Here is a 115,343-nt window from a genome sequence, read left to right on the forward strand (position 1 = left end):
TTCCCATTCCGCAAGGAAGTAAGATCCCTGAAAGATGATCAGGTTGATAGGTCTGAGGTGGAAGTGTGGCGACACATGGAGCTGACAGATACTAATCGATCGAGGACTTAACCATATTTTTGAATGATGTCACACCTGTTATCTAGTTTTGAGAGAACACTCTCAATTTGTTTGGTGGCGATAGCGAAGAGGTCACACCCGTTCCCATACCGAACACGGAAGTTAAGCTCTTCAGCGCCGATGGTAGTCGGGGGTTTCCCCCTGTGAGAGTAGGACGCCGCCAAGCATTACTTTTATCATCGCGGGGTGGAGCAGTTCGGTAGCTCGTCGGGCTCATAACCCGAAGGTCGCAGGTTCAAATCCTGCCCCCGCAACCAAATATATGATTAAATAAGGAGTGCCCTAAGGGTGCAACCAAAATAATCCTATACAAATATGGTCCGGTAGTTCAGTTGGTTAGAATGCCTGCCTGTCACGCAGGAGGTCGCGGGTTCGAGTCCCGTCCGGACCGCCATTAATGTAAACGAAACGATCATGTTTTCGTTTTTTTTGTGTTTTCTTTTACTATATCTTCTGCTTGGTGTCATAGCCAAGCTTTCTTTATATCGGGAACATCTTGGATATTTCAGCAAAATTCGATAAACTAGGAAGAGCACATATAGGCATAAGCAGGGTTGAAAGGAGATTTTGGTTCATGGATGAATTTGATTTGATACATAGCATTACTCCGCGGACCATTCACCATTCTTCCGTTGATGTAGGAATAGGTGATGATGCAGCGCTCTACACTGCGAAACACGGCGTTCAGGAAATTGTTTGCGTTGATACTATGGTAGAAGACGTGCACTTCAAATTACACTATTCCTCACCTGAAGATATCGGGTACAAGGCGTTAGCCGTTAATATAAGTGATATTGCCGCGATGGGAGGCATTCCTAAGTTTTATCTGGTATCACTTGCGGTACCTTCAAAATGGACTGAATCTGAAATCAAGGCGATGTATGAAGGAATGAATGAACTGGCGAAACTATATCATATGGATCTGATTGGCGGCGATACAGTTTCTACCGCTGACAAATTAGTCGTTACAGTCACTGTGATCGGTGAAATTGAAAAGGGACAGGCCTGTTTGCGCAGCTTAGCAAAACCGAATGATGTTGTGTTTGTAACCGGTGAAATCGGTTCTTCTGCAGCAGGACTTTCTTTATTGCTGGAAGAGACTAATCCTCAAAACCCATCTGTGGAAACGGATTACTTTATCCGCAGGCATAAACGGCCTGAGCCAAGAGTAAGCGTCGGCAGATTATGCTCGAGTTTTAAACGGGCAGCTTTAAATGATGTTAGTGACGGATTGGCTAGTGAACTGAACGAGATTGCAGAAGCCAGCTGTGTTTCAATTGAAATTGATGAAAGCATGCTTCCAATTCATTCTGATTTGCCCAAGCTTCATCCTAACTGGAAAGACTGGGCTTTGTTTGGCGGTGAGGATTTTGAGCTGACAGGGACGGTTTCAAATGAGGAGTGGGAAGTGTTGAAGCAGGAGTGCGCAGCACGTCAACTTCCCATTACAAAGATTGGCCATGTCAGGGAAAAAACAAAATCTAAAGTGATCCTAAAAACAGATCAAACATCAATGATCTTAGAGAAAAAGGGATATAATCATTTTAAATAAGATGGGTGACTTGTGTGAAGCAATTAAAATGGAGAACTGTAAATCCAGAAGAAACAAAAGCAATTGCCAAGCTGACGGCATCGTTTGCTAAACCGGGAGACGTCCTGACATTAGAGGGCGATTTAGGTGCAGGAAAAACGACTTTTACGAAAGGTTTTGCAGAAGGGCTGGGAATTACACGTGTTGTAAACAGTCCGACTTTTACAATTATAAAAGAATATAACGATGGCTTACTTCCTCTTTATCATATGGATGTGTATAGAATGGAAGATGAAAGTGAAGACTTGGGACTTGATGAATATTTTCACGGACAAGGTGTCTGTCTCGTTGAATGGGCTCATTTAATTGAAGAACAGCTGCCGCAGGAGCGACTGCAAATTGTCATCAAAAGAGCTGGTGATGATGAGCGGGAAATTACCTTTACTGCTGTCGGGAATCGGTATGAAATGCTTTGTGAGGAGTTAAGTAGACATGACAATATTAGCAATTGATACATCAAATTATACATTGGGCATTGCGCTGCTTCGAGAAGACACTGTTATAGCAGAATACATTACATATTTGAAAAAGAACCACTCTGTAAGAGCGATGCCTGCTGTTCATTCATTGCTGAATGATTGTGATATGGCACCGCAGGACCTTTCTAAAATTGTCGTTGCAAAAGGCCCAGGTTCATACACAGGAGTAAGAATAGGTGTGACGCTGGCCAAAACACTTGCCTGGTCTTTAGACATTCCAATAAGTGCTGTATCAAGTCTTGAGACGCTTGCAGCAAATGGCCGGCATTTTGACGGTCTGATCAGCCCAATCTTTGATGCTAGACGGGGACAGGTGTACACAGGTCTGTATCAATATAAAAATGGGCTTTTAGAGCAAGTTGTTCCAGATCAAAATATGATGCTGGCAGATTGGCTGGAGATGCTAAAAGAAAAGGACCGCCCTGTTTTGTTTTTAGGCCATGATACTTCTCTTCACAAGCAGATGATCGAGGATGTGCTTGGAACAAAAGGGTTCATTGGAACTGCCGCCCAGCATAACCCGCGTCCTTCAGAATTGGCTTTTCTCGGGAAGGAAAAGGAAGAAGCTGATGTTCATGGGCTTGTACCGGATTACTTGCGGCTGGCAGAAGCTGAAGCGAAATGGATTGAAAGTCAAAAGTAGGGTGATAGGATGAAAACAAAAGCAGCGGTCAGAAATATGCGGCTTGAAGATATAGATCACGTATACGAAATCGAAGCATCCTCCTTTACGTCTCCTTGGACGAAGGATTCGTTTTATCATGAGCTGCTGGAAAATCCGTATGCTCATTATCTCGTGATTGAAAAGGACGGCCATGTTGCTGGGTATTGCGGGATTTGGATTGTGATGGACGATGCCCAAATTACAAATATAGCGATAAAACCAGAGTATCGCGGCCAGTCTTTAGGAGAAACGCTTTTTCGCTCAGCTGTTGAACTTTGCAAAGAAAAAGACGCAAGGCGGCTTTCGCTTGAAGTGAGGGTTTCGAATCATCCTGCTCAAGGCTTATATAAGAAATTCGGGATGCAGCCCGGCGGAATAAGAAAGAATTATTATACTGATAACGGGGAAGATGCGTTAATTATGTGGGTGACGATAAATGAGTGAGCAAAAAGACATGTACGTATTAGGAATTGAAACAAGCTGTGATGAGACTGCTGCAGCTATTGTGAAAAACGGAAAAGAGATCATTTCAAACGTAGTAGCCTCTCAAATTGAAAGCCATAAGCGCTTCGGAGGCGTTGTTCCGGAAATTGCTTCAAGACATCATGTTGAACAAATCACTTTGGTTATAGAAGAGGCGTTTCGCAAAGCTGGCATGACGTATAGTGATATTGATGCGATTGCAGTAACAGAAGGTCCGGGACTGGTGGGAGCGCTTCTTATCGGAGTGAATGCCGCTAAAGCATTGAGCTTTGCACATAACATTCCGTTAGTAGGCGTTCATCATATAGCCGGTCATATATACGCGAACCGTCTTGTAGAAGACATCGTGTTCCCGGCACTGGCATTGGTCGTTTCAGGAGGCCATACAGAACTGGTTTATATGAAGGAACATGGATCATTTGAAGTCATTGGGGAAACCCTTGATGATGCGGCTGGAGAAGCCTACGACAAAGTGGCGCGGACGATGGGATTGCCGTATCCGGGCGGACCGCAAATTGACAAGCTAGCTGAAAAAGGGAATGACAATATTCCGCTTCCTCGCGCATGGCTTGAAGAAGGCTCTTACAACTTCAGCTTTAGCGGATTGAAGTCTGCGGTGATCAATACGCTTCATAATGCATCCCAAAAAGGGCAAGAGATTGCTCCGGAAGATTTGTCTGCCAGTTTCCAAAATAGTGTGATCGATGTCTTGGTAACCAAAACGGCGTGCGCGGCAAAGGAATATGATGTCAAACAGGTCCTTTTAGCCGGAGGAGTAGCTGCAAACAGAGGCCTCAGAGCTGCATTAGAAAAGGAATTTGCCCAGCATGAAGGGATTACGCTTGTCATTCCTCCATTAGCTTTATGCACGGATAATGCTGCGATGATTGCTGCTGCTGGTACGATTGCTTTTGAAAAAGGAATTCGCGGTGCATATGATATGAATGGCCAGCCCGGCCTTGAATTGACTTCTTATCAAAGTCTCACGAGATAATAGCGTGAGACTTTTTATATGTTTGTTATTAACAGATAATTCACAATTTATCCACATGTCTGTGAGTAATTATAGAGATATAGATGGATAAAGGGCTGAAGTCGATGTTAATAAAGTGGATAAATTCAGAATATTTTGTGGATATTGTGTATAAAGCGCTTACTTTGTTTTGCTTTTTAGGGTATGTTCTGTGGATAAAAAGCACCTCTAAAAAGAGGTGCTTGACTTTTTTAATCTTCTTCTGTGGATAGTTCTTCCCATTCGGACAAAAGAGATTCCAGCTCCTGATTGAGCTTCTCATTGTCTGCATGGATAGCTTGTACTTTTTCATGATCCTGATAGACTTCAGGGTCACATAGCAATTCATCATTGCGGCTGATGTTTTCTTCAATGGTTTGAACAGTGGTTTCAATTTCTTCAATCCGACGGAGTCGTTGGCGCTCTTTCTTTTTCCATTCTTTTTCTTCCTCGTAGGAACGTTTGGAGTCAGACTTCACTGTAGCTGGCGTTTTTTCAGTTTCCTCTTGCTGATTTATTTTCTCCAATTCAAGCTGCTCTGTTTTTTTCTCTGTATAATAATCGTAATCTCCCAGATACTCCTCTATATGGCTTGAAGAAAGCTCCAATACTCTTGTGGCGATTCTGTTAATAAAATATCTGTCATGTGAGACAAATAACAGTGTGCCTGGATAATCAATCAGCGCGTTTTCGAGAACTTCTTTGCTGTCTAAATCCAGATGGTTCGTCGGTTCATCAAGGATGAGAAAGTTGGCTTTTTGAAGCATCAGCTTAGCTAGAGCCAATCTTGCTTTTTCGCCTCCGCTCAGTGAATGAACTGGTTTCAGCACATCATCTCCGGAGAATAAGAAATTTCCGAGACACGTTCTGATTTCTTTTTCTGGGAGCCCGGGGTACTCGTCCCACAGCTCATCAAGAACACGTTTAGAGGAAGTCAGCTCAGCCTGTTCCTGATCATAATAGCCGACACTGACATTTGAGCCGTATGAGATCGTTCCTTGATCTGGTTTTAGGGTGTCTATCAATGTTTTCAGTAATGTCGATTTACCAATTCCGTTAGGGCCGACAAGCGCTGCGCTTTCTCCTCTTGTGAGCATGAATGACACTTCTGTTAAAAGCGGCGGCTGGTTTTCATAGCTGATTGTGAGATCCTGAACACGAAGGACTTCATTTCCGCTCTGTTTTGTAATATCAAAATGAAAGTTTGCCGATTTTTCATCGCCAAGCGGTTTTGACATGACTTCCATTCGCTCAAGCTGCTTTCTGCGGCTTTGTGCCCTTTTGGTGGTAGAGGCTCTCGCCAGATTTCGGTCTACGAAGTCCTGCAGCTTTGCAATCTCGTCCTGCTGCTTTTCATACATTTTCAGATCTTTTTCATACTGCGCGGCTTTTTGGTCGAGATAAGCGCTGTAGTTGCCGTGATACTTTTTGCTTTCTGCTCTTGATACCTCGTATACCTGGTTTACTACTTTGTCCAAAAAGTAGCGGTCATGCGAAACGATGAGGATGGCGCCTGAATAGCCTTGCAAATAATGCTCAAGCCAGGTAAGCGTATCAATATCCAGATGGTTTGTCGGCTCATCAAGAATGAGCAAATCAGGCTGTGTTAACAGAAGCTTGCCTAAAGCCAGTCTTGTTTTCTGGCCTCCGCTGAGGCTTTGAACCTGTGTAGAATCGTCAAAATGGCTGAAGCCGAGACCATGCAGCACAGATCTTACATCCGCTTCATATTGATAGCCGCCCTTATCTTTGAATTCCTGCTGAAGGCGGTCGTAGGTTTTCATGATGCTTTCTAATTCACCTGGGTCAGCTGCCGCCATTTTTTCTTCTATAGCCCGCATTTCCTTTTCCATTGCTTTTAAATGGTCAAAAACAGTCAGCAGCTCTTCTTTTATGGTAAGCTTAGAATCCAAGCCAGTATGCTGGGCGAGATATCCCATTGTAATATCTTTCGGTTTAATAATTTCGCCCTTTTCATACGAAAGCTGGCCTGCGATAATTTTAAGGAGCGTGGATTTTCCGGCGCCATTTCTTCCTACAATGGCGATGCGATCACGATTTCTGACTTCCAGCTTTATATTGTTTAAAATAGTATCAGCACCAAATGATTTGGACAGCTGATTAACTTGTAAGATCATCATATTATTTCACCTCTGCTATAATAAGTTAAGTGTAGCTTATGAACCAGAAGTCAGCAAACAATACATTGGCCATATAAGACATAGAGAAGAAAATAGTGTATGATCTGTTTAAGGAGCGTTTTAATATGAATGGATTTTCTCATTTTAATGAACAGGGCAGAGCCCAGATGGTGGATATTAGCGAAAAATCTTCGACTGTCCGTACTGCGGCGGCTGTTTCAAGCGTACACATGAAGAATGAGGTGTACGAGAAAATACAGAGTCACGATATCGGCAAAGGAGATGTACTGGCTGTCGCACAGGTGGCAGGCATTATGGCCGCAAAGCAAACGTCGAATATCATTCCGATGTGCCATCCGCTTTCACTGAGCGGGGTAGATATATCATTTGACTGGAAAATAAAAGAATCAGAAGTTATACTTCATATAAAAGCACAGGTCAAAACGAAAGGGAGTACAGGTGTGGAAATGGAAGCGCTCACTTCTGCATCGGTGTGCGCTCTTACCGTTTACGATATGTGCAAGGCCCTTGATAAGGGGATGGTCATCGGCCCTACTTTCTTGCTGGAGAAGACAGGCGGGAAAAACGGTGACTTTAAAAGAGAACTATCCGAGTATAATTTGGAGGACCAAAAATGAATAAGGATCAATCAAAAATTCCGCAGGCGACGGCGAAACGGCTGCCGCTTTACTATCGCTTTTTAAAGAATCTGCATGCGTCAGGAAAACAGCGTGTATCATCCGCTGAACTCAGTGATGCCGTGAAGGTTGATTCTGCCACGATTCGGAGGGATTTTTCCTATTTTGGAGCTCTTGGCAAAAAAGGATACGGATATAATGTGGATTATTTGCTGTCTTTTTTTCGAAAAACGCTTGATCAGGATGAGATGACAGACGTCATCTTGATTGGTGTCGGGAACTTGGGAACGGCATTTCTTCACTATAATTTCACAAAAAATAATAACACAAAAATTTCTATGGCTTTTGATATAAATGAGAGTAAAATAGGAACTGAGGTAGGCGGCGTGCCCGTCTATAACCTTGATGACCTTGAACAACACGTAAAAGATGAATCAGTTGCCATTCTTACAGTGCCTGCAGTTGCCGCTCAATCCATTACAGACAGATTGGTCGCATTAGGAATCAAGGGAATCCTTAATTTTACGCCGGCCCGTTTGAATGTGCCGGAACACATTCGAATTCATCATATAGATTTAGCAGTTGAGCTTCAGTCACTTGTTTATTTTTTGAAGCATTACTCAGTTTTAGAGGAAATCGAATAGAGGGAAAGGAGGAGCCCAAATATGCCGATCGGTCCTGGAAGCCTTGCTGTTATCGCAATCGTTGCTCTGATTATCTTCGGTCCCAAAAAGCTGCCTGAATTGGGGAAAGCAGCGGGAGACACACTTCGTGAATTCAAAAACGCTACAAAAGGATTAACGAGTGATGAAGAGGAAAAAAAGAAAGAAGATCAGTAAGTTAGGATGACACGAATGAAAGTGAATCAAATGTCGCTGCTGGAGCATATTGCTGAGCTTCGAAAACGGTTGCTGATTGTAGCGCTGGCGTTTGTCGTTTTCTTTATTGCTGGATTTTTTTTAGCGAAGCCGATTATTGTGTATCTGCAAGAAACAGATGAAGCGAAGCAGCTTACGCTTAACGCGTTTAACCTGACAGACCCGCTTTATGTGTTTATGCAGTTTGCTTTTATCATCGGCATAGTCCTGACCTCGCCGGTTATTCTTTATCAGCTTTGGGCTTTTGTGAGCCCGGGTCTCTATGAGAAAGAGCGCAAAGTAACGCTCAGCTACATTCCGATCTCTATTTTGCTGTTTTTAGCGGGCTTATCTTTTTCATATTATATTTTATTTCCTTTTGTTGTTGATTTTATGAAGCGGATTTCTCAGGACTTGAATGTCAATCAGGTGATCGGAATTAATGAATATTTTCATTTTCTTCTGCAGCTGACGATTCCGTTTGGACTGCTGTTCCAAATGCCGGTCATTCTCATGTTTTTGACCAGGCTCGGTATTGTGACACCGATGTTCTTGGCGAAAATCAGAAAGTATGCGTATTTTACGCTGCTGGTGATCGCAGCCCTGATTACACCGCCTGAGCTTCTGTCCCATATGATGGTCACAGTCCCGCTTTTGATTTTATATGAAATCAGTATCCTTATATCGAAGGCCGCTTATCGGAAAGCGCAGAAAAGCAGTGCAGCCGATCGGGACGTGTCTTCTGGGCAATAATAAAAAATCCATTTCTCATGAGAGAAATGGATTCAGCGTGTTGACAAACCCCCGCATTCGTTGTCAAGTCTGTGCGTTGGTGCTCACGAATGAAAACATTCGCTCCGCTCCAATGCTCGCCTTTCCTAGACTTCAAGGGTTTTCAACCACGCTGAAAATGACAAAATCCTAAAACGAAAGCCGTTTTAGGATTTAATTTGAATCCATTTCTCATTCAGAAATGGATTTTCTTTATTTTTGGTTCTTTTTGATTTTAAATGAAAAGGCAAACATCTTAAAAGAAATGCTGATGTTGTAAGCGGCGAACACCATCAGCAGGATGGAGTAAAATGACCACATGCTGCCTGGCGAGCTTGCGGCAAGATAAGTAAAGATGCACCCTACGGCAAAGTAGATCATTCCCCAAACTACCGGGTTTCTCATAAAAATAATCCTCCAATAATCAATTGCATTTGTGTGCTCTGCTGTTCAAGGTAATTCCGAACAGGCTCAAGCTGCATGATGACGACGAATGTATTCATCATTAAATGGGCGAAAATCGGCACCCATATCCGTTTTGTTCTCGCATATAAAAAGGCAAAGGTAAAGCCCATTGCTGTATATAGAAGAAGATGCTTCAAATCAGCGTGAACAATACCGAAGATAACCGAGCTGATCAGTCCTGCGAAAAAGAAATTCGTTTTTTCGTACAGCGCGCCGAAAATGATTTTTCTGAAGATGATTTCTTCTAATATAGGCCCGACGATGGAAGAAACGATAATCATGAGCGGGACTGCCTGAATGACATCCAGAATCGCTTGTGTATTTTCTGATTCTCTTCCAATGCCAAAAACATAATATTCAATAGAGCCTGCTATTCCTTGAGAGAAAAGGGCAATGAAAAAACCGGCTATCGCCCAAAGGATAGAAAGTCCGATTGAGTCCTTCTGTCCGTTTCGCAGCGTTTCTTTCGGAACGGTTCTCAGAATGAGCAGAACAATAACGAGACAGGCGATAAAGCTGATGACGGACCATAATCCTTGTGCATGCAGCATATTTTCATTTGTAGGCTGTCCTCCGGCATAACCGAATTTAAATAACAAGGGAATCGCGATTAATGCGGAAAACTGCATGATGATATATGTCAAAATAATAAACCAATACTGTTTTCTCAAATGGTATGTACTCCTTTGTTAAGTGGGTTTCGTTCATCTACAGCTATTGTAACATAATCGGTACGGGGGTGAAAAAGCTAACGGAAAAGGGAGCGGAAAAGAATGATGTAAGCGTGAAAAATTTTTTATCTTATCACTTGAAATTGGAAGGGAGATTCTTTATTATAAGAATTGTGTTAGCACTCTTTAGTGCTGAGTGCTAAAATTACATATTCATACTATTGAGGAGGTTATTACATTGTTAAAGCCATTAGGTGATCGCGTTGTCATTGAACTCGTAGAATCTGAAGAAAAAACTGCCAGCGGAATTGTGTTGCCGGATTCTGCAAAAGAAAAACCGCAAGAAGGCAAAATCGTGGCAGCTGGTTCAGGTCGCGTGTTAGAAAGCGGAGAGCGCGTTGCTTTAGAAGTAAAAGAGGGCGACCGCATTATCTTCTCAAAATACGCAGGTACTGAAGTGAAATACGAAGGTACTGAATACTTAATCTTACGTGAAAGCGACATTTTAGCTGTTATCGGCTAATTCTTAAATAAACAATATTTAAAACATTTGAGGAGGTCTTGTAAACATGGCAAAAGAAATTAAGTTTAGTGAAGAAGCTCGCCGCGCAATGCTTCGCGGTGTCGATGCACTTGCTGATGCTGTTAAAGTAACTTTAGGACCAAAAGGACGCAACGTGGTTCTAGAGAAAAAATTCGGTTCTCCGTTAATCACAAATGACGGTGTAACAATCGCTAAAGAAATCGAGCTAGAAGACGCGTTTGAAAACATGGGTGCTAAGCTTGTTGCTGAAGTAGCCAGCAAAACAAACGACGTTGCCGGTGACGGTACAACAACTGCGACAGTTCTTGCGCAAGCTATGATCCGTGAAGGCCTTAAAAACGTAACAGCAGGCGCTAACCCTGTAGGCGTGCGTAAAGGTATGGAAAAAGCTGTAGCGGTTGCGATCGAAAACTTAAAAGAAATTTCTAAGCCGATCGAAGGCAAAGAGTCTATCGCTCAGGTTGCTGCGATCTCTGCTGCTGATGAGGAAGTCGGAAGCCTTATCGCTGAAGCAATGGAGCGCGTAGGAAACGACGGCGTTATCACAATCGAAGAGTCTAAAGGCTTCACAACTGAGCTTGAAGTTGTTGAAGGTATGCAATTCGACCGCGGATATGCATCTCCTTACATGGTAACTGACTCTGATAAGATGGAAGCGGTTCTTGACAATCCTTACATCTTAATCACAGACAAAAAAATCACAAACATTCAAGAAATCCTTCCTGTGCTTGAGCAGGTTGTTCAGCAAGGCAAACCATTGCTTCTGATCGCTGAGGATGTTGAAGGCGAAGCACTTGCAACACTTGTTGTGAACAAACTTCGCGGTACATTCAATGCAGTTGCTGTTAAAGCTCCTGGCTTCGGTGACCGCCGTAAAGCAATGCTTGAAGACATCGCTGTCCTTACTGGCGGAGAAGTCATCACAGAAGATCTTGGCCTTGACCTGAAATCTACTCAAATCGCTCAATTGGGACGCGCTTCTAAAGTTGTCGTTACAAAAGAAAACACAACAATCGTTGAAGGCGCTGGCGAAACAGACAAAATTTCTGCCCGCGTGACTCAAATCCGCGCTCAAGTGGAAGAAACAACTTCTGAATTCGACAGAGAAAAATTACAAGAGCGTCTTGCGAAACTTGCTGGCGGCGTAGCTGTCATCAAAGTCGGCGCTGCGACTGAAACTGAGCTGAAAGAGCGTAAACTTCGCATCGAAGACGCCTTGAACTCAACTCGCGCAGCTGTTGAAGAAGGCATCGTATCCGGTGGTGGTACAGCGCTTGTAAACGTATATAACAAAGTCGCTGCAGTTGAAGCTGAAGGCGATGCTCAAACAGGTATCAACATCGTGCTTCGCGCGCTTGAAGAGCCAATCCGTCAAATCGCACACAACGCTGGTCTTGAAGGATCTGTCATCGTTGAGCGCCTCAAAAACGAAGAAATCGGCGTAGGCTTCAACGCTGCAACTGGCGAATGGGTAAACATGATCGAAAAAGGTATCGTTGACCCAACGAAAGTTACACGCTCAGCTCTTCAAAACGCTGCGTCTGTAGCTGCAATGTTCTTAACAACTGAAGCCGTTGTCGCTGACAAGCCAGAAGAAAACGCTGGCGGCGGAATGCCTGATATGGGCGGCATGGGCGGTATGGGCGGCATGATGTAATACCGACAAAAACCCCTTAATTTACAAGGGTTTGTCGGCAACGGACGTCATTTTTGATGCCCTTTTGATGCCATTTGTAAATTTCGAGGCTTCTCATGAGTTCATTGAACTTGTGAGAAGCTTCTTTTTTTCTGTCTTTCGTAGTTTGATTTTTTCAGCACTGTTCTATATCGATTTTCAATAGTTTTGATAATCCCGATATGAATTATTCAATTGACCAAAATACAAAATTCCACCGGCTCAGATTCCTGTTTACGTCTTCTTTGACAAACGGCTTACTGTAATTTCAGTAAACTGCACTTCTGTTATGATTATAAAAAGGGTTTAAAAATTATTCGTGCAAATCCTCTGTTACTTCTCTCCCTATTGCAGACAGGAGATGGTATCCTCTCATAAGATAAAAAAGCCCCAGTTATCTAAATAAATAGTGTCACCAACACTCTTAGACGTTTCCAAAAGGAAAACACTGTCAAAGAGAAATCCTTTTAAAATGTCTATTTGTGCTGCTTTTTAGCTACTAAGACGATGCATGTTAAATATATAGAATGGCAGAATAATCTGATTCTCAAAAATTCACTGTCGATGTAGTTAGGTTCTTCCACCAACATCTTGATAATATCCATCCCGACTCTATGGAGACCGACAATCCAATTATTAACTCTAATATTAGTTTTTTATGATTACCAAGGAGGACTTAATAGTGCATTTCTCAAAAATGATAGATCGCTTGGCTTTATATGATTTACACAGAAAAAGAAGCAAAGATAAACATTTTTCTGCTGCTATTGCAGCCGATATCGATGATAGAGAGGAATTTTACAGTGCGAATATAGCTGATGTTTCAATTGATTTGAATGAATCTAAAAAAAATTATAGGATTGGAACATTTCGTTATGAATCCTTAATTCAAACTGGGAATCCTGTTAATGATACTTTAAAATGGGAGGTTCTTTTAAATGAAAATGACATAGATCCGCCCAATGTCATCTTTGTACACGGCTGGCGCATGGATTCGTTCGATAGAATCAAAAAGATATTTCATAATCGTATAATGAATGATTTAGGCTGGAATATGTATTATTATTCTCTTCCATACCATTTTGAAAGAGAACCGGAAAATTCACTGTATAGTGGCGAGTTGATGATTAGTGCAAATATTGATCGTACAATTGAGTCGACAAGACAGGCCATTGTAGATTTACGGGCATTAATTCACTGGATAAAAGCAAATAAAAAAGGCCCTGTTATCATAGTGGGAGTAAGTTTAGGGGGATGGATCACTAATCTAATTGCTACCCTAGAATCTCAAATTGATGTAGTGGTATCAATCTTTTATGCCAATCGCCTTTCTTATTCAATATGGAACACGATCCCAGGTAAATTCATAAGAGAAGAATTAGAACAAAATGGTGTGACCTATGAAGAGTTAATAAAATATTGGAATATCACAGATCCTAGTCAAGCCTTGCCGAAAGTTAATAAAGATAACATTCTGCTGATTTCTGCTAAACATGATCAGTATATTGACTTAAAAGATGCAGATTATTTATGGGAAAGTTGGGGGAAACCCACAAGATATGTCTACGATTGTGGTCATTCCGGTATTGTTTTTTGTCGCAAAAAACTGGCAAATGATACGCTTTCCTTTATAAGAGAAAGGATAAATAAGGGAAAACCTGGTTCAGTACATTTGTAGACCTTAATAAGAAACGAAAGGCCAACTGCAACTTCAGTTGGCCTTTCCTATTTATTGAGTGAGATTGCTGTCAGAACTACTATGCGTACTAGTCGTTTTCTTTAATCACCATTGCCAGTTCTTCCACCTCACCCCGAATCCCAATCGCAGGCTCCCACGAATCAATCAAACGAATCGCTCTCTGATTAGATTCCATCGCTTTCGTTTTCTCTCCTTTACGATACAACAGCTGCGCCATTCCGTAGTGATAGTAGATCAGTTCAACTTGATTGGCGTTATGTTTATCATAGAGCATTTGTACAAAGGCTTCTTCCGCTTTCTCAAATTGACCACATTTCACGTAAGCGACACCCAGATTGAAATAGGCTTCTATCGTTTTTTCGCCGCCGTACGTGGAGCTGATTTCATTTGCCGCTTCGTATAGTTGAATGGCTTCTTCATGATGACCTCTCGCAAAGCTTAAGTCACCGCGAACCAATAGAACTCTGTGTTGAATGGTAGGGGAAATCGGTTGATTTTCGATTTCGTTTAAAATGGTCTTTGCTATTTCCTGTTGCCCGTCTTTTAAAAAAAGCCTTGCTTTGAGTGCGTGTCCCCAAACCTTTAGATCATAGGCATCGTGAGCGTCTGATTGTTCCAGAATCCTCAGCCCGGCTTCAATTTGCTGTAAGGCCCTGTCTAAATCATTGACTTCCATCAGAGCCCAGCCTGCTGTGTCGATTCGGAAGTACGCTTCTCGTGTGTGTTGGCCTAAGTGATGGGCGGCGTCGGCCGCTTTGCGTCCGTATTCGATTCGCAGGGGCAGGTTGATTCTGCTTAGAAAATGGCTGATGCGGGTGATGAGTTCGATTAGGATTTCTTTTTGATCGGTTTCACTTGCCCATTGGATGACCTTTAAGATGTTTGGCCATTCTTGTTTCATTTGGTCTAAGTTCCGTCCCAGCAGGTAGCTCCAATAGATAGAGTTGGGCTGTTCCCGCTTTAAATGGGTTTCGGCATAATTAACATAATAGTGCGCCCAGCGATTGCGGGCTTCTTTTTCATATTCGTGCTGTTCGGACAAGTGCTGTTCTCCGTAAGCGACAACGGTTTGGTGCGCTAAGTATTGTGTCCTGCCTTGGCTTCGTTCCGGCTGAATCAGCGCATATGACCGCATTTGTTCCATAGCGTAATGAAAACGGCGGGCATCTAATCCGGCTGCTGCCGCCAGGCTATTTTCATCAGGCGGCTTGCTGAAAAAGCAAAGTGTCTGCCATAGCTTTCGTGTATCTTCGTTGCATCTATCCCAGGTGCGGCCAAAGAGAAATTCAAACAATTCCAGCAGTGAGTAGCCTGCTTTTCCAAGCTCATGAATCAGCTGCTGAGCGGGGATGTCATCGTCTGACATATAGGCGATGCTGAGTGCCATGGCTTTCGGGTTTCCGGCAGTCGCTGAAATGAATTCGTTTTTCAGGTCAGATGATAGATGTAACAGCTGCTCCAGCTTTTCCCGTTTATTTTGAATGTTGCATGTTTGTAAGCATCGGTGCACTTCTTGCTGAAAAAAATCTAAGGCATCTGTTTGGTCAAGGCCGCTCAGCTGGATGGCAGCCATTTCTCCGAAGCTTTCCCGATAGGTCTGCTTTACGTTTTCCCGCGCTGTGAGGAGGACTTTCACACCTTGCGGAAGGCTTGTGATAAATTCGTGAATGTTACGTTCTGCGGTATCGATGCTGTCAACAATCAGCAGGATCGGTTTTTCTCTTGTGTAATTGGCTAACGCATTGCGGACGACGAATCGTTTTTCATTGATTGATTTATCGATTTGTTCTGTGCGTCCGAGCTGATAGGCGATCGTATTTAAAAAATCGCTAAAGCTCAATCCCTTCCAATCAGCGCTGACCCAAATGATGCTGTTGAATGCCGGCCAAACTGGAGTATCGTCGACACAGGAATAGGCGGCTTCAAGAGCGATTGTGGTTTTACCCATACCAGCCCAGCCGGTGATTAAACAGACTGGTGACGGTGAAAGCATCCATTGCCGTATCGCTTCCATATCAAAGCTGCGCCCGATAAAGTGTCCGGACCAGCGTGACGGTAAATTATGCGTGATAGGCTGTTCTGTAAACGCATTCGTTTTTAGAACGGGGATATCATGAAACAGCCGTTTTACTACATTTTCAATTTCATCTTCACTCGGAGCCCCGAATGATCCGTCTTTTCGCAGTATTTTCGCTTTTTTCAAACAGGATGCTGCCCATACAGGCAATGCGGGTTTGATAACTGGGATAGTGGTGGCTTCCAGCAGGCCGGTCAACCACTCGATATCCAAGTCGGTCTTTTCGAGAATGATCCAGATCATTCCGAACAGTTTTCCGTCGTCGATTCTCCCGGGAATATAGTTTGCCCCCATCTGTCCGATCCAGCTTTTGATCGTGTTAGAGGAGACCCCCAGCTGGAGCGCGATTTTATCTATATAAGACTGTCCTGTTTTTTCGTTCTTTTTCCTTCTGACTTTATAATCAGGATGAAGTTTTAGCGTTTTGACGCCAGGTGCCAGCAGTTGTGCAAATTGTTTTCGGTTTTCAAGTTCAGCCATAAGCCTGCACCTCCTATTAGTACTATTTTATCAATCCAGCGTTTTTTGTATATGAAAAAATAAAAGTACAGTGCCGCTGTCCTTTTATACAGCAGGAAAGGCTGTTGAACGTCTTGAAAAGCAGATAAAATGGGGGCAGTAACAGAGAAAACAAAAATGTATGCACTTACATTTTATTTTCTGAAGAAAGGAATTTGCCAAATGACTCACACAGTACCTCAAAACATGAAAGCGGCTGTTATGCACAACACAAGAGAGATCAAAATTGAAACAGTGCCTGTGCCTGACATCAACCATGATGAAGTGTTGATTAAGGTGATGGCTGTCGGAATTTGCGGATCGGATCTGCATTACTACACGAATGGCCGAATCGGCAACTACGTTGTGGAAAAACCATTTATTCTTGGCCATGAATGCGCGGGTGAGATTGCCGCTGTCGGGTCGTCTGTCGATCGATTTAAGGTGGGAGATCGCGTCGCTGTTGAGCCGGGTGTCACATGCGGACGCTGTGAGGCATGCAAGGAAGGGCGCTACAACCTTTGTCCGGATGTACAGTTTTTGGCTACACCGCCGGTAGACGGCGCGTTTGTCCAATATATTAAAATGCGTCAGGACTTTGTTTTTTTAATCCCAGACTCACTTTCTTATGAAGATGCTGCTTTGATCGAGCCGTTTTCTGTCGGCATCCATGCGGCGGCCAGAACGAAGCTACAGCCCGGATCAACGATTGCGATTATGGGGATGGGCCCTGTTGGGTTAATGGCTGTTGCCGCAGCTAAAGCATTTGGGGCAGGCACAATCATTGTCACCGACTTAGAGCCGCTGCGGTTAGAAGCTGCGAAAAAAATGGGAGCGACTCATATTATTAATATACGTGAACAGGATGCACTTGAAGAGATTAAAACGATCACGAATGATAGAGGCGTTGATGTTGCTTGGGAAACAGCAGGGAATCCAGCGGCATTGCAATCCGCACTGGCTTCTGTGCGCCGGGGCGGAAAATTGGCGATTGTCGGTTTGCCTTCACAGAACGAGATTCCGCTCAACGTACCGTTTATTGCGGATAATGAGATTGATATTTACGGGATCTTCCGTTATGCCAATACGTATCCAAAGGGAATCGAATTTCTTGCTTCCGGCATTGTGGACACGAAGCATCTAGTAACGGACCAATATTCGCTGGAGCAGACGCAAGATGCGATGGAGCGGGCGCTTCAATTTAAGAATGAATGTTTAAAAGTGATGGTGTATCCAAATCGCTGAGTGAACAGGGAGGATCTTCGTATTCTCCCTCTTGTTTACTGGAAATGAAAACGGATTCTTGGGGTGGGAAATGATGATTGAAACAGAAAAAGTAACGGCAATGAAAGTGAAGCATCAGTCAAAATCCAGTACCGGACTGTCCTGGTTTGAACGAATCGGTTATGGATTCGGCGATATGTCGTATAATATTATCTTTCAGTTTGTAAACGCATACTTATTATTTTATTATACAGACGTCGGCGGCATTCAGCCTGCGGTGATCGCAACTTTGTTTCTTGTTGTGCGTGTGCTGGATGCTATTTTTGACCCGATCATGGGATTGATTTTAGATAAAACGAATACAAGGTGGGGAAAAGCAAGACCATATTTGCTGTGGGTGGCATTTCCTTTTGCGCTATTCACATTCTTATGTTTCACGACGCCTCATTTTGGTGAGACCGGAAATATGGTATATGCGTATGTCACTTATATTCTGCTTGGGATGTCCTTTAGTATGCAAACGATCCCGGTGAACAGCTTAACGGGGCGGATGACGAATTCGGTGGAGGAACGAACGGTTCTGACCACAACCCGGATGATTTTGGTGTATATCGGCATTCTTTTATCCATTTCCTGTGCGACACCGCTTGCAACTGCTATCGGAGGAGAGGATCAGGCGTTTGGATTTCAGATGACGGCGCTCATCTATGCGGCTGTCAGCATCGTTTTGAATCTATTTAGTTTCTTTACTGTACGGGAGCGAATTCAGCCTAAAAAGAGAAAAAAACAAGGGATCAAAAAGACGTTATCCGTTTTATTCCGAAACAAACCCTTGCTTATGTTAATTTCATCATTTTTGGCTTTTGCGATCGGGTTTAATATTAAGCTCAGCACGATGGTGTATTATTTTACGTATAACGTCAACCATAAAGAGTTCGTATTTATGGGCACCGTTTTATTTTTCGGAGCAGCGCTGATCAGCAATTTGTTTATTCCTTTCTTTTCTGAGAAGTGGGGCAGAAAACAAGTCATGATCATCACGGCAGCTCTATCGCTTATTTCTTATGCCGGCCTGCATTTTACGCCGTATTCTTCCATTACACTCATTTTCATTTGGCTTTTCGTTTCGGGATTTTTCACAACGCCTTTAAATACGCTTGCTTGGGGAATGGTGGCTGATTGCGTCGATTATGCGGAATGGAAAACCGGAGTTCGCGCGGATGGTGTTGTGATTTCGAGCATGAGCTTTATTAATAAGCTGGGTGTTGCGTTAGCCGGGTCATTTTCGGCCATTTACTTAGGAATCGCCGGGTATGTGGCGAATACAGACCAGACAGTTGCGTCATTGAATGCGATTAAAAATATGAATGCTTTGATTCCGGGATTTTTCATTTTGCTTTCTATTATTCTTATCGCCTTCTATCCTTTAACTGAAAAAAGATATAAGCACATCATCTCTGAGCTGGAGCAAAGGTCTGCGAGATAAATATATGTAAAATTTTTAATATTCAATGTTGTATTTATGGCAGAAAGTAATATACTGAGACTGTAATCTAGACTTTATAAATGAGTGTGATAATATGCGTAGTCATTCTGTAGTTTGTATTGGGGAATTGTTGATTGATTTCTTTTGTACCGATGTTGACGTTGATTTAATGGAAGGGCGCCAATTCCTGAAAAGTGCCGGCGGGGCACCGGCGAATGTGTCGGCAGCAATTGCCAAGCTGGGCGGAGACGCCGCTTTCAGCGGAAAAGTAGGAAAGGATCCGTTTGGGTATTTTCTGAAGCAAACATTGGACGCTGTACATGTCGATACCTCTATGCTGGTGATGGATGAGAAAGCGCCTACAACGCTTGCTTTTGTTTCATTAAAACAAAATGGAGAGCGTGACTTTGTTTTTAATAGAGGCGCGGACGCTTTGTTTACGCTGGAGGATATTGACCAGGAAAAACTAAACGAAGCGAAAATTCTTCATTTCGGCTCTGCGACGGCACTGTTATCGGATCCGTTTTGCTCAGCCTATTTACGGCTGATGTCGATTGCGAAAGACAATGGACAGTTTATTTCGTTTGACCCTAACTACCGTGAAGATTTATGGAGGGGAAGAGTCTCAGAGTTTGTAAGTGTTGCGAAAAAAGCGATCGCTGTAAGTGATTTTGTGAAAGTCAGTGACGAGGAGCTTGAGATTATAAGCGGTGTGAAGGATCATGAAAAGGGAGTTGCGATCCTTCATGAGATCGGAGCCAACATTGTCGCTGTGACACTTGGGAAAAGCGGAACGCTTCTTTCCAATGGAAAAGACCGTGAAATCATTCCAAGCATTCCTGTGACATCAATTGACTCAACAGGGGCGGGAGATGCTTTTGTCGGTGCGGCTTTATATCAATTGGCAAATACGGATCAGATTCAATCTGTAGATGCTGATTTTGTGAAACTGCGTGAGATTGTGTCGTTTGCCAATAAGGTCGGAGCTCTTGTGTGCACTAAAATTGGAGCGATTGATGCACTGCCGAGCTTGGATGAGATTGAAGTTTCTTTGTAAATCATTGAAGATGTTTCTTGAAAGTCTTTGGACTTTTGGGGGCATCTTTTTTTATTGTCTACTCTCGTACAGGCCATTTTCGAGCACCCGCTTGGATAATTCCCAGCAGCAATTGACGACGTTCCTTTATTGAATTGACGGCAATTTGAAATGTTTGCTTTGATAAAGCCGGTATGCCTGATTGTTGAAGCTTTGAGATGTCTGGTTCCGGCGGCGCTTGTTCTGCAGGATGGATATAGGCAGTATGAACGGTATCCAGATAGTTTTTGATACTTGAACGCGCTTCTTTGATATGAAGCTGATTAGGCTGATATTGTTCAGGAATTCCGTATTTGAAAATGGTTAGAGCCTCATCCAATACAGCAACAGCTATAATGGATGATTCCTGATGCTGCGTGCTGTGGTAAAAATGAAGGATGGGGAAGGCGTTATGCTGAGCGGTCAGCTTTCCCAGTTCTGATGAGGCAGCGACAAGAAGAAAATCAATGTCGTGAAAATCTTTGCCATTCCATGCATTATGGACGATTTCTGTTCCGTCATGCCCTAGACTTAATACACTTTGGGCAAAGGAGCGTTTTTGATTAACCGCACTCAAGACGGAAATCAAATACGTGACAGAAAACGTGATGGTAAGCAGTCCTTGAGCTGTTTCAATAATCGTGACAAGCTTCCATAGGCCTCCGTTCGGAGCGAGGTCGCCATTTCCTAATGTAAACATGACATAGCCGGAAAAATAAATTCGGTCTGACCAGGAAGCCGGTTCTTTTGATTGAGTTTCCATAAGTGAGTGAGGGTCACTCGAGTAAATCAAAACCCACCCGCCCCAAAATAGACTGATCCATATCACTAACGTCAGGCATAACAGCAGAGGACCAGCCATACTTAGAACCTTTGCGTGGTCACCGCTGATTTTGCGGCAGCCCTTCCACAGCCAGGCAGACAGGCATCTTGTGATCGGGCCTGCACCGCTCTCTAACCATAACGTGGTCCATAAAAAATCAATCATCCCCGCTGTCAATAATAAAAGGCCTGCAATGATATAACCCTCATTCATTTTGGTTGCCTCCCTTAAGTCAGCCTTTTTTTATTTTCTTCTCTATTTCCTTTTATCCTGAATCTGAAACAATTGAACGAATGTTTGATTTTACAGAGAAAAATGGGTTAAGTTACCCAACACTTACTCATTTATCGGTATGAACAGAAAATCACAGGATTTTTGACTTGATTCACATATTTTCATGAAGAAAAACGTTCATTTTCCCCTTGAATTGGTGATTTTCCTTTTATAGAGTAAAAAATTTTCAGAAATTTATATTGACTGAAAGCGTTTTTATAATTATGATAATATCAGATATAACAAGAATGTCACTATAACATCACTACAATTGAACTATCAAGTGACTATTAAATGCCAAATGAACAAGGTTATGCACAAAGAAATGACCATTGCTCTTTTAGTGAGAAATGAAATCGCTTCCATTGGGACTGACATGCTAAGAAGAAGGGAAGGTTATGAGGTTATTGGATAAAAACATGAACAACTATTTTCTGAAGCCTGCTTACGAAATGTGAGGAAGGCAGCGGCCCTGGAATAAGTTTTTGACATATGCATTTTGAAAAAGACTGGGGGAAACACAGTATGAATAAACAAGGCAATCAAATGTCATTTTTACGTACAATTATTTTAGTCTCGACTTTCGGCGGGCTTCTTTTTGGCTATGATACCGGTGTGCTCAATGGAGCTTTGCCGTATATGGGAGAGCCGGATCAGCTTAATCTTAATGCCTTCACAGAGGGCCTTGTCACCAGTTCACTTCTTTTTGGAGCCGCGCTAGGTGCTGTGTTTGGCGGCAGGATGTCTGATTTTAACGGCCGCCGCAAAAATATTTTGTTCCTCGCTGTTATATTTTTTATTTCAACGATCGGGTGTACGTTTGCACCGAATGTTACGGTCATGATTATTTCCCGTTTTGTGCTCGGTATTGCGGTTGGGGGTGCATCCGTAACGGTGCCTGCCTATTTAGCAGAGATGTCTCCTATGGAAAGCAGGGGACGGATGGTGACGCAGAACGAATTGATGATTGTATCAGGACAGCTTTTGGCCTTTGTTTTTAATGCGATCCTTGGCACAACAATGGGAGACAACTCCCATGTGTGGAGATTTATGCTGGTCATTGCGTCACTTCCAGCCTTGTTCCTGTTTTTCGGCATGATCAGAATGCCCGAGAGTCCCCGCTGGCTTGTTTCTAAAGGAAGAAAAGAAGATGCTTTACGTGTATTGAAAAAAATCAGGGATGAAAAACGGGCAGCAGCTGAGCTGCAAGAAATTGAATTCGCTTTCAAAAAAGAAGATCAGCTTGAAAAAGCGACGTTTAAAGATCTTTCGGTCCCATGGGTGCGCCGTATTGTGTTTATTGGATTAGGGATTGCGATTGTACAGCAAATTACAGGTGTGAATTCGATTATGTATTATGGGACTGAAATTCTAAGAAATTCTGGTTTCCAAACGGAAGCCGCTTTAATCGGAAATATTGCGAATGGTGTGATTTCGGTATTGGCAACATTCGTCGGAATCTGGCTGCTGGGAAGAGTGGGGCGCCGGCCGATGCTGATGACAGGCTTGATCGGTACGACAACAGCGTTATTGCTAATCGGGATATTCTCACTTGTACTTGAAGGATCACCGGCACTTCCGTATGTAGTCCTGTCATTAACGGTCACATTTCTTGCTTTTCAGCAGGGGGCCATTTCACCAGTGACTTGGCTGATGTTATCTGAAATTTTCCCGCTTCGCCTTCGCGGACTGGGAATGGGTGTTACGGTATTCTGTCTGTGGATGGTGAATTTTGCAGTCAGTTTCACGTTTCCGATATTGCTGGCAGCTATCGGTCTGTCCACAACGTTCTTTATCTTCGTTGGATTAGGAATTTGCTCTGTCCTGTTTGTGAAGAGGTTTTTGCCGGAAACGAAAGGACTTTCGCTTGAACAGCTGGAGGAAAACTTCCGCGCTTATGATCACGGCGGGGCAAAGAAGGATTCTGGGGCTGAAGTGATTGGATAATTAAAAAAAGAATCCGCACCCTAGTGCGGATTCTTTTTGGTTTCAAATTAGTTAGGTCTGACAAGGATTTTGACTTGGCTTTTCTCTTTAATAAGAGCCCCGAAGCCTTCCTCGATCAAATCATCTAGCACGATTTTTTTCGTTACGAGTTTGTCGGCTGAGAAATAGCCTTCTTTCATTAATGACAATACAGCCGGGAAGATGTCGCGGTATCCGATAATTCCTTTTACTGTACGTTCTTTGATTACGATATCGTTCGGATGGATTTCAGCACCTTTTTCCCAAATGCTGACGATGACGGTTTCACCGGCAATTGTAGTGGACTGGATGGCTTGTCGTAACACCACTGGGACACCAGTGACTTCGAATGCTACGTCAACACCGCCTCCTGTTCGTTCTGCAATCTCAGCGACTACATCGTCTGTTTTAGACGGATCAACGATGATCGCGCCAAGCTCCTCAGCCTTTTGCTGGCGTTCAGGTGAAAGCTCAACTGCGTAAATATCAGTTGCACCGGCAGCCTTCAGCGCTTCAATCACAAGAAGTCCGATCGGGCCGCAGCCGAATACAGCCGCTTTGTCGCCTGCTTTGAGTTTGCTTGAGCGGACAGCGTATAGAGCAACTGCAGAAGGTTCAACGAGCGCGCCTTGTTCATATGATAATTCATCAGGAAGTTTGAACAAAAGCTCTTCATCTACAGAGACGTATTCAGAGAAACCGCCGCCTCCGCCGGCTAAGCCGAGGAATCCCATTTGTTCATCAAGGTTGTAGGCGCCTTGGTGGCCGTGTGTAGCAAAAATCGGCTCGACTACGACACGGTCTCCAACTTTATAATTTTCAACGCCTTCTCCGACTTCGACAACTTCACCGGAGAATTCATGCCCCATTGTGACAGGTGCCGTTTCATTTGTTAATGGGTGCGGTTTGTCAACCGGAATAAAGATCGGGCCGCCCAGATATTCGTGTAAATCACTTCCGCAGATGCCGCACCATTTGACTTTGATCTTTACTTTTCCCGGCTCCGTTTTTGGCTCTTCGATATGTTCAATACGGATATCCTTTTGGTTATGCCATCTTGCTGCCTTCATGGATTACCACTCCTATAACTTTTGATGTGAGTAATTCCGCACCGGTCAATATGAACTGTTCACAAAATCGCCATTTTTAAAACCAAAAAAGAAATGAAATTTTTATATAATATAATCTACGTTTTTTTGAAAAAAGAAACTTTGAAGAAAAAAGGGTCTCGCACACTCTTTTTTCTTTATATGTGAGTATCAATCGTTTACATAGCTATGAATTTGGTTTGAACAATACGGTAATGGTTCGTTCATATTGAATGCGACAACTACTCTATCAATAATTATAACGCTAATACTGCTATTATAATAGGATAATCTTCCATGGTTTAATTTAACAGAGGTAACTTTTTTGACTTTGTAACATTACTGTAAGGATATTGAAATAAAAAATAGCTGGTTGATCGTGTATAATCTTCCTAGATGTTAACAAACAGGGGGACGAAATGTTGAAGAAAGTCATTTTAGCCGCTTTTATCTTAGTAGGAAGTACTTTGGGAGCTTTTAGTTTTTCATCAGATGCCAGTGCGAAACATGTGAACGGAAATATTACTTGGTATAATGGAGTCGGGAAAAAAGGCTCTTCAGGTAAGAAACTTGGACATTGGGATTGTGCGACCAAAATCGGATTTGATGTCCCTAGAAACGGGACAAAAATCAGAGCTTATGCAAAAGCGAAGCCTAAAAAGGTGATTACGGTTTATAAAAATGATGTTGGCAGAATGCCTAATGCAGTGCTGGATGTTAGCCCTAAAGCGTTTAAAGCGCTTGGATATCCATTAAGCAAAGGTAAAGTAGCGGGGCATTACAGCTATTAATGTACATATATAATCTGGAAAGCAAGAAGTCACATTCTTGCTTTTTCTATTGGTGGAGATAAAAGATGAAAAAAAGAATCATATTATTGTTAGCAGTGATAATAGCGGCAGCTGCCGCGGGGGTTGCGTTTTATGTTACAAAGGATAAAGGCCATGAGAAGGCTGCTGATGTTTCAGTCAATACCGAAAGCGGTGATGAGCTGCTGGTTTCAATTACAGATACGGATCTGCTGACAAAGTATTATGAAAATGACAAGGTGATCCATGAGGAGAAGCTGACTAGCTATCCGGCATTTGCCTTGGATCAAAAACAGCAGGTGCTCTATTATACGGGCAATAATGAACAGAATGAAATGAGGCTTTTTAAACTGGATCTAAAGTCTAATAAAAAGACGGTGCTTTATAAAGGCGCGGAGAGTGCGGACAGTTTGTTTTTATCAAAGGACCGTTCAACCATCTATTTCCGCTTAGGAAAAGTTGACGAAAGCAATTTTCGGATCGCCGCTTTTGATCTAAAAACGAAAAAGTGCAAAAATCTTTACCCTGCCGCAAATGACCAGGATGACACCGTCAGCAGCTTCTTTTATAACCAAAAAAACGATTCATTTGCATTGCTTCATTATTCTGTAGAAGAAGACTACAAGAAAACAGATGAAGCAAACGAAAAGGGCATCGACCCAGAACCGACAACGATTCATTTTGCGGAAGGCCGCCAAAATAAATTTAATGAGCTGAAAAGCCTGAAGCAATTTATCAGCGATATTGCTGTTTCTGATGATGATAAACGTATTTTATTTACATCATATACGCAGAAAGGAACGGAGCAAACCGCTTCTATTCAGATGCTCAATGCGGATACGAAAAAGTATGAAAGCATCATCTCAAATCAAAAATCATTTAAGCTGTTAATTGACGCACAGCCTCAGTTCTCTAAGGATGGAAAGAACATTTATTTTCTTGCCGAAGCCAAGGGGGCTAAAAAGCTGAAGGACGAAACAGGGCGTGAAGCTAAGGTGCGGACGATTTATTCCTATAGCCTTGAAAATAAGACCTTCAAAAAAGTATGGGAAAACCCGAACGGCATCATCAACAGCTTTTCTGTGATCAACTAATGAAAACCACTCGGCTTGGGCTGAGTGGTTTTTTAATGGACGAGCTGCAGGGCTAATGATCCGAGCCATTTAAAGATATGAATCAGAGGTACCGGCAAAAACAGAAGTTCAACATATGAGTTCATTGCAACATTCAGCTTTTTGAACGCAGATCTTCTTTTTGCTGCTGGTTTGAGATCACGTTATCACTCCTCTTATATCCATATTAAAACAGACAAAAAAGCCCTAAACGTTTACAGTTTTGGGCTTCTTTCTTCGTATTTGGCCTCTTGCAATAAGAGGCTTTTATTCTGAAATATAGAATTTTGTCTCCGTTCGGGGTTTGTTTGCTTGCAGGAGACTGCATTTGTTATAGGGAAGAACTAGCTTGTTTTCGTTTGGCTGTTGTTTTGGAGATTCACTAATGAACGGATGCCGTCGACCATTTTACTTCCGCATAAAGGGCACAATGGCGTATCACTGCTGGCGAAGTTTTTTCGGGTCCAGCCATTACAGTCTTCTTTTGTGCATTCCCAAGTACTCACATCTTCTTTTGGCAGCGGTTCTTGATTTCGTTTGTTATAGTAAGACATAAAGTCACTTCTTCCCTCATGTATTTTACTGCACATTTCTTATTGTCTCATACTTTTCCCTAATCTCCTAATTCCTTTTTCTTTATGACTTTCCAATAACCCCATCTAAAAAGGAGAGGAGTGTGCTGTTAAAAGCATCTGGCTCTTCTAAAAACGGGCAATGGCTGCTTTTAGAAAAGGTAACGAGTGTCGCGTTTGGAATATTGCTGCGCAAGTGTTCTCCAGCTGCTGTAGAGAAAAATTTCTTGTCTTCCCCGAAGCACAGCAATGTCGGTACATTGATGTTTTGGAGGGTGCCCCGGTAATCAGCGGCCGTTTGGTTAAATAAAATCGTGCTAGAAATGGCAGCCGGCTGTTTGAGGATTTCTGCCAGCATCCATTCTGTTTCGGTCTCGGCAGGCGGTTCTGCGAACATATTCTGGATGAAGCTTTCGTAGAAAGGCAGCGGGTCAGTTTGAATGGCGTGCATCGCTGTTTTTAAGCCGTCAAAATCAAATGGACCGTGTTCCCAGCCCTCCCATTGATAGTCCGAAGCGGATTGATCGATGATCACAGCGGCTTGAATGTTATCATTCCCAAACTGATTGAGATAATCCCATACGACAAAAGCACCCATTGACCAGCCGGCAAGAACGACATGATCAAGCTCCATTGCATTTAGAAATTCCCTTATGTCACGGGCATATTGGGAAATGGTGTGGCCGTGAAGCACTTTGTCAGATTCGCCGTGTCCTCTAAGATCAAGACGAATACATTGATAATTGGCAGAAAGCGCCGAAAATTGTTTGTGGAAAAATTGTCCGCTCATCAGCACCCCATGTATAAACAGGATCGGCGTCCCGCTCCCGTGTGTTTCATAGTAAAGGCGTGTCTGATCTTCTAATGTGATGTATGGCATGTTTCTCCTCCTTTAGTTTCCATCATGAGTATGGCTGGCTGCTGTTGAGCTGATGATGGCAGCTGTCGCGACTGCCTGCTGTGCTTGAATGACTGTTTCGATAGCGGTGTATAGTCCTGATTCCATCAGCAGATTTTTCTCCATATGCTCACTGAGATAGAGGCTGACAGCAATTTTAAAATTCATTTCCTTTTGCCATTTAAAAGCTTTTTCCTGGTTTAATTCGTCAGTGATGCACAAAACGGTTTTGATATCTGGCTCTTCCAGAAATGTGAGGAGAGCAAGGTCTGGATAATGATAATCCTTTGGTTTTTTGACATCAGTGATTGATATATCTGTTTGCAAGCGGAAACAAGCATTTCGGGCTCTTTTTCACTTTGCAAGGCCAGAATATGGCTGACCTGATGTAAGTACTGTCCTTTTTTAAAGCCGTTGGCTGCCAGCAGCTGATAGCATGTTTCCGCCTTCTGTAGCGCCTGCAAACCTTCTCCGTTTTCTCCAAGCAGTACGGCAAGCGGAACATTCTGAGTTGAAGTGAGGAAATAATGATTTTTCTTCATCTGCTGATAAACTGCTAGCCCCATGTTCATCTGTTCTTTTTGGTTTGTCGTTTCAGATTTGCCGGTGAGCAAGATCAGAGCGGAAAGGTATGTGAACATATCCCGCTTATATCCTAGCTTCACCATTTCATTGTATACATCGATGAAAGTATGAAATGTTTGTTTTGCCTCATGCTGAAAATGAATGTCCAGAATAGATGCAACAGTAAAGCGGTGGTGTGAATTGAGTGTTGAGAAGCTGCCGATGTTTGATTTGATATAGCTGCTCAAATCATAAAAGCGCTGAAAATCAAACTCTCTTTTATTCACAATATATGCAGAAGAAATGAGCATTAATATCTGATCGTGTGAAACTTTCCATTTTAATTTTGTTTTTAATTCAGCATAAATGGAAATGTATTGCTTTATTTTTTCATGTAGGTCGTGTGTCAGCATAAAAAGCAGCTCCTTTTTGCTGTTTTTACGTAATACGATAAATAGGGCCAAAGGTTTCATAAAGAAAAAACTTGCCTGCTAGAGGCAAGTTTGTCGGGTTATTTATAGGGATCTGTTATATCCATCGGTCTCATCATGTCATAGTCTTCATGCTCTAGAATATGGCAATGCCATACGTATCGTCCGCTGTACGGACCGAATGTCGCCGCGATTCTCAGGACTTCACCTGCATGCGCTTGAATGGTGTCTTTCCAGCCCTTTTCACTTGGCGGCGGCGGGACAGCCGGACCGGTATAGGACAATTCCCCGCTTTCTTGATAACGGGCGATATCAAACGGCCGCCGGTCTAATACACGGAAGGAGACTAGATGCAGGTGGATCGGATGTGTTCCGCGTGTTGGGTTGATAATGGACCATATTTCAGTTGTGCCGACTTTTGGTGCTTCTGTGACGGGATCGTGCCAGCGTTTGTTATTAAGCAGAAGGACGGGTCTGCCGTATTCGTCCTGGGTGCCTGCCAGTTTTAACGTTCTGATGTTTTGTATTCTTTCATGCTGTACCGAAGGGTATGAGGCGAGGTACTTCGGCTTTCTGCTTTCGTCTTTTTGTGCCAATGGTTTTGTGACTCTGAATTGCATGATATTCGCATCTGTTTCAGGATTGACGTCACCGCCGCAGCCCGCGCTGTTTGCCAAAATGATCGATTCTCCTTCATATGCTGTGAAGTCAATGATGATATCATAACGTTCAGCAGGCGCAAGGCTGAAAGAATTCAGTTTAACAGATCGCGGCAGGAGCCCTCCATCTGAACCAATCTGAATAAACTCTCCGCCATTATCGAGTGACAGGTTATAGGTTCTTGTATTGGAGGCGTTGATGACACGGAATCGGTATTTCCTTGGCTCGACTTCCAAGTATGGCCATACCTTCCCGTTGACAAGTATGGTTTCTCCGCAAAAAGCCGGAACGATTGAAGGATTAGGCAGTGACGGAGAAGGGTTTTCCGGTGCGCTCGGATAAAACAAAGAACCGTCCTCATTGATCGTGCGGTCTGTGATAAGAAGCGGCACATCGTATTCGTCTGAAGGAAGTTTTAAGCGTTTTTCCTTTGGGTCATGAATGATATAAGCACCGACAAGTCCGGCATAAACATTTAGCCTGGTGAGCGCCATGGCGTGATCGTGATACCACAATATAGCCCCGCGCTGCTGGTTTGGATAATGATAAACCTCTCTTTTGAAATAAGGTCCTGTTTGTTCAAAGTCTTTGGAAAACCAAGCCTCCGGATATCCGTCACTATCATCTGGCGTGACGCCGCCGTGTAAATGAACAACAGTCTTTACCTCGGGCTCTTCATGCTGGCTGTCACTGTGATGAATGGTGTGATCAATCGGAAGGAAATGCGTGGAAGGAAGGTTATTCATCCATTTTACATATACGTTTTCATTTCTTTTAACCTCAATGGTCGGCCCCGGAAATAAGCCGTTGTAGCCCCACAGGCGGGTTGGAGGGAGATCGCGATGGAGCTGATGGGTGCATTCCTCCATGGTGACTTCGTAGTATGTTTTTTCTTTTGATTGCTGTACTGGCTTTAGTGTATCTGGGATTGGGAGAGCATCCACAAATTTTTCAAGTGTCATTTTCATCTGTCCTTATCTAAATTTTCCAAATTGGTACTATAGTTAATGACAATAAGGACGTGATGGTTACAAAAAATCTTCGTGCTGCAGACCGCCCGAAGAAGAAAATAACAAAATCCTAAACGGCAGGCCGTTTAGGATTTGATCAGCATTAAGGCAGGATATCGGGCTGCTGCTGTGTGACTGGGTTGGCAGCCGCTTTCTCGCTCACCTTGCGTTTTCTGAACACAAGGTAAGAAATCAAAACGATTCCCGTAATGACGCCTGTCAGCAGCAGCTCGTCTCTCATGGAATCAATAAACGCCATGGACACTAAAATTCCGCAAATGGCGATGATGGTCAAGTAGGTTAGGAAAGGGAAGAGCCACATTTTGATCTTCAATGCTTCCGGGTTTGTTTTTTCGAGTTTTTTCCGCATTTTCAGCTGGGAAACAGCGATGACAAGATAGACGAGTAAAGCGATTGCGCCTGATGAGTTGACTAAGAATAAAAAGACGGTATCCGGTGAAAAATAGTTCATTACGACCGCGATATAAGAGAAAAATGTCCCGGCCACAATGGCTTGTACGGGAACGCCTTTTTTGCTCAATTTCATAAAACGGCGCGGCGCTTCGTTTCTTTCTGCAAGAGAATACAGCATTCTGGATGTGGTGTACAAACCTGAATTCAGGCAAGAGAGTACAGCTGTGAGGACGATAAAGTTCATAATCTGTGCGGCTGCCGGCACTCCTATATGCTCAAGTACAGCGACGAAAGGGCTTTCTAAAATATTTGCTGAATTCCATGGCAACAGCGCCACGACAATGGCGATTGAGCCCACGTAAAAGACAATGATGCGCCATACAACGGATTTGGTGGCTTTTGTCACAGATTCGATCGGGTTCGATGTTTCCCCTGCTGCAATGGCAACGATTTCAGTCCCCATAAAAGAGAAGATGACAACGACAATGCCGAGCAATACGGAGCTGATGCCTTCCGGGAAAAATCCGCCTTTGCCTGTAAGATTCGATAAACCGACTGGCTCACTGCCCGGTGCAAAGCCAAAAATAAAGGCAAAACCAACGATTAGAAAAGCAATGATAGTCACAACTTTAATGAGGGAGAACCAATATTCAAACTCACCGAAAGACTTAACGGAGTAGACGTTTGTCAGGGTGAGCACAATGGTCAAGATCAAACTTGTCAGCCACAGCGGAATATCATGGAACCAGTATTGAATAATGCCAGCACCGGCAATGGCTTCGATCGCGATGACGATCACCCAGAAAAACCAGTACAGCCAGCCGATTGTAAATCCTGCCCACGGTCCGATGGCGTCGTGAGCGTATTGAGAAAACGATCCGCTCGTCGGGTTTACGGCAGACATCTCACCGAGCATTCTCATAATAAAAATCACCAATAATCCGGCTAACGCGTAAGAAACAATGGCACCCGGACCGGTCGAGTGAATCACTGAACCGCTGCCTACAAATAGGCCGGCTCCGATTACACCGGCAATCGAAATCATTGTCATATGGCGGGTCTTTAATTCCTTTTTTAATCCTGATTGAGACTGGTTCATCAGTTACCTCCTTTTAAAATGCAATCATTACTGAATATTATGATAATTGAAACTCTATCATAAATATACAGTTTGTCGAAAATTCGTGTAAGAAAATATACCAGCTTATTTCAAATTTGTAGTGTTTTGTTTGCGCTTTCAGCGAATGTGTGGAAAAAATGTTTCGTTTTTTATTCGCTGTGTGATTTTGCGTAATATTTACAATTCTATAGAATGCGAGAAGTGCTGGTGTCATTGGGTTTGATGGGCTTTTTGGCGGAGCAAATAAATTGGATGAGAGAAAAAGTGTTCCATCATCACTATTTTTCTGTGGCGGGTGAATCATGTTTCTGTAGACCCACTGCGGTTCAGCTTTGTAAGATAATAATAGGAAAATGTGAGCGGGGAGGAGGTTTTGTATGGAGAGATATGATGAACTGAAAAAGGGAGAATCCGGAGCGCTGGTCAGCATTGCCGCGTATCTTGTTCTTTCCGCAATTAAACTGATCATCGGTTATCTTTTTCACTCGGAAGCACTTACGGCAGACGGGTTAAATAACACAACTGACATTATTGCTTCTGTTGCTGTGCTGATTGGCCTGCGCATCTCTCAAAAGCCTCCTGACGAAGATCATCCATACGGCCACTTTCGAGCGGAAACGATTGCATCGCTTATCGCATCGTTTATTATGATGGTTGTCGGACTGCAAGTGCTGTTCAGCGCCGGAGAATCTATTTTTTCTGCTAAACAAGAGACGCCGGATATGATTGCGGCCTGGACGGCAGCGGGCGGGGCAGTCCTGATGCTGATCGTTTATCGGTACAATAAAAGGCTGGCCAAAAAGGTGAATAGCCAGGCGCTCCTTGCTGCGGCTGCTGATAATAAATCAGACGCATTCGTCAGTATTGGCACATTTATCGGCATTGTGGCTGCTCAATTCCATCTTGCTTGGATTGATACGGTCACTGCGTTTGTGATCGGTCTGCTGATTTGCAAGACCGCATGGGATATCTTTAAAGAGTCATCTCACTCTTTGACAGATGGATTCGACATAAAAGACATTTCCGCTTATAAACAAACAATCGAAAAAATCTCCGGTGTGAGCCGTTTAAAAGACATAAAAGCAAGATACTTGGGCAGTACGGTTCATGTTGATGTGGTGGTTGAGGTATCGGCAGATTTAAATATTACGGAAAGCCACGATATAGCCAATGAAATTGAGCGGAGAATGAAGGAGGAGCATGCGATTGATTATTCGCATGTTCATATGGAGCCTTTAGAACACAAATAATTGAGCTTCCTGCCACAGGAAGCTTTTTTGTGTGTTTTGGCCAGCTTTATTGGAAACAATTTGCTAGAATCGTTTTTTTATACAGATTGCTTTTTGTGGTAAAGTTAGGTTACATTATGATGAATTTTGTAGATGACTAGGAGGAAAAGAATGGCATATCAAGAAGACCTGCATCCTTTGCTGGGGAAAGCAGTTGAACATATTAATAGAGTAATGGTTGGAAAACGAGACATCGCCATACTCAGCTTAGCAGCCCTTCTTGCCAAAGGGCATGTGCTGCTTGAGGATGTACCCGGAGTCGGAAAAACGATGATGGTCCGCGCGCTGGCAAAGTCAATCGGCGCCGATTTCAAAAGAATCCAATTCACTCCGGATTTGCTGCCATCTGATGTAACAGGGGTATCTATCTATAATGCGAAAACGATGGAATTTGAATATCGTCCCGGCCCGATTATGGGAAATATCGTGCTGGCAGATGAAATCAACCGTACCTCTCCGAAGACACAGTCGGCTTTGCTCGAAGCGATGGAAGAGGGTAGCGTCACGGTAGATGGCCATACGATGCAGCTTGCCGATCCGTTTTTTGTGATGGCAACGCAAAACCCGGTCGAATATGAAGGAACCTATCCTTTGCCGGAAGCCCAGCTTGACCGGTTTTTATTCAAACTTCGGATGGGTTATCCGTCCTTTAATGAAGAGCTTGACGTCTTATCTCTTCAGGAAAAAAGCCATCCGATTGAGACGCTTGAGCCGGTTATTGCAAAAGAAGACTTCATCTGTTTACAGAGGGAAGTGCAAAATGTCCGTGCTGATGACAGCATTAAGGAATATATCGTTGAAATTGTGCAGAAAACGAGACAGCATCCTTCTGTTCAATTAGGCGTCAGTCCGCGCGGCTCAATCGCCCTCATGAAAGCGGCACAGGCATACGCGCTGCTGCATCATCGCGACTATGTCATACCGGATGATATTCAATATTTAGCTCCTTTCACGCTGCCGCACCGGATGATGCTTCATCCTGAGGCAAAATTTGAAGGGATTCAGGCAGAAGCGATCGTAAGGGAGATCATGTCAGCTGTGAAGGTGCCGGTTCAAAGGTCGTCGGTCCGCTGATGAATAAGAAATGGCAATGGCTCGTATATGGTTGGAAGCTGATTATATTAACTTTATTGACGGCTGCTGTTTTTTCTTATGCGATGTTTCAGGGCGGCTTTGTCAGCTGGTTTTTGTTTTACGCGTTTCTCCCTTTTGTCTTGTATGCCGGGCTGCTGGCCTTGTATCCGCTCCGTTCTTTTCAGGCTTCAAGGCAAATGGATAGAACACAATTGCATGCGGGGGACAGGCTGGGCGTAACGGTTACGCTGAGAAGAAAGCTGCCATTTCCCCTGATGTATATGGTGATTGAAGATTGCCTGCCAGAAGGTATCGAGTCATTAAATCGAGACGGAGCCGCGGCCAAACGGCTCGTTTTTCCTTGGTTTAAACGGAGCATGACGATGTCGTATGAATTAGCTCGGGTACCGCGCGGAGAGCATCACTTTCATTCTGTCAGGGTGCGAACCGGGGATGTTCTTGGCTTGATTGAAAAAACAGCATTTTTTGAGCTGGATGATACCCTGTTTGTTTATCCATTCTTTCAGCGTTTTTCCTATCAGGTGAATGAGAGGCATCAAGAAGACGGTGTAAGCAGTTCTTCTCCTATTCATCAGCACCATTCCTCAGTCGCAGCAAGTGTGCGGAATTATCAGCCGGGAGACCGGTTTGCTGCGTTAGATTGGAAGACATCTGCACGGCGGAGCCAGCTGATGACGAAGGAATTTGAGCCTTCTCGCAGCAAAAATCTGTTTCTGCTGATGGACCGTTTTTCCTCAGACGCATTCGAAGAGGTCGTTTCAGTGACAGCTTCGATTCTTCATTCTGTTTTAAAAAACGGCGCGGGCGCTGGCTTGGCTTCCATCGGAAAGGAAAAAAACATTTTCCCTATTCAGGAAGGGGATCAGCATTTTAAGCACATGCTTCGGCATTTAGCCATCGCTCATTGTGATGCGGCAGACCCGATAAGCCGATATGCACGGGAAGAGCTGGGAAAGCCATCTGTTCGCCAAGCTGATCAAGTTGTTGTCACGGGACAGTTAACGGAAGATATGCTGCACCTCGCAGATATAGGAGGCGGCCGGGTTACGGTGATACTGGCAAAAGAGAAAGATGCTGAGCTCTCTCAAGCTGAAAATGTCATGATTGAACGCATGATGAAACGCCAAATCAGAGTTCGGGTCATGAGGGGCGGGCGAGTTTCGCGTGTTGTTTAGAAAGAGAGGTGACTGGTTCACATGCCGCACGATGATCACAAGGGAAGCCGTTTGAGCTTGCTGTTATTTTATTTTCTGGCTTTTTTATTGCTGTGGGAGTGGCTCAGGCCGCTTGACAGTTTTACTGAAACGAAACATACAGGCTTTTTTAGTGTCTTTATCGGTTTGACGTTTCTGCTGACTTTTTTCAGGATGAGGTGGTTTGTCACCGTTCCTTTTTGTGTCATATTTACATTGATCTCGATACACATCCTGTTTTATCAAGGATCTATATTCGACTTGAGCTGGGTCAGCTCTTTTTTGCAGGATGTCTATCTGAATATCACGCTGATTCAATCTGGGCAATGGAATGACATGATTCCTTCATTTCGGACCCTGCTGTTTTTTGTGCTGCTGTGGCTGCTGGTCTATCTCCTGCATTATTGGGTGATTTACCAGAGAAGAATTTTGTTTTTCTTTTTGATGACAGTAGCGTATATTACGATTCTTGATACCTTTACGCCATATGATGCCACTTTTGCCGTCATCCGTATCGTGCTGATCGGCTTCTTTATGCTGGGCCTTTTATACTTGGAACGCATTAAGCTGATGGAAAGAATCACACTGCCAAAAACATCTGTCCTGAAATGGTTTCTTCCTTTATCTGTATTGGTTTTGGCTGCAACGGGATTCGGACTCGCCGCTCCAAAATCAGAGCCGGCCTGGCCTGATCCGGTGCCTTTTCTTAAAAAAATCACTCATCAAGACCGCGTGTCTGCAGGGGAAAGCAAAATCGGATACGGGAATCATGATGAATCACTCGGCGGCCCGTTCCAGCAGGATGCTACACCTGTTTTTACATGGCAGGGAAAAGAGCGTACGTATTTCCGTGTGGAAACGAAGGACACGTATACCGGAAAAGGCTGGATTGAAACAGACACAGGCATGTCGTATCAGCTTAGCAATGGAAAAGTTGAAAATCTGTGGTTTGACCATAAGGTTGCGACAGAGCGCCGCACCGTCCGTGTAAAAGTCGATAAGCACTACGGGTATAATCATCTGATGTATCCGATTGGTGCGGAAACCATTCAGCCAAAGCAGGCTGTCTCACTTGAAATGAACGGCAACACGGAGCAAATTTCTCCGATCAGTGAACAAGCCGGTGAAATCAGAAATATGGGGAATTATACAGTAACGTACAATTCCCCGGTCTATAAGCTGGATGAACTGAGAAAGGTAAAAGTGAGAAAAAACAGTGAGGAGTACACATTCAGCGATCGCTACATGCAGCTTCCAGATTCACTGCCAGAGCGGGTGAGAACCCTTGCGATCAAACTGACTCAGGATCACGACAATATGTTTGATAAGGTGAAAGCGGTTGAGGACTATTTAGGGTCAAATGCGTTCACCTATGAAACAGAAAACGTGACCATTCCTAAGAATGATGAAGATTATGTCGATCAATTTCTCTTTGAAACGAAAATGGGTTATTGTGATAACTTTTCTTCCGCCATGGTGGTGCTCTTGCGCTCGGCCGGCATTCCGGCCCGCTGGGTAAAGGGTTATACGTCCGGCGAATACAAAGAAGCAGGGAACAAAAATGGCAGCATTTACGAAGTGACAAATAACAATGCCCATTCCTGGGTAGAGGTGTATTTCCCGGAACAGGGCTGGGTTACATTTGAGCCGACTAAAGGGTTTACAAATCCGGCTGAATTTACTTCTTCTGACACAAAGGACTCCGGCAGCGATAACAGCAGCTCGCCGAAGAAAGCAAAAGAGAAACAGAAAGAAGAGAAAAAACAGCCGCAAAAAGAAGAAAAACAAAAGGAAAAACGGGAGCCAGCTGTTTCTAAAAAGCCGTCCGCTTCACATACTAATGCAGGTGCTGGCTTGTATGCAGCGCTTGCGGTTCTTGCAGTCCTCCTGGTGGCAGCTGTATTGCTGTATGTTTTCCGCTCGTTATGGATTCCTGTTTTCACCGTGAGGAAATTGAAGCGGCGCAGCGATCAGCACGCGTTTTTTGAGGCATATGACGCGCTTCTGAAACAACTGAAGAGAAAAGGGCTGCCGAAACGAGGCAGTGAAACGCTGCGTGATTATGCAAAACGAATCGATGAAAAATACGACATAGAAGACATGTCAAAATTGACATTAAGCTATGAAAGGGCGCTTTACAGAAATGAAGATTCTTCAGTGCTTTGGAATGATTCCAGAGAGTTATGGGAAAATTTAATTAAAAGAAGATGGTCTTGACCGCTTATCAACGTGTTGTTAGAATTAGTGAATATTATCGGAGTCTGGGAGCGAGTTGGCCTGACTCCGGCAAACGGCCTTGCCAAAGAGGGCGGAGCGAGCTTCATATCTGTCCTCGTTTTTTTCTGTGTCAAAAAACTTAGAGGAGATTAGGTGACAACCATGACAAAGTTAGTGAATGAAATGATTCTTGTCCTTGATTTCGGCAGTCAGTATAACCAGCTGATTACACGCCGTATCCGTGAATTCGGTGTTTACAGCGAGCTGCATCCACATACATTGACGGCTGAAGAAATTAAAAAAATGAATCCAAAAGGAATTATTTTATCCGGCGGTCCAAACAGTGTGTATGATGAAAACTCTTTCCGCTGTGACGAGAAAATCTTCGAGCTTGATATTCCTGTTTTGGGAATTTGCTACGGCATGCAGCTGATGACTCATTACCTTGGCGGTAAAGTTGAAGCGGCAAGCCAGCGTGAATACGGAAAAGCAAACATCCGCATCGAAGGCACACCTGATTTGTTCAAAGATCTTCCAAACGAACAAGTGGTTTGGATGAGCCACGGCGATTTGGTTGTAGAAGTTCCTGAAGGCTTCACTGTTGACGCGACAAGCCATCACTGCCCGAACTCAGCGATGAGCAAAGCGGACAAAAAATGGTACGGCGTTCAGTTCCACCCGGAAGTGCGCCACTCTGAATACGGCAATGATCTTCTGAAAAACTTTGTATTCGGTGTTTGCGAATGCGAAGGCGAATGGTCAATGGAGAACTTTATCGAAATCGAAATGCAAAAAATCCGTGAGACGGTCGGAGACAAACAGGTTCTTTGCGCGCTAAGCGGCGGCGTTGATTCCTCTGTTGTTGCTGTTTTGATTCATAAAGCGATCGGCGACCAGCTGACTTGTATCTTTGTAGATCATGGTCTTCTCCGTAAAGGTGAAGCTGAGGGTGTTATGAAAACATTCAGCGAAGGCTTTAACATGAATGTAATTAAAGTAGACGCAAAAGATCGATTCTTAAACAAACTAAAAGGCGTTTCTGATCCTGAACAAAAACGCAAAATCATCGGTAATGAATTCATTTACGTGTTTGATGATGAAGCGGACAAGCTTAAAGGCATCGACTACCTTGCACAGGGAACGCTTTACACAGATATCATCGAGAGCGGTACAGCAACGGCGCAAACGATCAAATCTCACCACAATGTCGGCGGACTTCCTGAAGACATGCAGTTTGAGCTGATCGAGCCGTTAAACACGCTCTTCAAAGACGAAGTGCGCGCGCTTGGCACAGAGCTCGGCATTCCGGATGAAATCGTATGGCGTCAGCCGTTCCCAGGACCGGGACTCGGAATCCGCGTTCTTGGCGAAGTAACAGAAGAAAAACTGGAAATCGTTCGTGAATCAGATGCGATTTTGCGTGAAGAAGTTGCAAATCACGGGTTAGAGCGTGATATCTGGCAATACTTCACTGTTCTTCCTGACATCCGCAGCGTTGGTGTTATGGGTGACGCAAGAACATATGATTACACAATCGGAATCCGTGCCGTTACATCAATCGACGGCATGACATCTGACTGGGCGCGTATCCCGTGGGATGTGCTTGAAGTCATTTCGACACGTATCGTAAACGAAGTGAAGCACATTAACCGCGTGGTGTACGATATTACAAGTAAGCCGCCTGCGACGATTGAGTGGGAATAAGAATCAATTAATGGAAACCATCTTTTTGGCAATTTTGCCGGGAAGATGGTTTTATTTGTTTATTACGAACAAAATCCGATTTTGTGTGACTATTGTTCGCTTTTTGTATTGTTTTTTCAAAATGAACTTGGTACAATAGACACAGAAATCAAATAAGGTGAATTCGTATAATCGCGGGAATATGGCTCGCAAGTCTCTACCAAGCTACCGTAAATGGCTTGACTACGTAAACATTTCTTTCGTTTGATATAAATAAAACACGTTTATTTATTCGAACTGAAATCCGTCTGTAGTCAAGCGTCCCAAAATTATTGGGGCGTTTTTTATTTGGCGATTTCAGGGCAGGATAAATAGCAAAGAGTGAAGGGAGTCAAATAGCTTGAAAAAGTATTTTCAGTTTGATGAGCTGGGCACCAGCTATCGCAATGAAATCATTGGCGGATTAACGACTTTTTTATCTATGGCATATATTTTGTTCGTCAATCCGATTACGCTTGCTTTGGACAGCGTGAAAGATTTTCCGGAGGCGCTGAGAATTGACCAGGGTGCGGTCTTTACGGCGACAGCGCTGGCGTCTGCAGCAGGCTGTATCTTAATGGGATTAATAGCGAGATATCCGATTGCAATCGCGCCGGGTATGGGGCTGAACGCGTTTTTTGCGTTTTCTGTTGTCCTTGGTATGGGTATTTCATGGCAGGCAGCTTTGTCTGGTGTTTTTATTTCAGGCCTTATTTTCGTTGCTCTTTCTTTAACAGGTTTTCGTGAAAAAATCATCAACGCCATTCCGCCTGAGCTGAAATTGGCAGTCGGTGCGGGGATCGGCCTGTTTATTACATTCGTTGGTTTGCAAGGCTCAGGAATCATTACTGCAAATCCTTCTACGCTCGTCACGATCGGAAACATTCACAGCGGTCCTGTGCTATTAACGATTTTCGGTGTGATTGTCACGGTTATATTAATGGTGCTTCGCGTGAACGCAGGCGTGTTTATCGGGATGCTGTTAACAGCGGTTGCCGGTATGATTTTCGGTTTGGTTCCGGTTCCGACTCAAATTATCGGCAGTGTGCCAAGCCTTGCGCCGACTTTTGGACAAGCGTGGATTCACCTCCCGGATATTTTCTCCGTACAAATGCTGATCGTTATTTTAACATTCTTGTTTGTCGGATTTTTTGATACAGCTGGTACACTTGTTGCTGTGGCGACACAAGCTGGTTTAATGAAGGAAAACAAATTGCCGCGTGCGGGCCGTGCGCTTTTAGCTGATTCATCTTCTATTGTGATCGGTGCCGTGCTTGGTACGTCTACAACAACTTCTTACGTGGAATCAAGCTCAGGTGTCGCTGCGGGTGCCCGTTCAGGATTTGCCGCAATTGTAACAGGGATTCTCTTTTTGCTGGCTACGTTTTTCTCTCCGCTCCTATCAGTCGTTACATCAAATGTAACAGCGCCGGCGCTTATTATCGTTGGTGCATTGATGGTGGCGCCTCTTGGCAAAATCGCTTGGGATAAGTTCGAAGTGGCCGTTCCTGCTTTCCTTACCATGATCATGATGCCGTTAACGTACAGCATTGCGACTGGTATAGCCATCGGATTTATTTTCTATCCGATTACAATGGTGTGCAAAGGGAAAGCAAAAGAGGTTCATCCAATCATGTACGGGCTGTTTGTCGTATTTATCCTGTACTTTATCTTCTTAAAATAAGAATTGAAAAACCAGCTGCACCGGCAGCTGGTTTTTTTGTTGCAAAAGATAAAACCATTTCATACGATATACCGTCATGTAGATGTGCCGCCATGCTTTACTTAAATGGAAATGACTTGACTGTTCAGGAAGGCTTCGGTACCTTATATAAGTGTTTTATTTTCTTGCTGAATGGTATTCCGCCGTATTTTTTTGATAGGAGTTGCTGACATGACGGAAGAAAGAAAAGAAACGTTTGAAGAAGAAATTAACCAGAGTGAAAGAATAGATACAGATGAAGAACCGCTATCGAGAATGTCCAGAAAGGCGAGCCGGCAAAGCAAGCAGAAGCAAAAACAAAAGCAGAAACCGCGCCAGGAACGCGGTGAATCAACTGTTAAAGACAAGCTTGCATCTGTTTGGGCGGCCATCAACAGATATTGCGGTTTTGCGTTCTCGATTTTAAAATCACCGGCGAAAACTGTCGTAACGGATGGTTTTTCTCATTATAAGTACGGTCTGATTTCAATGCTTATATTCAGTATCATTTTTTCAATTGGGAATTGGTTTCAGTTAAAGGCAAGCTGGAATCGGCCGCTCGGTTTCGGAGAACGCCATCATGCTTTCTATGACGGGTTTTTAGTTGTTCTTGTGTATTTGCTGATCTTTTTCGCGGTAATGGTCTTTGCTATATGGGCTGTCTCCCGCTATATGATGAAGCAGAAGGTGACGTTCAGAGAAGCGGCTGCCGTATTGGGTTCATTGCTTGTACCGATAATTGCTGTTTCAATCCTTTGGCTGATCTTTGCGATCGTGAATATCCCAATGCTGACAGTACTGTTTACGGTGCTGATCTTGTTTTCCATCTTTTTTATCATCGCGCTGTATGTACAGCGTGTGTACCAGGCGGCACAAGATGCACCAATTGATTATATCTATTGTGTATTTGCAGTGGTTGCGATAGCGTTGCTGTTTACGGCAGTGACTTGGCCGTTTATCTCTGAATATTTTACGGCGTCGCTAATTCCGCTTTAATGAAAAAACCGGCTAATCCTAGCCGGTTTTTTTATGTCACACTTTTTACAAATATATCTAAAAAACATAGTTGATTTGTAGGATTAACCCGTGTATGATGGGGAAAATGCTGAAAACGTCCAGCGCAAAAACCTTTATGTTTAAGGAGGATGATGGACATGGCTGATGTGCTTCGCCGAGCAATTAACCAAAAGAAGCAATTTTTAAAAACCAAATTACTGCTCTCGGAATTTTATCAAGGAAGAGGGGAACAGCTTGCTGACTACACGCTGAGTGAGCTTGAGAAAGAATACAAGTCCCTTCAGAAAATGAAAAAAGAGATCTGACAATAGATATTAAGAGGTGAGTCTGCTGAAAAGCGGGCTTTTTTGTTTTGATTTTGAAAAGGCGAGAAAGAGGGTAAACTACTACTGTTCAACTCATAAAAGCATGTCGAAATATTTTGCTTAAGCTTACGGGCGAAGCTGATTGTAAACGGCTCATTTCTCTAGTAGAATATGAATGCTTTGTGCAAGCTGAAGAGTAGGGGGATAATAAAATGATGCAAACCATCTTATCAAATGGGATAGCCATGGTTCTCATAATTCTCATTATTAATATTGTCTATGTGTCATTTTTTACGATAAGAATGATTTTAACGCTGAAAGGACAGCGTTATTTAGCGGCCGGCATCAGTACGATTGAAATACTGGTTTATGTGACAGGACTGAGTCTGGTGCTCGATAACTTAGACCAGATTCAAAATGTGATCGCGTACGCGCTCGGTTACGGTCTTGGCGTAATTGTCGGCATGAAAATAGAAGAAAAATTGGCGCTTGGCTATATTATGGTCAATGTGATTACGAAGGAGCTCGATCTTGATCTTCCGAAGCAGCTCCGTGAAAAAGGCTACGGCGTGACAAACTGGGTGGCAGGCGGGCTTGAAGGCGACCGCACAGCCCTTCAGATCCTAACGCCGAGAAAATATGAACTCCAGCTATATGATACGATTAAAACACTTGATTCAAAAGCCTTTATTATTGCGTACGAACCAAAAACAATCCACGGCGGCTTCTGGGTCAAAGCGGTGAAGAAGAGGAGAATTAAAGAATAATGGCAAAGCCGAAGAAGAAAAAGTTTGAAGTGACAGAGCAGCAAACGATTGATGCGGTGCTTCAGCAAATGAAAGAAGAAGGATATCTGCCTGTAAGGCGAATGGAAGAGCCTATTTTTATGGAAAAAAAGGAAAATGGGTCAATTCAGATCGTTCCGTGCGGGAAAAAAATCGTATTTGAAGGGAAATTGATCTAAAACACGAACATTAGTAGAATGAATTTTTGTATCGTTCGATAATATCGTTGACATTATCCATGTCCGTTGTTAAGATAAACATGAAATCAAAACACGACCTCATATAATCTTGGGAATATGGCCCATAAGTTTCTACCCGGCAACCGTAAATTGCCGGACTATGCAGGAAAGTGATCGATAAAACTGACATGGATATATCGCAGAAGCGAACGACTGACGATACATGTACCATGCCCGGTTTGTATTGCTTCCTCATAAGTGCAATGCAGAGCGGGTATTTTTTATTTTCTGAAAACAAAAGCATTAGAAGGTGGGGAACAGAATGCAGCCGCTAGTAGGAATCATCATGGGAAGCACTTCCGATTGGGAGACAATGAAACACGCATGCGACATACTTGACGAACTCAATGTTCCGTACGAAAAAAAGGTCGTTTCCGCTCACCGGACGCCTGATTTCATGTTTGAATATGCTGAAACTGCTAGAGAAAGAGGCATCAAGGTGATTATTGCCGGTGCCGGAGGAGCGGCGCATCTGCCAGGGATGACGGCTGCGAAAACAACACTGCCAGTCATTGGAGTTCCGGTTCAGTCCAAGGCGCTGAACGGAATGGATTCACTTCTTTCCATCGTCCAAATGCCTGGAGGCGTGCCTGTTGCGACAACATCCATCGGCAAAGCGGGTGCTGTGAACGCAGGCCTGTTAGCGGCGCAAATTTTGTCAGCATTTGACGAAGGCCTTGCCCGTAAGCTGGATGAAAGAAGAGAAAATACAAAACAGACAGTGTTAGAAAGCAGTGATCAGCTTGTCTAAACAAATCATCTATCCGGGAGCTGTAATCGGCATTATCGGCGGCGGCCAGCTTGGGAAAATGATGGCTGTGTCCGCCAAACAAATGGGGTATAAAGTCGCGGTCGTTGATCCGGTGAAAGATTCGCCGTGCGGGCAGGTTGCGGATGTCGAAATTACCTCTCATTATAATGACCGTGAAGCGATTCGAAAATTGGCTGAAATCAGCGATATCATCACATATGAGTTTGAAAACATCGACTATGATGCGCTGCATTGGCTAAAAGATCATGCGTATCTCCCGCAAGGAAGTGAGCTGCTGCTCATTACCCAAAACCGTGAAACAGAGAAAAAAGCAATTCAATCCGCGGGCTGTGAAGTCGCACCGTACAGCATCGTCAAAACAAAGAATGAATTGAAACAGGCGGTACAGGAGCTCAGGCTTCCGGCAGTGCTGAAAACATGCCGCGGCGGGTACGACGGCAAAGGCCAATTTGTGATAAAAGAAGCGGCGCAAATGGAGCAGGCAGCCGCTCTGTTAGAACACGGAACTTGCATTCTTGAAAGCTGGGTTTCTTTTAAAATGGAACTGTCGGTGATCGTCGTCAGATCGGTAAACGGTGAAATTTCAACATTTCCGACAGCTGAAAACATTCACCACAACAATATTCTTTTCCAAAGCATCGTGCCCGCACGGGTAGAGAAAGGGATTCAGCAGAAGGCTGCTGATCTCGCAGGTAAGCTTGCAGATGAGCTTAACCTTGTCGGACCGCTTGCTGTTGAGATGTTCCTGACAGAGGACGGAGAGCTTTTGGTCAATGAACTGGCGCCAAGACCGCACAATTCTGGGCATTATACGCTGGACCTTTGCGAGACGAGCCAGTTTGAGCAGCATATCAGAGCGGTATGCGGGCTTCCGCTTGGGAAGACAGATTTGCTGAAGCCGGGCATGATGGTGAATCTTCTCGGCGATGAAGTGAAGCTTGTTGAGGAAGACCCGGAGCTTTTAAAAGAGGCAAAGCTATATATATACGGAAAACATGAAATCAAAAAAGGCCGCAAAATGGGGCATATTACATTTATGAAGCAGCCTGAAGACGAATGGATTCAGGAGATCACAAATAAATGGATGAATAGAGACGGAGGACAAGCAGAATGATCGAACGTTATTCAAGACCTGAAATGTCCGCGATTTGGACGGATGAAAACAGATTTCAAGCATGGCTGGAGGTAGAGATTCTTGCCTGTGAAGCGTGGGCGGAGCTTGGCGTTATTCCAAAAGAAGACGTAAAGCTGATGCGCGAAAATGCGTCATTTGACATCAACCGCATTTTAGAAATCGAAAAGGACACGCGCCATGACGTTGTCGCTTTTACGCGCGCTGTATCCGAATCACTGGGCGAAGAAAGAAAATGGGTGCATTACGGCTTAACGTCAACTGACGTTGTTGATACGGCCCTTTCCTACTTATTAAAACAGGCAAACGATATTCTGCTCAAGGATCTTGAGAGATTTGTTGACATTATAAAAGAAAAAGCGAAAGAACATAAATACACAGTCATGATGGGGCGCACGCACGGCGTACACGCTGAGCCTACAACTTTCGGCTTGAAACTTGCGCTTTGGCATGAAGAAATGAAACGTAATCTTGAGCGCTTCAAACAATCGAAAACAGGCATCGAGGTTGGAAAGATTTCTGGCGCTGTCGGCACATATGCGAACATTGATCCATTTGTTGAACAATATGTCTGTGAGAAGCTCGGATTGAAAGCAGCACCAATTTCCACTCAAACCCTTCAGCGTGACCGCCATGCTGACTATATGGCAACACTTGCTTTGATCGCGACAAGCATCGAGAAATTCGCTGTGGAAATCCGCGGACTGCAAAAGAGTGAAACACGTGAAGTTGAGGAATTTTTCGCGAAAGGGCAAAAGGGTTCATCTGCAATGCCGCATAAACGAAATCCGATTGGCTCTGAAAATATGACAGGCATGGCGCGCGTGATCCGCGGCTACATGATGACAGCTTACGAAAATGTTCCATTATGGCATGAGCGCGATATTTCTCACTCTTCAGCAGAACGGATTATTCTTCCGGATGCGACAATTGCGCTGAACTACATGCTGAACCGCTTCTCCAACATTGTGAAGAACTTAACGGTCTTCCCGGAAAACATGAAGCGCAACATGGATCGCACTCTCGGCCTTATCTATTCTCAGCGCGTGCTGCTTGCTTTGATTGACACAGGCCTTACACGCGAAGAAGCCTATGATACAGTTCAGCCGAAGGCAATGGAAGCGTGGGAAAAACAAGTGCCGTTCCGCGAACTTGTGGAAGCGGAAGAGAAAATCACGTCACGTCTTTCTCCGGAAAAAATTGCTGACTGCTTTGATTACAATTACCATCTGAAAAATGTTGATCTGATCTTTGAACGTTTAGGTTTAGCATAGAAGAAGCTTTTAGCGGCTTCTTCTAAGCCGCCGCAGTTTGAAAATTCCCAACATTCGGGTTAGGAGGCCTTCCGTGAATATTGTGAAGAATGAACTTTTATACGAAGGAAAAGCAAAAAAGATCTACAAAACCGATGACGAAAACACGCTGTATGTCGTGTATAAAGACTCCGCTACTGCCTTTAATGGCGAGAAAAAAGCAGAAATCAGCGGGAAAGGGCGCTTAAACAACGAGATTTCAAGCTTGATTTTCAAACACCTTCATGCAAAGGGCATTAACAATCACTTTATCGAGCGCATTTCGGAAACGGAACAGCTCATTCAAAAGGTAACGATTGTGCCGCTTGAAGTTGTGGTCAGAAATGTTGTGGCAGGAAGCATGTCCAAACGTCTCGGCATCCCAGAAGGCACGGAGCTTGAGCAGCCGATTATCGAGTTTTACTACAAGGATGACGCGCTGGGTGATCCGCTCATCACAGAAGATCATATTTGGCTTTTGAAAGCGGCGACTCCTGAGCAAGTAGAAACCATTAAGTCCATTACAAAAACAGTAAATGAAGAGCTTCAAAGTATTTTCGACGATTGCCATGTCAGATTAATAGATTTCAAGCTTGAATTCGGTTTAGATGCAGAAGGGCAAGTGCTTTTGGCGGATGAAATTTCTCCTGACACATGCCGCTTGTGGGATAAAGACACGAACGAAAAGCTGGATAAAGATTTATTCAGACGCAATCTGGGAAGCTTAACCGACGCATACGAAGAGATTTTCAAAAGACTGGGAGGCATTCATCATGTATAAAGTAAAAGTTTATGTCAGCTTAAAAGAAAGTGTACTAGATCCACAAGGGAGCGCTGTCCAGCATGCCTTGCACAGTATGACTTATAACGAAGTTCAAGATGTGCGCATCGGGAAATACATGGAGCTTACCATTGAAAAATCTGACCGTGATCTTGACGTGCTAGTGAAAGAAATGTGCGAAAAACTTCTTGCGAACACAGTGATTGAAGATTACAGATACGAGGTTGAGGAGGTAGTCGCACAGTGAAATTTGCGGTGATTGTGTTACCCGGCTCCAACTGTGATATCGATATGTATCATGCTGTAAAGGATGAGCTCGGCCATGAAGTGGAATACGTCTGGCATGAGGAAACAAGCCTTGACGGATTCGACGGTGTGTTAATTCCGGGAGGGTTTTCTTACGGCGATTACTTGAGATGCGGCGCTATCGCCCGATTTGCGAATATTATGCTAGCTGTCAAACAAGCAGCGGCTGAAGGAAAACCCGTTCTTGGCGTCTGCAACGGATTCCAGATTTTGCAGGAGCTTGGCCTTTTGCCAGGCGCAATGAGACGCAACAAAGATTTGAAGTTCATTTGCCGTCCGGTTGAATTAATTGTTCAGAACGACGAAACATTATTCACAGCTTCCTACGAAAAGGGACAATCGATTACAATCCCGGTTGCCCACGGTGAAGGGAATTTCTACTGTGATGACGAGACGCTTGCTTTATTAAAGGAAAACAATCAAATTGCTTTCACATACGGCTCTAATATTAATGGAAGTGTCAGCGACATTGCCGGTGTCGTGAATGAGAAAGGCAATGTATTAGGCATGATGCCTCACCCTGAGCGCGCGGTCGATGAACTGCTTGGAAGCGCCGACGGTCTTAAATTGTTCCAGTCTATCGTGAAAAATTGGAGGGAAACTCATGTCACTACTGCTTGAACCAAGTAAAGAACAAATAAAAGAAGAGAAACTGTATCAGCAAATGGGTGTCAGTGATGATGAGTTTGCATTGATAGAATCCATTCTTGGAAGATTGCCGAACTACACAGAAATCGGAATTTTTTCTGTCATGTGGTCTGAGCATTGCAGCTACAAAAACTCAAAGCCGATTCTGCGTAAATTCCCGACAAGCGGCGAGCGTGTGCTGCAGGGGCCGGGGGAAGGCGCCGGAATCGTTGATATCGGTGATAACCAAGCGGTTGTGTTCAAAATTGAATCACATAACCACCCATCAGCTCTCGAGCCTTACCAAGGCGCTGCGACTGGCGTAGGCGGAATTATCCGTGATGTATTCTCAATGGGTGCACGCCCAATCGCTGTATTGAACTCTCTTCGATTTGGTGAACTGACTTCACCCCGCGTGAAGTACTTGTTTGAAGAAGTAGTAGCGGGTATCGCCGGATACGGCAACTGTATCGGCATCCCGACAGTCGGCGGAGAAGTGCAGTTTGACAGCAGCTATGAAGGAAATCCGCTCGTCAACGCAATGTGCGTCGGTTTAATCAATCATGAAGACATCAAAAAAGGCCAGGCAAAGGGTGTCGGCAACACAGTAATGTACGTAGGAGCGAAAACAGGGCGTGACGGCATCCACGGTGCTACGTTTGCTTCTGAAGAAATGTCAGACTCGTCTGAAGAAAAGCGTTCTGCTGTCCAAGTCGGCGATCCGTTTATGGAGAAGCTTTTGCTTGAAGCATGTCTGGAAGTCATCCAATGCGACGCCTTAGTCGGCATTCAGGATATGGGAGCTGCCGGTTTAACAAGCTCAAGTGCAGAAATGGCAAGTAAGGCCGGTTCTGGCATTGAAATGAACCTTGACCTGATTCCTCAGCGCGAAACAGGCATGAGCGCGTATGAAATGATGCTTTCTGAATCACAAGAACGGATGCTTTTGGTTATTGAGCGCGGACGTGAGCAGGAAATCATCGATATTTTTGACAAGTATGATCTTGAAGCGGTTTCTGTCGGACATGTGACAGATGATAAAATGCTTCGCCTGACACACAAAGGAGAGGTTGTGTGCGAGCTGCCTGTTGATGCCTTGGCAGAAGAAGCACCGGTTTACCATAAGCCTTCTCAAGAGCCTGCTTACTATCGCGAGTTTTTGGAAACGGACGTTCCGGCTCCGCAAATTGAAGATGCGAATGAAACGCTGAAGGCCCTTCTTCAGCAGCCGACGATTGCGAGTAAAGAGTGGGTTTATGATCAGTATGACTACATGGTGCGCACGAATACAGTTGTCGCTCCTGGGTCTGATGCCGGTGTTCTCAGAATCCGCGGAACGAAAAAGGCGCTGGCGATGACGACAGACTGTAACGCGCGTTATCTCTATCTTGATCCTGAAGTCGGCGGGAAAATTGCTGTCGCTGAAGCAGCGCGCAACATCATTTGCTCAGGCGCAGAACCGCTTGCGGTCACAGATAACCTTAACTTCGGAAACCCGGAGAAGCCAGAAATCTTCTGGCAGATCGAAAAAGCGGCAGACGGCATAAGCGAAGCGTGCAATGTTCTCAGCACACCGGTTATCGGCGGTAACGTATCGCTTTATAACGAATCAAACGGCACGGCGATCTATCCGACACCAGTTATCGGCATGGTTGGCTTAATTGAAGATACAGCACACATTACAACACAGCATTTCAAACAAGCGGGAGATCTCGTATATGTGATCGGTGAAACAAAACCAGAGTTTGCCGGAAGCGAGCTGCAAAAAATGACAGAAGGCCGTATTTACGGCAAAGCGCCGCAAATCGATCTTGATGTAGAGCTGTCTCGTCAAAAAGCACTGCTTGACGCGATTAAAAAAGGCTTCGTTCAATCTGCGCATGATGTGTCTGAAGGCGGCTTAGGCGTAGCGATTGCGGAAAGTGTCATGACGACGGAAAACCTTGGCGCTAATGTGACTGTAGAAGGGGAAGCGGCATTATTATTCTCTGAATCTCAATCCCGCTTCGTCGTTTCAGTGAAAAAAGAACATCAAGAAGCGTTTGAAGCAGCTGTCAAAGATGCGGTTCATATTGGTGAGGTAACGGCTGACGGAATTCTGGCGATTCAAAACCAAGATGGACAACAAATGATTCATGCGCAAACGAAAGAGCTTGAACGCGTATGGAAAGGAGCTATCCCATGCTTGCTGAAATCAAAGGCTTAAATGAAGAATGCGGCGTTTTTGGGATTTGGGGACATGAAGAAGCCCCGCAGATCACGTATTACGGTCTTCACAGCCTTCAGCACCGAGGACAGGAGGGTGCGGGCATCGTAGCGACTGACGGTGAAAAGCTGACGGCTCACAAAGGCCAAGGTCTGATCACTGAAGTATTTCAAAATGGCGAACTCAGCAAAGTAAAGGGAAAAGGCGCTATCGGGCACGTTCGGTACGCAACGGCTGGAGGCGGCGGATACGAAAATGTTCAGCCGCTCCTCTTCCGTTCCCAAAACAACGGCAGCCTGGCGCTTGCCCATAACGGAAATCTTGTCAACGCCACTCAGCTGAAGCAGCAGCTCGAAAATCAAGGGAGCATCTTTCAAACCTCTTCGGATACAGAGGTTTTGGCTCACTTGATCAAAAGAAGCGGACACTTCACGCTGAAGGACCAAATTAAAAACTCGCTTTCTATGCTGAAAGGTGCCTACGCGTTTTTGATCATGACCGAAACAGAAATGATTGTCGCACTTGATCCGAACGGGCTGAGACCGTTATCCATCGGCATGATGGGCGATGCTTATGTGGTCGCATCAGAAACATGCGCATTTGACGTCGTCGGCGCAACGTACCTTCGCGAGGTAGAGCCGGGGGAAATGCTGATCATTAATGATGAAGGCATGAAATCAGAGCGTTTTTCCATGAATATCAATCGTTCCATTTGCAGCATGGAGTACATTTATTTCTCCAGACCAGACAGCAATATTGACGGTATTAATGTGCACAGTGCCCGTAAAAACCTTGGAAAAATGCTGGCTCAGGAATCCGCAGTTGAAGCTGACGTTGTCACCGGGGTTCCGGATTCCAGTATTTCTGCGGCGATCGGCTATGCAGAGGCAACAGGCATTCCGTATGAGCTTGGCTTAATCAAAAACCGTTATGTTGGCAGAACGTTTATTCAGCCGTCCCAGGCTCTGCGTGAGCAAGGCGTCAGAATGAAGCTGTCTGCGGTGCGCGGGGTTGTAGAAGGCAAACGCGTCGTGATGGTGGATGACTCTATCGTGCGAGGAACAACTAGCCGCCGGATTGTCACGATGCTAAGAGAAGCGGGTGCGACAGAGGTGCATGTGAAAATCAGTTCACCGCCGATCGCTCATCCGTGCTTTTACGGCATTGATACTTCCACACATGAAGAATTAATCGCGTCTTCGCATTCTGTTGAAGAAATCCGTCAGGAAATCGGAGCCGATACCCTCTCATTTTTAAGTGTGGAAGGGCTGCTGAAAGGCATCGGCAGAAAATACGATGACTCGAATTGCGGACAGTGTCTCGCTTGCTTTACAGGAAAATATCCGACTGAAATTTACCAGGATACAGTGCTTCCTCACGTAAAAGAAGCAGTATTAACCAAATAAAACTTGAAAAATGACATAAAGGCAGCGCAGTTCGGCTGCCTTTCTCTTTCTGCCCTCGTTCGGGGAAATATTTTGAAAAGCGCCTTAAAGGAGTGAATAGGATGTCTGAAGCATATAAAAACGCAGGAGTTGACATCGAAGCCGGATATGAAGCTGTAAAACGAATGAAAAAACACGTGGAGCGCACGAAACGGCTTGGCGTTATGGGCAGCCTTGGCGGTTTTGGCGGCATGTTTGACCTGTCTGAGCTTTCTTATCAAAAACCAGTTCTCATTTCGGGAACGGACGGTGTCGGCACAAAATTAAAGCTCGCTTTTTCCATGGATAAACATGACACGATTGGCGTGGACGCTGTTGCAATGTGTGTCAATGACGTGCTGGCACAAGGTGCAGAGCCGCTGTTTTTCCTCGATTATTTAGCGGTCGGCAAAGCGGACCCAGTGAAAATTGAACAGATTGTACAAGGTGTTGCGGAAGGCTGTGAGCAATCAGGTTCAGCCTTAGTCGGCGGTGAAACGGCTGAAATGCCGGGACTCTATACAGCTGATGAATACGATATTGCCGGTTTCTCAGTCGGAGTGGCAGAAAAGGACGAAATCGTGACTGGAGAAAACATTGAAGAGGGCCATCTGTTGATCGGCCTCAGCTCCAGCGGCCTTCACAGCAACGGCTTTTCCCTTGTCAGAAAAGTGCTTCTGGATGATGCGGAGCTGGACCTTGATACAACATATGAGCCGTTTGAACGCCCGCTTGGCGAGGAATTGCTTGAACCGACAAGGATTTATGTGAAGCCTGTGCTTGCCGCGGTCAAAAGCGGAAAAATTGACGGCATGGCGCACGTGACAGGCGGAGGATTTATTGAAAATATTCCGCGTATGCTTCCGGAAGGCTTAAGTGCGGAAATTGATCATGGCTCATGGCCGATCCCGCCAATTTTTTCTTTCTTGCAAGAGTACGGCAAGCTGAAGGAAGAAGACATGTTCAACGTCTTTAATATGGGTATCGGTTTTGTTTTGGCTGTCAAAGAAGATCATCTGACAGATGTGATCGGAACGCTTGAAAGCCATGGCGAAAAAGCCTATTTAATCGGGCGTGTGAAAAAAGGTGAAGGCGTCACATTCGGCGGTGCGGCACTTTCATGAAAAAGTTTGCGGTATTTGCATCAGGAAACGGTTCAAACTTCGAAGCCATCGTTACGCGTTTGAAGGAGGAGAACTGGGATGCGTCAGCAGCGCTCCTCGTTTGCGACAAACCGCAGGCGAAAGTCATCGAACGGGCGGAAGCATTCCACATTCCATCCTTTGCATTTGAGCCCAAGTCTTATGAAAACAAGGCTGCATTTGAAAAAGCCATTATTGAACAGCTTCGTCTTCACGAGGTTGAATTGATTGTTCTTGCCGGCTATATGAGGCTGATCGGTGATACGCTCCTTCAAGCATATGGAGGAAAAATCATTAACATTCACCCGTCGCTTCTTCCGGCGTTTCCTGGAATCGACGCAGTCGGACAGGCATACCGGGCGGGTGTGAAGGTGGCCGGAATTACCGTGCATTATGTCGATGAAGGAATGGATACAGGTCCGATCATCGCTCAAAAGGCAATCGAAATTGATGAACATGATACATTGGAAACAATCGAACAGCGGATTCACAAGCTTGAGCATAAATGGTATCCGAGTGTGATTAAACAGCTATTAGGATTAAATAACAGAGGTGAAAAGGCATGACCATTAAACGTGCGTTAATCAGTGTTTCAGATAAAACAAATCTCGTTCCTTTCGTAAAAGAATTGACAGAGCTTGGCGTTGAAGTCATCTCCACAGGCGGAACGAAAAAGCTTCTTCAAGAAAATGGTGTGGATGTGATCGGAATTTCTGAAGTGACAGGCTTTCCTGAAATTATGGACGGCCGGTTAAAAACACTTCACCCGAATATTCACGGCGGCCTTCTGGCGGTTCGCGGCAATGAAGAGCATATGGCGCAGATCAATGAACACGGGATTCAGCCGATTGACCTCGTTGTCGTCAACCTCTATCCATTTAAAGAAACGATTTCTAAAGAAGACGTCACGTATGAAGAAGCGATCGAAAATATCGACATCGGCGGACCAGGCATGCTGCGTGCGGCATCAAAGAACCATCAGGATGTCACGGTTATCGTCGATCCGGCCGATTACAGCCCAGTGCTGAATCAAATCAAAGAAGAAGGCAGCGTATCTCTTCAGAAAAAACGCGAGCTCGCGGCAAAGGTATTCCGTCATACTGCGGCATATGATGCACTGATCGCTGACTATCTGACAAATGTTGTCGGTGAAAAAGACCCAGAGCAATTCACTGTGACATTTGAGAAAAAACAATCGCTTCGCTATGGAGAAAACCCGCATCAGGAAGCAACTTTCTATCAAACAGCTCTTCCTGTCAAAGGCTCCATTGCGCAAGCAGAACAGCTTCACGGAAAAGAGCTTTCTTACAACAACATTAAAGACGCGGATGCGGCAGTTCAAATCGTTCGTGAATTCACTGAGCCGGCTGCTGTTGCTGTGAAGCATATGAACCCGTGCGGCGTGGGAACAGGAAAAACGATCGCCGAAGCGTTTGACAGAGCGTTTGAAGCGGATAAAACATCTATCTTCGGCGGCATTATCGCGCTGAACCGTGAAGTGGACAAGGCAACTGCCGAAGCGCTTCATAACATTTTCTTAGAAATCATCATTGCGCCTTCATTCAGCCAAGAAGCGCTCGACGTCCTGACTGCGAAGAAAAATCTCCGTCTGCTGACGCTTGACGTATCCGTCGCTGTTCAAAAGGAAAAACAGCTGACATCTGTTCAAGGCGGGCTGCTGATTCAAGATTTAGATATGCATGGCTTCGATGATGCTGAGATTAGCATTCCGACAAAAAGAGAGCCGAACGAGCAAGAGTGGGAAGACTTGAAGCTTGCTTGGAAAGTCGTGAAGCATGTGAAATCAAATGCGATTGTTCTCGCGAAGGACAACATGACAGTCGGCGTGGGAGCAGGCCAAATGAACCGCGTCGGATCGGCAAAAATCGCAATCGAGCAAGCAGGGGAAAAAGCGAAAGGCAGTGCGCTCGGATCTGATGCATTTTTCCCAATGCCGGATACTGTTGAAGAAGCGGCAAAAGCGGGCGTTACGGCTATCATTCAGCCGGGGGGATCTGTGCGTGACGAGGATTCCATCAAAAAAGCGGATGAATACGGCATTGCCATGGTATTCACCGGCATCAGACACTTCAAACATTAAGGGGATGAAAACGACGTGAATGTATTAATTATCGGTAAAGGCGGAAGAGAACATACACTGGCGTGGAAGGCAGCGCAAAGCAGCCTCGTCGAGAATGTATTTGCAGCTCCTGGAAATGACGGCATGGAAGCTTCCGCACAGCTTGTAAACATTGAGGAAAGCGACCACGCAGGGCTTGTCTCGTTTGCAAAAGAAAACCAGGTCGGCCTAACCATTGTCGGCCCTGAGGTTCCTTTAATTGAAGGTCTGGTGGATGAATTTGAAAAAGCGGGTCTGCGCGTGTTCGGCCCGTCAAAAGCCGCGGCGATCATCGAAGGAAGCAAACAGTTCGCTAAGGATTTAATGAAGAAATACGACATTCCGACCGCAGAATACGACACGTTTACATCCTTTGATGAGGCGAAGGCATATGTGCAGGAAAAAGGTGCTCCGATTGTGATAAAAGCAGATGGACTTGCGGCTGGAAAAGGCGTTACTGTTGCTATGACAGAGGAAGAAGCAATTGCGTGTCTGCATGACTTTCTTGAAGATGAAAAGTTCGGTGATGCGAGCGCGTCCGTTGTCATTGAAGAATACCTTTCTGGTGAAGAATTTTCTCTAATGGCCTTCGTCAAAGGAGAAAAAGTGTATCCAATGGTGATTGCCCAGGATCACAAGCGTGCGTTTGACGGAGACAAAGGCCCGAATACGGGCGGAATGGGCGCTTACTCTCCAGTTCCGCAAATTTCGGAAGAAACGGTCCGCCATGCTGTAGAAACGATCGTTAAGCCGGCCGCAAAAGCAATGGTACAAGAAGGCCGTTCCTTCACTGGCGTTTTGTACGCTGGATTGATGCTTACTGAAAACGGCTCGAAGGTCATTGAATTTAATGCCCGTTTCGGCGATCCGGAAACACAGGTCGTGCTTCCGCGCATGGAATCTGATCTGGTACAGGTGCTTCTTGATCTTTTAGATGATAAGGAAGTTGACTTAAGATGGAAGGATACCGCTGCTGTTAGTGTGGTGCTTGCTTCTGAAGGATATCCGGAAAGCTACGCAAAAGGCACGCCGATCGGCAGCCTTGCTGCGGAAACTGAGCAGGTCGTGGTCTTCCATGCCGGAACGAAAGCAGAAGGCGGAGAGTTCGTTACAAACGGGGGGCGCGTCGCCAATGTGACAGCTTTTGATGAATCGTTTGAAGCGGCTAGAGACCGAGTGTACAAAGCGGTTGATGAAATATTCAAACCGGGACTCTTTTTCAGAAAAGACATTGGGGCACGCGCTTTAAAGGCTGCCCAAAAATAAGTGAGGAAAACCCGCAGATTAGCTGCGGGTTTTTTGTTATCAAAAAGCGGGATGGCAGCTGGAAGAAGAAAGGACAACGAGCGTGGTCGGTTTTCCATGGGCCATAGAGGCGTCAATAAAATCTTCAAGCGTATGTACCGATTCAGTCACGACCTTTGTCACATAGCTGTACATACCCGTGATGCGGTGGTTTTCTGCTACATCAGGGTGCGCTTTTGCAAAGGCGGCGTAGTGCTTGCAGCTTTTCGGCTCCATGAGAATAAAAGCGGTGACATGCTTGTTTAGTTTTTCGTAACAGATATTCGCGCTGTACCCGGTAATCACTCCTTTGTCTTCAAGCTTCCTGACACGCTCCGCCGCGCTTGGCGAGCTGAGTCCGACAAGCTTTCCCAGCTCAACCATCGTTAATCTGCCATTTCGCTGCAAATGCGAGAGAATCTGAAGGTCTGTATCGTCCATTTGTCTGGCTCCTTTACATATTTAGGCGAATGAATGAAAATTCCTTTGATCGTAAGGTAATGCTGTTGATTTACCTTCATTGTAGCATATGGATGTCGTCTTATTTTTTCTATAATAAAGCCATCAATCTGAGAGGAGGCATCATGTTGCCAGAATTACAGCGCTCTATTACTTGGATACAAGGGACGGCGTTAACGATTGGGGCGGTTTTAGGATGCGGGATATTAATTTTGCCGTCTGTCACCGCGGACACGGCCGGTCCGGCTTCTTTATTTGTCTGGGTATTCATGTCTTTTTTATCTTTTCTTCTTGTCGGCACGCTGGCCCGGCTTGTGAAAATAGCGCCTAGCGCGGGAGGAATCACGGCTTATGTGCAGCTGGCTTTTCGAAAAAAAGCCGGGGCTATTTTGGGCTGGGTCATGTTAGGGTCCGTTCCGATCGGCGTTCCCATCATCGCTTTGACTGGCGCGCATTACGTCAGTTACGTCACAGAGGCGGCGGATTGGCAGGTTACATTGATTGCTGGTTGTATGCTGGCTATATCTATTTTGCTTCATATGAGAGGGATTCAACTATCCGCAAACATCAGTACACTCGTTATATGTGTCATCGTATTTCTGCTTGTCACTTCTATTGCTGTGTCATTGCCACACGTCACGATAGCAGAATTCAAACCGTTTCTTCCGCATGGCTGGTCTGCCGCTGGATCTGTTTCTGTTATGATTTTTTTCTCTTTTGTAGGCTGGGAAATGATTACCCCATTGGCTGAGGAGTTTCATCGCCCTGAAAAAGATATCCCGCTCAGCTTGTTTTTGGCAGCGTCTTGTGTGGCGGGGCTGTATATCTTGCTGTCATTTGTGACGGTGGGAACTCATTCATACGGAGAGAATGGAGAAATTGCCTCGCTTGCCATGCTCATCTCAAAAGGAGCAGGGGAAAGCGGTGTATATGTTACGGTATGTTTAGCGCTGTTTATTACATTCGCCACCATCCATGCCAATATTGCTGGTTTTTCCAGAATGGTGTACGCATTGGCGAGAGAGGGGCACATTCCCATATATTTTGGAAAACTCAGTGCAACAAAACGTACGCCTATTCGCGTTTTGACAGCGATGGCCGCAGTGTTTGGCTTAGTGCTTGCGGCGCATGGCCTGTTTCAAATCGATTTGACGACTCTGTTGAAAGGGCCGAGCGCGGCTTTTATCGCATCTTACATATGTACAATGGCGGCAGCACTGAAACTCCTGAGCTGGAGAGATTCAGGCTGGTGGATGGCGCTCGGGGCATTTGTGGCGTGCGCAGTGATTTACTCATTCAGCGGCTGGGCGCTTCTTTATCCGGCAGTGCTGGCAGCTGCAGGATATCTCTATATGAAAACAAGGGGAGGGCATAAAAAAAAGCTTGATCACGTTTTGTGATCAAGCTTTTCCATTTATCCGTTTTGATGCTCGTTATTTCCAGAATCGCTGTGTTGAAACATGTAGGTCACAGGACAGAAGCGCAAGATTCCCGAACCCGCTTTCATGGCCCCCATAAAGATGTAAAAGAGATGCATTCTGCACCAAGGTTTTTTCGTAAACTTTGCACTGGCGGCTGACATAATCGTCAATCCGCAGGCGATTCTGAACACGGCATTGATGAGACTGATGTTTGGCTTCAAGGAAATTCGCTCCTTTTACTTAAAAAAGTTTTTTAATCGAACCTTCAAAAATTTGTAACGTTTTTATCGTGCGTGATGAGGAAGGATGTGATACCATGAGTCTAATACATGTAAAGGAGAGTATGTGAATGTCCGAACGCACCTTTAACTGGAAAAACAAAGACATCAGGGCACAGGTTGATGTTGTAGACTCAAAGCTGCTTCCAACGCTCCTTTTACGGAATGCTCTCGTCTTAAATCCATATGTAAAACAATGGCTGAAAAAAAACATTTGGATTTATCAGGACCGCATTGTTTATGTGGGTCATGAACTTCCGAATAGAGCCGAAGAAATTCATACAATTGATTGTGAAGGAAAATACATTGTGCCAGGTTATATTGAACCGCACGCACATCCTTTTCAAATATATAATCCCCAAACACTGGCGGAATATGTGTCTCAATACGGAACAACGACATTTGTGAATGATAACTTATTTTTGCTTTTGCAAAGCGGAAAAAAGAAAGCGCTTACGATTTTGAATGAACTCAAAAAGCAGCCTGTCCAGTATTTTTGGTGGTCACGCTATGACCTCCAGACCGAGGTTCTGAACGAGGACCACGTCCTTCCATTTGACGTCAGAAAACAGTGGATTGAACATCCGGATGTGATTCAAGGCGGGGAAATGACCGGATGGCCTCGCTTGGTAGATGGTGATGATTTAATGCTCCACTGCATGCAAGCTACAAAGAAACAGCGAAAACGCATTGAAGGGCATTTTCCCGGTGCTTCTGATAAAACGCTTACAAAAATGAAGCTGTTCGGTGCGGATTGTGATCATGAAGCGATGACAGGTGATGAAGTGATGAGAAGGCTGGAACTGGGCTATTATGTTTCCCTTCGGAACTCTTCCATTCGCCCCGATGTAAGAAAAATCTTGCAAGAACTGCATGAGAAGGGCTTCCGCTATTATGACCACTTCTTTTACACGACAGATGGCGCAACCCCGAATTTCTATAAAGGCGGCATGACAAACGAGCTGATTCGCATCGCTTTAGAAGAAGGCGTACCTGCAATCGACGCCTACAATATGGCATCATTTAATATCGCAAAGTATTACCAAATGGATGATTATTTAGGAGTTGTCGGACCGGGCAGACTGGCATCGCTCAACATACTGGAAGATCCGTTAAATCCGAATCCCGTGACTGTTCTGTCAAAAGGGACCATTCTGCGTGAAGACGGCTGTAATTTGAAGGCGTTTACAAAGACGGACTGGCACAAAGGCGGTCTTGTCCCGCTTGAGCTTTCATATGATATGACGATGGATGACTTGCAGTTTTCTATGCCGATGGGCGTGAAAATGCGGAATGCGGTTATTATGGAGCCATATATGATTGAGATCGACAATTCGATGGAACAGCTCTCGTTTGACCATGATGAAAGTTATTTGACGATGCTCGACAGACACGGGAAATGGCGCGTCAATACGATGATAAAAGGGTTTGCCTCAAGCGTGCAGGGATTTGTAAGTTCCTTTACGACGACGGGCGACATTGTCGCGATTGGAAAAAATAAAGCGGATATGCTGCTCGCTTTTGCCCGCATGAAAGAAATCGGAGGAGGAATTGTTTTAGCGGAGAACGGAAACATTCTGCATGAAATCCCGCTTGCGCTGTGCGGCTGCGCCTCTTCGGAAGCGTATGAAGACGTGCTTGAGAAGGAACAAAAGCTGAGAGATCTTTTGACTGAAAGAGGCTATGAGTTTTGCGATCCTATCTATACGCTGCTCTTTTTGCAAAGTACGCACCTTCCGTATATACGCATTACGCCAAGAGGAATCTTTGACGTCATGAAAAAAACTGTACTCTTTCCATCGATAATGCGTTAAAATATAAAAGAGCAGGGAGCCGACATATGAAAAAATGGATGACAGTTTGCGCGCTGTGTTTCGTGTTTTTTCTGCTGGTATCCTGCCAGCAGAAGGATGCTGTCCCGGATACTGCAAAGAAGCTGAAAGCTCCTTTAACGGGGCTAAAGACTGAACAGAAGGTGACTGAACGCCGGCCTGTTGCTGTTGTGGTGAACAATCACCCGAAAGCGAGGCCGCAGTCGGGTCTGTCTAAAGCCGACATTGTCATAGAAGCGCTAGCCGAAGGGCAAATCACAAGATTTCTGGCCATTTTCCAAAGCCAGATGCCTGAAACTGTCGGACCTGTGCGGAGCGCGCGGGAATATTTCGTCACTCTCAGCAATGGCTTTGACAGCATATTTGTCCATCACGGCTGGAGTCCCGGCGCCAAAGAGCAGCTAGAATCCGGAGCTGCCGATTATATAAACGGATTGGATTTTGACGGAAGCTTATTTTGGAGAGCTGATTTCAGCAAACCGCCCCACAATTCCTATACGTCTTATGATTACATAAAAAAGGCGGCGGAACAAAAGGGTTATAAGCTGAAGCAGGAAACAAATCCGCTGCTGTTTCAAACATCAGATGCAAAACCTGCAAATGAATCTTACAATGTTCGGGTAGATTATGGAACAAATAACGTTACAAATCTTGTCGAATACAACTATGATAAAAAAGCTGAATCTTATACAAGAAGCTCTGATGGTGTCATAACGACAGACCGGGAAACCGGAAAGCCGGTTGCAATGCAAAATATTTTCATTGTTGAAGCCAGCCATCATATTATTGATCAAGATGGAAGGCGGGACATCGACTTGGAATCAGGGGGAAAAGGTCTGTTGTTTCAGCACGGAAACGTCATTGAAACAGACTGGAAACAAGTGAATGGCAGAATTGTGCCGGTAAAAGACGGCAAGTGGCTTCCGTTTGTGCCAGGAAAGACTTGGATCAATATCGTACCTGATCTTGATGCGGCTTCCATTAGTAAAGGAGAAGGTGTGTAACGATGCAAATCGATAAATTACGCGGCAAAGAGCTGGACCAGTTATTTAACTCGATCTTATCGCTGAAAGACCTGGAGGAATGTTACCGATTCTTCGATGATCTATGCACAATTAACGAAATTCAATCGCTGGCTCAGCGCCTTGAAGTGGCGCGCATGCTTCGCGAAGGAAACACGTATCATAAGATTGAAACAGAAACAGGCGCTTCCACGGCTACAATTTCCCGTGTGAAACGCTGCTTAAATTACGGAAATGACGCTTATGAAATGGCGCTTGACCGTGTGAAAGAGACGGAAACTGAGTCTTCTTCAAAATAATAAAGAACCGCCCTGCCGTTCGGCAAGGGCGGTTTCTTTATGAAACAAATTGCTGGATCAGGTTGTCGATATCGATGATACTGCCATCCTCTTTCCGATAGACAACATGCTCCTTGGAAAAGTGAATCGGTGAATTGATCCCTGCTGCGGCTGCGAGGTTAAACAGCCCCTCGCGCAGGGAAATAACGTAGTTGCAGACGCGGTGCTGTTTTTCCTCAACGCTCAACGCTTTTTGCAATTTCGGATCTGTCGTCGCCACACCTGCCGGACAGGTGTTGGTGTGGCAGACGAGAGCGCGGATGCAGCCAACGGAAAACATCATGCCGCGTGCGATGTTGACAAAGTCAGCGCCGAGGGCTAAGGCGACCGCGATTTTATCAGGAGTCAGGAGCTTTCCGGAAGCAAAGATTTTCAGCTGGCTGCGCAAGCCGTATTGTTTAAGAAGCGTGTCAACAATAGGCAGCGCTGTCATAATCGGAAGGCCGACTGTATCCGCGAGCTCGTAAAAGGAAGCTCCGGTACCGCCTTCACTTCCGTCGATCGTGATAAAATCCGGCTGCTTTCCGCTTTTCTGCATATGAGAGAAAAGCTCATGCAATTCTTCAGGATGCCCTGCGACCAGTTTGATGCCGACTGGCTTTTGTCCGACATCTCTAAGTTTTTCAATAAAGTCGAGCATTTCAGGAGGGTTTGAGAATTCATAAAAGCGGTTCGGGCTGTCAATCGACTTTCCAGGTTCGACATTCCGAATGTCTGCCACTTCCTCTGATACTTTGGCGCCGTCCACATGGCCGCCCCGGGTTTTCGCTCCTTGTGCCAGCTTTAGCTCAAACGCTTTAATCTGGTCAATCCTGCTTTTTCTTTTAAATTCCTCCCATGAAAATTCTCCGTTTCTTTTGCGCACGCCGAATAGGCCCGGACCGATTTGGCAAATGATATCGGCGCCGCCCTTTAAGTGATACTCAGACAATCCTCCTTCACCTGTATTCATCCAGGTTCCGCCTGCCTGATGGAGCCCTTTTGAGAGCGCCGTAACAGCCCGTTCTCCAAGAGAACCGTAGCTCATGGCAGACTGGCCGACTAATCCCTTCACATAAAATGGCTTCTCGCATGTATGCTCGCCAATCACCTGTACATCATCAGGATGGAGAAAATACGGGTCTGCCTTGATATGTTCGGCATGCTCCTTGCGTTTGAATAGATTGTCAGCATCCATTTTATAGATTTGGGTTTCAATTTTTGGCGTTTGATTTACGTGCATTTCTTCCCTTTGTTTTGGAAACATAGCGTTACGGATATAATAGCCAGGTTTATCAAAATCTCTTACAGATCCAAAGCCCATCATTCTGCTTTTGTATTTGCCGGAGATGACGGTTTGCTCATATTCCTTTCGTGAAAATGGCTGCTCTTCATTGTCATTGCTGTATAAATACTGTCTGAGCTCCGGCCCGATTTTTTCAAGGATATACCGAAACCTTCCGATGACGGGATAGTTGCGAAGAATTGAGTGCTCCTGCTGTTTTTCATCCTTTATGTAGATCCAGGCAAACAAGACGATCGGGATAGCGATGATCCCAATGATAAATGCGATGAGTGCTATTATGATGGTTTCCATCTCTCAGCCTCCCTTTTTATGTAACCATTTCCACAGTTGAACACTTTCCAAACAATAGCAGAAGGAATCTGGTGAAAAATGTGTGCTTCTGCCGATACAGGACTCAGCGAGCAGGTACTGCCATATGCTCTTTTTTTATGAAAATAGAATCAAAACACCTTTTTCAGTGAATAACGAGATTAACGGCTTTTTCCGTTTTTCCGCGCTATGTGAATTTGTTATAATGTTTAAATGGTAACAAACGAATGGAGGAACGTATGACGTGTACGATGTAACGGAGTGGAAGCATGTCTTTAAACTCGATCCAAATAAAGATTTGCCTGACGAACAGCTGGAGATTCTTTGCGAATCAGGAACGGATGCGGTCATTATCGGAGGCAGTGATGGTGTGACAGAGGATAATGTCCTGCGGATGATGTCTAAGGTAAGACGGTTTTTGGTGCCGTGTGTCCTAGAGGTATCAGCGATTGAAGCGATCGTTCCCGGCTTTGACTTATATTTTATTCCGAGTGTATTAAACAGCAAAAACGCGGATTGGATTGTCGGAATGCACCAGAAAGCCATGAAGGAATACGGAGAACTGATGTCTATGGAAGAAATCGTGGCGGAGGGCTACTGCATCGCAAATCCAGATTGCAAAGCCGCGGCACTGACTGAAGCGGACGCCGATCTGAATATGGATGATATTGTCGCCTATGCGCGTGTGTCGGAGCTGCTGCAACTGCCGATTTTTTATTTAGAATACAGCGGCGTGCTTGGAGACATAGAAGCTGTGAAGAAAACGAAGGCTGTATTGGAAACGTCCACCTTGTTTTACGGCGGCGGCATCAAGGATGCGGAAATGGCCAAACAGTATGCAGAGCATGCGGACGTGATCGTTGTAGGCAATGCTGTGTATGAAGATTTTGACAGGGCTTTGAAAACAGTAGCGGCTGTGAAAGGCGAGTAGTAAATTGTACGGATTTGGTTTATGATAGAACATATGTTTTGTATAGGCGGGTGAACAAATTTTGAATTATATTAGCAATCAATTACTAAGCGGTTTAAACCCCGTTCAGCAGGAAGCTGTCAAAACAACGGACGGGCCTCTTTTGCTGATGGCGGGAGCGGGAAGCGGAAAGACGCGTGTCCTGACACATAGAATTGCTTATTTAATGGCGGAAAAGCATGTGGCGCCGTGGAACATTCTGGCGATCACATTTACAAATAAAGCGGCACGCGAAATGAAAGAACGTGTGGAAAGCATCCTCGGACCCGGCGCGGACGATATCTGGATCTCCACATTCCACAGCATGTGCGTGCGGATCTTGCGCAGAGATATCGACCGGATCGGGATCAACCGAAATTTCTCCATCCTTGATACGGCTGACCAGCTTTCAGTGATCAAGGGGATTTTGAAGGAGCGCAATCTTGATCCGAAGAAGTTTGATCCGAGAAGCATCCTCGGTACGATCAGCAGTGCGAAAAACGAATTGACCGAACCGGAGGAATTCTCTAAAGTTGCCGGCGGCTACTACGATCAGGTGGTCAGCGATGTATATGCTGATTATCAGAAGAAGCTATTGAAAAACCAGTCGCTCGATTTTGACGATTTGATTATGACGACGATTAAATTGTTTGACCGAGTGCCGGAAGTACTTGAATTTTATCAGCGCAAATTCCAGTACATCCATGTTGATGAGTATCAGGATACGAACAGGGCGCAATACATGCTCGTTAAGCAGCTTGCCGAGCGTTTCCAGAACCTTTGCGTTGTGGGGGATTCAGATCAGTCAATCTACAGATGGCGCGGCGCGGATATCACCAACATCCTTTCATTTGAAAAAGATTATCCGAATGCAAGCGTGATTTTGCTAGAACAAAACTATCGTTCAACGAAACGGATTTTGCGCGCGGCAAACGAGGTCATTAAAAACAACTCTAACCGCAAACCAAAAAATTTGTGGACGGAAAACGATGAAGGCATCAAAATTTCCTATTATCGCGGTGATAATGAATTCGGTGAAGGACAGTTTGTGGCCGGTAAAATTCATCAGCTTCACAGCTCAGGCAAGCGGAAGCTGTCTGATATCGCCATATTATACCGGACAAACGCGCAGTCCCGTGTGATCGAGGAAACGCTTCTCAAAGCGGGCTTGAACTATAACATTGTCGGCGGCACAAAGTTCTATGACAGAAAAGAAATTAAAGACATTCTTGCGTACCTGCGCCTCGTATCCAATCCGGATGACGATATCAGTTTCACGCGCATTGTCAATGTGCCGAAGCGCGGAGTCGGCGCGACATCACTTGAAAAAATCGCTTCGTATGCGGCCATAAACGGCTTGTCATTTTTCCAAGCGATTCAGCAGGTTGATTTTATCGGCGTCAGTGCCAAAGCGGCAAACGCGCTTGACAGCTTTAGACAGATGATTGAAAACCTGACCAATATGCAGGATTACTTATCCATTACAGAGCTGACAGAAGAAATTCTTGATAAGACGGAATACAGAGAAATGCTGAAGGCTGAGAAATCGATCGAAGCCCAAAGCCGTTTAGAAAATATCGACGAGTTCCTGTCTGTTACGAAAAACTTTGAACAGAAAAGTGAAGACAAGACACTCGTTGCGTTCCTGACAGACTTGGCGTTGATCGCAGATATTGACCAGCTCGACCAGAAGGAGGAAGAGTCAGGCGGCAAGGATGCGATCACCCTGATGACACTGCACGCCGCGAAAGGACTGGAGTTCCCGGTTGTTTTCTTGATGGGGCTTGAAGAAGGCGTCTTCCCGCACAGCCGTTCACTCATGGAGGAAGCGGAAATGGAAGAAGAACGCCGCCTTGCGTACGTTGGGATTACAAGGGCGGAACAGGAGCTTTATCTGACCAATGCTAAAATGCGCACCTTGTTTGGCCGGACAAATATGAACCCGGAATCTCGCTTCATTGCTGAAATACCGGATGATTTATTGGAAAACCTAAATGAGAAAAAAGAAACAAGAGCGACGTCTGCGAGAAAAATGCAGCCGAGACGCGGCCCTGTTTCACGCCCGGTATCCTACGCCAGCAAAACAGGCGGCGACACCTTGAACTGGGCAGTCGGAGATAAGGCGGGCCATAAAAAATGGGGAACAGGAACTGTTGTCAGCGTGAAAGGCGAAGGAGAAGGGACGGAGCTCGATATTGCCTTCCCGAGCCCTGTCGGCGTGAAACGCCTGTTAGCAGCATTTGCTCCTATTGAAAAGCAGTAATTGAAGAGGAAAGGAAGAAGCAGATGGACAAAGAAACAGCGAAGCAGCGGGCAGAAGAACTGCGCCGCACCATCAACAAGTATAGCTATGAATATTACACCTTAGATGAACCGAGCGTCCCAGATGCCGAATACGACAGATTGATGCAGGAGCTGATTGCGATCGAGGAGGAGCACCCAGACCTTAGAACGCCTGACTCTCCTACGCAGCGCGTCGGCGGAGCCGTGCTTGAAGCGTTTCAGAAAGTCACCCACGGCACACCGATGCTCAGTCTGGGCAACGCCTTTAATGCTGATGATCTTCGTGATTTCGACCGCCGTGTGCGCCAAGCCGTCGGCGACGATGTGGCGTATAATGTGGAGCTGAAAATAGACGGTCTTGCTGTTTCTCTCCGTTATGAAGACGGCTATTTTGTCAGAGGGGCCACAAGAGGTGACGGAACGACGGGAGAGGATATTACGGAGAATCTGAAGACGATCCGCAATATCCCCCTCAAAATGAACCGTGAGCTGTCAATCGAAGTGCGCGGCGAGGCGTATATGCCGAAGCGTTCGTTTGAAGCTCTTAATGAGGAACGAATTAAAAATGAGGAAGAACCGTTCGCCAATCCGCGAAATGCCGCGGCGGGATCACTCAGGCAGCTCGATCCGAAAATTGCAGCGAAACGAAACCTCGATATCTTCGTCTACAGTATAGCGGAGCTTGACGAGATGGGTGTGGAGACGCAAAGCCAGGGGCTTGATTTTCTCGACGAACTCGGATTTAAAACGAATCAGGAACGAAAAAAATGCGGCAGCATAGAAGAAGTCATAGTGCTGATCGATGAGTTTCAGGCGAAGCGCGCTGACCTGCCGTATGAAATAGACGGCATTGTCATTAAAGTCGATTCTCTGGATCAACAGGAGGAGCTCGGTTTTACGGCGAAAAGCCCGCGCTGGGCCATCGCGTATAAGTTTCCTGCTGAAGAGGTCGTGACGAAGCTTCTCGATATCGAATTAAATGTCGGCAGAACGGGTGTGATCACGCCGACCGCGATTCTTGAGCCGGTAAAAGTTGCCGGTACAACGGTCTCAAGAGCATCCCTTCATAACGAAGATTTAATTAAAGAGAAGGACATTCGGATTTTGGATAAGGTTGTCGTCAAAAAAGCGGGCGATATCATCCCGGAAGTTGTGAATGTCCTCGTTGAACAGCGCACAGGAGAAGAAAAGGAATTCAGCATGCCGACGGAATGTCCTGAATGCGGCAGTGAGCTCGTCCGGATCGAAGGAGAAGTGGCGCTTCGCTGCATAAATCCTGAATGTCCGGCGCAAATCCGGGAAGGGCTGATCCATTTCGTTTCCCGCAATGCCATGAACATTGACGGGCTCGGCGAACGAGTGATCACACAGCTGTTTGAGGAAAACCTTGTCCGCAATGTGGCAGATTTATATAAGCTGACGAAGGAACGAGTCATCCAGCTCGAGCGCATGGGTGAAAAGTCCACTGAAAACCTGATCAGCTCTATCCAAAAATCAAAAGAAAATTCGTTAGAGCGTTTGCTGTTTGGGCTTGGCATCCGTTTTATCGGATCAAAGGCCGCAAAGACGCTTGCCATGCATTTTGAAAGCTTGGAGAACCTGAAAAAAGCCTCTAAAGAGGAACTTCTCGCGGTAGATGAAATCGGTGAAAAAATGGCTGATGCTGTGATCACCTATTTTCATAAAGAAGAAATGCTTGAACTCTTGAATGAACTTCAGGAACTGGGCGTAAACACGCTATACAAAGGCCCGAAAAAAGTAAAAGCAGAGGACAGCGATTCTTACTTTGCCGGTAAAACAATTGTTCTGACAGGAAAGCTGGAAGAGCTGTCAAGAAACGAAGCCAAAGCGCAAATTGAAGCGCTGGGCGGAAAGCTGACTGGAAGCGTCAGCAAAAACACAGACTTGGTCATCGCCGGAGAAGCGGCGGGAAGCAAGCTGACAAAAGCACAAGAGCTGAACATTGAAGTATGGAATGAAGAACAGTTAATGGGAGAGCTAAAGAAATAAGAGGAGTGTTTTCTATTGAAAAAGACGTTGGCATTGGCGGCAACGGCGGCAGTATTAATGCTGTCTGCCTGCTCGTCAGGTTTCGGGGGGGAGAAGGAGGAAGAGATTACGCAAAAGACGGCGAAATCGTCAGAAAAAGCGATTGTCCCGAAATATAATATCTCTGACTCCTATTACAAAATGGTGCTGCCGTTTAAGGCAGGCAAAGCGCGCGGCTTAACAACGGAACAGCTGAACACAAGGCTGGACATTGACGAATTTGAAACAGGGCTGATGCGTCTTGCCCAAGATTCTTTCTCGACTGACGATTATCTGTTCCAAGAAGGACAATATTTAGATGAGGATACAGTATTAAGCTGGCTGGCCCGGAAAAAAACGGGCTCTGATTTGAAAAAAGCCGAAAAAGAAGATAAAAACTTCAAAAATGAAGGCTTGAACCCGGCGCTCCCGAGTTCTGGTTCAACAGAAGAAAAGAATGAAAGCAGCCCGATTTATTTAGCCTCCATGCTTGAGCACGATTATTTAGTCAGAAAAGACAAGAATTCTATCCAGCTTGGCGGCGTCATGATCGGACTGGCGTTAAACTCAGTGTATTACTATCGTGAAAAAACTGGCGACCCGCAAAAAGAAGTGGAGATTAAAGACAGCACGCTTCGCCAGCAGGGAGAAAAAATTGCACAGGAGGTTATTAACCGCCTCCGCAAAAGAGATAACTTGAAGAATGTGCCGATTACCGTCGCGCTTTATAAGCAGGCGTCAAAAACATCGATTGTGCCGGGGAACTTCATCGCCAAAACAGAGGTCAAAGCAGGCTCTACTGATATCTCAAATTGGGATGACATCAATGAAAAATATGTATTCTATCCGGCGGATACAACCACAGCAGAAAAATACCCGGATGACACCGAGGTCTTTAAGCGGTTCAAAAACTCAATTGAAGAATATTTCCCGAACTATACAGGCGTTGTCGGTACAGCGCTGTATGAAAATGATGAAATGAAGAAAATGAAGATTGACATACCAATGCAATTCTACGGAAAAAGTGAAGTTGTCGCGTTTACCCAGTTCTTAACGGGTGAAGTGATGGACTACTACTCTAAGAGCTCAGTTGATGTCGAAGTCAATATCACGTCCTCAGACGGACAGGAAGCGGTCATTATCCGCAATGCTGGAGATAAAGAGCCGACTGTTCACATTTATGACTGATAGAAAACCCTTGTGCCATATTGGCACAAGGGTTTTTATGTTACAATTAACAGGAAAAGGGAAATTATTTTCGCTTCTGCCGAAACACAAACCAAGGGGAGGTATGTTGATGCTGGAAATCGTGTGAAAACAATCATTATCAAATCTATAGCAATGAAAGGATGTTAAATGTGCATAAAGATATCAAAAAAATATTTCATGAAGAGCAGGTTTTGGCAGAAGCTGCAGCGAGATACGGTTTCTCAAAAGATCAGGTGCGTTTTCTGGCTGATGCGGAAAACTATGTATATGAATGTATGAAAGACAACCAACCTTATATTTTAAAGATTACCCATACGATTCGGAGATCTTCTGATTATATAATGGGAGAGATGGAATGGCTCCGTCACCTTGCAATAGGGGGAATTTCAGTAGCCAAACCACTCCCGTCGCTGAACGGAAAAGACGTAGAAGCAGTGCCGGACGGAAACGGCGGGTCATTTTTATTGAGAGTGTATGAGAAAGCGCCGGGGCAAAAAGTGGATGAATCGAACTGGAATGAAACGCTATTTTATGAGCTTGGCAGATACACAGGCAGCATGCACAGCCTGACAAAAAGCTACAAATTGAGCAATCCCGCTTTCAAAAGACAGGAATGGGATGAAGAGGAGCAATTAAAGCTGAGAAAATATGTGCCTGAAGATCAGATAAAGGTGTTTCAGCAAGCCGATTCTTTGATGAATGAACTGCGGAGGCTCCCGAAAAGCCAGGACAGCTACGGCTTGGTGCATGCGGATCTGCACCATGGCAATTTTAACTGGGATCATGGCAAAATCACGGCATTTGATTTTGATGATATCGGCTACAACTGGTTTGTTAACGATATTAGCATTCTTCTCTACAATGTCCTGTGGTATCCTGTTGTGCCATATGATGATAAAACTGCGTTTACAGAAGAATTTATGACGCATTTTATGAAAGGGTACTGGGAGGAAAATGAGCTTGACCCTGCATGGCTGATGTTAATACCTGATTTCCTCCGCCTTCGACATATGCTGATTTACGGATTGCTGCATCAGATGTTTGACCTTAACACAATAGGAGAAGAGGAAAAAGAAATGCTGGCCGGTTTCAGAAGAGATATAGAGAATGGCACGCCGATTACCGCATTTGATTTTTCAGCACTGGTGTAGATAGAAAAAGCCAATGGGAATCCAGTCCCATTGGCTTTTATAATGTATCACACTTCACGCCGACTACGCCTTCAATGGCTTTAATGTCATAGTAGACATCGGTCGTGTATCTGTTTTTATGGACGCGGACCTTCACTTCCATAATTGGAAAATCCTTTTCGCCCAGGTCGTCGATCCGAACGGAGTGTGCTTTGATATCTCTTCTTTTCATTTCTTTTAAAATCTCTGTCATTTTGTCTTTATCAGAAAGCGACATTCTGATGCGGATGTCTTTTTCCTGCAGGCGGTCGGGGCCGATTTTTCTGACCACCCATGGGAGAAATTCTACACTGATTAGGATGAACAGAAGACTGGCAAACGCTTCTTTATAAAAACCGGCTCCCGTAGCCAGCCCGAGCCCCGCTGCCCCCCAGATCATGGCCGATGTCGTCAGGCCGGAAATGACATCATTGCTTTTTCGCAGGATGACACCGGCTCCGATAAACCCGACGCCGGAGATGATTTGTGCCGGCAGACGAAGCGGATCCATCATGATGCGGTAGTATTTAGGGAAATGATATGCCGCATTAATACTGACGATCGTCAGCATGCATGAGCTGACTGCGATGACGATACAGGTTTTTAATCCGAGCGGCTTATTTTTTAATTCGCGTTCAAGCCCGATGACCATGCCAATCAATGTGGCAATGCCCAATTTCAATAAAATATCAGGATCAATATACCAGCTCAACAGCAAACTTCCCCCTTCTCTATGGTGTTTTTAAATAAATATGATTTTCTCACAGTATTTATAGCAAAACAAGGGCACAAAAGCCACCAAGCTGCGCTTGATGGCTTATTGCTTACTTTTTGCGTTTTAACAGCTTTTCCATGACACCGAATAATCGGTAAGAGGCTTTTGCAGGACGTTTTGTGATCATGCTGACAATGATGCCGGCAATCATACTGAGAATAAACCCAGGGATGATTTCGTACACACCGGTTGATTTTGCCAGGCCGGTTGTAATCCAGATCAACACGGTCGCAGCCCCGACAATCATGGCAGCAAGCGCGCCCCATTCGTTCATTCGCTTCCAATACAGACTGAGCAGAATCGCAGGCCCGAAAGCTGAACCGAAGCCGGCCCAAGCGTATCCGACCAAATCAAGAATGGTGCTGCTCGGATTCAATGATAAGAGAACCGCAATAACGGCGATCGCTAACACGGACAGACGCCCGATCATGACCAATTCTTTATCAGAAGCTTTTCGTCTGAAAAACGTCCGGTATAAATCCTCTGTCACTGCACTTGCTGTGACCAAGAGCTGCGAGGAGATGGAACTCATGATGGCAGCCAAAATAGCTGATAATAAGAACCCAGTAATTAAAGGGTGGAACAAGATTTTAGAGAAGATAATGAATATCATCTCCGGATCTTTTACAGCAACTCCGAATTTATGGGCATAAGCAACACCAACCAAACCTGTCAAGACAGAACCGAGAACTGAAATGATCATCCAGCTCATGCCGATTCGGCGCGCAGGCTTTAAATCTTTTATATTTTTAATGGCCATAAATCGGACGATAATATGAGGCTGGCCGTAGTAGCCTAAGCCCCAGGCTAAATAGGAAATAATGCTAATGACGCTCGCGCCTTTAAAGATGTCCATTAAATGTGGGTTAACAGCACCGATTTCATGGAAAGTCGGAGCAACGCCGCCCACGTGGGTAAAAGCAACGATCGGCACAAGCACTAGTGCTGCAAACATGATCGCACCCTGCACGAAGTCAGTCAAACTGACAGCAAGGAAACCGCCAAACAGTGTGTATAACACGACAACCGCGGTAGTCAGTAGCAATCCTAATTTATAATCCGCGCCAAAGGCAGATTCAAACAGCCGTCCGCCGGATACCATACCGGAAGAGGTATACAATGTGAAAAAGATCATAATGACCAAAGCAGATACGATTTTCAGCAGCGATGATGAGTGCTGGAATCGTTTATCAAAGAAATCAGGAATTGTAATCGCATCATCCGCCGCTTCCGTATAAGCACGCAGCCTTGGAGCCAGCAGCAAGTAATTTGAGTACGCCCCGATTGTAAGACCTAAAGCAAGCCATAAGGTGGACAGCCCTGTCGCAAACATCGCGCCGGGAACACCCATCAGCATCCATCCGCTCATATCGGCCGCGCCGGCAGACAAAGCAGTAACGAATGGTCCGAGGCCTCTTCCTCCAAGCATGTAATCATTGATGTCAGTGGTTTTCTTGAATGCATACCAGCCGATTAACAGCATGGCAATAAAGTAAATTCCTAAAGATATAATAATTTCAATACTCACGTTTTACCCTCTCTTCATTTCTAATAATGTTGCATCACCTCTCAAATTGATGGTGCCAGTTAAGCAGCCTGGCGTAAGTGCAAAACAAAAGAAATTCTTTTGCGGGTGCACTTGGTAACTTAACCTAACAAAGTATTCCCGGCCATTCAAGCGATGAAACATTGATCATAAGCTGGAAATACCGTTGCAAACCTAGAAGGGAATAAAGAATAAAACGCTTTCAAAAAATAATTAAAGTAAAAATATTCAGAAAAATATTTCGTTTCTCCTTCGCCTCATTTTAGTATAAAATATATAGGGTATTGTTTCGAAAACACAGGCCTGTCTTAAGGCGTTTTGTTGCTTTAAAGGGCTTGTTTTTGATATGATCAGTATTATATGACTTAACGGAGAAATATGTGGAGGTGGATCATATGTCACGAATTTCAATAGAAGAAGTAAAGCACGTTGCGCACCTTGCAAGACTTGCGATTACTGAAGAAGAAGCAAAAATGTTCACTGAACAGCTCGACAGTATCATTTCATTTGCCGAGGAGCTTAATGAGGTTAACACAGACAATGTGGAGCCTACAACTCACGTGCTGAAAATGAAAAATGTCATGAGAGAAGATGAAGCGGGTAAAGGTCTTCCGGTTGAGGATGTCATGAAAAATGCGCCTGACCATAAAGACGGCTATATTCGTGTGCCATCAATTCTGGACTAAAGGAGGGACACAAGAATGTCATTATTTGATCATAAAATCACAGAATTAAAACAGCTCATACATAAAAAAGAGATTAAGATTTCTGATCTGGTTGACGAATCTTATAAACGCATCCAAGCGGTTGATGATAAGGTACAAGCCTTTTTGGCATTAGATGAAGAAAGAGCACGGGCATACGCGAAGGAGCTTGATGAGGCGGTTGACGGCCGTTCTGAGCACGGTCTTCTTTTCGGTATGCCGATCGGCGTAAAAGATAATATCGTAACAAAAGGGCTGCGCACAACATGCTCCAGCAAAATTCTCGAAAACTTTGATCCGATCTATGACGCTACTGTCGTTCAGCGCCTTCAAGACGCTGAAGCGGTCACAATCGGAAAACTGAACATGGACGAATTCGCCATGGGGTCATCTACCGAAAACTCTGCTTACAAGCTGACGAAAAACCCTTGGAACCTGGATACAGTTCCCGGCGGTTCAAGCGGAGGATCTGCGGCTGCGGTTGCTGCGGGAGAAGTTCCGTTTTCTCTTGGATCTGACACAGGCGGCTCCATCCGTCAGCCGGCATCTTTCTGCGGCGTTGTCGGATTAAAACCTACATACGGACGTGTATCTCGTTACGGCCTGGTCGCATTTGCGTCTTCATTAGACCAAATCGGACCGATTACACGTACGGTTGAGGATAACGCGTTTTTACTTCAAGCGATTTCCGGCGTAGACAAAATGGACTCCACGAGTGCAAATGTGGACGTGCCTGATTTTCTTTCTTCATTAACTGGCGACATCAAAGGACTGAAAATCGCCGTTCCGAAAGAATACCTTGGTGAAGGTGTCGGCAAAGAAGCGAGAGAATCTGTCTTGGCAGCGCTGAAAGTCCTTGAAGGTCTCGGCGCTACATGGGAAGAAGTGTCTCTTCCGCACAGTAAATACGCGCTTGCGACATATTACCTGCTGTCATCTTCTGAAGCGTCAGCGAACCTTGCACGCTTTGACGGCATCCGTTACGGCTACCGCACAGACAACGCGGATAACCTGATCGACCTTTACAAGCAAACACGTTCAGAAGGCTTCGGCGATGAAGTCAAACGCCGCATCATGCTTGGAACGTTTGCTTTAAGCTCAGGCTACTACGATGCGTACTACAAAAAAGCGCAAAAAGTGCGTACGCTGATTAAGAAAGACTTCGAAGACGTATTTGAGAAATATGATGTCATTGTCGGACCGACTACACCGACACCTGCGTTTAAAATCGGTGAAAACACGAAGGATCCGCTCACAATGTACGCAAACGATATCTTAACGATTCCGGTCAACCTTGCCGGCGTACCGGGAATCAGCGTGCCATGCGGATTAGCAGACGGACTTCCGCTCGGCCTGCAAATCATCGGAAAACACTTTGATGAAAGCACTGTATACCGCGTTGCTCATGCATTTGAACAAGCGACAGACCATCATAAAGCAAAACCTGAACTGTAAGGGGTGAAAAGAATTGAACTTTGAAACGGTAATCGGACTTGAAGTCCACGTTGAGTTAAAAACAAAATCAAAAATTTTCTCAAGCTCTCCAACGCCATTCGGCGCGGAGGCGAATACGCAGACAAGCGTCATTGACCTCGGATACCCGGGCGTCCTGCCTGTCCTGAACAAAGAAGCCGTTGAATTCGCAATGAAAGCCGCTATGGCGCTCAACTGTGAGATCGCAACGGATACGAAGTTTGACCGCAAAAACTATTTCTATCCTGACAACCCGAAAGCGTATCAGATTTCTCAATTTGATAAGCCAATCGGCGAAAACGGCTGGATCGAAATTGAAGTCGGCGGCAAAACAAAACGCATCGGCATCACGCGCCTTCACCTTGAAGAGGATGCCGGAAAGCTGACGCATACAGGCGACGGCTATTCTCTTGTTGACTTCAACCGCCAAGGAACGCCGCTTGTTGAGATCGTATCAGAGCCGGACATCCGCACGCCGGAAGAAGCGTACGCGTATCTTGAAAAGCTGAAATCCATCATCCAATATACAGGCGTTTCTGACTGTAAAATGGAAGAAGGCTCACTTCGCTGTGACGCCAATATCTCTCTTCGTCCGATCGGCCAAGAGGAATTCGGCACAAAAACAGAATTGAAAAACTTGAACTCCTTTGCGTTTGTTCAAAAAGGCCTTGAGCATGAAGAAAAACGCCAGGAGCAGGTTCTTCTTTCCGGCGGCGTCATCCAGCAAGAAACTCGCCGTTATGATGAAGCAACGAAGAAAACCATTCTTATGCGTGTCAAAGAGGGATCTGACGACTACCGTTACTTCCCAGAGCCAGATCTAGTCGAGCTCTACATTGATGATGAATGGAAGGAACGCGTAAAAGCAAGCATTCCTGAGCTTCCGGATGAGCGCCGCAAGCGTTATATCGAAGAGCTTGGCTTGCCTGCATATGACGCGATGGTTCTGACGCTGACAAAAGAAATGGCTGATTTCTTCGAAGAAACCGTTCAAAAAGGCGCTGAAGCTAAACAAGCGTCTAACTGGCTGATGGGTGAAGTGTCAGCTTACCTAAACGCAGAACAAAAAGAGCTTGCCGACGTTGCCCTGACACCTGAAGGCCTTGCCGGCATGATCAAATTGATTGAAAAAGGAACCATTTCTTCTAAGATCGCGAAGAAAGTGTTTAAAGAATTGATTGAAAAAGGCGGCGACGCTGAGAAGATTGTGAAAGAGAAAGGCCTTGTTCAGATTTCTGACGAAGGCGTGCTTCTGAAGCTTGTCACTGAGGCGCTTGACAACAATCCTCAATCAATCGAAGACTTTAAAAACGGAAAAGACCGCGCGATCGGCTTCCTAGTCGGACAGATTATGAAAGCGTCCAAAGGACAAGCCAACCCGCCGATGGTCAACAAAATTCTGCTTGAAGAAATTAAAAAACGCTAATAAAAAAAGCAGCCCGCAGAGGCTGCTTTTTTTATGGTCAAATTGAGATAAAGACTGAGATGAGGGCCCGGAGCCTTTCAACTTCTTTGTCGTTGGTTCCGGTCAAATTGAACAGCATGCCTTTAATAATCGGCTTGCGCGGTTTATCCTGAGTCAATTCTTCCTCGATAACATCAAGTGACACGGTGATATCCTCGGGCAGCGTGCTGTTTTCTTTCACTTTCTGAATGTTCTCAAGTAGCTGGTCCTTCCCCGCAGGCATCGGGTTGAAAATGTCTTTTGACACAATCGGATTGAGTGCAGAACGGCTCAGCCCCTGTACAAGATCATCCAGTCTCTCAATAATAAAGGCTGAGATTTCTTCTGCATCGATATTAAGCTCACCGTTAAATACCATCACGTTCATATAGGAATGCACAATGCCTCTTGCCATGATGGACAGATCTGCGACATACCGCTCGATTCCTTCGCCATAGGATACCAGCAAGGCGTTCCGGTACAGCTTATCCGTCTCCATGGTTACTTTGTAAAAGTATTGCTTGATTTCTTGATTTTCCGGAATGATATTTTCGGTAAGCAAAAGAACAATAAAATCTTTATGATCACGAAAATCCTCAAATTGTGCGCCAATTTGTTTTTTCAAAACTTCTTTAGGCGGCTTTCCTGCGAGATCTTCTTCTATATTTTTCATTTTGTTCATAGACATACCGATATAATATTCACAGGCAGATAACAGCAGCGCTTCTTTCGATTTGAAGTGCAAATAAAAAGCGCCCTTCGAAATGCCGCATTCACTGGCGATTTCTTGGATCGTCGTAGCTGCGAATCCTTTTTTCGCAAATAAACGAATGCTGGTTTTTATGATTCTCTCTTTTTTTTCATTCATGACGTGCTTCCCCTTAATCCTTGAAAAATTTAGTAAAATTTTCTGGTATATGAGTTGACGTTGTTGCGTTATAACGTTTAGTATTATATAGAATGACCAGTCAGTCAATAAAAATGTAATGGAGGATATGATGAACCACGTTATTAATTTCGTTCTGAAAAACAAATTCGCCGTATGGCTGATGACGATTATTGTAACGGCAGCCGGCTTGTATGCGGGTATGAATATGAAGCAAGAGTCTATTCCTGACGTGAATATGCCTTACTTGACGATCAGCACGACATATCCGGGTGCGACACCAAGCCAAGTGGCTGATGAAGTGACCAAACCGGTTGAACAAGCCGTGCAGAACTTGGACGGTGTCAGTGTTGTGACGTCGACGTCCTATGAAAACGCATCGTCGGTCATGATTGAATATGATTATGAGAAAGATATGGACAAAGCGAAAACAGAAGCAGCTGAAGCGTTAGAAAACGTCAACCTGCCTGATGACGCGAAGGATCCGGAGATTTCACGCTACAGCTTGAACTCATTCCCGATTCTGACGCTGAGCGTGTCCAGTGATAAAGATAACCTGCAAGAGCTGACGAAAAAAGTGGAGGACAGCCTCGTTTCTAAGCTTGAAGGCATAGAAGGCGTTGCGTCCGTCCAAGTATCAGGCCAGCAGGTGGAAGAGGTTGAATTCTCTTTCAAAGAAGACAAACTGAAGGAATACGGCCTTGATGAAGATACAGTCAAGCAAGTGATTCAAGGTTCAGATGTGACAACTCCGCTTGGATTGTACACATTCGGAAATGAAGAAAAATCTGTCGTCGTCAGCGGCGATATTGAAACAATTAAAGATTTGAAGAATATGAGAATCCCGACGGCATCTGCCTCAAGTGCAGGCAGCAGCGCAGCATCTCAAGCGGGTGCGCAGAGTGCTCAAGCAGCCCAAAGCGCGCAAGCGGCAGCACAGGCGCAGCAAAGCGCAAGCACAGCAGTGCCGACGGTCAAGCTTTCTGACATTGCTACAATTAAAGATGTGAAAAAAGCTGAATCCGTTTCACGCACAAATGGCAAAGACAGCATCGGCATCAACATCGTCAAAGCAAACGATGCGAATACGGTAGAGGTTGCCGACAATGTCAAAGCTGAGCTGAAGAAGTTCAAAGAAGACCATAAAGGCTTCAATTACAGCGCAACTCTCGACATGGCGGAGCCGATCACACAGTCAGTTGACACGATGTTAAGCAAAGCCATCTTCGGTGCTATTTTTGCGATTGTGATTATTCTCTTATTCTTAAGAGATATCAAATCAACATTAATTTCGGTAGTTTCAATTCCATTATCATTGCTGATCGCACTCCTTGTGCTGCAGCAGCTTGATATCACATTGAATATTATGACGCTCGGCGCAATGACTGTTGCCATCGGACGTGTGGTCGATGACTCCATCGTTGTGATCGAGAACATTTACCGCCGCATGAGACTCAAAGACGAGCCGCTCCGCGGAAAAGCCTTGGTTCGTGAAGCGACGAAGGAAATGTTTAAACCGATCATGTCATCAACGATTGTGACAATTGCGGTATTCCTGCCGCTCGCACTTGTAGGCGGACAAATCGGTGAGTTATTTATTCCGTTTGCCTTAACGATTGTTTTTGCGCTTGCCGCATCCCTGGTGATTTCGATCACGCTTGTGCCGATGCTCGCACACAGCCTGTTCAAAAAATCATTAACGGGCGCGCCGATTAAAGCGAAAGAACACAAACCTGGCAGACTTGCAAACATCTATAAAAAAGTATTGAACTGGGCGCTGAGCCACAAATGGATCACGTCTATCATCGCTGTTCTGATGCTCCTTGGAAGCTTGTTCCTTGTACCGCTAATCGGTGCCAGCTACCTGCCGTCCGAGGAAGAAAAAACGATGCAGCTCACATACAGCCCAGAACCGGGTGAAACGAAAAAAGAAGCCGAAAATGAAGCTGAAAAAGCGGAAAAAATCCTGCTTGACCGCAAGCATGTCGATACGGTTCAGTATTCATTAGGCTCTGGCAGCCCGCTTGCCGGAGGAGATTCTAACGGTGCGTTATTCTATATCAAATATGAAAGCGACACACCTGACTTTGATAAAGAAAAAGATAACGTTCTGAAGGAAATCCAAAAGCAATCTGACCGCGGAGAATGGAAGTCACAGGACTTCAGCTCTTCAGGCAATAACAACGAATTAACATACTATGTGTATGGCGATTCTGAAAACGATATTAAAGACACGGTCAAAGATATTGAAAAAATCATGAAGGATGAAAAGGATCTGAAAAACGTAAACTCAGGCCTTTCCAGCACATATGATGAGTACACATTTGTCGCTGACCAAGAAAAACTAAGCAAACTCGGTTTAACCGCGTCTCAAATTTCTCAGGCCTTAATGTCACAAACATCGCAAGAACCGCTCACCACCGTGAAAAAAGACGGCAAAGAGCTTGATGTGAACATTAAGACAGAAAAAGACGAGTATAAGAGTGTGAAAGATTTAGAGAATAAAAAGATCACTTCTGCGACTGGCCAGGAAGTCAAAATCGGCGATGTGGCAAAAGTGAAAGAAGGATCAACATCAGATACTGTGTCAAAACGTGACGGAAAAGTCTATGCGGATGTCACAGGTGAGGTTACATCTGACAACGTCACAGCCGTATCAGCTGCTATCCAGAAGAAAATCGATAAGCTAGACCATCCTGATAACGTATCGATTGACACAGGCGGCGTATCAGCGGATATCGCTGATTCCTTCACGAAGCTCGGTTTAGCGATGCTGGCAGCAATAGCGATCGTTTACCTTGTGCTCGTGATTACCTTCGGCGGAGCACTAGCGCCATTTGCGATTCTGTTCTCATTGCCGTTCACAGTCATCGGTGCCCTGGTCGGACTTTACGTATCAGGTGAAACGATCAGTCTGAACGCCATGATCGGTATGCTCATGCTGATCGGTATCGTTGTCACGAATGCCATTGTCTTAATTGATCGCGTGATTCATAAGGAAGCGGAAGGCCTGTCTACGAGAGAAGCGCTCCTGGAAGCCGGCTCTACACGACTCCGTCCGATCCTGATGACAGCCATTGCGACAATCGGCGCCTTGATTCCATTAGCCCTCGGCTTCGAAGGCGGAAGCCAGGTCATTTCAAAAGGACTCGGCGTCACGGTTATCGGCGGTTTAATCAGTTCAACGCTTCTGACGCTCTTGATCGTGCCAATCGTATATGAAGTATTGGCGAAGTTCCGCAAGAAAAAACCGGGAACGGAAGAAGAGTAAAAAAACAAAAAGCCTCAGCTCTGCTGGGGCTTTTGTGCGTTTTTACCTGTAAGATTATGTACATTTTGTTGCGATTTTTTTAACTCATAGTATAATTAAAGGTTGTTAGTGTAAAAATGGATCGGATACTCTTAAGTAGGATGATGAGATAATGAAACGTGCACGCATAATATACAATCCGACTTCAGGACGGGAGATCTTTAAAAAGCATCTTGCCCAGGTCCTGCAAAAATTTGAACAAGCCGGCTATGAAACCTCCACCCATGCGACGACATGCGCAGGAGACGCTACACACGCTGCCAAGGAAGCGGCATTGCGTGAGTTTGACCTGATCATTGCGGCAGGCGGAGACGGAACGATCAACGAGGTCGTCAACGGGCTTGCGCCTTTAGACAACCGTCCGACACTCGGCGTGATTCCTGTCGGCACAACGAACGACTTCGCCAGAGCGCTCGGCATTCCGCGCGAGGATATTTTAAAAGCGGCAGATACTGTCATTAACGGCGTTGCCCGCCCGATTGATATCGGACAGGTCAACGGCCAGTATTTTATCAATATCGCCGGAGGAGGCCGTCTGACGGAGCTGACGTACGACGTGCCAAGCAAACTCAAAACAATGCTAGGCCAGCTTGCTTATTATTTAAAAGGAATGGAAATGCTGCCTTCACTTCGTCCGACAGAAGTCGAGATTGAATATGACGGCAAGCTGTTTCAAGGTGAAATCATGCTGTTTTTGGTCACGCTGACAAACTCCGTCGGCGGGTTTGAAAAGCTCGCGCCGGATTCCAGCCTGAATGACGGCATGTTTGATTTGATGATACTAAAGAAGGCAAACCTTGCTGAATTTATCAGGGTCGCAACGATGGCGCTTCGCGGCGAACACATCAACGACCAGCACATTATTTATACAAAAGCGAACCGCGTGAAAGTCAATGTATCAGAAAAGATGCAGCTGAACCTGGACGGCGAGTACGGCGGCATGTTGCCGGGCGAATTCGTGAATCTGTACCGGCACATTCACGTCGTCATGCCGAAGGAGAAAGCGGAACAGCTGGATGACTAAAAACTTGGCTTTGTAAGCCAAGCTCAGAATGTTGACAAAATCCTAAAACAGTTTTCGTTTTAGGATTTTGTCATCTTTTCAGCGTGATTGAAAACCTTTGAAGTCTAGGAAGGACGAGCATTGGAGCGTACTTCCGCAGGATGCGGTGACAGCGGCGTTTGAGCAGGACGCTCTAGTTTTTAGCCGCTGGTCTTTTTACGTGAGCATCGAAGCACAGGACTGACAACGAATGCGAAGGTTTGCCTACACGCTGAAACTTGGCTTGAATAGGCCAAGTTTTTCTTTCGCTTAAAACTAGAGGTGATTATAGATGAAAATGAAACCCCCAGTAGAAAAAAACGAATACTACGACGTGACATTTGAGGATTTGACACATGAAGGAGCGGGCGTCGCAAAGGTCCAAGGCTTTCCGATCTTCGTGCCGAACGCCCTGCCGGAGGAAAAAGCCCAAATCAAAGTCACACGTGTCAAAAAAGGGTTCGCCTTCGGCCGCCTGATTGAGCTGAAGGAAGAAAGCCCGCATAGAACAGATGCCCCATGCCCGATTTACAAACAATGCGGAGGCTGCCAGCTTCAGCACATGACCTACGAAGGCCAGCTCCTGTTTAAACAGAAACAAGTCAAAGACGTCTTAGAACGCATCGGCAAGCTGGACCTGTCCAACGTCACCGTGCACCCGACACTCGGCATGGAAGACCCGTGGAACTACAGAAACAAAGCACAGGTGCCGGTAGGAGAACGAGAAGGCGGACTCGTCGCCGGATTTTATCAGCAAAGAAGCCATGACATCATCGACATGAGCGCCTGCCTGATCCAGCAATCCAAAAACGACGAAGCCGTTCAAGCTGTCAAAGACATTTGCGCAAACTACGGTGTCAAAGCCTACAACGAAGAGCGCCACAAAGGCTGGCTCCGCCACATCATGGTTAGATACGGTGTTGTTACGGGCGAAATGATGATCGTCTTCATCACAAGAACAAACGACTTTCCGCACAAAGCGAAGATCATCGAAGACATCACAGCAGCGTTCCCGCACGTCAAGTCCATCGTGCAAAACATCAACCCAAACAAAACAAACGTGATTTTCGGAAACGAAACAAACGTCATCTGGGGCGAAGAATACATCTACGACCTCATTGGAGATGTCAAATTCGCCATCTCCGCCAGATCGTTCTATCAAGTTAACCCGGAGCAGACAAAAGTGCTATACGACAAAGCGCTTGAGTACGCGGAGCTTCAAGGTGAAGAAACCGTCATCGACGCCTACTGCGGCATCGGAACGATTTCTCTCTTCCTGGCAAAGCAGGCGAAAAAAGTGTACGGTGTAGAAATTGTGTCGGAAGCGATTGAAGATGCCAAACGAAATGCAGAATTAAACGGCATCACAAACGCAGAGTTCGCGGTCGGTGAAGCGGAAACCGTAATTCCAAAGTGGTATAAAGAAGGCATCACGGCAGATACGCTAGTCGTCGACCCGCCAAGAAAAGGCTGCGACGAAGCCCTCCTGCGGACAATTGTGGAGATGAAACCGAAGCGGGTGGTGTATGTGTCGTGTAACCCAGGTACGCTTGCAAGAGACCTGCGGGTGCTTGAGGACGGCGGGTATGCGACGCGCGAAGTGCAGCCTGTGGATATGTTTCCGCATACGAATCATGTGGAGTGTGTGGCTGTGCTGGAGAGAAATATAAATATTAATTAGTGATTAAAGAGCCTTTCACAAATTCCTGAAGGGCTCTTTTAGAATTTCATATTAGTGAGAAGTATAAAGCCCATCCTTCTTTTTGGCAAACATATTTAAGTATGTTCTCCTTCTTGTCAAAAGCTAGCTTCACAAAAAAAAACTAGCCATCTTATTTTGCTAGGGATGGCTAGTTAATTAAAGGAAAGCATTCAATTTAACTGGTTTTGATACTTAAAAAAGTCCTAATTGAAAGCTTGCGTTCTCGTTCTTTATTTTATTATTTGGAGAGCTTTCGAGATAATTTATTGCCCAATTTGCAATAGGAGAAGCAACTGCCTTAGCCAGCAAAACTGGCACAGCATTCCCTATTTGCTTGTATTGTTTGTCTAGTCTATTGTTAATTGAAGTCTGGCTGTTTGTTCCTTGACTAAATTGAAACCAATCTGGGAAAGTTTGCACCCTGGCAATTTCCTTTACAGACAACCTTCTATGGTTTTCTTCCCCATCAGGGAAAACCCACTTATCTTTTCCTATTTTTTCCATAGGTAAGCCACCTGGATGGAGGGGGGCCTGTCTCCCTGAAGCTTGGATGGTAAAGCTTTGCTCGTCCCAGCTTTTCTTTCTGTTACGAGACATATAAATAGAAGAATATGACCCCGTAAAGTACGGTCCTGGATCAGTCACTAAATCTCCTATAGAATCTCTCAGCGTTTTGAATGGCTTTAGGCCCGTTTCTTCACCATGGGTTGGAGATGGATATTTGTAATTGAAGCTAATGTCTTTTCTGACGCCAACAATTATAACACGCTCTCTGAGTTGCGGAACTCCATAGTCCCTTGCATTTAATAGCTTAAACTGAACTCTATAGCCAGCTGAAGCAAAATCTTCGATAATCTGATTTAAAACCTCGCCTTTTCCAAGAGTCATCATGCCTTTAACATTCTCTGCTACAAATATTTCTGGCTGTGCTTGTATCAGGCTTCTAATAAAATGTAAATATAAGAAGTTACGATCGTCATCTATCAAACGTGGGCCAGCTTCACTAAATCCAGGGCAGGGGAATCCTCCAAGGATAAGGTTGCATTTTGGGAAATATTTAACTTGTCTTATATCCTTTTCGTGCTGTATAACATGACCTGGAAAATTTGTTTTGTATGTTTGATTGGCTTCTTTAAACAAGTCATTTGTATATATGGTATGGAAGATGCTTTTATTCCTTAGTTCATTAAATCGGTCTTTATCTTTAAATGCTTCCATAGCTGCTTGTTCACCGATTACTGCAGCCAATCCTGCTAATTCAAATCCAAGGTCGAGTCCGCCGCAGCCCGAAAACAGGCTAAGCACATTTATTTTATCAGTGCGAAAATCAACCTTTTCAATGATTTCTAGATCATCATTAGAATTAATAATTCTTGAAGATTCCTCAAAGATCTTCTCCATTAGTACATTCTTTACATCATCTATAGAATAATCAGACGCCGGCTTATATTTGCCTCTACCTTTGATATCAATTTTTAAAGTCATATTTTAAACAACCTCCTGTTGCACCTCTTATGATATCTTATCAAATTTCAATTCAAAAGGCCAGCGCCAGTGTCCTTAATATAATGATTTTCCTTATATGTTTACATTATTATTTAATGGTTATTTTGTGTTATTCTGTTAATTGGGAAATTGAATTAAATTAGAAACATTGCTAGCCATTGATTTAATGGAGGAAAGCGAGGTCATAATATAAGATGGATTTGTTCAAAACTTCCACAAGAAAGTTCTTTTTAATCTAATTTTGCTCTTTATTTTCTCTTAGATTGTTCAATAAAATTAGCTATCGTGTCAATGGCAAAATCAAAATCTTCCTTGAATTCATGTTCCCATACACGAAGTATATTCCAATTATTCTCCCTATAAAATGTGTTGACTTCTTCATCTCGAGTTTTATTTTTTATATATTTAGCATTCCAATAATCTGTATTGCTTTTAGGGATCCTGCCGTGAACAGGGCAGAAATGCCAGAAACAAGAATCGATAAAAATGACCACCTTATACTTTTTTATAGACAAATCTGGTTTCCCAAAAAGGCTTTTGGTGTTTCTTCGGAACCGATAGCCCCGATTCCACAATGCACTTGCAACCAGATTTTCTAATTGGGAAACTGATTTAATGGATTTCATAACATTGCTTCTAGACTCTTTTGACATCTTGTCCATTTGCCCCAACCTTTCTTTTGGAATCATTTATAATATTCCCTCATAAAAGATAGAAAAAACAAAAGAGGTTATTGGCATATAATCATTGGACATTGTTTATTACCTGCTTTCCAACTGGCATTCTGATGTTAATTTAATAGAAGACCAGCCGTGCTTTTGACTTTTACTAAATTTTGCACGTAAACTAATTGACTCTAACTCATTATTCCATGTTAAGGTATTTTGTATAGCAGAAGGCACATTAACATGCACTTTTACTTCACCGTCAATTTCAGAAGGCTCTTTGCAAAAGCTAATTCCCTCACCATAAATAGTAATAGCTATCATTGCTTTTCCCAATAAATTGTGAATTCCTCTTCTTAATTGTTCCTGAGTTGCACTGTCAAGTTTCATTCCGAACTCATAAGAGAGTATTTCTAAACTTTTTCTATGATTAAATTCCCCTATGGTAAACTTGTTTTTCACTTCATTAATAACAGATTCCATGCTTCCCATATTAAAATATGTTGGTCCAAGAATGCTTCCCATACCCGGATTCTTTGTAGTAATTTTGCTATTCCTTTTTGCTAAAGCTTTTAGAGAAATATTCTCAACAATAATATTGTTATTTACTTTTAAGACTAACTGAAGATCTCCTGTATCAAGCCTATCTTTTATATATGCATCCGGGATTAATTCGATACTTTCTATAATATAGTCATGATATTTTTGTCTTAGTTTCTCTGTAATAGCATCTACTATTGTAGAAGTTGAGCTATATAGTTTTTTTAGTGTATTTTGATTTATACTAGAAAAATATGTGTTAATTAATTCAACACATTGCTTTGGATCTACCTGTATAACGTCGGGAAACGCCTTTAAGAAATAATAATATGTCCATGCTTCATGGCATTTGCCTATTGCGTTACTGTTATTCGATGTTTTAGCGTACTCATGTTTATTCAATAGTTTTTCCATTCTCCTCATTGTTTTTAAGTTGACATTCACTCTCTCTTTTTCTTTAGGGAATTCATGGTAACCTGTAGCAAGTTTAATCGATTTCCAAGGATCACTTTCAAATTTAAATCTTAGGGTGAGTCCCACTTCTCCAAATTTAATCCCAACTGTACTCTTTCCTGTTTTATAAAGTTCAATATCCTTCAAAGTTGGGGATGCAGGTGCAAACTTTTCAACCTTGACATCATTTTCATCTTTGCCGTAACTTGTGATGATATTTGTATCATTGACCATGAAGAAGACATTAAAGGCATGGGTAAATCCTATATTCTTCTCATTATAAAATTGCTGCAACAACGTAAAACAAGTTTCACGCAAGTTGAAAAGAAACTTGTCTCTATATAAATTAATTTCTTCTGTGAATTTTGGAAAATGGCTTGACACAAGTCTTTTTAACTCTCTTTTATCTGTTATGTAGTGTGTTCCTTTTTTATGCTCCACTACTTCTTTTAAGTAGTCTAAATAGTACCTTTCAAATTCTTTGTTAAAAATCTTTTGCATTTCTGCTGATAAAAAGTACTTTTCTAAAAAACTCTTCGCGCCAGCATTTTTAGGCTGAATGCGTCGGCCTTTTTTAATCAGAAATAGATTCAACGAGATAGTTTCGCCACTTTTCAAATATAAAGTAAGATCTTTTGATTGATCAGGACGTGAATTATCGAACTTTGAAGTTACAGAATCAATTTCTGGATATAAATTTTTAATAAATGATATTGTCTCTATTGTTATCTTAGAAAAACCGTTTACAGATTTTGATTTTAAAGATTGCAATAATGCTTGGTATACTGATTTAACATGATTGTTACCGATAGCCTTTGAATTTTTCCCCATTGTATACACCCTCTGTTTTCTATTTCTCTTATGTTTTCTTAAAAAAGTGGAAAAGATAACTAAGTAAATAGTACCACAAGTAATCTAAATAAGTTATGATTTCCTAAAAACCAAAGCTTCCAAGTGGTTCTCGTAAAAGCTTATAATATAAATTGTAAATGTTAACATGCTAACTGAAGGAGAGTTCAGAAGTTGAAAGAAACAAACACACTTAATTCAATTTACCCATTTGAAAGTTTAGAAAATGCCCCTCTCCGTATAGATGCAATTTATGAAGGCGGGAATAAAGGGAATTCTGGAGATGATCCTTTAAATAAGCTATTAGGTGTAGGAATTAGTGGAGGATTTCGCCCAAGAAGAGGGGTACAACCAAACTCGTTAGCATTTGTGGTTTTATATACATCAGGAAGTGAATCAGAATGGCCTGATGAGATAAACTTCGAAACCGGACATGTACGTTATTATGGAGATAACAGAGATGCTGGTAGAGAATTGCACGAAAAGAGAGGAAACCAACTATTAAGAGACGCCTTTCATAACATAAGTGAACAAAATTATAAAAATGTTCCTCCCTTCCTTCTATTTCGAAAGAGCCCAACAATAAAGAGTTCAAGGAGCGTAACATTTGTAGGTCTTGCTGTGCCGGGAAGACAACAATTTTCAATTGATGAGAGTTTAGTAGCCATTTGGAGAACACACAAGGGTTCCCGATTCCAAAATTACGAGGCTTATTTTACTTTACTAGATACAGCAAACGAAACAGAAAAATTAAAGGATTGGCTTATCATGAGAACAGTTGACTTAGAGGCATCAGCCAAAATAGCGCCTGAACAATGGAAAAGATTTGTTTCTAATGGATTAAATACCATAACTCCTTTGATTGCAGAACCAATAACAAAGTTTAGAACTAAAGAAGAGCAATTGCCCAACACTAGTGAAGGAAATAAGGCTTTAAAAATCATTTACACATATTTTAAAGATAAACCTATTCAGTTTGAATTTTTTGCTGCTCATATTCTACGGGTAATGGACAAGAATTTCGTAAAGTTTAATTTAACCCGTGCTAGCCGGGATGGCGGAAGAGATGCTATTGGATTATACAAAATAGGAGTGCAAAACAGCATATTAACAATTGATTGCGCAATGGAAGCAAAATGCTATTCTCCTTTAAATGGCTGTCATGTAAAGCAAACAAATCGATTAATATCGCGTATTCGCCACCGCCAGTTTGGAGTCTTTGTAACGACCAGCTATATTAGTAGTCAAGCTTATAAGGAACTTTTAGAAGATGAACATCCGATCCTTGTTATTTCAGGTCGCGACATTGTTGCTATTTTGAAGAAAATCCATATTGATGAAAAAAATATAGAAGCATATATTGAAAGAGTTTTGGCTAAGAAATAGATATAATTATTTTTTAAAAACTTTGTACATAAATCCTATTTTATTATAATTCTATTAGGAAAACAGACGCAGCCTAAGCTGCGTCTTGTCCTTAACCAAGCGTTCCGTTTTCTGCAATCGTTATTTCCTTGTCAAAGATGGCTTTGTCTACCAGGGAGTTGGTTGAATCGTTTGCAGCTTTGCTTGTCATGTTTCTAGATGCTACGTTTACTTCATTTCCCAAGGAAGAACTGATAAAGCTTACTCCGATCAAAGCAATCACAGCGCACAAAGTCAGTTTAAATTTCATACAAACAATCCCCTCTCTGAATTTGTTTGCGGGCATGAACCATCTTTTTGAAACAGATAACAGAATCATCCATCTGCCCAATTTCAGTATAAAACTTTGCGGCTAATAATGCCAACTCTTCCATATAAGGATATCCTTGGGATGTCTCTAATTTGTTGAAAACATTTAATAAAATGGACGTTTCTCCTTTTTTAATAAACAGTGCCTGCAATCCTTCGAACATGATTTTAAATAGGTCATCGTCGAATTTACATGCGAAGCGTACGCCTTTTCTGAAACAATCCATTGCCTGCTCTTGTTTATGTTGAAGAAAATAAATTAAGGCTAAATCGTGGTAAGCTTGTGTCAAGTTGTTGAAATTTGATTTTTTAAATTGGAGTATCGATTTCTCCATGTATTTTGCTGCTTTCGTCAATTCGCCCATTTTAAGATAACAATTTCCGATATTGAATAAAGCTTGGCCGTAAATCCGCTTGTTTTTGCTTTCAAGCAGCCGTGCGCCTTTTAGTGCCTGTTCGAGGTGAGGGAGCGCCTTTTCATGACTTTCTAGGTCATCGTAGTTTCCTGCGATCACAAAATGACATTGTATGCGGCGGACTGAGTAAAGGTCGTGCGTTTCATAAATGTTATACGCCTGAGAAGAATAGTGCATGGATACGTGGGTTTGTTTCATATGATAAAACACTTCAGCCATTTTAAAATAAAATTCCGCCCGCTCAATTTCATCTGAAATATAGGGAATGGTGTTTTCCGCTTTTTGATAGAATGTAATGGCACTTAAGAAATTGCCCTCTTTGAATTCATACATCCCTTGAAAAAAGTAATAGTAGTATTCAACGAGCTTCTCCATCTTCCTGTTGCTGCCTTCAATTCTCTTTAAATATTCTGATAACTCCATTTGGTTTCCTTCAGATGGAATCACATAGTCAATCATAAGCTGATGGCGAAAAGCAATGAGCTGATAGTAAATCAAGAGGTCTTGGTCTTCTTCCATGACGTCAATGTCCCGTTCGATCTCAGCTTTAAGCATTTCAGCGTCAGTCACATTAAACTTTTGAATATGCCGGTTCCACTCATTAATTTTCATCCCAACGTGCGGAGACGAAATCGTGCCCAAACTTCTCACCCTTCCTCTTCTCACTAATTATGTAAATTTTATCAATACTGAAATTTAATAGAAAGGGGTTGAGAGACCGCAAAAAAAATTTTCGGTGCAGTCCGCAAAAGGGAGTTTTGGGTGTTTTGCGTTACATTTGGTTTTGTGGAGGTTAGCCAATCTCAATTTTTGAATTTTGGATTGCGGTGATTATGACTTACCAGTTTCATCATACTTTTTTAACAGCTTTTCAGTTTTATGCATTTCTCTGAGCATCGGATTCATGTAGTCGTTAGCTGATTCAAGATATGCTCTTGTCAGAGTGTCTAGTTTATTTCTAACTTTAGAGAGGTCTTCTTCGAATTGTTCCTCAGAGAAATGTTGGATAAAGACTTTTGCTTCTTCGTATCTTTTTAATATGTTTTTGACCATTGGAGTTGGATTCTTTTGATTGTTTATTTTTATTGTTGTGATTGTTAAATTAATTTGTTTTATTAATTCTCTTCTTACTGTCAAAATGTTGCTCCTTTTATAAAGAGATATGAGATAAATATAAAACCTTAATATTAAAGAAAAGTATAGAGTCATCTAAAATCTCATCGTATAGAAAACTTTAACCCATTCAGAAGCAATCAATTTATTAGTTGATCGGTTAACAAATTTTATAATAGGTTTGTTTTTTTGGTTTCCATAAAAGCCAACCTGAGAATATAAAATAGCCCAGCAGTAAAAAGCTGAGCTATTTTTGAATTATAAACCGAAGTAGTTTATTACAAACTGTTTATCATCCTCATCTTCAGGCAATATTCCTAAATTTTTATATTCCCATACTACTTGTCGTTGAGTACCGTTTAAGTCTGAGGCAATGACATCGGTGTAATTATATTCTATTGAAAATTTGCCGCTTCTTTCTAAATGAAAAGTGAGGTTTGTCCATAAGTCCTCATTGTTTGTTTTAAATTCATTTCGTAACTCTTCGAAATAATCATGCAATTCATATAGAAGTCCGTCATATATATCTTCATTAACATTAAAGTGTTCAGGAATATCGTGTGAATATATATATTCCTGATTTTGTGGAGTAGTAAAGAAGAAGTAAACTTCTGAAGAATCATCTAAAATTTCGGCATAAAGAGCAACCTTCTCCCACTCAGAGGGGATAATTTCATTTATTTGCTCAGCGATTTTTTGATATACATCGCTCATTTTTTGAGTTTCCATTCGATTAACCTCTAACTCAGATTCGATGATTACATTAGTTTATGTTTAGATAATCCTTAACAAATTCTTTATCCTCTTCATCTTCGGGGAAAATACCCAAGTTATTGAACTCCCAAATCATTTGTCTTTCGTATTCGTCCAAATCAGACTCAATAACATCTTCATAATCATAATCAATTGAAAACGTTCCAGAGCTTTCAAGATTCAGTGTCAAATTTGTCCATGCTTCGGGATTATTTTCTTTAAATTCAGTGTGTAACTGCTTAAACAACTCTTGAAGGTCTAGTAGTAGTTCGGTATAAATTTTTTTACTGACCTGAAATTGTTCTGGAATGTCGTGAGAGTATATATATTCATCGTTTTCTGGTGTTTGAAAGAAAAAATACACTTCTCTGGAGCCGTCTAGTATTTCTGCATAAAGAACAACTTTGCTCCATTCGGAAGGGATCATGTCATTAATTTGTTCTGCTATTTTTTGATATAGCACTTCCATCTTTTTTGTTTCCACTAGATTAACCCCCTGGTTTATTTTCTATAGTAACTTGTCTCGCTCTACGATTACCTATCTTATATTCAACATTAAATAATACAGGTCTAAGTGAATCTCCCTGATAAACCGGTTCTATATTAACTTTTACTTGCTTAGGAGGTTTTCCATTTAACGCCTTTGACCACACTTGCTCCATTTTGTACCATTTCCCGCCGCTCCTATTAATCTGAGAATTCATCGGCACGATATTGTCAAACTGGCCTGAGCCTTTGAATTGGGTGGCGATTAAATGGCCTCCGTCATCGTCAGGCTTTCGGTCTTGGGGCTTTCCAGCATTCGTCTGTGCATATTGGTTTCGTTTTGCTTCTCCCAGCTGCAAGTCTGCTTTGACACTTGTAATTCTACCATAGTTGTCAGTCGTGTATGTGTAGCCTTCTTTTGTTTTGTAGATGATATTGGGCTTCAGCACTTTCTTTCTGCTCCATCTTGCGAAATGCTCGCCGTATTTGACGGTTACCGGCGGTACATGTGGCGCTGGAGTTCGTCTTCCGCCTGATGACGTTCCGTATGGTTTCGGAAGGATGACCTTGGCGAATTTTTGCAGTCCTTCTTTAAGCGTGACCCCGTTGACTGCGTTGTAAGGAACGCCTGCCGGCACTAAATCATGACGGGGATGATACGGGAGAATATCCGCAAGTGTGAGATCTCCGATTTGATTTAACTTGGTTTTGACGTGTTTTTTTGATACTTCAATGCCTGTGTTTACTTTTTGTTTGATGTGATCAACGGTTTGTTTTGAGACCGTTATGGCTTTTTGGGCTGTTGCTGATTTGCTTGCTGCTGTTTTGACTTTGGTCGTCACTTTGGCGGCTGTGCCAGTTTTTGAGACGGCTCCTACGCCTTTTGTGCCGACAATTGATGTGACAACAGTGCCAACCGCATATGACACCCATCTTGCTCTTGAGTAGGTGTCACCATTCACCATGTCTTTTTGGTATGATTCTTCGATTGCCGCTGAAATGGCTTCATACGTTTTGATCGGGTGAGCCATCGCTCCGGTAATCGCTTCAACGGTTCCTCCCGGGTCTGTGACCATATCCCACAGGCCTACGACCGCGTCCTTCCCGGAATCATAAAGGCCGACGGCGACCCCTTTGAAGCCTGCTTCAAGCTCACGCGTGTTTTCAATTTGGGTGAAGTATCTCTGCTGTTCTGCTGTCAGATTTTCATAGCCTATCGTCTTTGCCATTGAGTAGAATTCATCGGCATCCGCATAATCATAGTTTTTCAGTCTTTCTTTCAGTTTTTCAATCTCGCGTTCCTTCACTTCCTCTTTCTTAATCTTCAAGTAAGCCTCAGTCCGCTTTTCAATGTCGCCTTTTTTCTTATGTATGTCACTCTCACGGTACGTTTTGGCGTTGTAGTGGATGGGTGTGGCGTTTTTGCCTTTGCCTGTTGCTTCTTGGAGCTTTTGGAAGTCGGATTTGATGAATTGTTCGTTTGGTTCTGACAGGGCGTATTCTGTCTTTAGGTCTTCGTCCAAGACGTCCAATTTTTCCAGTGTTTTTTGGCGTTTGTCGTTGGCATCGGCCAGCTCGTCTTTGAAGGTTACTGTTGAAAACAGGTCGAGCGGGAGGATGTCGTCGATATCGTTCAGGATGTCTTTCATGGCTTTTTTCTGTTCGGACATGATGGATTTTGATTTTTTATTGGCATTTTCCAGTTCGTGCTCCAGGAAGGATTCTTCGATGTATGCGTCTGAGAGGCCTTTGTCCTCGGCGGCTCCGGCGATGCTGTTGAAAAATGCGATTTTCATATCGATGTAGTCGATCCATTGGTCGGTGACGCCGACGTGGTCGTGATAGAAGGCTTTGATGTTGCTGGCGCCTTTTCCTGAGAATTCGCTGTCACTGAGATCAGCGACGCTTTTTAACGCTTTTCTCAAGTTGACCATTTGCGTTCTTAGTTCTTTGTACTCTTTTGCACGGTCTGTCGCTTCCGAAAGCAGTGTTTTCGCTTCAAATACTTTCATGACCATTTCCCTTCTTTTGTTCGCTCAATATCAAAATTTTACCACGGGGCGGGATGGGGGTGGGGGTGAGAACGTGCTTTGGTGGAAAAATGAGCCATTAGACATGTGCCTATATACACAGATTTGATATGATGATGATAAATCAATAAAAAGGGGAAGAGCTCATTTGGGTAAAGATTTCTTAATCATAAAGATCAAGGATATTCAAAAAGGCGACACGCTAACGAACCGCGCCTGCGGGAACTGGGATATGAAATTGTCCAGAGCAAAGGAATGTAAACGGGCAATTGTTGTTCGGAGCGGTGTGATTTTAAATGTTTACAAGATCGTTGACGCTTGGGAATCTGATGAACCTGCCAAAATCACTAAAACGAATAATAGAGTCCGTTTTCAATTGGCAGAGTGCCGTGACTATTCTTATTTGATTGGCGGTACGCTGAAAACGAAAACGCAAAATCCGGTTTCGAGTCTATCCTTAGAAACTTTAATGGAATTAGTAAAATAAAAGGAGCCCAGCATGTATCTCTATAAAGTAAACAGCCAAAATCAGATAGAAGGTATTCGCGAGAAACCGTTTAAAAAAGAAAAAGAGATTCAGGATTTATGTGAGACAAATCTTCAGCAGATGTTAGGTCTCAGGTTTGTAAAATCCGAATTCAGGATTAACAATTTCCGCATTGATACGTTAGCGTTTGATGATGAGACAAATGCTTTCGTGATTATCGAGTATAAAAATACGAAAAACTTCAGTGTTGTTGATCAGGGCTACGCCTATTTAGCGACAATGCTCAATCATAAAGCTGATTTCATTCTTGAGTACAATGAAAATCATGATTCTCCGTTAAAGCGGGATGATGTGGATTGGTCACAGTCGAAGGTTATTTTTATATCTCCTGTTTTTACGGTGTATCAAAAGCAATCGATCCATTTTAAAGATCTGCCTATTGAATTATGGGAGATGAAAAGATACGAAAATGATTTGATCCAGTTGAATCAAATGAAGGCTGATGGCGTCTCCGAGTCGATAAAGACCATTTCACGGCAAAGTGAGACCATTCAAGAGGTCAGCAAAGAAATTAAAGTGTTTTCTGAAGAGGATCACCTTGCAGATAAGCCGTTTGACATCATAGAGCTTTATCAGCAGCTAAAGGAATTCATTTTTAATTTGGACGATCATATTTCAATCAAACCGACAAAGCTTTATATTGCGTTTACATCAAATAAGCGAAATTTCACAGACATTCTTCTTTTAAAAAGCGGACTTAAGGTGTGGGTGAATATGAAAAAGGGAGAATTGCATGATCCAGAAGAGAAAATGCGTGATGTCTCTGAGACCGGCCACTGGGGAAATGGAGACTATGAGATTTTCATAAAAGATGACGAAAACATTGAATATATTATGGGGTTGATCAAACAATCCTATGAGAAAAATAAGTGAGAACTTCCATTGAGAAGTTCTTTTTTTATTGGATTACAAGGGATATGTACAGGGCATGTTGAAAACGATATAGAGTTTTTAACCATTTACTGGGGGTTGTTTGTGTGAAAAAGCCTTTTATACTATTGGGTTTGTTCGCAAGTGTTTTTATGTTGGCTGTATATATTTCCTTTCAAAATAAAAATACGCATCCTGTCCAATCTTCCGCCATTCACCCCGAAGAAGACTGCATCTTCTTTATTTACTCCAATCCTCTCATAAAAGAAAGCACGCTGCTCTCAACCTCAACAGGCGAACGGTTTAACAGGCGCACGTTTAAGGTGGCGGATGTTCCTTATATTCAAATGAAGTCATACAAATCCACAGACCTTGTATTATTGGCGGAACACGAGCTTTTTTACTACACGCTGGAGAAGGATGTGATCAAAGAGCATCCGCTGTCAGATCCATTTGCGTTTTGGTATGAGGGGAAGGATGTGTCTGTTAAGGCCTATAATGATACGACGGGAAATGAGATCCACATAAACGACAGAAAAACGAAAAAGGAATATAGCCTTACCTTGCCTTCGCTTGTCACGATGGGGGCCAGTGATGAGAACTATATTTATATTATTCAAAGCATGGCTATTTACGTGATTGACAGAAAAACAGAGGAAATGATTGAGACCCTGAGCTTAGCCTCGTACGCTGATCAATTCGCAGAATCGGAGGAATTTATTGTCGCGAGCTCGGAGCATGAACTGACTGTGATTGAAAAAGGGACATGGAAGACGACATATATTGCGTATCCTGAAGATCTTGAATATGCAGATACTGTGTATTATGACAAAGAAAGCGGCAGTTTTTACGTGGCGTACGAGGACAAAGAGGGTGAGGCGAACTTGTTGGAATATTTGAAGGATTTTTCTTTTCACACATACAGCTTGAATTTCCCTTATATGGAGGCGAAGTTTAAGGGGAATCAACTGTATATTGTTGCCCAGGAAGAGCATAAAAAGGGCATTGGCGGGTACGTGGGTGTGTTTGATATTCGTTCTAAGAAGAAGCTTTATCAGTTTGATTTGCCTGAGGAACAGATGAAGGTACAGGATTTTGTTGTAATTGATTAAAGCTATAGATTCTGAAAGCTCATCAAAGCTCTTAGCGTCTTTTTCTTTTTGGTTCAAGAGTTGATCTTTGCTGATAACGGTGTCGAAATTCTTTGAAACTTTCATTCAAAGTACGCGTATATGAAACAAAAGGAGGACGATGAAGCGATGGGTGGTTCATATTTGAGTGATTTGTGTTCAATGTATCAAAAAGATAAGTTCTTTACCGGGTTTGTTCCTGAGGAGCTTTTGACATATGCGTGTGAGCTATTCCCGTTATCGGAGAAAGAAACGGTGACGGCCTTATTGAATTGTTCCATGGGAAATAAAGCGAAAAGCTTTGTTATGTTTACGAGTAAGGGACTGTACTGGAAGAGATTTGGAGAACAAGAGGGATGTGTGACCTGGGAAGCATTCACTGATATCCAATCGATTAAATCTACGGATGATTATGAGATTTGGTTTGAGGGAGAAGAGGTTTTTGATGTCGGCTTCAGTTCATATCCTGCGGATCTGTTGGTAGAGCTGTTGAGGATAATTCAGCAATTTCTCAGTGAAAATGGCTCGGATTTGCTTACAGAAGCCTGGAGAGATCATGTATCTGTTTCTGCCAGTGAATTGAAGGAAATCAGTACTTTGTTTCAGAACAGCCATGACAAGATGTTCGGTTTGACCAATGGGCTACTTGTCGGTAACGAGATTTCTGAAAAGAGAGAGGTGCGATTGAGAAAACGGCTGCACATTCCTAAGGATCAAGAGATGATCTCCTTCTGGAGTACTTTTCCCGTGAAGCAAACAGATGGCATCACATTAACGGACAAAGGGATTTATTTTTCAGATCCTTTTCTCAGGTTATTTTATCCTTGGCATGTGTTTAAGGAAACGCCTGTGATGTTAAAAGATCAGGAGTTAATTGTGGGGAAAGAGAATGTCATTCAATTGCTGGAAAACCTGATGCCTGCTAAGGACGTATTTGCTTTTTTAGAACAAGTAAAACGAAGAATCAGCGCTGTTACGAGCTGGTGAATACGTATATGAAATAAGATTGACATGGGACCCTTGCATAAAGGGTTCTTTTTTATGAAAAAAACAAATTGACAGGATGAAAAAACAATTTCTTCCTTCTGTGTTGTTTTCAAAATTTGGGATTGATAGAATATGACATATCTCACAGAGAAGGAGGGAAGCCGTTGAGTCAAGCCATACCGTCTTCGCGTGTTGGTGTTAAGATTAATGAATGGTATAAAATGATTCGCCAGTTCAGTGTTCCGGATGCTGAGGTTCTGAAAGCGGAGGTTGAGCAGGACATTCAGAGGATGGAAGAGGATCAGGATTTGCTGATCTATTATTCTCTGATGTGTTTTCGGCACCAGCTGATGCTGGATTATTTGGAGCCGGGACAGCCTTACGGGAATCGCCCTACAGTGACAGAGCTTCTTGAAACGATTGAGACCCCTCAGAAAAAACTCACAGGCCTTTTGAAATATTACTCTTTGTTTTTCCGCGGCATGTATGAATTTGATCAAAAAGAATATGTTGAAGCCATCGGGTATTATCGCGAGGCGGAGAAAGAACTGCCGTTTGTGTCAGATGAAATTGAGAAAGCGGAATTCCATTTTAAAGTGGCCGAAGCGTATTATCACATGAAGCAAACCCATGTGTCGATGCATCATATTCTTCAAGCCTTAGACATTTATCAAAAAAATCCCCTATACAGCATTAGAACGATACAAAGCTTGTTTGTGATCGCCGGTAACTATGATGATTTCAAACATTATGATAAAGCGCTCCCGCATTTAGAGGCGGCGCTCAAATTGGCAACGGACATTCAAAACGATCGGTTTATCGCCATTTCTCTATTGAACATTGCAAACAGCTATGACAGATCAGGAGACGATCAGATGGCTGTAGAACATTTCCAAAAAGCGGCGAAAGTAAGCAGAGAGAAAGTGCCTGATCTGCTTCCGAAAGTCTTGTTTGGATTAAGCTGGACATTATGTAAAGCGGGCCAAACACAGAAGGCGTTTCAGTTCATAGAGGAAGGATTAGACCATATCACAGCACGTTCTCACAAATTTTATAAAGAATTGTTTCTGTTCTTGCAGGCCGTGTACAAGGAGACTGTTGACGAACGAAAAATTCATGATCTTTTAAGCTATTTCGAAAAAAAGAACCTGCACGCTTACATTGAAGCATGTGCCCGGAGTGCTGCCGCTGTTTTTGAAAGCAGCTGTCACTTTGAACAAGCCGCTGCGTTTTATCGGAAAGTGCTGAAAGCCCAAGAAGATATTCTAAAAGGAGAGTGTTTATATGCCTATTAAGAAAAAAGTGATGATGTGTCTGGCTATTACTCTAGTTTTGGGAAGCATGTCGTTTCCAACCCTGACAAACTCCGGCGGATTTAAGGAATCAACAGATCGAAATACGACGTATATCGATCATTCCCCTTACAAACTTAGTGATCAGAAGAAAGCCCTTAGCTAGGGCTTTTTCTTGCTTTACGGAAGACGTTCCATTTTTCACATCGCGGCATTCCTTCTATTTCTAACGCAAGACACTCGAAACAACCAAACCATTTGAGGTATAATGGATAAAGTGAATAACAGTATTTAGATTGATATATATGAAAGAGAGTGGAACATCATGGGCCGTAAGTGGAACAATATTAAAGAGAAGAAGGCGTCTAAGGACGCAAATACGAGTCGAATTTATGCGAAGTTTGGCCGTGAGATTTATGTGGCGGCGAAACAGGGCGAGCCTGATCCGGAATCCAACCAGGCGCTGAAGGTTGTGCTTGAGCGTGCGAAGACTTACAGCGTGCCGAAAAACATCATTGAACGTGCGATCGAGAAGGCGAAGGGCGGAGCGGAAGAGAATTACGATGAGCTTCGTTATGAGGGCTTCGGGCCGAACGGATCAATGATTATCGTTGATGCGCTGACGAATAATGTAAACCGTACGGCGCCGGAAGTGCGTGCGGCGTTCGGGAAAAACGGCGGAAACATGGGTGTGAGCGGATCTGTTGCTTACATGTTTGACGCGACGGCTGTAATCGGTGTGGAAGGCAAAACTGCTGACGAAGCGCTTGAAATCCTGATGGAAGCGGATGTTGATGTACGTGACATTTTAGAAGAGGATGACAGCGTGATCGTATATGCTGAGCCTGATCAATTCCATGCGGTGCAAGAGGCGTTTAAAAACGCGGGTGTCGAGGAATTTACAGTAGCGGAGCTGACAATGCTTGCGCAAAGTGAAGTAACGCTTCCGGATGATGCAAAGGAACAGTTTGAAAAATTGATTGATGCATTAGAAGATTTGGAAGATGTTCAACAGGTATATCATAACGTTGATTTAGGTGAGTAAGGTGTGAGCAGGCTGTTATGGCCTGCTTTTTTTGTCCTGGAAATTGTTTTAGCTGTATGTAGGCGGCCGCCTATACGATCTATAAGATATTCTCATACTCTGGACTGTAACCTATGTGAAGGAGAGAGTGAATATGACTGATACAAGACATATGTATGGCGGACCTGGTTTTGGTCATTATCAGGGCTTTGGTATTGGCCACCCGGGTTATGGCATGTATGGAGGCCACCCGGGCTTTGGCATGTATGGAGGCTACCCAGATCACGGCATACATGGAGGTGTCGGCGGCTATCCGGGATATGGAACGTACGGAGGATACGGAGGATCCGGCGGTTACCCAAGCGGCGGCTATGGAGGATCTCCGGGAACTGTAAATTATCCGAACATGCACCATGAAAATGATGGCCATCACCACTATTATCACCATCATCATGATGGAAAAGATAATCTTCATCACCATCATCACCATGTTGGAAAGGATAATTATCATCACCATCATGATGGTCATTATGGCCACCATCACCACCATATGGGCCACTGGGGAAAAGACGGTTATAAATAAAGAAGATGATGGTATAAAGAGGACACTCTTGCAGATCAAGAGTGTTTTTTATCTTTTTTCTTGACTGTTCAGTCTGGAAACTGGTAACATTTGTTTCAGGAGGTGATCGTTTTTTGGGGAGGAATAAAGAATTTGATACGGCACTTGTTCTTCACAGGGCGATAGAGGTTTTTGGAGAGTATGGCTACGAAGGAACGTCTCTTCAGGGTCTGCTCTCTCATTTAGGCATTGCGCGCCAGAGCTTGTATGATACGTATGGCACGAAGCGTGATTTGTTTTTGTCCGCGGTGAAATCGTATCTTGAAGGGAAAAACGCTGCAGTTATGGAAAGGCTTGAAGCGCCAGGATCTGTAAAGGAAGCCATTCGTGATATTTTTCAGGAGGGTGTCAATGCCCTGAGGGATCCGGAACGGGCGAAGGCGTGCTACATTATGAACAGTGCGATTGAACAGATCCCGCATGACCCTGAGCTTGCCCGGTATTTTGAAAGACAATCCAAGCAGCTTGAGGACGCTTTTTATCAGGCGCTTTTAAGAGCGAAGGATCAAGGAGAATTGAATGGCGAAGATCCTGGTATATCTGCGCTCGCCCGGTACCTGAATCAGAGCAGGCTGTCACTGACATTTATTGCAAAAGTGACGGCAGATATGGATCGTCTTCAGGACCATGTTGACGTGAGTTTATCAGTGCTTGATTAACATGTGGTAAAGAATTCTTTGCCCATGTGTGTATTTTTTGGACTGAATGGTCTGGAAATAAAAAAAGAGGTGATGATGAATGTTGATAAATGAATTTGAAAAAGCATGTGAAACATTGAGAAAGTTTATGGCTTATATGCTTGAGAAGGACATGAAGAGCTGGATGGAGCTTTGGGATGAGAATGCTGTATTTGAGTTTCCTTATGCGCCGGAGGGATCACCAAAAAGAATAGAAGGAAAAGCGGCCATTTACAACTATATTAAGGATTATCCTAAGCAGATCCATCTTTCTTCATTTACCACTCCGACAGTGTACCGTTCAGCAGACTCGAATACGGTGATTGCGGAGTTTCAATGTGACGGCCATGTGATTGAGACTGGACTGCCTTATCGCCAAAGCTATATCAGTGTCATCGAAACGAGAGACGGCCGCATTGTGCGTTATAGGGATTATTGGAATCCGCTTGTTGTAAAAGAGGCCTTTGGAGGATCATTTTTGCAAACAGAGGAGAGTGGGAAATGATGAAACAGAATCCGATTTTAATCACGGGCGGGACTGGCACAGTCGGCAGCCGAATCGCCAGCCGTTTAATAAAGCTGGGATACAGAGTGCGTATTGCAAGCCGAAAAAAGGGCGCGCTTGCAAGTGCGGAGTATGTGTATTTTGATTGGAAGGATGCCTCCAGTTTTACGCCTGCTCTAGAACAGGTAAAAGACATCTATCTTGTTGCTCCGGTTGGTGTACTTGATCCGGCTCCCTATGTGCTTCCCTTTTTAAAGGAAGCAAAGCGTCTCGGCGCAAAGCGGGTAGTGATGCAAAGTGCGTCTGTTGTCTCCGAGAACGGTCCCGTGTTTGGCGCGATTCACCAGGCAGTGCGTGAGTTTCCAGAATGGACGGTGCTGCGGCCTTCATACTTTATGCAAAATTTCATCAATGTCCAGCATCGCATGTCTATTCAAACGGAGGGGCGCATCACAACGGCTTCGGGTGAAGGAAAACTTGGGTTTATTGACGCTGATGACATCGCAGAAACAGCCGTCAGGGCTTTGATTGATGATGTTCCTCATCAAACACATCATATTCTGACAGGTCCCGAGGCGCTGAGCTATGCCGAAGCGGCGGAGATCATTGGAGCTGCGGCGGGACGCCGGGTGGAGCATGTCAGCATTTCTCGTTCTGAGCTGCAGCATAAAATGGAGGCAGGAGGTTTGCCCGCGGATTATGCCCATTTTATGGCGAAGCTTGATGAGGCAATCAGCCATGGTGCGGAACATCGGGTAACGGATACAGTGAAGCGTGTGACGGGAAAAGAACCTCGTTCGCTGTCAGAGTTTGCGGCTGCTCATGCTGCATATTGGAAACACTGACCTCATTTTGGACTGAATAGTCTAGAAAGACCTTCGGCGCTTCCGAAGGTCTTCTTATTGAAAAAGCTAAGTCGTGTTTCAGTCATAATCCTGCCTCCTGCCTCATACCTATTAAGGTCATTGTTTTTGAGAAAGGAGGAGCCGGAATGAAGGATATGCAGCCGTTTACGCCTGTCAAATCATATACGCCCTTTCACAGCCGTTTTGATCCCTGTCCGCCCATAGGGAAGAAATATTACAGAACGCCCCCTAACCTTTATATGACCTTTCAGCCTGAGCACATGGAGCAGTTTTCGCCGATGGAGGCTTTGAGGAAAGGCACCCTTTGGAAGGATCTCTATGATTTTTATGAAAACCCTTATCGAGGGGGAGACGCACATGGCAAAAAAGGTTGACGCCGAATATTATCGTCAGCTTGAGCAAATACAGGCTGCTGATTTTGTGCTTGTTGAGCTGAGTCTTTATTTAAATACACATCCTCATGATGAAGATGCGCTGAAGCAATTCAATCAATATTCCGGCTATTCAAGGCACTTAAAAAGACAGTTCGAATCCTCTTACGGACCGCTTCTGCAGTTCGGCAACAGCCCCGCGGGCAAGGATTGGGATTGGGGAAAAGGGCCATGGCCGTGGCAAGTATAAGGAGGAATGCCTGAATGTGGGTGTATGAAAAGAAGCTGCAATACCCTGTCAAGGTCAGTACGTGCAACCCGACGCTGGCGAAGTATTTGATTGAGCAGTATGGCGGAGCGGACGGCGAGCTGGCCGCAGCTCTCCGGTATTTGAACCAGCGTTATACGATTCCTGATAAGGTCATCGGCCTTTTAACAGATATCGGCACGGAGGAGTTTGCCCATTTGGAAATGATTGCGACCATGGTCTATAAGTTAACAAAAGACGCCACACCGGAGCAGCTGCGTGAAGCCGGGCTTGGCGATCATTACGTCAATCACGACAGCGCGCTTTTTTATCATAATGCGGCGGGCGTGCCGTTTACCGCGAGCTATATCCAAGCGAAGGGCGATCCGATTGCCGATTTATACGAAGATATTGCCGCAGAAGAAAAGGCGCGGGCGACGTATCAATGGCTGATTGATATTTCGGATGATCCTGATTTAAACGATTCCCTGCGTTTTTTGCGTGAGCGTGAAATCGTACACTCTATGCGCTTCAGAGAAGCGGTTGAAATTTTAAAAGAAGAACGGGATAAAAAGAAGATTTTCTAATAGGCAGATTGGCCTCTCTTTCATACACCCTTTTACATACAGAGAAAATGGTCTGTTTTTGCAGTTTGGTCTGCATTATAATCAAGGTGTGTGTGCAAGCTTACTTTTTGATTGGGAGGCCTTTATGTCAGCTTTTAAGATTGAGAACGAAACGATTGCAGATGGATTTTACGCGTGTCCGGCCGTCTATGAGGATGCAGAATCGATTACCGGGCTGCTCGTCCGAACAGCTGAATGGCTCCGGGATCGGGGTTCTAACCAATGGAGCGGACTTCTCAAAGGGCAAGATATACATGATATCACGGGGTCAATTGAAAAGGGACATGTGTTTGTGTTTAAAAAAGATGAAGAGCTTGCGGCTGTCGTGATGCTGCTGTCTGAACCGAGCGAGTGGGACCGGACGCTTTGGGGAGACGATGGGCATGAGGAGTCCATTTATTTGCACCGCCTCGCAGTAAGCCGCCGGTTTGCGGGACAGGGGCTTGGAGCCCGCGTCCTTCAGTGGGCGGAGACGGGCATACACTTTCCGGGAAAAACACGGATCCGGCTTGACTGTGTCGCTGATAGCGACGCCCTGCATTCCTTTTATCGGCGTATGGGATATGAATTCATGGGTGCTGATGCGTCCGGATATCATTTGTTTGAGAAAGAGATTACGGCAGAATAAGCGTCCTTTGCAGGGGGCTTTTTTGTCTTTTTCTAAAAGGGAGGGCAGGCGATGTGTGGCCAATATTATTTGTGACAGGTATTGTGACGGCTTGTCTGTTTGCTGGCGTATCCGTTTTGATGCGGATGAGGTTTCCTGACAAAAGTCGGCCGGAATGGATGTTGGCCGGGCTGATCGTCCTTGGTATGTTTGCGATCTGGTACAGCCTCGTGTATGTACGCGGCTGGGAAGGGGCTGCGCTCGGAATGCTTGGATTCAATGTCATTTTCGGAGCCACTGCCGGATATTTGATCGATAAGGCCATCCGGCGTTACAGGAAAAGATAAGGCTGCTGCCGTCTCTCATCATGTCGAAATTTTCACAGAACGGCAGGAATTTTCTTTCGAAAGGAGAAATACATATTACTTTAAAATGAAAGCGTTTTCCGAAGCAGGAAGGTGATGTTGATGATACACAGTGTGACAAATGGGCTGAATCGTTTTTGTACGTGGGTGATGAGACTGGCCTATTTGAATGTGCTTTGGATTTTGTTTTCTCTTGCAGGCCTGGTTGTATTTGGGCTGATGCCCGCTACTGCCGCGATGTTTACAGTGGCGAGAGAATGGGCGAAGGGGAATACAGATGCCCCGGTGTTTTCTGTCTTTTTTCGGACGTTTAAAAAGGAATGGCGGGCATCACAGATCCTCGGGCTTATCGTTGTGACGGCTGCCCTGTTTCTGTTTGCGGATATGCGGATAGCGGCTCAGATGGACCAGCCTGTGCTCGTCAATGTATTCCTGAGCATTAGTTTGATTTTCGCGTTTGTTGTGCTGTATGTGTTCCCGGTATTTTCTCATTTTGACGTAAAAATCAGAGAGGTGCTGAGCATCAGCTTTTTCATTGCCTTCAGCCGTCCGGCGGTGACGCTTTTGATGGCAGCGGGCGCTGTCGGTGTGCTTTGTCTCGTTCTGTTTCATGTCACGTTTCTATTGTTTTTCAGCGGGAGTTTACTCAGCCTGATCTTAACGAAGCTGTCCTTTAAAGCGTTTCGGTCAATGGATCAGCGGCAGGAGAAAGAAAAGGCGGCATGAAGAAAAGAGTTGCTGGCTGGTACAGGCGGATGAAGATTAAGGATAAGCTGTTTGTGTTTCTATCGTTGATTATGGCCGTATCCTTTCTGTTTGTATACAGCGGGGTCCAGTATGCCTTTCATGTGTATGATGAGCAGATTTACCGCAAGTCCTCGGAGGTGCTTCGGATGTCTTCTGAAAGGATCGAAGACGAGCTGAAGAAGATAGAGGATGTGTCATATGAAATCATTACAGACGAACAGATTCAGCGCATCCTGAGCATGCAAAATCGGGATGATACGTATGATCAATATCAAATGAAGCAGGAGCTTTGGGATCAGCTTGCGGGATATGCCAGCGATGAAAAGTACATCGATTCCATTCATTTGATTGATGCCCGCGGCTCAGAGTATTCAGCCGGAAGCAGTTCTTCAAATCTTTTGAAGCAGGAGCAGGAAGAGGTGTTTAAGCGAGCGAAAGCGAAAAATGGAAGAAATCTTTGGATGACGCTCGGCGGTTCAGATCCTGTCTTGATTTCAGCACGGCAGATCAGGTCCTATCACCAGCTGAGTCTGAACGGCTTGGGCATGGTGCTGATCCAAGTCAATGTAAAACAGATAATTCGTGATGTGCCGAAGGATTGGGGCGATTCAGTCGGAGACATTATGATTGCTGACCAAGGCGGGAATTTGGTGTATACGGCACATGCATCAGCGCATGTTCCTGAGGCAGCAAAAGAGACGCTGAAGCACCCCGGTTATGACTTGATAAAAAAGAATGGCAAACGTTACTTTATTTCTTATCTTCAATCATCCTACCAAAATTGGAGCTACTATAACGTTATCCCCTTTGATCAGATGTTCGCGAAAATTTCCTTTATGAAAACAGTGATCGGCACATGCTTTCTCCTCTTTTTCTGTGTGGTTTTGCTTTTCGGAAGGAAAATCGCCAACAGCATCACGGAGCCGATTGAACAGCTTGTGACCGCGATGAAATCGGTACAGCACGGCGGTATTGAAGCAGGTGTGTCGCTTTCTCTGCCGGAACATACACAGGATGAGGCCGGCATGCTGAACCGCCATTTTACTGTCATGATGAAACGGATTAATAAGCTGATGGAAGAAAATGTGGAAAAACAGCTCATTATTAAAGAAACCGAATTGAAAGCACTGCAAGCCCAGATCAATCCGCATTTTTTATATAACACGCTCGAGTCCATCAATTGGCTGGCCAAGGCGAATCAGCAAAAGCAAATCTCAAAAATGGTGGAATCGCTCGGTTTTCTTCTGAGAAACAGCATACATATGAAAAAGGATATCGTGACCATTCAGGAGGAGGCGGACATTGTACGTCACTATATGACCATTCAGCGATTTCGATTTGAAGAGCGCCTGAATTTCACGTTGGATATTGACGATGAGGTGAAGCATTGCCTCATTCCGAAACTGACGCTCCAGCCGCTTGCGGAAAATGCGATTCAATACGCGCTTGAACCCTTTACAAGGCCATGCGCCATCCGGATTCAGGCGAAAAAGGCGAAGGAATGTGTCTGTATTACGGTCGAAGATAACGGTCCTGGCATGGATGGACGGATTCTTGAATCAACGGGCGGAAGAGGAATCGGACTTTGGAATATCCGCGAGCGAATCAGCCTGACATTCGGAGAGCCATACGGATTGCAGATTCATAGTGAGCATGAAAAGGGGACGAGGATTGTGATCACAATACCGTGCCGAAATGAGGTGGTGTGATGTATAAAATACTGCTGGCTGATGATGAGAGGATTATCCTTGATGGAATGGCGGGAATCATTGAGTGGAAGGCGCTTGGCGCTTCATTAATCGGCAAAGCGCAGAATGGGAATGAAGCATATGACAAGATATTAGACAAGCAGCCGCATATTGTTATTACAGATATCAAAATGCCCGGCATGGACGGGCTTGAGCTGATCAAAAAGGTGTCAGCCGTCAGCCCGTCGGTGCAATTTATCGTCCTGTCCGGGTTTGGAGAGTTTGAGTACGCAAAGGAAGCCATGAAATATGGGGTGAAGCATTATTTGCTGAAGCCCTGCAATGAACAGCAGATTATCAGCTCGCTGGAGGAAATCATTGCTGAGCTGAAGCGGCAAGATGTGCACAAAAAGAAAACAGCCCATCTGAAACACGAGCTGGACCATATCCGTTCCTTTGCAGCCGATCAATACTTGGAAGGCTTGATCGCCGGTGTGGCCCAGCTGTCTCCGCCGCCTTCACTTGCCGGAAAAAAGATCCGCCTCTTGATCTTAAAAGGGGAACAATCTATTGATGCCACAGCCAGAGAGGCACTCGGGTCGGCACTGACAGCGGTTTGCAGCAGCAGAGAATGGACCGTGCTCGCCGTAGAGGAGAACGCCGCTGAAAAGGCGGCGGAGGTTTTTGCGGACCGCAAGATGGCCATCAGTCAGGCGGGAGAACTTCGGCACGCGGGGCAGCTGTTTCGTGATACAGCCGAAGCGTCTGGAGACTTACGCGGAAGCGCAGTGATTTCAAAAATGATCAGGCTTATTTCCGACGAGCTCAGAAATCCGAATCTGTCCTTAAAATGGGCGGCGAAGGATATGCTGTTTATGAATCCTGATTATCTCGGGAAGTTATTTAAGCAGGAAACAGGCGAGAAATTTTCCCAATATGTTACACGAGTGCGTCTTGAACATGCGATGAAACAGATGAAAATGAGGCGGGACGCGAGTGTATCAGAAATTGCTGAAGAAATCGGGTTTGGCGATAATCCGAAGTATTTCAGTCTTGTTTTTAAAAAATATACCGGTCTGACACCGTCAGAATTCAGAAGAAAACAGGGAGGCGCTTCCGCAGGATAGCCATCTCTGTTTTTTTGACTTTCGCCACTGTTTTTTGAGTGTTTCGCCCTATCCGAACGCTTTAAAATAAAATGTAAGCACTTACATTAAAAGGGGGGATTGGTTTGAAGAAGATTTGTTACGTGCTGTTATCCCTTGTCTGCGTCTTTTTTTTCAGCGGGTGTTCAGCTGGTGAAGAGGCCTCGGGAAAAAAAGAAGACGTTACACTCAGAATCGCGTGGTGGGGCGGGCAGCCAAGACATGATTATACAACAAAGGTAATTGAACTTTACGAGAAAAAGAATCCGCACGTCCATATTGAAGCGGAATTTGCGAACTGGGATGACTACTGGAAAAAGCTTGCGCCCATGTCTGCCGCCGGCCAGCTTCCTGATGTCATTCAAATGGATACCGCTTACTTAGCCCAATACGGAAAGAAGAACCAACTGGAGGATTTAACGCCGTATACAAAGGATGGAACGATTGACGTCAGCTCAATCGACGAGAATATGCTGTCGGGCGGAAAAATCGACAATAAGCTATATGGGTTTACGCTAGGTGTCAACGTGCTGTCTGTGATTGCGAATGATGATTTGCTGAAAAAAGCCGGTGTGTCTATCAATCAGGAAAACTGGACGTGGGAGGATTACGAGAAGCTGGCGTATGATCTTCAGGAAAAAGCCGGTGTCTACGGTTCTAACGGAATGCATCCGCCTGATATTTTCTTCCCTTATTATTTGCGCACAAAGGGTGAGCGCTTTTATAAAGAAGACGGCACTGGCCTCGCGTATCAAGATGATCAGCTGTTTGTCGATTACTTTGAACGGCAGCTGAGGCTGGTGAAAGCGAAAACGTCCCCAACACCTGATGAAAGCGCACAGATTAAAGGGATGGAAGACGATTTTATCGTCAAAGGCAAATCAGCGATTACATGGAACTACTCCAATCAATATTTGGGCTTTGCCCGGCTGACAGACTCGCCGCTGTCTCTCTATCTGCCGCCGGAGCAAATGAAGGAAAAGGCGCTGACATTGAAGCCGAGTATGCTGTTTTCCATTCCGAAAAGCTCTGAGCATAAAAAAGAGGCAGCGAAATTTATTAATTTCTTCGTGAATAATGAGGAAGCGAACCAGCTGATTAAAGGCGAGCGAGGCGTTCCAGTCTCCGACAAGGTGGCGGATGCGATTAAACCGAAGCTGAATGAGGAAGAAGCCAACATCGTGGAGTATGTAGAAACCGCGTCAAAAAACATCAGCAAAGCCGATCCGCCAGAGCCTGTGGGAAGCGCGGAGGTCATCAAGCTGCTTAAGGATACGTCAGATCAGATTCTGTATCAGAAGGTATCGCCGGAAAAAGCCGCCAAAACGTTCCGGAAAAAGGCCAATGAGATATTAGAGAGGAATAATTGACGGGAAATGGGGCTGACGCAATGAAAAAAAGCCGGAGTATAAGAAAAGACAATCTGGCGGGATATGCTTTTATTTCTCCGTTTATCATCGGGTTCCTATGCTTTACGGTGATCCCGATGGGGGCGTCCCTGTTTCTGTCCTTCACGAGCTATGACTTGTTTACGGCGCCGAAATGGATCGGGCTCGACAACTTTAAGGAAATGTTTACGGATGACGAAAAGTATTGGCAGTCTCTGAAGGTGACATTTACGTATGTGCTTGCCGGGGTTCCGCTCCGCCTCGGCTTCGCGCTTTTTATCGCTGTCATTTTAAACAATGCAGCAAAAGGAACGGCCATTTACAGAACGCTCTTTTATCTGCCTTCGATCATCGGCGGGAGCGTCGCCGTGGCGATTATGTGGCGCAATATTTTTGGCAATGACGGGGTCATCAATGCGCTGCTGTTTTTTGTCGGGATTGATCAAAAAATTCTTTGGTACCAGAATCCGAAAAGTGCGCTGTGGACATTGATTCTGCTGTCCGTCTGGCAGTTCGGGTCGTCAATGCTGATTTTTCTGGCCGGGCTGAAAAACATTCCGTCTTCGTATTTGGAAGCGGCAAGTGTGGATGGGGCAAATCGGGTGCAGCGTTTCTTCAAGATCACGCTTCCGATCCTTACACCGATTATTTTCTTTAATCTTGTAATGCAGACGATTTCTGCTTTTATGACATTTACACCTGCCTATATCATTTCGAAGGGCGAGGGCGGGCCGCTTGACGGGACACTTCTCTATTCGCTTTATTTGTTCCAGCGTGCGTTTAACTATTTTCAAATGGGCTACGCATCGGCGATGGCGTGGGTCATGCTTGTCATTGTCGGGCTGATTACGCTCATATTGTTTAAAACATCGTCATATTGGGTTCATTACGAGTCAAAGGAGGAATGACGGATGGAGCCGGTCAACGAGCCTGTCAGAAAAGCCCCGGTTTTTGAAAGAAAAAAAGCCGGGCGCGTCAGTTCCAAACGCATACTGTTCCATGTTTTTACGGCAACGCTGGCGGTGTTACTGCTGTACCCGGTCATTTGGCTGTTTGTCAGCTCGTTTAAAGAAAGCGCCAGTATTTTTACAACCTCACATTCTCTCATTCCCGACCCTTTTATTCTCAGTAACTATGCTGAAGGGTGGAAGGGCATTGCGGGACAGCCGTTTCTGACGTTTATTAAAAACTCGGCGATTATTGTCGGGCTGTCAACAATCGGTGCCGTCCTGTCATCGGCTGTCATTGCGTACGGATTTGCGCGTATTCCGTTTACGGGGAAAAAATTTTGGTTTGCGTGCATGATGGGGACGTTAATGCTGCCTCATGAAGTATTGATGATTCCGCAGTATATTATGTTTGCGAAATTAGACTGGCTGAATTCCTTTAAACCAATTGTCGTTCCGCAATTTTTCGGGCATGCGTTTTTTATATTTCTGATGATCCAGTTTATCAGGACGATTCCCGAGGAGCTGGATGAAGCCGCGCGAATCGACGGATGCGGGCGCTTTGCCTGCTTTTGGCGGATCATTCTCCCGCTGATTGCCCCCGCGCTTGCGACGTCTGCGATTTTCTCCTTCTATTGGAAGTGGGAGGAGCTGATTCAGCCGCTCTTGTATTTGAATAAGCCGGAGCTTTACCCTGTTTCACTTGCGCTGAAGCTTTTTCTCGATACAGAGTCGGCTTCGAACTGGGGCGCGATGTTTGCCATGTCGGCCGTCTCGTTATTGCCTGTGATTCTTGTATTCTTTTTGTTTCAGAAATATATCGTTCAGGGCATCAGTACAACCGGATTAAAATAAAAAGGAGTGTTGCAGATGGCACAGCTTATCTTTGATGAAGAAAAGGTGACGTCCGTCATTGACCGGATCGTGAAACGGACATTTCAGATGGATTTTGCGTGGGATTGGCCGGGCGGCGTCGCGTTTTACGGCGTGGCGGAGGCCTATGAAGCGACGGAAAACGAGGAATATATCAATCTGTTAAAAACGTGGGTGGATGAACAGCTGGAGGATGGGCTGCCGCCGCTTTCGATCAACGGAGTTTCCATCGGGCATACGCTTTTGTTCCTCCACAAGGTGACGGGTGATGACGCGTATTTGGAAACAGCGGCCGAGATGGCGGAATATGTGCTGCATAAGGCGCCGCGCTTTGGCGAGGGTATCCTTCAGCATACGGTGAATGCGGCAGAATACGTATTCCCTGAACAGGCATGGGCGGATACGCTGATGATGGCTGGGCTGTTTATGCTGAGAATCGGGCGGGTCATGGAGCGTGAGGATTATTTTGAAGACGGCCTGCGCCAGTTTCACGGACATGAGGATGTGCTTCAGGACCCTGTCACGAATTTGTACTACCACGCCTGGGACAACAAAGCGCAAAATCATCTGTCGGGGATTTATTGGGGCAGGGCGAACGGCTGGGCGGCACTCACGATGGCAAAGGCGCTCCCGCTTATTGAGGTGACACATCCTTCCTTTATGATCATCGACGGATCGCTCAGAGACCAGCTGAGCGCGCTTGTCCGGCTTCAGGATGAATCAGGGCTGTGGCATACGATTTTGGATGATCCGGATTCTTATCTGGAGGTTTCGGCATCAGCGGGTATTGCTTCTGCTCTGATATCGAGCGGAAAGCTGTATACAAAATATGTGCAGAAATCGCTTGCCGCCATTTTGGATGCGGTGGAAGAGGACGGACGGGTCAGCAAGGTATCGGCCGGGACAGCCGTCATGAAAAATGCCGAAGGATACAAACAGGTGCCTTACAAACGAATACAAGGATGGGGGCAGGGACTTGCGCTGACGTTTCTTGCTGATGTTTTGAAAACGAAAAAACGCGTGTATCAGTAAAGACAGCGGCGGGGGGAAAGGGATGAAAAAACAGCCTCAACAGAAGGAACGGGTTTCTCGCTGGAAGGGAACGTATTTCAAAAGAAACTTTGTCTTCATTTTGCTGATTGCCTGTATTCCCGGATTGCTGACTGGCGGCGCAATCTACTTTCTTTCAATCGACAAGGTGGAGAAAGAGCTGCAGAGATCGCATGAAACACAGGTGGCGCGTGAGGTCAGCCGAATGGATGAGAAGCTGGGAGTGCTTGAACTGGCACTCACCCAGATGGCCTACGATTCTTCACTGATGAACGGATTGGCCGAGAGGGATTTGGAGAAAGACTTTACGTTCTCCTATCAATTAACGAAAAAGCTGTTTCTTTTGCGGGACCAGCAGCCGCTGATCGATCAGGCTTCCATCTTTCTGAACAGCCCCCGGCCACTTGTGCTGAGCCCTGAATACAGTGCTTTGACAGAACAGGAGGCGCTTCGCAAGTATCGCTCGCTGCTTGCCTCAGACCACAGCATTTATTGGAAACGGTCGGGAAACCAAGCGATGCTGATCCAGCTCATTCCGGGCGCGGCGGAGAAACCGTTCGGCGCGATCATGCTGGCGGTTGATCCGAAAGAAATGGAATCAATCCTGCAAAGCTTGTCCCCCTATCCTGATGGCAGTGCGCTGCTTTTAGATCAAAATCAAGAGGTGCTGTTTCATGAAGGGGAAAAAGATTTTGAAAAGACTTTACTTCAAGAGATAAAAAAACAGCCTGCTGAGAAAGGCCATTTTCAGATGGAATGGGAAGGCAAGGTGTATTCTGTCTCCTTTGGAGAAATGAACCGGATGCATCAGCAATGGACCTTTGTGTCAGCGGCGCCTCTTTCAGCTATTACAGCGCCGATGGTGTTTTTATCAAAAGTGATCATCGTGATGCTGGTCATTTGCATCGGTTTGGCGGTATGCATGACATGGTATGCATCAAAAAAAATCTATCGTCCCATTCAGCATTTGCTTGGCTTGTTTACCGGAGGAGAGAAGAAAACATGGCAGGCGTCCGGGCAGGATGAATTCAAGTGGATTGAAAAGAGATGGCAGGATCTATCCCTTGAAAGCCGGAAGCTTCAAGAGCAGCTCCTGCGGCAGACGCCCCATATGAAAAAAAGTTTTTTGCAGCATCTCTTGCAGGGGGATTTTTACTATGACAACGAGGACAGTCTCAGATCTCGGATGGAGGAGGCCGGCTGGAACATCGGCGAAAACGTGTTTCATGTGCTGGATCTTCAATTGACAGGACTCCGCTGTGAAAAAAGCATCTTCTGTTGCGATGATGAACAGCTCGCTGTGTTTACACTGACTAATATCGCTGAGGAATTGGCGGATAAACGCGTTTTTCAGCTCTCCATACTTGATATCGGCCGGCTTTCTATCACCGTTCTTGTGATGAAAACAAACAGCTCTGATCTGAAGGCGTATATAACGGAGCTGGCACGCCAATTTGGGGATGTAACCGGACTATGCCTGACCTCGACATTGAGCAGCAAAACGGAGCGTATCACGGAAATCCCTTCTTTATTTCAGAATGTGAAAAGCGGCAAATCCCGCAGGCAGTTTGCTAACCGGGATCAGGTCATTGATTTGCAGGCCGACTTTCCTCAGAATGAGCAGTTCGCTCCTTATTACCCTTTTGAGCTGGAAAAACAAATTGTTCAGGCCATCCGGCTGGAAAGAAAACAGGAAGCCAAGGGACTGATAGATGGATGTATGAGGGAACTGGCGGAAAAGGCGGCCATAGACAGGCATGTGCATTCCGCCCTGATTCAGCTGTTTTCCCGCATTCAGGAGGATATTTTGCATTCCGGGCTCAATCCCAGCGAACTGTTTCAGCACCGGAATCCGTTTCTTGATATTTCAGAATTGCGCGAACCTAACGAAGCGGCGGCCTGGCTGATGGATGTAGTGGTGACGCCTTACCTTTCCAAGCTTGAGGGCAGAAAAAACAGACAGCAAAAGCAGCTGGCAGAACGTGTGATTGCGATGATTCACGAACAGTATATGGCGGACATTTCATTGGAAAGCTGTGCCGATGCGCTTGGCATGAATTCATATACGTTAAGCAAGGCATTTAAGCAAGTGACCGGCATTAATTTTATCGATTATGTGACCCAGATCAGAATCGAAAAGGCGAAAGATCTACTGGTCAATACGAATAAAAAAATTCATGACGTGTCAGAAGAAGTCGGTTA

Annotated in this window: 103 protein-coding genes, 2 tRNA genes, 2 rRNA genes, 6 pseudogenes and 2 riboswitches (2 of these 115 running past the window's edge); of the genes and pseudogenes, 85 read left to right on the plus strand and 28 right to left on the minus strand. The window is 44.4% G+C overall.

Annotated elements, in window-relative coordinates; genetic code table 11:
• From NYE56_RS02895 to tsaD, 9 genes are all read left to right on the plus strand, one after another.
• Positions 1 to 115: ribosomal RNA gene (locus NYE56_RS02895) — 23S ribosomal RNA — on the plus strand; it begins 2,813 nt to the left of the window's first position.
• Positions 116 to 170: 55 nt separating this feature from the next.
• Positions 171 to 286, plus strand: a 5S ribosomal RNA gene (gene rrf, locus NYE56_RS02900).
• Between the two features lie 14 nt (positions 287 to 300).
• Positions 301 to 377: transfer RNA gene (locus tag NYE56_RS02905), tRNA-Met, on the plus strand.
• 60 nt (positions 378 to 437) lie between these two features.
• Positions 438 to 514 (plus strand) — tRNA-Asp (locus NYE56_RS02910).
• A 180-nt stretch (positions 515 to 694) separates the two neighbouring features.
• The gene (gene thiL / locus NYE56_RS02915) at positions 695 to 1,672 is read left to right on the plus strand and encodes a thiamine-phosphate kinase (RefSeq protein ID WP_268556287.1); all 978 of its coding nucleotides are present in this window, start codon (positions 695 to 697) and stop codon (positions 1,670 to 1,672) included.
• A gap of 14 nt (positions 1,673 to 1,686) precedes the next feature.
• The gene (gene tsaE / locus NYE56_RS02920; protein WP_021481343.1) at positions 1,687 to 2,163 is read left to right on the plus strand and encodes a tRNA (adenosine(37)-N6)-threonylcarbamoyltransferase complex ATPase subunit type 1 TsaE; all 477 of its coding nucleotides are present in this window, start codon (positions 1,687 to 1,689) and stop codon (positions 2,161 to 2,163) included.
• Positions 2,144 to 2,833, plus strand: a complete 690-nt coding sequence (gene tsaB, locus NYE56_RS02925; protein ID WP_341283436.1) for a tRNA (adenosine(37)-N6)-threonylcarbamoyltransferase complex dimerization subunit type 1 TsaB — start codon at positions 2,144 to 2,146, stop codon at positions 2,831 to 2,833. The genes tsaE and tsaB overlap by 20 nt, the downstream gene beginning before the upstream one ends.
• A gap of 9 nt (positions 2,834 to 2,842) precedes the next feature.
• Positions 2,843 to 3,298, plus strand: a complete 456-nt coding sequence (gene rimI / locus NYE56_RS02930; protein WP_014476001.1) for a ribosomal protein S18-alanine N-acetyltransferase — start codon at positions 2,843 to 2,845, stop codon at positions 3,296 to 3,298.
• The gene (gene tsaD / locus NYE56_RS02935) at positions 3,291 to 4,331 is read left to right on the plus strand and encodes a tRNA (adenosine(37)-N6)-threonylcarbamoyltransferase complex transferase subunit TsaD (protein WP_341283437.1); all 1,041 of its coding nucleotides are present in this window, start codon (positions 3,291 to 3,293) and stop codon (positions 4,329 to 4,331) included. The genes rimI and tsaD overlap by 8 nt, the downstream gene beginning before the upstream one ends.
• A gap of 230 nt (positions 4,332 to 4,561) precedes the next feature.
• Here tsaD and NYE56_RS02940 read toward each other — a convergent pair whose 3' ends face one another.
• Positions 4,562 to 6,490 carry an ABC-F family ATP-binding cassette domain-containing protein gene (locus tag NYE56_RS02940; RefSeq protein WP_128992467.1) on the minus strand — a complete coding sequence of 643 codons (1,929 nt, stop codon included), beginning with the start codon at positions 6,488 to 6,490 and terminating at the stop codon, positions 4,562 to 4,564.
• 125 nt (positions 6,491 to 6,615) lie between these two features.
• On the opposite strand from NYE56_RS02940, the gene moaC reads away from it, so the two are divergent.
• From moaC to tatC, 4 genes are read left to right on the plus strand one after another with little or no spacing between them, the layout of a single operon-like run.
• Positions 6,616 to 7,128, plus strand: a complete 513-nt coding sequence (moaC, locus tag NYE56_RS02945; RefSeq protein ID WP_044444884.1) for a cyclic pyranopterin monophosphate synthase MoaC — start codon at positions 6,616 to 6,618, stop codon at positions 7,126 to 7,128.
• On the plus strand, positions 7,125 to 7,772 hold the full coding sequence (locus NYE56_RS02950) for a redox-sensing transcriptional repressor Rex (RefSeq protein ID WP_003234073.1): 648 nt from the start codon (positions 7,125 to 7,127) through the stop codon (positions 7,770 to 7,772). Before moaC ends, NYE56_RS02950 begins: the two co-directional genes overlap by 4 nt.
• A gap of 21 nt (positions 7,773 to 7,793) precedes the next feature.
• On the plus strand, positions 7,794 to 7,967 hold the full coding sequence (tatAY, locus tag NYE56_RS02955) for a sec-independent protein translocase protein TatAY (protein ID WP_003234072.1): 174 nt from the start codon (positions 7,794 to 7,796) through the stop codon (positions 7,965 to 7,967).
• A gap of 6 nt (positions 7,968 to 7,973) precedes the next feature.
• A complete protein-coding gene (gene tatC / locus NYE56_RS02960) occupies positions 7,974 to 8,738 on the plus strand; it encodes a twin-arginine translocase subunit TatC (RefSeq protein ID WP_072174264.1) in 765 nt (254 codons plus the stop codon).
• A gap of 231 nt (positions 8,739 to 8,969) precedes the next feature.
• Here tatC and NYE56_RS02965 read toward each other — a convergent pair whose 3' ends face one another.
• Both NYE56_RS02965 and NYE56_RS02970 read right to left on the minus strand, forming a co-directional pair.
• Positions 8,970 to 9,161: a YdiK family protein gene (locus NYE56_RS02965; RefSeq protein WP_003225680.1), complete on the minus strand. Its 192-nt coding sequence runs from the start codon at positions 9,159 to 9,161 to the stop codon at positions 8,970 to 8,972.
• Positions 9,158 to 9,892, minus strand: coding sequence for a CPBP family intramembrane glutamic endopeptidase (locus NYE56_RS02970; RefSeq protein WP_268554254.1), 735 nt, complete (start codon positions 9,890 to 9,892; stop codon positions 9,158 to 9,160). The genes NYE56_RS02965 and NYE56_RS02970 overlap by 4 nt, the downstream gene beginning before the upstream one ends.
• Before the next feature lie 238 nt (positions 9,893 to 10,130).
• On the opposite strand from NYE56_RS02970, the gene groES reads away from it, so the two are divergent.
• The 4 genes and pseudogenes from groES to NYE56_RS02990 all read left to right on the plus strand — a co-directional run bounded on the left by groES (position 10,131) and on the right by NYE56_RS02990 (position 13,789).
• The gene (gene groES, locus NYE56_RS02975) at positions 10,131 to 10,415 is read left to right on the plus strand and encodes a co-chaperone GroES (RefSeq protein WP_003155970.1); all 285 of its coding nucleotides are present in this window, start codon (positions 10,131 to 10,133) and stop codon (positions 10,413 to 10,415) included.
• Between the two features lie 46 nt (positions 10,416 to 10,461).
• A complete protein-coding gene (gene groL / locus NYE56_RS02980; protein WP_015382926.1) occupies positions 10,462 to 12,093 on the plus strand; it encodes a chaperonin GroEL in 1,632 nt (543 codons plus the stop codon).
• A 557-nt stretch (positions 12,094 to 12,650) separates the two neighbouring features.
• A pseudogene (locus NYE56_RS02985) lies at positions 12,651 to 12,955 on the plus strand (abhydrolase domain-containing 18); the annotation flags it as partial.
• Positions 12,956 to 13,165: 210 nt separating this feature from the next.
• On the plus strand, positions 13,166 to 13,789 hold the full coding sequence (locus NYE56_RS02990; RefSeq protein WP_341284378.1) for an alpha/beta hydrolase family protein: 624 nt from the start codon (positions 13,166 to 13,168) through the stop codon (positions 13,787 to 13,789).
• Positions 13,790 to 13,877: 88 nt separating this feature from the next.
• On the opposite strand, the gene gutR is transcribed toward NYE56_RS02990, so the two are convergent.
• On the minus strand, positions 13,878 to 16,367 hold the full coding sequence (gutR, locus tag NYE56_RS02995; RefSeq protein WP_341283438.1) for a glucitol operon transcriptional regulator GutR: 2,490 nt from the start codon (positions 16,365 to 16,367) through the stop codon (positions 13,878 to 13,880).
• A gap of 201 nt (positions 16,368 to 16,568) precedes the next feature.
• Here gutR and gutB point away from each other — a divergent pair, with 201 nt between their 5' ends.
• From gutB to NYE56_RS03010, 3 genes are all read left to right on the plus strand, one after another.
• A complete protein-coding gene (gene gutB, locus NYE56_RS03000; protein WP_341283439.1) occupies positions 16,569 to 17,630 on the plus strand; it encodes a sorbitol dehydrogenase in 1,062 nt (353 codons plus the stop codon).
• A 73-nt stretch (positions 17,631 to 17,703) separates the two neighbouring features.
• On the plus strand, positions 17,704 to 19,095 hold the full coding sequence (locus NYE56_RS03005; RefSeq protein ID WP_161986866.1) for an MFS transporter: 1,392 nt from the start codon (positions 17,704 to 17,706) through the stop codon (positions 19,093 to 19,095).
• A gap of 94 nt (positions 19,096 to 19,189) precedes the next feature.
• A complete protein-coding gene (locus NYE56_RS03010) occupies positions 19,190 to 20,152 on the plus strand; it encodes a carbohydrate kinase family protein (protein ID WP_341283440.1) in 963 nt (320 codons plus the stop codon).
• A gap of 58 nt (positions 20,153 to 20,210) precedes the next feature.
• Here NYE56_RS03010 and NYE56_RS03015 read toward each other — a convergent pair whose 3' ends face one another.
• On the minus strand, positions 20,211 to 21,206 hold the full coding sequence (locus NYE56_RS03015; RefSeq protein ID WP_326210852.1) for a potassium channel family protein: 996 nt from the start codon (positions 21,204 to 21,206) through the stop codon (positions 20,211 to 20,213).
• Between the two features lie 585 nt (positions 21,207 to 21,791).
• Between NYE56_RS03015 and iolT the strand changes: the two genes are divergently transcribed.
• Entirely contained in the window at positions 21,792 to 23,213 is a 1,422-nt protein-coding gene (iolT, locus tag NYE56_RS03020) for a myo-inositol transporter IolT (protein WP_085186965.1), read from the plus strand.
• Positions 23,214 to 23,260: 47 nt separating this feature from the next.
• On the opposite strand, the gene bdhA is transcribed toward iolT, so the two are convergent.
• Positions 23,261 to 24,301: a (R,R)-butanediol dehydrogenase gene (bdhA, locus tag NYE56_RS03025; protein ID WP_003234015.1), complete on the minus strand. Its 1,041-nt coding sequence runs from the start codon at positions 24,299 to 24,301 to the stop codon at positions 23,261 to 23,263.
• A gap of 437 nt (positions 24,302 to 24,738) precedes the next feature.
• Between bdhA and walM the strand changes: the two genes are divergently transcribed.
• Both walM and NYE56_RS03035 read left to right on the plus strand, forming a co-directional pair.
• Positions 24,739 to 25,110 (plus strand): cell wall metabolism protein WalM, encoded by a 372-nt coding sequence (gene walM, locus NYE56_RS03030; protein WP_003234013.1) that lies wholly within the window; start codon positions 24,739 to 24,741, stop codon positions 25,108 to 25,110.
• A 65-nt stretch (positions 25,111 to 25,175) separates the two neighbouring features.
• Positions 25,176 to 26,222, plus strand: coding sequence for a hypothetical protein (locus tag NYE56_RS03035; protein WP_341283441.1), 1,047 nt, complete (start codon positions 25,176 to 25,178; stop codon positions 26,220 to 26,222).
• A gap of 32 nt (positions 26,223 to 26,254) precedes the next feature.
• Here the strand turns inward: NYE56_RS03035 and NYE56_RS03040 are convergent.
• The 7 genes and pseudogenes from NYE56_RS03040 to NYE56_RS03070 form a co-directional block, all read right to left on the minus strand.
• Positions 26,255 to 26,383: pseudogene (locus tag NYE56_RS03040) on the minus strand (hypothetical protein); the annotation flags it as partial.
• A 201-nt stretch (positions 26,384 to 26,584) separates the two neighbouring features.
• Entirely contained in the window at positions 26,585 to 26,794 is a 210-nt protein-coding gene (locus NYE56_RS03045) for a cold-shock protein (RefSeq protein ID WP_003234008.1), read from the minus strand.
• A gap of 82 nt (positions 26,795 to 26,876) precedes the next feature.
• Entirely contained in the window at positions 26,877 to 27,692 is an 816-nt protein-coding gene (locus NYE56_RS03050) for an alpha/beta fold hydrolase (protein WP_069322422.1), read from the minus strand.
• A 12-nt stretch (positions 27,693 to 27,704) separates the two neighbouring features.
• Positions 27,705 to 28,747 (minus strand): annotated as a pseudogene (locus tag NYE56_RS03055) (DUF4003 domain-containing protein).
• A 38-nt stretch (positions 28,748 to 28,785) separates the two neighbouring features.
• Complete coding sequence (gene cotA / locus NYE56_RS03060; RefSeq protein ID WP_123374351.1) at positions 28,786 to 30,327, minus strand: outer spore coat copper-dependent laccase CotA; 1,542 nt, start codon at positions 30,325 to 30,327, stop codon at positions 28,786 to 28,788.
• 151 nt (positions 30,328 to 30,478) lie between these two features.
• Complete coding sequence (gene gabP / locus NYE56_RS03065) at positions 30,479 to 31,888, minus strand: GABA permease (RefSeq protein WP_341283442.1); 1,410 nt, start codon at positions 31,886 to 31,888, stop codon at positions 30,479 to 30,481.
• 37 nt (positions 31,889 to 31,925) lie between these two features.
• Positions 31,926 to 32,213, minus strand: coding sequence for a hypothetical protein (locus NYE56_RS03070; protein ID WP_123374298.1), 288 nt, complete (start codon positions 32,211 to 32,213; stop codon positions 31,926 to 31,928).
• A 73-nt stretch (positions 32,214 to 32,286) separates the two neighbouring features.
• Between NYE56_RS03070 and mneS the strand changes: the two genes are divergently transcribed.
• The 22 genes from mneS (at position 32,287) to purD (ending at position 56,540) form a co-directional block, all read left to right on the plus strand.
• A complete protein-coding gene (gene mneS, locus NYE56_RS03075) occupies positions 32,287 to 33,159 on the plus strand; it encodes a manganese transporter MneS (protein ID WP_268556209.1) in 873 nt (290 codons plus the stop codon).
• A gap of 150 nt (positions 33,160 to 33,309) precedes the next feature.
• Positions 33,310 to 34,272 carry an AAA family ATPase gene (locus NYE56_RS03080; protein ID WP_003233978.1) on the plus strand — a complete coding sequence of 321 codons (963 nt, stop codon included), beginning with the start codon at positions 33,310 to 33,312 and terminating at the stop codon, positions 34,270 to 34,272.
• Positions 34,272 to 35,468: a DUF58 domain-containing protein gene (locus NYE56_RS03085; protein ID WP_336155582.1), complete on the plus strand. Its 1,197-nt coding sequence runs from the start codon at positions 34,272 to 34,274 to the stop codon at positions 35,466 to 35,468. The genes NYE56_RS03080 and NYE56_RS03085 overlap by 1 nt, the downstream gene beginning before the upstream one ends.
• Positions 35,469 to 35,489: 21 nt before the next feature.
• Positions 35,490 to 37,703, plus strand: coding sequence for a DUF4129 domain-containing transglutaminase family protein (locus NYE56_RS03090; RefSeq protein WP_153255757.1), 2,214 nt, complete (start codon positions 35,490 to 35,492; stop codon positions 37,701 to 37,703).
• A 162-nt stretch (positions 37,704 to 37,865) separates the two neighbouring features.
• Entirely contained in the window at positions 37,866 to 39,407 is a 1,542-nt protein-coding gene (gene guaA / locus NYE56_RS03095) for a glutamine-hydrolyzing GMP synthase (protein WP_031315522.1), read from the plus strand.
• 143 nt (positions 39,408 to 39,550) lie between these two features.
• Positions 39,551 to 39,652: riboswitch (purine riboswitch) on the plus strand.
• Positions 39,653 to 39,786: 134 nt separating this feature from the next.
• Positions 39,787 to 41,109, plus strand: coding sequence for a hypoxanthine/guanine permease PbuG (pbuG, locus tag NYE56_RS03100; RefSeq protein ID WP_033883865.1), 1,323 nt, complete (start codon positions 39,787 to 39,789; stop codon positions 41,107 to 41,109).
• A 210-nt stretch (positions 41,110 to 41,319) separates the two neighbouring features.
• The gene (locus NYE56_RS03105; RefSeq protein ID WP_341283443.1) at positions 41,320 to 42,123 is read left to right on the plus strand and encodes a hypothetical protein; all 804 of its coding nucleotides are present in this window, start codon (positions 41,320 to 41,322) and stop codon (positions 42,121 to 42,123) included.
• Between the two features lie 158 nt (positions 42,124 to 42,281).
• A complete protein-coding gene (locus NYE56_RS03110; RefSeq protein ID WP_003244066.1) occupies positions 42,282 to 42,449 on the plus strand; it encodes a Fur-regulated basic protein FbpA in 168 nt (55 codons plus the stop codon).
• A gap of 212 nt (positions 42,450 to 42,661) precedes the next feature.
• Positions 42,662 to 43,216 (plus strand): DUF2179 domain-containing protein, encoded by a 555-nt coding sequence (locus NYE56_RS03115; RefSeq protein WP_015482896.1) that lies wholly within the window; start codon positions 42,662 to 42,664, stop codon positions 43,214 to 43,216.
• Positions 43,216 to 43,413, plus strand: coding sequence for an NETI motif-containing protein (locus NYE56_RS03120; RefSeq protein WP_003219403.1), 198 nt, complete (start codon positions 43,216 to 43,218; stop codon positions 43,411 to 43,413). The genes NYE56_RS03115 and NYE56_RS03120 overlap by 1 nt, the downstream gene beginning before the upstream one ends.
• A gap of 79 nt (positions 43,414 to 43,492) precedes the next feature.
• Positions 43,493 to 43,594: riboswitch (purine riboswitch) on the plus strand.
• A 141-nt stretch (positions 43,595 to 43,735) separates the two neighbouring features.
• Positions 43,736 to 44,224, plus strand: coding sequence for a 5-(carboxyamino)imidazole ribonucleotide mutase (gene purE / locus NYE56_RS03125; RefSeq protein WP_015715436.1), 489 nt, complete (start codon positions 43,736 to 43,738; stop codon positions 44,222 to 44,224).
• Positions 44,217 to 45,359, plus strand: coding sequence for a 5-(carboxyamino)imidazole ribonucleotide synthase (gene purK / locus NYE56_RS03130; protein WP_341283444.1), 1,143 nt, complete (start codon positions 44,217 to 44,219; stop codon positions 45,357 to 45,359). The genes purE and purK overlap by 8 nt, the downstream gene beginning before the upstream one ends.
• On the plus strand, positions 45,356 to 46,651 hold the full coding sequence (gene purB / locus NYE56_RS03135) for an adenylosuccinate lyase (RefSeq protein WP_341283445.1): 1,296 nt from the start codon (positions 45,356 to 45,358) through the stop codon (positions 46,649 to 46,651). Before purK ends, purB begins: the two co-directional genes overlap by 4 nt.
• 73 nt (positions 46,652 to 46,724) lie before the next feature.
• Complete coding sequence (gene purC / locus NYE56_RS03140) at positions 46,725 to 47,450, plus strand: phosphoribosylaminoimidazolesuccinocarboxamide synthase (RefSeq protein WP_101172022.1); 726 nt, start codon at positions 46,725 to 46,727, stop codon at positions 47,448 to 47,450.
• The gene (gene purS, locus NYE56_RS03145) at positions 47,443 to 47,697 is read left to right on the plus strand and encodes a phosphoribosylformylglycinamidine synthase subunit PurS (protein WP_003219409.1); all 255 of its coding nucleotides are present in this window, start codon (positions 47,443 to 47,445) and stop codon (positions 47,695 to 47,697) included. Before purC ends, purS begins: the two co-directional genes overlap by 8 nt.
• A complete protein-coding gene (gene purQ, locus NYE56_RS03150) occupies positions 47,694 to 48,377 on the plus strand; it encodes a phosphoribosylformylglycinamidine synthase subunit PurQ (protein ID WP_133953982.1) in 684 nt (227 codons plus the stop codon). The genes purS and purQ overlap by 4 nt, the downstream gene beginning before the upstream one ends.
• Complete coding sequence (gene purL, locus NYE56_RS03155) at positions 48,361 to 50,589, plus strand: phosphoribosylformylglycinamidine synthase subunit PurL (RefSeq protein WP_133953981.1); 2,229 nt, start codon at positions 48,361 to 48,363, stop codon at positions 50,587 to 50,589. The genes purQ and purL overlap by 17 nt, the downstream gene beginning before the upstream one ends.
• Entirely contained in the window at positions 50,565 to 51,995 is a 1,431-nt protein-coding gene (purF, locus tag NYE56_RS03160) for an amidophosphoribosyltransferase (RefSeq protein WP_003233947.1), read from the plus strand. Before purL ends, purF begins: the two co-directional genes overlap by 25 nt.
• Positions 51,996 to 52,096: 101 nt before the next feature.
• Complete coding sequence (gene purM / locus NYE56_RS03165) at positions 52,097 to 53,137, plus strand: phosphoribosylformylglycinamidine cyclo-ligase (protein WP_133953980.1); 1,041 nt, start codon at positions 52,097 to 52,099, stop codon at positions 53,135 to 53,137.
• Positions 53,134 to 53,721: a phosphoribosylglycinamide formyltransferase gene (purN, locus tag NYE56_RS03170; RefSeq protein WP_021481301.1), complete on the plus strand. Its 588-nt coding sequence runs from the start codon at positions 53,134 to 53,136 to the stop codon at positions 53,719 to 53,721. The genes purM and purN overlap by 4 nt, the downstream gene beginning before the upstream one ends.
• On the plus strand, positions 53,718 to 55,256 hold the full coding sequence (gene purH / locus NYE56_RS03175; protein ID WP_326210876.1) for a bifunctional phosphoribosylaminoimidazolecarboxamide formyltransferase/IMP cyclohydrolase: 1,539 nt from the start codon (positions 53,718 to 53,720) through the stop codon (positions 55,254 to 55,256). Before purN ends, purH begins: the two co-directional genes overlap by 4 nt.
• Positions 55,257 to 55,271: 15 nt before the next feature.
• On the plus strand, positions 55,272 to 56,540 hold the full coding sequence (gene purD, locus NYE56_RS03180) for a phosphoribosylamine--glycine ligase (protein WP_041851230.1): 1,269 nt from the start codon (positions 55,272 to 55,274) through the stop codon (positions 56,538 to 56,540).
• 39 nt (positions 56,541 to 56,579) lie between these two features.
• Here purD and NYE56_RS03185 read toward each other — a convergent pair whose 3' ends face one another.
• A complete protein-coding gene (locus NYE56_RS03185; protein ID WP_024572877.1) occupies positions 56,580 to 56,999 on the minus strand; it encodes an Lrp/AsnC family transcriptional regulator in 420 nt (139 codons plus the stop codon).
• A 143-nt stretch (positions 57,000 to 57,142) separates the two neighbouring features.
• Between NYE56_RS03185 and NYE56_RS03190 the strand changes: the two genes are divergently transcribed.
• Positions 57,143 to 58,417, plus strand: coding sequence for an APC family permease (locus NYE56_RS03190; RefSeq protein ID WP_341283446.1), 1,275 nt, complete (start codon positions 57,143 to 57,145; stop codon positions 58,415 to 58,417).
• 14 nt (positions 58,418 to 58,431) lie between these two features.
• Here NYE56_RS03190 and NYE56_RS03195 read toward each other — a convergent pair whose 3' ends face one another.
• The gene (locus NYE56_RS03195; RefSeq protein ID WP_003233931.1) at positions 58,432 to 58,659 is read right to left on the minus strand and encodes a YgaP family membrane protein; all 228 of its coding nucleotides are present in this window, start codon (positions 58,657 to 58,659) and stop codon (positions 58,432 to 58,434) included.
• Between the two features lie 128 nt (positions 58,660 to 58,787).
• Here NYE56_RS03195 and NYE56_RS03200 point away from each other — a divergent pair, with 128 nt between their 5' ends.
• The 3 genes from NYE56_RS03200 to NYE56_RS03210 are packed head-to-tail and all read left to right on the plus strand — an operon-like array spanning position 58,788 to position 61,869.
• Positions 58,788 to 60,530 (plus strand): adenine deaminase, encoded by a 1,743-nt coding sequence (locus NYE56_RS03200; RefSeq protein WP_163117665.1) that lies wholly within the window; start codon positions 58,788 to 58,790, stop codon positions 60,528 to 60,530.
• A gap of 26 nt (positions 60,531 to 60,556) precedes the next feature.
• On the plus strand, positions 60,557 to 61,552 hold the full coding sequence (locus NYE56_RS03205) for a DUF3048 domain-containing protein (protein WP_268548461.1): 996 nt from the start codon (positions 60,557 to 60,559) through the stop codon (positions 61,550 to 61,552).
• Positions 61,553 to 61,554: 2 nt separating this feature from the next.
• The gene (locus NYE56_RS03210; RefSeq protein ID WP_003219429.1) at positions 61,555 to 61,869 is read left to right on the plus strand and encodes a YerC/YecD family TrpR-related protein; all 315 of its coding nucleotides are present in this window, start codon (positions 61,555 to 61,557) and stop codon (positions 61,867 to 61,869) included.
• A 37-nt stretch (positions 61,870 to 61,906) separates the two neighbouring features.
• Here the strand turns inward: NYE56_RS03210 and NYE56_RS03215 are convergent, their stop codons facing one another.
• Complete coding sequence (locus NYE56_RS03215) at positions 61,907 to 63,484, minus strand: FMN-binding glutamate synthase family protein (RefSeq protein ID WP_335450525.1); 1,578 nt, start codon at positions 63,482 to 63,484, stop codon at positions 61,907 to 61,909.
• A 262-nt stretch (positions 63,485 to 63,746) separates the two neighbouring features.
• Between NYE56_RS03215 and NYE56_RS03220 the strand changes: the two genes are divergently transcribed.
• The 5 genes from NYE56_RS03220 (at position 63,747) to NYE56_RS03240 (ending at position 71,122) form a co-directional block, all read left to right on the plus strand.
• Positions 63,747 to 64,433, plus strand: coding sequence for a heptaprenylglyceryl phosphate synthase (locus NYE56_RS03220; protein ID WP_029726604.1), 687 nt, complete (start codon positions 63,747 to 63,749; stop codon positions 64,431 to 64,433).
• 61 nt (positions 64,434 to 64,494) lie between these two features.
• Positions 64,495 to 66,714: a DNA helicase PcrA gene (gene pcrA, locus NYE56_RS03225; protein WP_015383008.1), complete on the plus strand. Its 2,220-nt coding sequence runs from the start codon at positions 64,495 to 64,497 to the stop codon at positions 66,712 to 66,714.
• A 23-nt stretch (positions 66,715 to 66,737) separates the two neighbouring features.
• Complete coding sequence (ligA, locus tag NYE56_RS03230) at positions 66,738 to 68,744, plus strand: NAD-dependent DNA ligase LigA (RefSeq protein WP_015252641.1); 2,007 nt, start codon at positions 66,738 to 66,740, stop codon at positions 68,742 to 68,744.
• A 15-nt stretch (positions 68,745 to 68,759) separates the two neighbouring features.
• Positions 68,760 to 69,950, plus strand: a complete 1,191-nt coding sequence (locus NYE56_RS03235; RefSeq protein ID WP_268556198.1) for a CamS family sex pheromone protein — start codon at positions 68,760 to 68,762, stop codon at positions 69,948 to 69,950.
• 161 nt (positions 69,951 to 70,111) lie between these two features.
• Positions 70,112 to 71,122: a phosphotransferase enzyme family protein gene (locus NYE56_RS03240; protein ID WP_268556197.1), complete on the plus strand. Its 1,011-nt coding sequence runs from the start codon at positions 70,112 to 70,114 to the stop codon at positions 71,120 to 71,122.
• 37 nt (positions 71,123 to 71,159) lie between these two features.
• On the opposite strand, the gene NYE56_RS03245 is transcribed toward NYE56_RS03240, so the two are convergent.
• Both NYE56_RS03245 and opuE read right to left on the minus strand, forming a co-directional pair.
• The gene (locus NYE56_RS03245; protein WP_010886431.1) at positions 71,160 to 71,858 is read right to left on the minus strand and encodes an MgtC/SapB family protein; all 699 of its coding nucleotides are present in this window, start codon (positions 71,856 to 71,858) and stop codon (positions 71,160 to 71,162) included.
• A 106-nt stretch (positions 71,859 to 71,964) separates the two neighbouring features.
• Positions 71,965 to 73,443 carry a proline transporter OpuE gene (gene opuE / locus NYE56_RS03250; RefSeq protein ID WP_187957362.1) on the minus strand — a complete coding sequence of 493 codons (1,479 nt, stop codon included), beginning with the start codon at positions 73,441 to 73,443 and terminating at the stop codon, positions 71,965 to 71,967.
• Positions 73,444 to 73,856: 413 nt separating this feature from the next.
• Between opuE and gatC the strand changes: the two genes are divergently transcribed.
• The 3 genes from gatC to gatB are packed head-to-tail and all read left to right on the plus strand — an operon-like array spanning position 73,857 to position 77,064.
• Positions 73,857 to 74,147: an Asp-tRNA(Asn)/Glu-tRNA(Gln) amidotransferase subunit GatC gene (gene gatC, locus NYE56_RS03255; protein ID WP_003219442.1), complete on the plus strand. Its 291-nt coding sequence runs from the start codon at positions 73,857 to 73,859 to the stop codon at positions 74,145 to 74,147.
• A gap of 15 nt (positions 74,148 to 74,162) precedes the next feature.
• Positions 74,163 to 75,620: an Asp-tRNA(Asn)/Glu-tRNA(Gln) amidotransferase subunit GatA gene (gatA, locus tag NYE56_RS03260; RefSeq protein ID WP_335450516.1), complete on the plus strand. Its 1,458-nt coding sequence runs from the start codon at positions 74,163 to 74,165 to the stop codon at positions 75,618 to 75,620.
• Positions 75,621 to 75,633: 13 nt separating this feature from the next.
• Positions 75,634 to 77,064, plus strand: a complete 1,431-nt coding sequence (gene gatB / locus NYE56_RS03265; protein WP_003219444.1) for an Asp-tRNA(Asn)/Glu-tRNA(Gln) amidotransferase subunit GatB — start codon at positions 75,634 to 75,636, stop codon at positions 77,062 to 77,064.
• Between the two features lie 18 nt (positions 77,065 to 77,082).
• Here gatB and NYE56_RS03270 read toward each other — a convergent pair.
• Positions 77,083 to 77,950 (minus strand): annotated as a pseudogene (locus tag NYE56_RS03270) (TetR/AcrR family transcriptional regulator); the annotation flags it as partial.
• Positions 77,951 to 78,080: 130 nt separating this feature from the next.
• Here NYE56_RS03270 and srfP point away from each other — a divergent pair.
• The 3 genes from srfP to rlmD all read left to right on the plus strand — a co-directional run bounded on the left by srfP (position 78,081) and on the right by rlmD (position 84,001).
• Positions 78,081 to 81,239 (plus strand): surfactin resistance protein SrfP, encoded by a 3,159-nt coding sequence (gene srfP / locus NYE56_RS03275; RefSeq protein WP_335450510.1) that lies wholly within the window; start codon positions 78,081 to 78,083, stop codon positions 81,237 to 81,239.
• Positions 81,240 to 81,390: 151 nt separating this feature from the next.
• Complete coding sequence (locus tag NYE56_RS03280; protein ID WP_003233894.1) at positions 81,391 to 82,302, plus strand: diacylglycerol kinase; 912 nt, start codon at positions 81,391 to 81,393, stop codon at positions 82,300 to 82,302.
• A gap of 310 nt (positions 82,303 to 82,612) precedes the next feature.
• The gene (gene rlmD / locus NYE56_RS03285) at positions 82,613 to 84,001 is read left to right on the plus strand and encodes a 23S rRNA (uracil(1939)-C(5))-methyltransferase RlmD (RefSeq protein WP_341283447.1); all 1,389 of its coding nucleotides are present in this window, start codon (positions 82,613 to 82,615) and stop codon (positions 83,999 to 84,001) included.
• A 213-nt stretch (positions 84,002 to 84,214) separates the two neighbouring features.
• On the opposite strand, the gene NYE56_RS03290 is transcribed toward rlmD, so the two are convergent.
• From NYE56_RS03290 to NYE56_RS03300, 3 genes are all read right to left on the minus strand, one after another.
• Positions 84,215 to 85,507 (minus strand): DNA cytosine methyltransferase, encoded by a 1,293-nt coding sequence (locus tag NYE56_RS03290; RefSeq protein WP_341283448.1) that lies wholly within the window; start codon positions 85,505 to 85,507, stop codon positions 84,215 to 84,217.
• A gap of 269 nt (positions 85,508 to 85,776) precedes the next feature.
• Entirely contained in the window at positions 85,777 to 86,217 is a 441-nt protein-coding gene (locus NYE56_RS03295; protein WP_250541140.1) for a very short patch repair endonuclease, read from the minus strand.
• A 72-nt stretch (positions 86,218 to 86,289) separates the two neighbouring features.
• Positions 86,290 to 88,017 (minus strand): hypothetical protein, encoded by a 1,728-nt coding sequence (locus NYE56_RS03300; protein ID WP_341283449.1) that lies wholly within the window; start codon positions 88,015 to 88,017, stop codon positions 86,290 to 86,292.
• A gap of 192 nt (positions 88,018 to 88,209) precedes the next feature.
• Between NYE56_RS03300 and NYE56_RS03305 the strand changes: the two genes are divergently transcribed.
• Entirely contained in the window at positions 88,210 to 89,421 is a 1,212-nt protein-coding gene (locus NYE56_RS03305; RefSeq protein WP_341283450.1) for a restriction endonuclease, read from the plus strand.
• A gap of 91 nt (positions 89,422 to 89,512) precedes the next feature.
• Here NYE56_RS03305 and NYE56_RS03310 read toward each other — a convergent pair whose 3' ends face one another.
• The 6 genes from NYE56_RS03310 to yeeF all read right to left on the minus strand — a co-directional run bounded on the left by NYE56_RS03310 (position 89,513) and on the right by yeeF (position 94,549).
• Positions 89,513 to 89,710: a hypothetical protein gene (locus NYE56_RS03310; protein WP_045383623.1), complete on the minus strand. Its 198-nt coding sequence runs from the start codon at positions 89,708 to 89,710 to the stop codon at positions 89,513 to 89,515.
• The gene (locus NYE56_RS03315) at positions 89,700 to 90,827 is read right to left on the minus strand and encodes a Rap family tetratricopeptide repeat protein (protein WP_341283451.1); all 1,128 of its coding nucleotides are present in this window, start codon (positions 90,825 to 90,827) and stop codon (positions 89,700 to 89,702) included. Before NYE56_RS03315 ends, NYE56_RS03310 begins: the two co-directional genes overlap by 11 nt.
• 189 nt (positions 90,828 to 91,016) lie before the next feature.
• Positions 91,017 to 91,322, minus strand: a complete 306-nt coding sequence (locus NYE56_RS03320; protein ID WP_341283452.1) for a hypothetical protein — start codon at positions 91,320 to 91,322, stop codon at positions 91,017 to 91,019.
• A gap of 234 nt (positions 91,323 to 91,556) precedes the next feature.
• Positions 91,557 to 92,027, minus strand: a complete 471-nt coding sequence (locus tag NYE56_RS03325) for an antitoxin YezG family protein (protein ID WP_341283453.1) — start codon at positions 92,025 to 92,027, stop codon at positions 91,557 to 91,559.
• A gap of 34 nt (positions 92,028 to 92,061) precedes the next feature.
• On the minus strand, positions 92,062 to 92,535 hold the full coding sequence (locus NYE56_RS03330) for an antitoxin YezG family protein (protein ID WP_114150843.1): 474 nt from the start codon (positions 92,533 to 92,535) through the stop codon (positions 92,062 to 92,064).
• A gap of 4 nt (positions 92,536 to 92,539) precedes the next feature.
• Positions 92,540 to 94,549, minus strand: a complete 2,010-nt coding sequence (gene yeeF, locus NYE56_RS03335; protein WP_341283454.1) for an LXG family T7SS effector deoxyribonuclease toxin YeeF — start codon at positions 94,547 to 94,549, stop codon at positions 92,540 to 92,542.
• A gap of 166 nt (positions 94,550 to 94,715) precedes the next feature.
• Between yeeF and NYE56_RS03340 the strand changes: the two genes are divergently transcribed.
• From NYE56_RS03340 to yesS, 24 genes and pseudogenes are all read left to right on the plus strand, one after another.
• Entirely contained in the window at positions 94,716 to 95,054 is a 339-nt protein-coding gene (locus tag NYE56_RS03340) for a hypothetical protein (RefSeq protein ID WP_075749485.1), read from the plus strand.
• 12 nt (positions 95,055 to 95,066) lie between these two features.
• Positions 95,067 to 95,987, plus strand: coding sequence for a DUF5655 domain-containing protein (locus tag NYE56_RS03345; RefSeq protein WP_341283455.1), 921 nt, complete (start codon positions 95,067 to 95,069; stop codon positions 95,985 to 95,987).
• 149 nt (positions 95,988 to 96,136) lie between these two features.
• A complete protein-coding gene (locus tag NYE56_RS03350; RefSeq protein ID WP_341284379.1) occupies positions 96,137 to 97,096 on the plus strand; it encodes a hypothetical protein in 960 nt (319 codons plus the stop codon).
• A 162-nt stretch (positions 97,097 to 97,258) separates the two neighbouring features.
• The gene (locus NYE56_RS03355) at positions 97,259 to 98,101 is read left to right on the plus strand and encodes a hypothetical protein (protein ID WP_341283456.1); all 843 of its coding nucleotides are present in this window, start codon (positions 97,259 to 97,261) and stop codon (positions 98,099 to 98,101) included.
• Between the two features lie 164 nt (positions 98,102 to 98,265).
• Positions 98,266 to 99,396: a response regulator aspartate phosphatase RapH gene (gene rapH / locus NYE56_RS03360; protein ID WP_341283457.1), complete on the plus strand. Its 1,131-nt coding sequence runs from the start codon at positions 98,266 to 98,268 to the stop codon at positions 99,394 to 99,396.
• Entirely contained in the window at positions 99,386 to 99,559 is a 174-nt protein-coding gene (gene phrH, locus NYE56_RS03365) for a phosphatase RapH inhibitor PhrH (protein WP_032726704.1), read from the plus strand. The genes rapH and phrH overlap by 11 nt, the downstream gene beginning before the upstream one ends.
• Before the next feature lie 159 nt (positions 99,560 to 99,718).
• Complete coding sequence (locus tag NYE56_RS03370; protein WP_003233863.1) at positions 99,719 to 100,438, plus strand: YebC/PmpR family DNA-binding transcriptional regulator; 720 nt, start codon at positions 99,719 to 99,721, stop codon at positions 100,436 to 100,438.
• 133 nt (positions 100,439 to 100,571) lie between these two features.
• Entirely contained in the window at positions 100,572 to 101,000 is a 429-nt protein-coding gene (locus tag NYE56_RS03375; RefSeq protein ID WP_064671874.1) for a hypothetical protein, read from the plus strand.
• A gap of 113 nt (positions 101,001 to 101,113) precedes the next feature.
• Positions 101,114 to 101,698: a TetR/AcrR family transcriptional regulator gene (locus NYE56_RS03380; protein ID WP_341283458.1), complete on the plus strand. Its 585-nt coding sequence runs from the start codon at positions 101,114 to 101,116 to the stop codon at positions 101,696 to 101,698.
• A gap of 79 nt (positions 101,699 to 101,777) precedes the next feature.
• Positions 101,778 to 102,221, plus strand: a complete 444-nt coding sequence (locus NYE56_RS03385) for a nuclear transport factor 2 family protein (protein WP_341283459.1) — start codon at positions 101,778 to 101,780, stop codon at positions 102,219 to 102,221.
• Positions 102,218 to 103,086, plus strand: a pseudogene (locus NYE56_RS03390) (NmrA family NAD(P)-binding protein). Before NYE56_RS03385 ends, NYE56_RS03390 begins: the two are co-directional and overlap by 4 nt.
• A gap of 126 nt (positions 103,087 to 103,212) precedes the next feature.
• On the plus strand, positions 103,213 to 103,461 hold the full coding sequence (gene cotJA / locus NYE56_RS03395) for a spore coat-associated protein CotJA (protein ID WP_003219489.1): 249 nt from the start codon (positions 103,213 to 103,215) through the stop codon (positions 103,459 to 103,461).
• Positions 103,445 to 103,708, plus strand: a complete 264-nt coding sequence (gene cotJB / locus NYE56_RS03400) for a spore coat protein CotJB (protein WP_003219491.1) — start codon at positions 103,445 to 103,447, stop codon at positions 103,706 to 103,708. The genes cotJA and cotJB overlap by 17 nt, the downstream gene beginning before the upstream one ends.
• Before the next feature lie 14 nt (positions 103,709 to 103,722).
• Positions 103,723 to 104,292 (plus strand): spore coat protein CotJC, encoded by a 570-nt coding sequence (cotJC, locus tag NYE56_RS03405; protein WP_003233850.1) that lies wholly within the window; start codon positions 103,723 to 103,725, stop codon positions 104,290 to 104,292.
• A gap of 124 nt (positions 104,293 to 104,416) precedes the next feature.
• Positions 104,417 to 104,959, plus strand: coding sequence for a GNAT family N-acetyltransferase (locus NYE56_RS03410; protein ID WP_341283460.1), 543 nt, complete (start codon positions 104,417 to 104,419; stop codon positions 104,957 to 104,959).
• 22 nt (positions 104,960 to 104,981) lie between these two features.
• Positions 104,982 to 105,285, plus strand: a pseudogene (locus NYE56_RS03415) (YesK-like family protein).
• A gap of 114 nt (positions 105,286 to 105,399) precedes the next feature.
• Positions 105,400 to 106,029, plus strand: a complete 630-nt coding sequence (locus NYE56_RS03420; protein ID WP_072173406.1) for a YesL family protein — start codon at positions 105,400 to 105,402, stop codon at positions 106,027 to 106,029.
• Positions 106,026 to 107,759: a two-component system sensor histidine kinase YesM gene (gene yesM, locus NYE56_RS03425; RefSeq protein WP_341283461.1), complete on the plus strand. Its 1,734-nt coding sequence runs from the start codon at positions 106,026 to 106,028 to the stop codon at positions 107,757 to 107,759. Before NYE56_RS03420 ends, yesM begins: the two co-directional genes overlap by 4 nt.
• Positions 107,759 to 108,865: a two-component system response regulator YesN gene (yesN, locus tag NYE56_RS03430; RefSeq protein ID WP_123374331.1), complete on the plus strand. Its 1,107-nt coding sequence runs from the start codon at positions 107,759 to 107,761 to the stop codon at positions 108,863 to 108,865. Before yesM ends, yesN begins: the two co-directional genes overlap by 1 nt.
• Before the next feature lie 104 nt (positions 108,866 to 108,969).
• Entirely contained in the window at positions 108,970 to 110,253 is a 1,284-nt protein-coding gene (locus tag NYE56_RS03435; RefSeq protein ID WP_123374332.1) for an ABC transporter substrate-binding protein, read from the plus strand.
• Positions 110,250 to 111,179, plus strand: a complete 930-nt coding sequence (locus NYE56_RS03440) for a carbohydrate ABC transporter permease (protein WP_341283462.1) — start codon at positions 110,250 to 110,252, stop codon at positions 111,177 to 111,179. The genes NYE56_RS03435 and NYE56_RS03440 overlap by 4 nt, the downstream gene beginning before the upstream one ends.
• A 3-nt stretch (positions 111,180 to 111,182) precedes the next feature.
• A complete protein-coding gene (locus NYE56_RS03445) occupies positions 111,183 to 112,073 on the plus strand; it encodes a carbohydrate ABC transporter permease (protein WP_341283463.1) in 891 nt (296 codons plus the stop codon).
• A gap of 15 nt (positions 112,074 to 112,088) precedes the next feature.
• Positions 112,089 to 113,123 carry a rhamnogalacturonyl hydrolase YesR gene (gene yesR, locus NYE56_RS03450; protein WP_341283464.1) on the plus strand — a complete coding sequence of 345 codons (1,035 nt, stop codon included), beginning with the start codon at positions 112,089 to 112,091 and terminating at the stop codon, positions 113,121 to 113,123.
• Positions 113,124 to 113,145: 22 nt separating this feature from the next.
• Positions 113,146 to 115,343, plus strand: partial view of a transcriptional regulator YesS gene (gene yesS / locus NYE56_RS03455; RefSeq protein WP_341283465.1) — the 5' portion only. It continues 88 nt past the right edge of the window; only the first 2,198 of its 2,286 coding nucleotides appear in the window; it begins with the start codon at positions 113,146 to 113,148; the stop codon falls past the right edge of the window.

Origin of the sequence: Bacillus sp. FSL R5-0603, from assembly GCF_038050295.1 — a bacterium.
In the GTDB taxonomy this organism is placed as follows: domain Bacteria; phylum Bacillota; class Bacilli; order Bacillales; family Bacillaceae; genus Bacillus; species Bacillus subtilis.

Excerpts from the sequence above, each read along its gene's own strand:
- groL (WP_015382926.1), top strand. The coding sequence starts at position 10,462 with ATGGCAAAAGAAATTAAGTTTAGTGAAGAAGCTCGCCGCGCAATGCTT.
- tsaD (WP_341283437.1), top strand. The coding sequence starts at position 3,291 with ATGAGTGAGCAAAAAGACATGTACGTATTAGGAATTGAAACAAGCTGT.
- NYE56_RS03090 (WP_153255757.1), top strand. The coding sequence starts at position 35,490 with ATGCCGCACGATGATCACAAGGGAAGCCGTTTGAGCTTGCTGTTATTT.
- gatC (WP_003219442.1), top strand. The coding sequence starts at position 73,857 with ATGTCACGAATTTCAATAGAAGAAGTAAAGCACGTTGCGCACCTTGCA.
- NYE56_RS03385 (WP_341283459.1), top strand. The coding sequence starts at position 101,778 with ATGTTGATAAATGAATTTGAAAAAGCATGTGAAACATTGAGAAAGTTT.
- purB (WP_341283445.1), top strand. The coding sequence starts at position 45,356 with ATGATCGAACGTTATTCAAGACCTGAAATGTCCGCGATTTGGACGGAT.
- NYE56_RS03105 (WP_341283443.1), top strand. The coding sequence starts at position 41,320 with ATGACGGAAGAAAGAAAAGAAACGTTTGAAGAAGAAATTAACCAGAGT.
- purM (WP_133953980.1), top strand. The coding sequence starts at position 52,097 with ATGTCTGAAGCATATAAAAACGCAGGAGTTGACATCGAAGCCGGATAT.
- mneS (WP_268556209.1), top strand. The coding sequence starts at position 32,287 with ATGGAGAGATATGATGAACTGAAAAAGGGAGAATCCGGAGCGCTGGTC.
- NYE56_RS03080 (WP_003233978.1), top strand. The coding sequence starts at position 33,310 with ATGGCATATCAAGAAGACCTGCATCCTTTGCTGGGGAAAGCAGTTGAA.
- NYE56_RS03190 (WP_341283446.1), top strand. The coding sequence starts at position 57,143 with ATGTTGCCAGAATTACAGCGCTCTATTACTTGGATACAAGGGACGGCG.
- NYE56_RS03205 (WP_268548461.1), top strand. The coding sequence starts at position 60,557 with ATGAAAAAATGGATGACAGTTTGCGCGCTGTGTTTCGTGTTTTTTCTG.
- yesN (WP_123374331.1), top strand. The coding sequence starts at position 107,759 with ATGTATAAAATACTGCTGGCTGATGATGAGAGGATTATCCTTGATGGA.
- walM (WP_003234013.1), top strand. The coding sequence starts at position 24,739 with ATGTTGAAGAAAGTCATTTTAGCCGCTTTTATCTTAGTAGGAAGTACT.
- NYE56_RS03185 (WP_024572877.1), bottom strand. The coding sequence starts at position 56,999 with ATGGACGATACAGACCTTCAGATTCTCTCGCATTTGCAGCGAAATGGC.
- NYE56_RS03035 (WP_341283441.1), top strand. The coding sequence starts at position 25,176 with ATGAAAAAAAGAATCATATTATTGTTAGCAGTGATAATAGCGGCAGCT.
- gutB (WP_341283439.1), top strand. The coding sequence starts at position 16,569 with ATGACTCACACAGTACCTCAAAACATGAAAGCGGCTGTTATGCACAAC.
- NYE56_RS03110 (WP_003244066.1), top strand. The coding sequence starts at position 42,282 with ATGGCTGATGTGCTTCGCCGAGCAATTAACCAAAAGAAGCAATTTTTA.
- NYE56_RS03045 (WP_003234008.1), bottom strand. The coding sequence starts at position 26,794 with ATGTCTTACTATAACAAACGAAATCAAGAACCGCTGCCAAAAGAAGAT.
- yesR (WP_341283464.1), top strand. The coding sequence starts at position 112,089 with ATGGCACAGCTTATCTTTGATGAAGAAAAGGTGACGTCCGTCATTGAC.
- iolT (WP_085186965.1), top strand. The coding sequence starts at position 21,792 with ATGAATAAACAAGGCAATCAAATGTCATTTTTACGTACAATTATTTTA.
- NYE56_RS02950 (WP_003234073.1), top strand. The coding sequence starts at position 7,125 with ATGAATAAGGATCAATCAAAAATTCCGCAGGCGACGGCGAAACGGCTG.
- bdhA (WP_003234015.1), bottom strand. The coding sequence starts at position 24,301 with ATGAAGGCAGCAAGATGGCATAACCAAAAGGATATCCGTATTGAACAT.
- NYE56_RS03240 (WP_268556197.1), top strand. The coding sequence starts at position 70,112 with ATGTTAAATGTGCATAAAGATATCAAAAAAATATTTCATGAAGAGCAG.
- purH (WP_326210876.1), top strand. The coding sequence starts at position 53,718 with ATGACCATTAAACGTGCGTTAATCAGTGTTTCAGATAAAACAAATCTC.
- cotJB (WP_003219491.1), top strand. The coding sequence starts at position 103,445 with ATGGCAAAAAAGGTTGACGCCGAATATTATCGTCAGCTTGAGCAAATA.
- NYE56_RS03325 (WP_341283453.1), bottom strand. The coding sequence starts at position 92,027 with ATGGAAACTCAAAAAATGAGCGATGTATATCAAAAAATCGCTGAGCAA.
- NYE56_RS03410 (WP_341283460.1), top strand. The coding sequence starts at position 104,417 with ATGTCAGCTTTTAAGATTGAGAACGAAACGATTGCAGATGGATTTTAC.
- moaC (WP_044444884.1), top strand. The coding sequence starts at position 6,616 with ATGAATGGATTTTCTCATTTTAATGAACAGGGCAGAGCCCAGATGGTG.
- NYE56_RS03015 (WP_326210852.1), bottom strand. The coding sequence starts at position 21,206 with ATGAATGAGGGTTATATCATTGCAGGCCTTTTATTATTGACAGCGGGG.
- phrH (WP_032726704.1), top strand. The coding sequence starts at position 99,386 with ATGCCTATTAAGAAAAAAGTGATGATGTGTCTGGCTATTACTCTAGTT.
- NYE56_RS03215 (WP_335450525.1), bottom strand. The coding sequence starts at position 63,484 with ATGGAAACCATCATAATAGCACTCATCGCATTTATCATTGGGATCATC.
- gatA (WP_335450516.1), top strand. The coding sequence starts at position 74,163 with ATGTCATTATTTGATCATAAAATCACAGAATTAAAACAGCTCATACAT.
- gabP (WP_341283442.1), bottom strand. The coding sequence starts at position 31,888 with ATGAACCAGTCTCAATCAGGATTAAAAAAGGAATTAAAGACCCGCCAT.
- NYE56_RS03120 (WP_003219403.1), top strand. The coding sequence starts at position 43,216 with ATGGCAAAGCCGAAGAAGAAAAAGTTTGAAGTGACAGAGCAGCAAACG.
- NYE56_RS03300 (WP_341283449.1), bottom strand. The coding sequence starts at position 88,017 with ATGGGGAAAAATTCAAAGGCTATCGGTAACAATCATGTTAAATCAGTA.
- NYE56_RS03050 (WP_069322422.1), bottom strand. The coding sequence starts at position 27,692 with ATGCCATACATCACATTAGAAGATCAGACACGCCTTTACTATGAAACA.
- NYE56_RS03445 (WP_341283463.1), top strand. The coding sequence starts at position 111,183 with ATGGAGCCGGTCAACGAGCCTGTCAGAAAAGCCCCGGTTTTTGAAAGA.
- purL (WP_133953981.1), top strand. The coding sequence starts at position 48,361 with ATGTCACTACTGCTTGAACCAAGTAAAGAACAAATAAAAGAAGAGAAA.
- NYE56_RS03345 (WP_341283455.1), top strand. The coding sequence starts at position 95,067 with ATGTATCTCTATAAAGTAAACAGCCAAAATCAGATAGAAGGTATTCGC.
- NYE56_RS02990 (WP_341284378.1), top strand. The coding sequence starts at position 13,166 with ATGTATTATTATTCTCTTCCATACCATTTTGAAAGAGAACCGGAAAAT.
- tatAY (WP_003234072.1), top strand. The coding sequence starts at position 7,794 with ATGCCGATCGGTCCTGGAAGCCTTGCTGTTATCGCAATCGTTGCTCTG.
- purE (WP_015715436.1), top strand. The coding sequence starts at position 43,736 with ATGCAGCCGCTAGTAGGAATCATCATGGGAAGCACTTCCGATTGGGAG.
- rimI (WP_014476001.1), top strand. The coding sequence starts at position 2,843 with ATGAAAACAAAAGCAGCGGTCAGAAATATGCGGCTTGAAGATATAGAT.
- srfP (WP_335450510.1), top strand. The coding sequence starts at position 78,081 with ATGAACCACGTTATTAATTTCGTTCTGAAAAACAAATTCGCCGTATGG.
- thiL (WP_268556287.1), top strand. The coding sequence starts at position 695 with ATGGATGAATTTGATTTGATACATAGCATTACTCCGCGGACCATTCAC.
- NYE56_RS03070 (WP_123374298.1), bottom strand. The coding sequence starts at position 32,213 with ATGATTCACCCGCCACAGAAAAATAGTGATGATGGAACACTTTTTCTC.
- NYE56_RS03210 (WP_003219429.1), top strand. The coding sequence starts at position 61,555 with ATGCAAATCGATAAATTACGCGGCAAAGAGCTGGACCAGTTATTTAAC.
- gutR (WP_341283438.1), bottom strand. The coding sequence starts at position 16,367 with ATGGCTGAACTTGAAAACCGAAAACAATTTGCACAACTGCTGGCACCT.
- NYE56_RS02965 (WP_003225680.1), bottom strand. The coding sequence starts at position 9,161 with ATGAGAAACCCGGTAGTTTGGGGAATGATCTACTTTGCCGTAGGGTGC.
- yeeF (WP_341283454.1), bottom strand. The coding sequence starts at position 94,549 with ATGAAAGTATTTGAAGCGAAAACACTGCTTTCGGAAGCGACAGACCGT.
- NYE56_RS03295 (WP_250541140.1), bottom strand. The coding sequence starts at position 86,217 with ATGATTCCAAAAGAAAGGTTGGGGCAAATGGACAAGATGTCAAAAGAG.
- NYE56_RS03200 (WP_163117665.1), top strand. The coding sequence starts at position 58,788 with ATGTCCGAACGCACCTTTAACTGGAAAAACAAAGACATCAGGGCACAG.
- purS (WP_003219409.1), top strand. The coding sequence starts at position 47,443 with ATGTATAAAGTAAAAGTTTATGTCAGCTTAAAAGAAAGTGTACTAGAT.
- cotJA (WP_003219489.1), top strand. The coding sequence starts at position 103,213 with ATGAAGGATATGCAGCCGTTTACGCCTGTCAAATCATATACGCCCTTT.
- NYE56_RS03115 (WP_015482896.1), top strand. The coding sequence starts at position 42,662 with ATGATGCAAACCATCTTATCAAATGGGATAGCCATGGTTCTCATAATT.
- NYE56_RS03290 (WP_341283448.1), bottom strand. The coding sequence starts at position 85,507 with ATGACTTTAAAAATTGATATCAAAGGTAGAGGCAAATATAAGCCGGCG.
- tatC (WP_072174264.1), top strand. The coding sequence starts at position 7,974 with ATGACACGAATGAAAGTGAATCAAATGTCGCTGCTGGAGCATATTGCT.
- NYE56_RS03350 (WP_341284379.1), top strand. The coding sequence starts at position 96,137 with ATGTTGGCTGTATATATTTCCTTTCAAAATAAAAATACGCATCCTGTC.
- cotJC (WP_003233850.1), top strand. The coding sequence starts at position 103,723 with ATGTGGGTGTATGAAAAGAAGCTGCAATACCCTGTCAAGGTCAGTACG.
- NYE56_RS03370 (WP_003233863.1), top strand. The coding sequence starts at position 99,719 with ATGGGCCGTAAGTGGAACAATATTAAAGAGAAGAAGGCGTCTAAGGAC.
- ligA (WP_015252641.1), top strand. The coding sequence starts at position 66,738 with ATGGACAAAGAAACAGCGAAGCAGCGGGCAGAAGAACTGCGCCGCACC.
- NYE56_RS03375 (WP_064671874.1), top strand. The coding sequence starts at position 100,572 with ATGACTGATACAAGACATATGTATGGCGGACCTGGTTTTGGTCATTAT.
- NYE56_RS03005 (WP_161986866.1), top strand. The coding sequence starts at position 17,704 with ATGATTGAAACAGAAAAAGTAACGGCAATGAAAGTGAAGCATCAGTCA.
- NYE56_RS03420 (WP_072173406.1), top strand. The coding sequence starts at position 105,400 with ATGTTGATGATACACAGTGTGACAAATGGGCTGAATCGTTTTTGTACG.
- rlmD (WP_341283447.1), top strand. The coding sequence starts at position 82,613 with ATGAAAATGAAACCCCCAGTAGAAAAAAACGAATACTACGACGTGACA.
- tsaB (WP_341283436.1), top strand. The coding sequence starts at position 2,144 with ATGACAATATTAGCAATTGATACATCAAATTATACATTGGGCATTGCG.
- purF (WP_003233947.1), top strand. The coding sequence starts at position 50,565 with ATGCTTGCTGAAATCAAAGGCTTAAATGAAGAATGCGGCGTTTTTGGG.
- NYE56_RS02940 (WP_128992467.1), bottom strand. The coding sequence starts at position 6,490 with ATGATGATCTTACAAGTTAATCAGCTGTCCAAATCATTTGGTGCTGAT.
- NYE56_RS03280 (WP_003233894.1), top strand. The coding sequence starts at position 81,391 with ATGAAACGTGCACGCATAATATACAATCCGACTTCAGGACGGGAGATC.
- purN (WP_021481301.1), top strand. The coding sequence starts at position 53,134 with ATGAAAAAGTTTGCGGTATTTGCATCAGGAAACGGTTCAAACTTCGAA.
- cotA (WP_123374351.1), bottom strand. The coding sequence starts at position 30,327 with ATGACACTTGAAAAATTTGTGGATGCTCTCCCAATCCCAGATACACTA.
- yesM (WP_341283461.1), top strand. The coding sequence starts at position 106,026 with ATGAAGAAAAGAGTTGCTGGCTGGTACAGGCGGATGAAGATTAAGGAT.
- NYE56_RS03310 (WP_045383623.1), bottom strand. The coding sequence starts at position 89,710 with ATGAAATTTAAACTGACTTTGTGCGCTGTGATTGCTTTGATCGGAGTA.
- guaA (WP_031315522.1), top strand. The coding sequence starts at position 37,866 with ATGACAAAGTTAGTGAATGAAATGATTCTTGTCCTTGATTTCGGCAGT.
- NYE56_RS03010 (WP_341283440.1), top strand. The coding sequence starts at position 19,190 with ATGCGTAGTCATTCTGTAGTTTGTATTGGGGAATTGTTGATTGATTTC.
- NYE56_RS03085 (WP_336155582.1), top strand. The coding sequence starts at position 34,272 with ATGAATAAGAAATGGCAATGGCTCGTATATGGTTGGAAGCTGATTATA.